The 115,343-nt window shown below is 44.0% G+C and carries 94 protein-coding genes, 4 tRNA genes and 1 pseudogene (2 of these 99 running past the window's edge); 40 read left to right on the top strand and 59 right to left on the bottom strand.

What is annotated here, in order from left to right:
• The 13 genes and pseudogenes from pstC to ACPEIW_RS01125 all read right to left on the bottom strand — a co-directional run.
• Positions 1-826, bottom strand: the 5' portion of a protein-coding gene (gene pstC / locus ACPEIW_RS01185) for a phosphate ABC transporter permease subunit PstC (RefSeq protein WP_060785845.1). 137 nt of this gene lie to the left of the window's left edge; 826 of the gene's 963 nt are visible here — the first part of the coding sequence; it begins with the start codon at positions 824-826; its stop codon lies off the left edge, out of view.
• Positions 827-908: 82 nt separating this feature from the next.
• Positions 909-2,120 (bottom strand): phosphate ABC transporter substrate-binding protein PstS, encoded by a 1,212-nt coding sequence (gene pstS / locus ACPEIW_RS01180; RefSeq protein ID WP_425664362.1) that lies wholly within the window; start codon positions 2,118-2,120, stop codon positions 909-911.
• Positions 2,121-2,393: 273 nt separating this feature from the next.
• A complete protein-coding gene (gene mtnN, locus ACPEIW_RS01175; RefSeq protein WP_425663917.1) occupies positions 2,394-3,095 on the bottom strand; it encodes a 5'-methylthioadenosine/S-adenosylhomocysteine nucleosidase in 702 nt (233 codons plus the stop codon).
• 8 nt (positions 3,096-3,103) lie between these two features.
• Positions 3,104-3,583 carry a hypothetical protein gene (locus ACPEIW_RS01170; RefSeq protein WP_425663915.1) on the bottom strand — a complete coding sequence of 160 codons (480 nt, stop codon included), beginning with the start codon at positions 3,581-3,583 and terminating at the stop codon, positions 3,104-3,106.
• Positions 3,584-4,023: 440 nt separating this feature from the next.
• A pseudogene (locus ACPEIW_RS01165) lies at positions 4,024-5,208 on the bottom strand (3-deoxy-7-phosphoheptulonate synthase).
• A gap of 280 nt (positions 5,209-5,488) precedes the next feature.
• Positions 5,489-6,823 (bottom strand): C1 family peptidase, encoded by a 1,335-nt coding sequence (locus ACPEIW_RS01160; protein WP_425663913.1) that lies wholly within the window; start codon positions 6,821-6,823, stop codon positions 5,489-5,491.
• A gap of 129 nt (positions 6,824-6,952) precedes the next feature.
• Positions 6,953-8,344, bottom strand: coding sequence for a cell division protein (locus ACPEIW_RS01155; RefSeq protein WP_425663911.1), 1,392 nt, complete (start codon positions 8,342-8,344; stop codon positions 6,953-6,955).
• Positions 8,345-8,450: 106 nt separating this feature from the next.
• Positions 8,451-9,134 carry a pyroglutamyl-peptidase I gene (locus ACPEIW_RS01150; RefSeq protein ID WP_016636472.1) on the bottom strand — a complete coding sequence of 228 codons (684 nt, stop codon included), beginning with the start codon at positions 9,132-9,134 and terminating at the stop codon, positions 8,451-8,453.
• Between the two features lie 32 nt (positions 9,135-9,166).
• On the bottom strand, positions 9,167-10,132 hold the full coding sequence (locus ACPEIW_RS01145; protein ID WP_425663909.1) for a polyphenol oxidase family protein: 966 nt from the start codon (positions 10,130-10,132) through the stop codon (positions 9,167-9,169).
• A gap of 66 nt (positions 10,133-10,198) precedes the next feature.
• Entirely contained in the window at positions 10,199-11,062 is an 864-nt protein-coding gene (locus tag ACPEIW_RS01140) for an aldo/keto reductase (RefSeq protein WP_032836051.1), read from the bottom strand.
• Between the two features lie 138 nt (positions 11,063-11,200).
• Positions 11,201-13,951 (bottom strand): polyribonucleotide nucleotidyltransferase, encoded by a 2,751-nt coding sequence (locus tag ACPEIW_RS01135; protein ID WP_425663907.1) that lies wholly within the window; start codon positions 13,949-13,951, stop codon positions 11,201-11,203.
• A 472-nt stretch (positions 13,952-14,423) separates the two neighbouring features.
• A complete protein-coding gene (gene rpsO / locus ACPEIW_RS01130) occupies positions 14,424-14,693 on the bottom strand; it encodes a 30S ribosomal protein S15 (RefSeq protein ID WP_004131651.1) in 270 nt (89 codons plus the stop codon).
• A 120-nt stretch (positions 14,694-14,813) separates the two neighbouring features.
• Complete coding sequence (locus tag ACPEIW_RS01125) at positions 14,814-15,470, bottom strand: hypothetical protein (RefSeq protein ID WP_032815353.1); 657 nt, start codon at positions 15,468-15,470, stop codon at positions 14,814-14,816.
• A 139-nt stretch (positions 15,471-15,609) separates the two neighbouring features.
• On the opposite strand from ACPEIW_RS01125, the gene ACPEIW_RS01120 reads away from it, so the two are divergent.
• Positions 15,610-16,305: a DedA family protein gene (locus ACPEIW_RS01120; protein ID WP_016636020.1), complete on the top strand. Its 696-nt coding sequence runs from the start codon at positions 15,610-15,612 to the stop codon at positions 16,303-16,305.
• 95 nt (positions 16,306-16,400) lie between these two features.
• Positions 16,401-16,473, top strand: a tRNA-Ala gene (locus tag ACPEIW_RS01115).
• Between the two features lie 333 nt (positions 16,474-16,806).
• Here ACPEIW_RS01115 and ACPEIW_RS01110 read toward each other — a convergent pair.
• From ACPEIW_RS01110 to ACPEIW_RS01070, 9 genes are all read right to left on the bottom strand, one after another.
• Positions 16,807-18,900 carry a serine/threonine protein kinase gene (locus tag ACPEIW_RS01110; protein WP_425663904.1) on the bottom strand — a complete coding sequence of 698 codons (2,094 nt, stop codon included), beginning with the start codon at positions 18,898-18,900 and terminating at the stop codon, positions 16,807-16,809.
• Positions 18,901-19,084: 184 nt separating this feature from the next.
• Complete coding sequence (murA, locus tag ACPEIW_RS01105; protein ID WP_050566871.1) at positions 19,085-20,443, bottom strand: UDP-N-acetylglucosamine 1-carboxyvinyltransferase; 1,359 nt, start codon at positions 20,441-20,443, stop codon at positions 19,085-19,087.
• A gap of 118 nt (positions 20,444-20,561) precedes the next feature.
• Positions 20,562-22,025 (bottom strand): metallophosphoesterase, encoded by a 1,464-nt coding sequence (locus ACPEIW_RS01100; RefSeq protein WP_020973224.1) that lies wholly within the window; start codon positions 22,023-22,025, stop codon positions 20,562-20,564.
• A gap of 718 nt (positions 22,026-22,743) precedes the next feature.
• Positions 22,744-22,815: transfer RNA gene (locus tag ACPEIW_RS01095), tRNA-Gln, on the bottom strand.
• Between the two features lie 40 nt (positions 22,816-22,855).
• Positions 22,856-22,928, bottom strand: a tRNA-Glu gene (locus ACPEIW_RS01090).
• Between the two features lie 182 nt (positions 22,929-23,110).
• Positions 23,111-24,673, bottom strand: coding sequence for a glutamate--tRNA ligase (gene gltX, locus ACPEIW_RS01085; RefSeq protein WP_425663901.1), 1,563 nt, complete (start codon positions 24,671-24,673; stop codon positions 23,111-23,113).
• Positions 24,674-24,700: 27 nt separating this feature from the next.
• Positions 24,701-25,657, bottom strand: coding sequence for a hypothetical protein (locus ACPEIW_RS01080; RefSeq protein ID WP_425663899.1), 957 nt, complete (start codon positions 25,655-25,657; stop codon positions 24,701-24,703).
• A gap of 91 nt (positions 25,658-25,748) precedes the next feature.
• Positions 25,749-26,381: a histidine phosphatase family protein gene (locus ACPEIW_RS01075; protein WP_425664360.1), complete on the bottom strand. Its 633-nt coding sequence runs from the start codon at positions 26,379-26,381 to the stop codon at positions 25,749-25,751.
• A gap of 35 nt (positions 26,382-26,416) precedes the next feature.
• Positions 26,417-26,926 carry a GtrA family protein gene (locus ACPEIW_RS01070; protein WP_425663897.1) on the bottom strand — a complete coding sequence of 170 codons (510 nt, stop codon included), beginning with the start codon at positions 26,924-26,926 and terminating at the stop codon, positions 26,417-26,419.
• Positions 26,927-27,063: 137 nt separating this feature from the next.
• Here ACPEIW_RS01070 and ACPEIW_RS01065 point away from each other — a divergent pair, with 137 nt between their 5' ends.
• Positions 27,064-27,411: a phenylpyruvate tautomerase MIF-related protein gene (locus ACPEIW_RS01065; RefSeq protein WP_004124315.1), complete on the top strand. Its 348-nt coding sequence runs from the start codon at positions 27,064-27,066 to the stop codon at positions 27,409-27,411.
• 253 nt (positions 27,412-27,664) lie between these two features.
• On the opposite strand, the gene brnQ is transcribed toward ACPEIW_RS01065, so the two are convergent.
• Together brnQ and argS are read right to left on the bottom strand one after the other, a co-directional pair.
• A complete protein-coding gene (brnQ, locus tag ACPEIW_RS01060) occupies positions 27,665-29,179 on the bottom strand; it encodes a branched-chain amino acid transport system II carrier protein (RefSeq protein ID WP_116438169.1) in 1,515 nt (504 codons plus the stop codon).
• A 221-nt stretch (positions 29,180-29,400) separates the two neighbouring features.
• The gene (gene argS, locus ACPEIW_RS01055) at positions 29,401-31,197 is read right to left on the bottom strand and encodes an arginine--tRNA ligase (protein WP_116438168.1); all 1,797 of its coding nucleotides are present in this window, start codon (positions 31,195-31,197) and stop codon (positions 29,401-29,403) included.
• 112 nt (positions 31,198-31,309) lie between these two features.
• On the opposite strand from argS, the gene relB reads away from it, so the two are divergent.
• On the top strand, positions 31,310-31,546 hold the full coding sequence (gene relB, locus ACPEIW_RS01050) for a type II toxin-antitoxin system RelB family antitoxin (protein WP_115794039.1): 237 nt from the start codon (positions 31,310-31,312) through the stop codon (positions 31,544-31,546).
• Positions 31,530-31,796 carry a type II toxin-antitoxin system RelE family toxin gene (locus ACPEIW_RS01045; protein WP_116689325.1) on the top strand — a complete coding sequence of 89 codons (267 nt, stop codon included), beginning with the start codon at positions 31,530-31,532 and terminating at the stop codon, positions 31,794-31,796. The genes relB and ACPEIW_RS01045 overlap by 17 nt, the downstream gene beginning before the upstream one ends.
• 96 nt (positions 31,797-31,892) lie before the next feature.
• On the opposite strand, the gene valS is transcribed toward ACPEIW_RS01045, so the two are convergent.
• The 4 genes from valS to ACPEIW_RS01025 all read right to left on the bottom strand — a co-directional run bounded on the left by valS (position 31,893) and on the right by ACPEIW_RS01025 (position 37,972).
• Positions 31,893-34,649: a valine--tRNA ligase gene (valS, locus tag ACPEIW_RS01040; protein ID WP_425663894.1), complete on the bottom strand. Its 2,757-nt coding sequence runs from the start codon at positions 34,647-34,649 to the stop codon at positions 31,893-31,895.
• 69 nt (positions 34,650-34,718) lie between these two features.
• Positions 34,719-36,302: an ABC transporter substrate-binding protein gene (locus tag ACPEIW_RS01035; RefSeq protein WP_425663892.1), complete on the bottom strand. Its 1,584-nt coding sequence runs from the start codon at positions 36,300-36,302 to the stop codon at positions 34,719-34,721.
• 133 nt (positions 36,303-36,435) lie between these two features.
• Positions 36,436-37,062 carry an endonuclease III gene (gene nth / locus ACPEIW_RS01030; protein WP_425664358.1) on the bottom strand — a complete coding sequence of 209 codons (627 nt, stop codon included), beginning with the start codon at positions 37,060-37,062 and terminating at the stop codon, positions 36,436-36,438.
• A 94-nt stretch (positions 37,063-37,156) separates the two neighbouring features.
• Positions 37,157-37,972, bottom strand: coding sequence for a winged helix-turn-helix domain-containing protein (locus ACPEIW_RS01025; protein ID WP_425663890.1), 816 nt, complete (start codon positions 37,970-37,972; stop codon positions 37,157-37,159).
• Between the two features lie 203 nt (positions 37,973-38,175).
• On the opposite strand from ACPEIW_RS01025, the gene ACPEIW_RS01020 reads away from it, so the two are divergent.
• Positions 38,176-38,901, top strand: coding sequence for a beta-carotene 15,15'-monooxygenase (locus ACPEIW_RS01020; protein WP_425663888.1), 726 nt, complete (start codon positions 38,176-38,178; stop codon positions 38,899-38,901).
• A gap of 175 nt (positions 38,902-39,076) precedes the next feature.
• On the opposite strand, the gene ACPEIW_RS01015 is transcribed toward ACPEIW_RS01020, so the two are convergent.
• Entirely contained in the window at positions 39,077-39,571 is a 495-nt protein-coding gene (locus ACPEIW_RS01015; RefSeq protein WP_004105658.1) for an inorganic diphosphatase, read from the bottom strand.
• A 604-nt stretch (positions 39,572-40,175) separates the two neighbouring features.
• Here ACPEIW_RS01015 and ACPEIW_RS01010 point away from each other — a divergent pair.
• The 5 genes from ACPEIW_RS01010 to ACPEIW_RS00990 all read left to right on the top strand — a co-directional run bounded on the left by ACPEIW_RS01010 (position 40,176) and on the right by ACPEIW_RS00990 (position 47,532).
• Positions 40,176-42,446 (top strand): acyltransferase family protein, encoded by a 2,271-nt coding sequence (locus ACPEIW_RS01010; protein WP_425663886.1) that lies wholly within the window; start codon positions 40,176-40,178, stop codon positions 42,444-42,446.
• Between the two features lie 56 nt (positions 42,447-42,502).
• Positions 42,503-44,083: a glucose-6-phosphate dehydrogenase gene (gene zwf / locus ACPEIW_RS01005; RefSeq protein WP_032817659.1), complete on the top strand. Its 1,581-nt coding sequence runs from the start codon at positions 42,503-42,505 to the stop codon at positions 44,081-44,083.
• Positions 44,080-45,069 carry a glucose-6-phosphate dehydrogenase assembly protein OpcA gene (locus tag ACPEIW_RS01000; RefSeq protein WP_425663884.1) on the top strand — a complete coding sequence of 330 codons (990 nt, stop codon included), beginning with the start codon at positions 44,080-44,082 and terminating at the stop codon, positions 45,067-45,069. Before zwf ends, ACPEIW_RS01000 begins: the two co-directional genes overlap by 4 nt.
• 42 nt (positions 45,070-45,111) lie before the next feature.
• Positions 45,112-45,933, top strand: a complete 822-nt coding sequence (gene pgl / locus ACPEIW_RS00995; protein ID WP_425663882.1) for a 6-phosphogluconolactonase — start codon at positions 45,112-45,114, stop codon at positions 45,931-45,933.
• Positions 45,934-46,194: 261 nt separating this feature from the next.
• The gene (locus tag ACPEIW_RS00990; RefSeq protein ID WP_425663880.1) at positions 46,195-47,532 is read left to right on the top strand and encodes an ATP-binding protein; all 1,338 of its coding nucleotides are present in this window, start codon (positions 46,195-46,197) and stop codon (positions 47,530-47,532) included.
• 71 nt (positions 47,533-47,603) lie between these two features.
• Here ACPEIW_RS00990 and gndA read toward each other — a convergent pair whose 3' ends face one another.
• Entirely contained in the window at positions 47,604-49,064 is a 1,461-nt protein-coding gene (gndA, locus tag ACPEIW_RS00985) for an NADP-dependent phosphogluconate dehydrogenase (protein WP_425663878.1), read from the bottom strand.
• 427 nt (positions 49,065-49,491) lie between these two features.
• On the opposite strand from gndA, the gene ACPEIW_RS00980 reads away from it, so the two are divergent.
• The 9 genes from ACPEIW_RS00980 to ACPEIW_RS00940 all read left to right on the top strand — a co-directional run bounded on the left by ACPEIW_RS00980 (position 49,492) and on the right by ACPEIW_RS00940 (position 57,298).
• Positions 49,492-49,743 (top strand): glutaredoxin family protein, encoded by a 252-nt coding sequence (locus tag ACPEIW_RS00980; protein ID WP_016635882.1) that lies wholly within the window; start codon positions 49,492-49,494, stop codon positions 49,741-49,743.
• Between the two features lie 70 nt (positions 49,744-49,813).
• Entirely contained in the window at positions 49,814-50,308 is a 495-nt protein-coding gene (gene nrdI / locus ACPEIW_RS00975; RefSeq protein ID WP_116689313.1) for a class Ib ribonucleoside-diphosphate reductase assembly flavoprotein NrdI, read from the top strand.
• 94 nt (positions 50,309-50,402) lie between these two features.
• The gene (gene nrdE, locus ACPEIW_RS00970; RefSeq protein WP_425663875.1) at positions 50,403-52,631 is read left to right on the top strand and encodes a class 1b ribonucleoside-diphosphate reductase subunit alpha; all 2,229 of its coding nucleotides are present in this window, start codon (positions 50,403-50,405) and stop codon (positions 52,629-52,631) included.
• Positions 52,632-52,713: 82 nt separating this feature from the next.
• Entirely contained in the window at positions 52,714-53,793 is a 1,080-nt protein-coding gene (gene nrdF / locus ACPEIW_RS00965) for a class 1b ribonucleoside-diphosphate reductase subunit beta (protein WP_016635885.1), read from the top strand.
• A 298-nt stretch (positions 53,794-54,091) separates the two neighbouring features.
• Complete coding sequence (locus ACPEIW_RS00960; protein ID WP_425663873.1) at positions 54,092-54,553, top strand: hypothetical protein; 462 nt, start codon at positions 54,092-54,094, stop codon at positions 54,551-54,553.
• Between the two features lie 34 nt (positions 54,554-54,587).
• Complete coding sequence (locus ACPEIW_RS00955) at positions 54,588-55,241, top strand: response regulator transcription factor (RefSeq protein ID WP_116438156.1); 654 nt, start codon at positions 54,588-54,590, stop codon at positions 55,239-55,241.
• A gap of 34 nt (positions 55,242-55,275) precedes the next feature.
• On the top strand, positions 55,276-56,448 hold the full coding sequence (locus ACPEIW_RS00950; RefSeq protein WP_116438155.1) for an exodeoxyribonuclease V: 1,173 nt from the start codon (positions 55,276-55,278) through the stop codon (positions 56,446-56,448).
• A 257-nt stretch (positions 56,449-56,705) separates the two neighbouring features.
• A complete protein-coding gene (locus tag ACPEIW_RS00945; protein ID WP_116438154.1) occupies positions 56,706-57,017 on the top strand; it encodes a type II toxin-antitoxin system RelE/ParE family toxin in 312 nt (103 codons plus the stop codon).
• A complete protein-coding gene (locus ACPEIW_RS00940) occupies positions 57,011-57,298 on the top strand; it encodes an addiction module antidote protein (protein WP_116438153.1) in 288 nt (95 codons plus the stop codon). The genes ACPEIW_RS00945 and ACPEIW_RS00940 overlap by 7 nt, the downstream gene beginning before the upstream one ends.
• A 72-nt stretch (positions 57,299-57,370) precedes the next feature.
• Here ACPEIW_RS00940 and ACPEIW_RS00935 read toward each other — a convergent pair whose 3' ends face one another.
• On the bottom strand, positions 57,371-58,603 hold the full coding sequence (locus tag ACPEIW_RS00935) for a histidine kinase (RefSeq protein WP_425663870.1): 1,233 nt from the start codon (positions 58,601-58,603) through the stop codon (positions 57,371-57,373).
• The gene (locus ACPEIW_RS00930; protein ID WP_425663868.1) at positions 58,597-59,337 is read right to left on the bottom strand and encodes a response regulator transcription factor; all 741 of its coding nucleotides are present in this window, start codon (positions 59,335-59,337) and stop codon (positions 58,597-58,599) included. Before ACPEIW_RS00930 ends, ACPEIW_RS00935 begins: the two co-directional genes overlap by 7 nt.
• A 192-nt stretch (positions 59,338-59,529) precedes the next feature.
• Here ACPEIW_RS00930 and ACPEIW_RS00925 point away from each other — a divergent pair, with 192 nt between their 5' ends.
• Entirely contained in the window at positions 59,530-60,033 is a 504-nt protein-coding gene (locus ACPEIW_RS00925; protein ID WP_425663866.1) for a hypothetical protein, read from the top strand.
• Between the two features lie 41 nt (positions 60,034-60,074).
• On the opposite strand, the gene ACPEIW_RS00920 is transcribed toward ACPEIW_RS00925, so the two are convergent.
• A complete protein-coding gene (locus tag ACPEIW_RS00920) occupies positions 60,075-60,422 on the bottom strand; it encodes a hypothetical protein (protein WP_020757080.1) in 348 nt (115 codons plus the stop codon).
• 259 nt (positions 60,423-60,681) lie between these two features.
• On the opposite strand from ACPEIW_RS00920, the gene ACPEIW_RS00915 reads away from it, so the two are divergent.
• Together ACPEIW_RS00915 and ACPEIW_RS00910 are read left to right on the top strand one after the other, a co-directional pair.
• Positions 60,682-60,918 (top strand): hypothetical protein, encoded by a 237-nt coding sequence (locus ACPEIW_RS00915; RefSeq protein WP_004131570.1) that lies wholly within the window; start codon positions 60,682-60,684, stop codon positions 60,916-60,918.
• Between the two features lie 185 nt (positions 60,919-61,103).
• Positions 61,104-62,405 carry a hypothetical protein gene (locus tag ACPEIW_RS00910; protein WP_425663864.1) on the top strand — a complete coding sequence of 434 codons (1,302 nt, stop codon included), beginning with the start codon at positions 61,104-61,106 and terminating at the stop codon, positions 62,403-62,405.
• 146 nt (positions 62,406-62,551) lie between these two features.
• On the opposite strand, the gene ACPEIW_RS00905 is transcribed toward ACPEIW_RS00910, so the two are convergent.
• From ACPEIW_RS00905 to atpB, 20 genes are all read right to left on the bottom strand, one after another.
• Complete coding sequence (locus ACPEIW_RS00905; protein ID WP_016635749.1) at positions 62,552-63,175, bottom strand: FMN-binding protein; 624 nt, start codon at positions 63,173-63,175, stop codon at positions 62,552-62,554.
• Between the two features lie 40 nt (positions 63,176-63,215).
• The gene (locus tag ACPEIW_RS00900; RefSeq protein ID WP_425663861.1) at positions 63,216-64,061 is read right to left on the bottom strand and encodes an ABC transporter ATP-binding protein; all 846 of its coding nucleotides are present in this window, start codon (positions 64,059-64,061) and stop codon (positions 63,216-63,218) included.
• 75 nt (positions 64,062-64,136) lie between these two features.
• Positions 64,137-65,426: an ABC transporter permease gene (locus ACPEIW_RS00895; RefSeq protein WP_425663859.1), complete on the bottom strand. Its 1,290-nt coding sequence runs from the start codon at positions 65,424-65,426 to the stop codon at positions 64,137-64,139.
• A complete protein-coding gene (locus tag ACPEIW_RS00890; RefSeq protein ID WP_425663857.1) occupies positions 65,416-66,828 on the bottom strand; it encodes an ABC transporter permease in 1,413 nt (470 codons plus the stop codon). Before ACPEIW_RS00890 ends, ACPEIW_RS00895 begins: the two co-directional genes overlap by 11 nt.
• A 12-nt stretch (positions 66,829-66,840) precedes the next feature.
• A complete protein-coding gene (locus tag ACPEIW_RS00885; protein ID WP_425663855.1) occupies positions 66,841-68,112 on the bottom strand; it encodes a Fe-S-containing protein in 1,272 nt (423 codons plus the stop codon).
• 105 nt (positions 68,113-68,217) lie between these two features.
• The gene (locus tag ACPEIW_RS00880; protein ID WP_004131558.1) at positions 68,218-68,850 is read right to left on the bottom strand and encodes an iron transporter; all 633 of its coding nucleotides are present in this window, start codon (positions 68,848-68,850) and stop codon (positions 68,218-68,220) included.
• Positions 68,851-68,924: 74 nt separating this feature from the next.
• Complete coding sequence (locus ACPEIW_RS00875) at positions 68,925-70,673, bottom strand: FTR1 family iron permease (RefSeq protein WP_425663853.1); 1,749 nt, start codon at positions 70,671-70,673, stop codon at positions 68,925-68,927.
• 319 nt (positions 70,674-70,992) lie between these two features.
• Positions 70,993-74,316 carry a type I restriction endonuclease subunit R gene (locus tag ACPEIW_RS00870; protein WP_425663851.1) on the bottom strand — a complete coding sequence of 1,108 codons (3,324 nt, stop codon included), beginning with the start codon at positions 74,314-74,316 and terminating at the stop codon, positions 70,993-70,995.
• A gap of 38 nt (positions 74,317-74,354) precedes the next feature.
• Positions 74,355-75,500, bottom strand: coding sequence for a restriction endonuclease subunit S (locus ACPEIW_RS00865; protein ID WP_425663849.1), 1,146 nt, complete (start codon positions 75,498-75,500; stop codon positions 74,355-74,357).
• On the bottom strand, positions 75,497-77,101 hold the full coding sequence (locus ACPEIW_RS00860; protein WP_425663847.1) for a type I restriction-modification system subunit M: 1,605 nt from the start codon (positions 77,099-77,101) through the stop codon (positions 75,497-75,499). The genes ACPEIW_RS00865 and ACPEIW_RS00860 overlap by 4 nt, the downstream gene beginning before the upstream one ends.
• A 235-nt stretch (positions 77,102-77,336) precedes the next feature.
• Positions 77,337-78,365, bottom strand: a complete 1,029-nt coding sequence (locus tag ACPEIW_RS00855) for an FAD:protein FMN transferase (protein WP_425664356.1) — start codon at positions 78,363-78,365, stop codon at positions 77,337-77,339.
• An 814-nt stretch (positions 78,366-79,179) separates the two neighbouring features.
• On the bottom strand, positions 79,180-81,129 hold the full coding sequence (locus tag ACPEIW_RS00850; RefSeq protein WP_425663845.1) for a hypothetical protein: 1,950 nt from the start codon (positions 81,127-81,129) through the stop codon (positions 79,180-79,182).
• Positions 81,130-81,369: 240 nt separating this feature from the next.
• A complete protein-coding gene (locus tag ACPEIW_RS00845) occupies positions 81,370-81,684 on the bottom strand; it encodes a F0F1 ATP synthase subunit epsilon (protein WP_016635638.1) in 315 nt (104 codons plus the stop codon).
• Positions 81,685-81,686: 2 nt separating this feature from the next.
• Positions 81,687-83,174 (bottom strand): F0F1 ATP synthase subunit beta, encoded by a 1,488-nt coding sequence (atpD, locus tag ACPEIW_RS00840; RefSeq protein WP_004133619.1) that lies wholly within the window; start codon positions 83,172-83,174, stop codon positions 81,687-81,689.
• Positions 83,175-83,180: 6 nt separating this feature from the next.
• A complete protein-coding gene (locus ACPEIW_RS00835; RefSeq protein ID WP_004131536.1) occupies positions 83,181-84,185 on the bottom strand; it encodes a F0F1 ATP synthase subunit gamma in 1,005 nt (334 codons plus the stop codon).
• 3 nt (positions 84,186-84,188) lie between these two features.
• Positions 84,189-85,865 (bottom strand): F0F1 ATP synthase subunit alpha, encoded by a 1,677-nt coding sequence (gene atpA / locus ACPEIW_RS00830; RefSeq protein ID WP_016795901.1) that lies wholly within the window; start codon positions 85,863-85,865, stop codon positions 84,189-84,191.
• A gap of 16 nt (positions 85,866-85,881) precedes the next feature.
• On the bottom strand, positions 85,882-86,463 hold the full coding sequence (locus ACPEIW_RS00825) for a F0F1 ATP synthase subunit delta (RefSeq protein WP_004131534.1): 582 nt from the start codon (positions 86,461-86,463) through the stop codon (positions 85,882-85,884).
• 77 nt (positions 86,464-86,540) lie between these two features.
• On the bottom strand, positions 86,541-87,083 hold the full coding sequence (locus ACPEIW_RS00820) for a F0F1 ATP synthase subunit B (protein WP_004133623.1): 543 nt from the start codon (positions 87,081-87,083) through the stop codon (positions 86,541-86,543).
• A 60-nt stretch (positions 87,084-87,143) separates the two neighbouring features.
• Positions 87,144-87,377 carry an ATP synthase F0 subunit C gene (gene atpE, locus ACPEIW_RS00815; RefSeq protein ID WP_004105752.1) on the bottom strand — a complete coding sequence of 78 codons (234 nt, stop codon included), beginning with the start codon at positions 87,375-87,377 and terminating at the stop codon, positions 87,144-87,146.
• Positions 87,378-87,477: 100 nt separating this feature from the next.
• Positions 87,478-88,338 carry a F0F1 ATP synthase subunit A gene (gene atpB / locus ACPEIW_RS00810; protein WP_425663841.1) on the bottom strand — a complete coding sequence of 287 codons (861 nt, stop codon included), beginning with the start codon at positions 88,336-88,338 and terminating at the stop codon, positions 87,478-87,480.
• A 380-nt stretch (positions 88,339-88,718) separates the two neighbouring features.
• Here atpB and ACPEIW_RS00805 point away from each other — a divergent pair.
• Positions 88,719-88,792 (top strand) — tRNA-Met (locus ACPEIW_RS00805).
• A 54-nt stretch (positions 88,793-88,846) separates the two neighbouring features.
• On the opposite strand, the gene ACPEIW_RS00800 is transcribed toward ACPEIW_RS00805, so the two are convergent.
• From ACPEIW_RS00800 to ACPEIW_RS00785, 4 genes are all read right to left on the bottom strand, one after another.
• On the bottom strand, positions 88,847-89,119 hold the full coding sequence (locus ACPEIW_RS00800) for a hypothetical protein (protein WP_004131531.1): 273 nt from the start codon (positions 89,117-89,119) through the stop codon (positions 88,847-88,849).
• Between the two features lie 55 nt (positions 89,120-89,174).
• A complete protein-coding gene (locus ACPEIW_RS00795) occupies positions 89,175-90,194 on the bottom strand; it encodes a co-chaperone YbbN (protein WP_425663839.1) in 1,020 nt (339 codons plus the stop codon).
• Positions 90,195-90,280: 86 nt separating this feature from the next.
• A complete protein-coding gene (locus tag ACPEIW_RS00790; RefSeq protein ID WP_425664354.1) occupies positions 90,281-91,300 on the bottom strand; it encodes a hypothetical protein in 1,020 nt (339 codons plus the stop codon).
• Positions 91,301-91,321: 21 nt separating this feature from the next.
• Positions 91,322-93,250 (bottom strand): hypothetical protein, encoded by a 1,929-nt coding sequence (locus tag ACPEIW_RS00785; RefSeq protein WP_425663837.1) that lies wholly within the window; start codon positions 93,248-93,250, stop codon positions 91,322-91,324.
• Between the two features lie 261 nt (positions 93,251-93,511).
• On the opposite strand from ACPEIW_RS00785, the gene ACPEIW_RS00780 reads away from it, so the two are divergent.
• The gene (locus ACPEIW_RS00780) at positions 93,512-94,507 is read left to right on the top strand and encodes an FKBP-type peptidyl-prolyl cis-trans isomerase (RefSeq protein WP_116438136.1); all 996 of its coding nucleotides are present in this window, start codon (positions 93,512-93,514) and stop codon (positions 94,505-94,507) included.
• A 587-nt stretch (positions 94,508-95,094) separates the two neighbouring features.
• On the opposite strand, the gene ACPEIW_RS00775 is transcribed toward ACPEIW_RS00780, so the two are convergent.
• Positions 95,095-97,332: an RNA degradosome polyphosphate kinase gene (locus ACPEIW_RS00775; RefSeq protein ID WP_004131519.1), complete on the bottom strand. Its 2,238-nt coding sequence runs from the start codon at positions 97,330-97,332 to the stop codon at positions 95,095-95,097.
• A gap of 609 nt (positions 97,333-97,941) precedes the next feature.
• On the opposite strand from ACPEIW_RS00775, the gene ACPEIW_RS00770 reads away from it, so the two are divergent.
• From ACPEIW_RS00770 to ACPEIW_RS00760, 3 genes are all read left to right on the top strand, one after another.
• Complete coding sequence (locus ACPEIW_RS00770) at positions 97,942-98,673, top strand: MIP/aquaporin family protein (RefSeq protein ID WP_425663834.1); 732 nt, start codon at positions 97,942-97,944, stop codon at positions 98,671-98,673.
• 171 nt (positions 98,674-98,844) lie between these two features.
• Positions 98,845-99,894, top strand: a complete 1,050-nt coding sequence (locus tag ACPEIW_RS00765) for a glutamyl-Q tRNA(Asp) synthetase (protein WP_425663832.1) — start codon at positions 98,845-98,847, stop codon at positions 99,892-99,894.
• A 34-nt stretch (positions 99,895-99,928) separates the two neighbouring features.
• Complete coding sequence (locus tag ACPEIW_RS00760) at positions 99,929-100,729, top strand: YggS family pyridoxal phosphate-dependent enzyme (protein WP_425663830.1); 801 nt, start codon at positions 99,929-99,931, stop codon at positions 100,727-100,729.
• A 67-nt stretch (positions 100,730-100,796) separates the two neighbouring features.
• Here ACPEIW_RS00760 and ACPEIW_RS00755 read toward each other — a convergent pair whose 3' ends face one another.
• Positions 100,797-101,612, bottom strand: a complete 816-nt coding sequence (locus tag ACPEIW_RS00755; RefSeq protein WP_425663828.1) for a fumarylacetoacetate hydrolase family protein — start codon at positions 101,610-101,612, stop codon at positions 100,797-100,799.
• A gap of 273 nt (positions 101,613-101,885) precedes the next feature.
• Between ACPEIW_RS00755 and clpB the strand changes: the two genes are divergently transcribed.
• From clpB to ACPEIW_RS00695, 12 genes are all read left to right on the top strand, one after another.
• Entirely contained in the window at positions 101,886-104,480 is a 2,595-nt protein-coding gene (gene clpB / locus ACPEIW_RS00750) for an ATP-dependent chaperone ClpB (RefSeq protein ID WP_425663826.1), read from the top strand.
• A 179-nt stretch (positions 104,481-104,659) separates the two neighbouring features.
• A complete protein-coding gene (locus tag ACPEIW_RS00745) occupies positions 104,660-106,000 on the top strand; it encodes a DNA recombination protein RmuC (protein WP_174190940.1) in 1,341 nt (446 codons plus the stop codon).
• Between the two features lie 57 nt (positions 106,001-106,057).
• The gene (locus tag ACPEIW_RS00740; RefSeq protein ID WP_425663824.1) at positions 106,058-106,906 is read left to right on the top strand and encodes a hypothetical protein; all 849 of its coding nucleotides are present in this window, start codon (positions 106,058-106,060) and stop codon (positions 106,904-106,906) included.
• Positions 106,907-106,963: 57 nt separating this feature from the next.
• Entirely contained in the window at positions 106,964-107,770 is an 807-nt protein-coding gene (locus ACPEIW_RS00735; protein WP_425663822.1) for a TrmH family RNA methyltransferase, read from the top strand.
• Between the two features lie 131 nt (positions 107,771-107,901).
• The gene (locus ACPEIW_RS00730; RefSeq protein WP_425663820.1) at positions 107,902-108,906 is read left to right on the top strand and encodes an ATP-binding cassette domain-containing protein; all 1,005 of its coding nucleotides are present in this window, start codon (positions 107,902-107,904) and stop codon (positions 108,904-108,906) included.
• Positions 108,903-109,892 carry an ABC transporter permease subunit gene (locus tag ACPEIW_RS00725; protein ID WP_425663818.1) on the top strand — a complete coding sequence of 330 codons (990 nt, stop codon included), beginning with the start codon at positions 108,903-108,905 and terminating at the stop codon, positions 109,890-109,892. Before ACPEIW_RS00730 ends, ACPEIW_RS00725 begins: the two co-directional genes overlap by 4 nt.
• A 144-nt stretch (positions 109,893-110,036) precedes the next feature.
• Complete coding sequence (gene gatC / locus ACPEIW_RS00720; RefSeq protein ID WP_004114131.1) at positions 110,037-110,333, top strand: Asp-tRNA(Asn)/Glu-tRNA(Gln) amidotransferase subunit GatC; 297 nt, start codon at positions 110,037-110,039, stop codon at positions 110,331-110,333.
• Positions 110,334-110,335: 2 nt separating this feature from the next.
• Positions 110,336-111,877, top strand: a complete 1,542-nt coding sequence (gene gatA, locus ACPEIW_RS00715) for an Asp-tRNA(Asn)/Glu-tRNA(Gln) amidotransferase subunit GatA (RefSeq protein ID WP_425663816.1) — start codon at positions 110,336-110,338, stop codon at positions 111,875-111,877.
• A gap of 32 nt (positions 111,878-111,909) precedes the next feature.
• Positions 111,910-113,409 (top strand): Asp-tRNA(Asn)/Glu-tRNA(Gln) amidotransferase subunit GatB, encoded by a 1,500-nt coding sequence (gene gatB, locus ACPEIW_RS00710; protein ID WP_410293906.1) that lies wholly within the window; start codon positions 111,910-111,912, stop codon positions 113,407-113,409.
• Between the two features lie 177 nt (positions 113,410-113,586).
• Complete coding sequence (locus ACPEIW_RS00705) at positions 113,587-114,558, top strand: GNAT family N-acetyltransferase (RefSeq protein WP_410294141.1); 972 nt, start codon at positions 113,587-113,589, stop codon at positions 114,556-114,558.
• The gene (locus ACPEIW_RS00700) at positions 114,555-114,869 is read left to right on the top strand and encodes a DUF2469 domain-containing protein (RefSeq protein WP_004105898.1); all 315 of its coding nucleotides are present in this window, start codon (positions 114,555-114,557) and stop codon (positions 114,867-114,869) included. The genes ACPEIW_RS00705 and ACPEIW_RS00700 overlap by 4 nt, the downstream gene beginning before the upstream one ends.
• A gap of 103 nt (positions 114,870-114,972) precedes the next feature.
• Positions 114,973-115,343 carry the beginning of an NAD(P)/FAD-dependent oxidoreductase gene (locus ACPEIW_RS00695; protein ID WP_425663813.1) on the top strand. Its footprint extends 1,249 nt past the window's final position, so the window shows 371 of its 1,620 coding nt (coding positions 1-371); its start codon is at positions 114,973-114,975; the stop codon falls past the right edge of the window.

The raw sequence follows: 115,343 nt of genomic DNA, 5'->3' as shown, positions 1-115,343 counted from the left end.
CTGCAATAGTTTGGTTTTGTGAAGCTTGCAAAATGTTGAATTTAAAGGTGAATCCTGGAGACAAAATCATAAGAACTGCCATTGTCTCGCCAAGCGCGCGACCAAGACCAAGCATAGATGCGGAGACGATTCCCGACTTTGCAAACGGCAAAACCGCTAGCTTTATCATCTCCCACTTTGTGGCACCGAGTGCGAGCGCACCTTCTTGTTGCAATCGCGGAGCTTGCTGGAAAATGTCTCGCGCCATAGAAGTTATAATCGGCAAAATCATAACTGCCAGAACAATACTAACGGTTGCAGCGCTACGCGAAGGACTTGCCGCAGGTCCTGCAAAAAGCGGAATCCAGCCAAAAATGTGCGAAATAAACTTCCAGAACGGGTATATTGCTGGCACGAGCACCAATCCGCCCCAAAGACCGTAGATTACGGACGGAATTGCAGCAAGCAAATCAACAACACCGCTTAAAAGCGGCACTATTTTTGGCGGAGCATAATGGCTTATAAACAGCGCGATTCCAATCGAAACAAAGAATGCAAAGAGCAGAGCGAGCGCAGACATAAGAACAGTTCCAAAAACCATCGGCGCTACGTAGCTTAGAAAATCATGCGCTTTGCCACCAGTAAAGTCCAAAAATACTTGACTTACTTGGCTTTTGTTTGCGCCTAGAATCGGCCACGCTTGAAACAGCAAGAACAGCGCCACAGCTGTAAGCACCATTAAAATCAGCAATCCGCATAAAAGAGCCACGTTTTTGAACACGCGGTCGGCAAAATGGCCGCTTTTGTTCGCATCCTTACTGATTTCAGTTCTTTGTTTAGAACTCACTCATGCTCCTTTTGTAGTCATTATATAAATGCTATCAGCAGCAATATATTGACTACTCTAAAATCTTTGCAAAATGCTATTTTTACTTGCCAATCGACTGAATTGACTGAATCGACTTGTTAATCCTGCCCATAAGCTTTTCTGGCAAAGGCGCAGTTCCAGCAGCACCTTGAGCCGCAGCCTGGCCATCTTTGCTAACAACGTACGAAAGCCACGACTTTGCAAATCGCGCAGTCGCAGCATCTTTGTACGCATTGCACACAATATCGTAAGAAACTAGCACAATCGGATAAGCGCCTTTTTCTTCTGTTTTGTGGTTTATTTTAACAACAACGCGGTGCTTTGATTTTGCTGCAGCATCTTCGTCAACCTTTGAATCGTTAACGGTTATAGAACCACCTTCTGGGCTAATCTGGTTGTAAGAATCTCCCACTTTTACTGCAACAGTTCCAAGCTTTCCAACTTGCGAGAAGTCCGCGTATCCAATCGCTCCGTCTGCCATGCGAATTGTGGAAACAACGCCAGACGTGCCTTTTGCGCCCTGGCCTACGCTATTTGGCCAATTTTCGCTAAGATCGTACGCCCAATCGCTTGGAGCAACGTCTTTTATGTAGCTTAAGAAGTTCTGCGTTGTGCCAGACTTATCGGACCTGTGAACAACTGTAATCGGCTTATCTGGTAGCTTTAGCTTTGGATTTTGCGTTTTAATCGCATCATCATTCCAACGCGTAATCTTGCCATCGAAGATTTTTGCGATTGTAGAAGCGTCCATATTTATGTGTTTTCCAGCATCCGAAACGCCTTTTAGATTAAAGATTACTGCGATTGGAGAAACGTATACTGGAACGTCGAAAGCTGTAGTGCCATTAGCGCAAACCGACTTAGACTTTTCAACTTCGTCGTCGCTTAGCGATTTATCGGATCCAGCCCAAGCTGTGGCTCCCGTCATAAATGTTGTAACTCCTGCGCCTGAGCCAGTTGGATTATAGGCGATTTTTGCGCCAGGATTTTTAGATTGGAATCCTGCAATCCACGCTTCTACAGCAACCTGCTGAGAAGATGCACCAGATCCTTGGAAGTTTCCTACGATTTTTGCGGAAGAATTTGTGGACGGTTGCGAACTGCTTGCAGGAATATTGTCGCCGCAAGCCGCAAAGCTTACTAAAGTTGCGGACGCTAACAATCCTGCTGCAATCGCGCGCATATTCCACTTTGTGTTAGATTTTATTGATCGATTTTCTACTGTATTATTTTCTACTGCATTTTTTACTGCATTTTTACGCATATTCTTCATTCCTTTCAAGAAGAATTGCCATTATGCCAGCCAATCTGCGTTTCTCGTATAACCTACCGCAAATTTTCCTCTTAAATTAATTAAACTAATGTTCAAAACTGGCATCTTTTATTTCTTATTACCTTTTTCTTCTATTAACGATGCCAATCTTAAGAGGGGGGTAAAAACCTTGCCGCCAAAATCTGATTGAGCTTAGAAAATGGCGGCATTTAGCACTACTCGCCTTTTGATTGACGATGCAACGCGTCGGCGACCACATCGGCGTGTTGAATTCTACAAATTTCTAGCAATATTTACCGTCATTTTTGCAGCTGTATCCGCGTATTCGGATATGTCGAAAGTGTGAAACTCCTCGTATTTTGTGTCTGCATTGTCGCTCATTGCGCGCACAACTAACGCTGGAACGTCGTTTCTTGCAGCAACGTGAAGAATCGCAGCGCCTTCCATTTCTACAGCATCCGCTTGAGTCGCCTCAATTACTTCCGCCACTTTTTCGGGCGTGTCTACAAAATATCCACCAGAGGCAATTGTTCCCAAAATGTGATTAATGCCCATCTTTGTTAAAACACTGTCTGCAGTTTTAAGAAGATAATCGTCTGAATGGTACTCGTTTGTAAACGGTTTCCACTGACTAATCATGCGCATGTCGGTGTCTAAATATCTTAATGTTTTTCCAAGAACAACATCATTCGTATGCAAATTTTTATTGAGATTTCCCGCAATTCCCGAAAAGATTACAGCCTGCGGCTTATACGCGTCAATTAAATACTGTGCGGTTGCAGCGGCATTTACAAGTCCCATTCCGCCAACTGTTGCAGCAACTTCGATTTTTCCGCCATCTTCGCATTCAAGCACGCCGCAAGATACGTCTAAGCTGGCCGCCTTATCGTGCTTAACATTGCTAAGCGAGGCAGCAATGTGCGCAACTTCTTCTTCCATAGCGCCAATAATGGCAATTTTTGTAAACTTAGGCATTCGTTAAATCATCCTTTAATCTTGTGCATTGAATTGCGTCTAATCAAAAATACGCTTACACAACACATAATAACAAAAGACGCGGTTGCGATTTTTAGCAAAGAGCTACACGTGAATTCAAACCAAGGATTTGTAGCGGGAACATTCAAAAACTCCATGATTTGATTTTGAAGCGCAATAAATCCAAAGAAAGACGCTATTAGCAAAACGCAAATTATAGAGCCAACAACAAGACGCCATCCGCGCACAAAAACGCAAAGTACAATCAGCGTAATAAACGGAACAATAACGCTAAACCATAATGCAGAACACGTAACAACAGTGTAGCCTTTGCTGTGAGTGCCGCGATACCACGCAAACGCCAGAAGAAACGCACCAGCAAGCAGAAGCGCAAAAATCGCGTATCGCGCAATTGGCAGAGCGCGGCTTAAAGCGCCATCTTTATCTTTAGGAAGACTGTTGCGATTGGTGGCTGGCGATTCGCACATTTTGCACTCCTTTGTTCAAAAATGCTGACTATTTGAGGATTTATTGTAATTGTTTACAACTAAAAAAACCACGGCGTGTCGCAATATAATCGCACTACATAGACTCATATAAATTACGCCAAGTGCGGTAGAGATTCGAGATTTTTCGCCCTGAATGAGATGAACCTCAGCATCTTTGATGGTGATTCATCGAATGAAGAAGAAAAATCGAGAATCTCGGTGATGAAAGATACGAAAAAGTTCTAGATATCCAGAAGGTTTGATGTATTTCTCTACGAGCAATAAATAGCGCCATACTGAGGCCTTGGAATATTAACGTTCATAAGACCCCCGTAAAGGAGCGCGTCACTTGCGAGGAGAGAAATACTCAAACCTCGCGCAACGTTAAATAGGAAATAGCGCAACACCAAACAAGGAATCGCACAACATTCTAGGCAAAATCAAGACTTAAGTCGTCGAGAAGAAACAGACTGAGCAAGAGTGTTAAGTAAGCGCTCGGTATCTTCCCAAGAAATTCATCGATCTGTAATAGACTTTCCGTACTCAAGCTCGCTCAAAGGCGCAGGATCTTGGTTTCCGCCTTGCAAGAAGCTTTCCATCATAACGCCTTTAATGCCTTTTTCGCCGTGCGCAAAACGATCCGCAATATCTTGCACGACTTGAATCTGGCGATTCTCATCTTTGCCAGAGTTTCCGTGCGAGCAGTCGATTACAACGCCATTAGACGCTACGCAATTCGCTCCAAGCCTCAATCGAACAGAGGCAACGGCAGCTGCAACAGAAGATGCATCGTAGTTTGGACCCTTGCTAGAGCCGCGCAAAACAACATGGCAATCAGGGTTTCCAAGCGTTTGTACAGCGCAAGCGCGTCCAAGATGATCAATTCCAAAGAAAGTGTGATGCTGGCTAGCAGCTAGGCAGCCATTGACGGCGGCTGTAACAGAGCCATCCGTAGCGTTCTTAAATCCGACTGGCATAGAAAGACCACTAGCAAGCTGGCGATGAATCTGCGATTCCGTGTTGCGCGCGCCAATCGCCCCCCAGCTAACCGCATCCGCAATAAACTGCGGGCTAGTCGGCTCCAAAAACTCGGTTGCCGCAGCCAAACCAGCGTCTAGAACACCAAGAAGCGTGCGGCGTGCCAAAAGCAAACCCTTGTGAATATCGTGCGTGCCGTCAATATCTGGGTCGTTAATCAAGCCCTTCCAACCAACTGTTGTGCGCGGCTTTTCAAAGTAAACGCGCATAACAATCAAAAGCTCGCCTTCGAGCTTTGCGCGCAAATCAGCCAAACGAGACGCGTAGTCAAGAGCCGCAGCGGGGTCGTGAACCGAGCAAGGCCCAACGATTACAAGCAAGCGATCGTCATCTCCGTTAAGGCATCCGCGAATCTCATCGCGTGACTCGGCAACAATATCTTGCGCATACGGAGAAAGCGGCAACTCGCCAAGAACTTGAGCAGGAGTGGGAAGCGGCTCCAACTCCAACACGCGACGGTTGATTATGCGATCTACGCCAACCTGGTCTTCCCAGCGCTCGAATTTAGACGAATCAAGCGGATTCATGCCGTTTTCAACAGCTTGCTTGACTGCGCTTGAAATACGCTGATCAGGCGTAGATTCCATTTGTCACCATCCTATAGAATAAGCTGCGCTAAATGTGGAAGCGTTTGACGTAATTACAAAAACACTACAAGTTTATGTAGTCGCTACGATTTACCTTTGCGCTTTGACTGAGCTTGAAATTGCATAACGCATTTCAAGCTCCTTCAAAGCGTGATTTGGCTCAAATGTAAAGTCCAGTGGACTTTACATGCCAAATCAGCCGAACGGCTACTAATAGCCGTGAGGAATAGCGTAGCGCGAAAAGCGCTTTGGCTTAGCTTAAGCGCCCAATGCGCTTAAGCTAGGCCAAAGCGCCCATTGGGTCCCACGCCGGCAAAACAATTGCTGGTTCTTCCAGTGCTTTCTTATATTCCTCTGGCAAAAGAGCCTTAGGCACAGCAACCTCGTACACGTACTCAGTGAACCAATCGTCACTCATCGTAAAGTAACCCTTGTCCGCAATATCCGCGCCCCAAGAGTTCTCCACGCGCCAGCGGCGAGTAGTCGTGCCGTCATCCGCAACATCAACTCCAGCAAACGCCATTGCATGATTCATAGCCGAATCAGCAAAACGCACGCGCTGCTCCTTGTTCAAGTCAAAATCAACACCATAAACGCGATCGTACTCAAACAAATCCGTAGCCCACGCGCCATTATCGCGGTCCATCATAGGGTGGCAATCTGCACCAAACCAAACTGGAATACCCTGCTCAACAAGAATCTTACGCACGCAATCCTTCATAAACTGGTTTGGCACATTCAAATATTCCGTAGCATCTCCGCCAGCAACATTGCCCAAGTGCTCAATCGCAATCTTCTTGCCCTTTGGATGCTCCGCACGCGGATCGTCCACCAAGCAAACGTAGTCTTCCAAACCAGCAGTAACGTACTTCTTCCAAAACTCAACTGGCGTAATTTCGCCATCACGATGGAACTTTCCGTCCTCGTCTGTCCACTCCCAATCGAAGCTCTTTGGTGGCTCACCCAAGTGAATTGTAAGAATCCTATGACCTGCAGCCATAGTCGTCTCAATAATATTGTCAATATCTGCAGCGTTAGCATACATATGAGCCACAGCTGTGTGCAAGAGCTTTTTAAGCTGAGTATTCATATCTCCAGTGTCTTTAGAAGACTCTGTTTCTGGGTACAAATCCTTAGGAACAGCACCATATTTCTTGTAGATGTTCATAGCCATGGTCCACTGGCCGCCGTCGCCCATAACGTCACTGAGCAAATGCTGCAGCAAACGCGAATCAGAAGGCTCGCCAGAGCGAACAAGAGCCGCAACGTCATTTAAGAAGTAGTTGATTCGCTCAAGTTTATCGAAGTACATTGCGTAGTTCTGCGAGAACTCAAAATCCTTAACTTTAAGCGATTTTTTAGCAACAAATCGCGCAACATTCAAAGAGCTAAATAGCCAGCAGCGACCAGAATGATCTTGATGCCTTGCATCGCCATTATCCACAACCGTTGAGAATCGGCGCTGCAGCAGACGAGCGCGGTCGTAGTTTCGCGCCACTTTATCGATTCCTGCAGCCGTAACGCCGTTCATTGCCAAACGATTCAATGGATTTGCGTCAAAATCGTCACGCAAACCTTGCAAAGCTTCGGCACTTAATTCACAGATCTCAGTCACTGTATAACCTTTCTTGTTTTTCTTGTTTTATGTTTATTTTTTATAGTTTATTTTAGCTTTTTTCGCAAATCTTGCGGCTTGCTTGCGACTTTTCCGCGCAAATCACGCAACACAAATCACGCCAGAAGCTCACGACTCCTGCGCAATTGCCTCTTCCACTTGAGCCTGAGCATCTTTTCTAGCCTGCTTTTGAGCATCCGCATCTCTACGCTCCGAAGCATCATCACCTGCAGAATCGCCAGAATTGCCCTGCTTGCCAGATGCATCTCCAAAGTCAAATCCCGAGAATGCGTTTGCAAAAAGCGACCTAAGCTCAGTAACGCGCTGCGTGATTTGCGCTTCCCTATGCTGCAACTGCGTTAAGCGCGCCGTCATGCCGTCCAACTCCTTTTGAGCTGCCGCCCTGCGCTCTTCCACTTGAGCCGTAGCATCTTGCATAGCTTTGCGAACGATTTGCGCAGCTTGAGCATCCGCATCCTTATGCGCTTGAGCAGCATAATCATCCGCATCTTGATGCACTGTTTTCGCTCTCGCAATAAGCGCATCCGCCTCTTCTTGCGCAGCACGCTCGCGCTCTTTTAGACCAGAAATAAGCTCGTTCACCTTTTTTGTGGCCTCTTCTTGCTGAGCGGCAATATCGTTTCTAATTTGCTCAACTTCTGCACTAACTTGGCTAAGAGTACGCGTGCGCTCAACTTGCGCTTCATCTGCAATCTCTTGGGCCTTTGCAGCTGCAGCATCCGTGATTTCTCCAGCCTTGCGCTGAGCATCCGCCATCATCTTTGTTGCGCGCTCTTGCATATCTGCAAGCTTCTTGTTCGCTTCTGCTAAAGCCGACTCAATTTGATCATTCGTTTCTGCTTTAGCATGTGCGATTTCCGCGTTTGCAGCCGACCTTTGTTCCGCGATTTTTTGCGCTGCATCCGCCTTTAGCTGTGCAATTGCACGTTCTTGCTCGGATTTTTCGGATGCCATTCGCTTCGTGTGCTCTTCACGCGCATTGTTGATTTCTAGCGTTGCAGCATCTTTTTGTGCATTAACATCTTTACTCGTTGTTTCGCGCAAACGCTCTGAATCCTCTTTCGCAGCGCTTGTCATCTGATTTGCCTTATTGCTTGCCGTAGAAAGCAGCGTATCTGCCTTAGTTTGCGCTTCTTGAAGCAAATGTTCCGCGTCTAATTTTGCATTATTCAGTAAAGTTCCTGCCTGAGCTTGAGCCGTCTTTTTAATAGACGCAGCGTCTTGCTTTGCGCGCTCAATCAATTGCGCACTCGTTTGTTCTGCCGAAGCAAGTAATTGTTGCGCATTTGCGCCCAAAGATGCAAAAGTATTACCGCTTTTTGCGCGTTTTACATTATTTTTTTCTTCTTGCAATTGTGCCTGCAATTGCAAAATTGACTCGTCACTAGATCGCACTTGTTCACGCAACCGCGATATTGTGCGCTCATAGTTGGTAAAGGCTTCGTTGACTTTATCTTTGTCGTACCCTCGCAAAGCAGTTGGGAAACGATCTGTCACCATGTTTATTCCTTTCACAAACCCCCGCACGACTCTACTTATCGTGCACACTCCATCAGCAATAACGCTATCACTTTAGTTGCTAAAACACTCGAGCGTGTCGCGCGAATTACTTGAGCAATATTCCCGAAGACGAAGGTTTCATATAGTAATTTACAGCTTCGCAAATTATGCTTTTTCCAGCTTTTATTTGCGCGTCCAATGGCAATCCGTGGCGTGCATCATGCAACGCAACCACTGGCGGAAAACTTACAAACCCTGCAATTATGCGCTTTTTAGAATTATTCGACGCCCAATCTAGCAATCTATAAAACAGCGAATTGCAAACGTATGTTCCTGCATCCGAGCTTAGTGTAGACGCAATCCCACTATGAGCAAAATCGTTTAGAATCATTCTTAGCGGCAGCCTAGTCCAGTACGCAGCAGGCCCATTTTCAACGATTTGCACGCTTTGAGGAGTGTGGTTATCTACGTCTGGCTTATTCGCATCCATTATGTTTGTAGCGCATCGTTCTAGTTGCACTCCACGAGCCGCGTGTTTTACGCCTGTTGCAATCACAATATCCGCGTCTTGCGCATTAATCGTTTCTAAAAGATGCGGCCAAGCGTTTGCAAAGCTGATTGGCAACATTACAGACGTAATTTTTACGCTAACATCTTCTGGAAGATTAAAATCCGATGCTAAATCGCCATTTTTGGCGTGTTCAAGCGCCAGTGGCACTTCGTGCGATGGATTTATTTCTAAATCCTCGTATGGCCCAAACCCAGAAATCACTACGTTAATTTGATTCATAACAATAGCTTTCTACGCAATAGCTTTGCTTTTTACTTGTCTTTAACTACAAGTGCAAGCAATCGTCCTTCGTGAGATTTTCCTGCAAGACCAGCGCGTCTGTGAGAATACCATAATGGATTTTCCAGCGTACACATTGGGTTTTGCAACGCCTTAAGGCGACTTTCCAGCGCTTCGCCTTCGCCGTCTACCTTACAAATTGTTTGCAACTCTTCGTCTTTAGCCAAATATTGCGTGGCAGCAGTAACGCGCGGCAAAGCGTCAACAATATTTGCAACTCCTGCAAGCGCTAAATCAATGCGAGCAGCTTCTGCAATATCAATTCCAAGTCCACCAAAACGCGTTTGCGTTACAGTTTGTGGGTATCGGCGTTCAAAGTCGCGCGCGATTTCTTCGCCAACTTCATAGCAATCACCACAAATGCATGGCCCCAAAACAGCTGTTATATTCGAGCGTTCGGCTCCCTTTTCGCACATTGCTTCAATAACAGAATCAAGCACGCCAGCCATTAAGCCTTTTCTGCCACAATGTGCTGCAGCAATTACGCCAGATTCACTATCTGCAAGTAAAACTGGCAAGCAATCTGCAGCAAACATTCCTAAAGCAAGCGAGCAAGCAGTTGAAACTTGCGCGTCTGCTTCGATTCTAGCGTGTGAATCTGCAAAACCTGTAGCATCAAAACCGTACGGAGTGTTCCACGAATCAACTATTGAATCTGCATCAAATACGCTATTTCCGTGAACTTGGCTAACAAGACACAAGTCAGATTTAAGTGCGCGTTGCAAAGCACAACGGTTGCTAAACACAGATTTAGCATCGTCGCCAGCTTTGCCTCCTAAATTAAGCGAAGCAAACGCACCTTCGGAAATTCCACCTAATCGCGTTGTAAAAACGGCATGAGCGCGTGCGCACAGTGGCACTGGAATCGTCACTGGAATTGGCAAGCCGTCTTCATCTTCGTGTGCAAGTGGCATTCCTGCTACGCTAGTTTCTTGCATATTATTCGCTTTCGTTTTGTCTTATTCGTTTTGTCTTATTTGATGTAAAAGTTAATCAAAATTAAGTTAACCCAAATAAGCTAATTCTTCGTCGCTTAATTGCAAATCTGCAGCCTTTAAGCTATCTAAAATCGTAGCTGGCCTATGCGCGCCTGGAATAACAAAAACATTGCTGCCCTTGGCAAGCTCCCAAGCCAAAACAACCTGCTGATAGCTAACGTTGTGATCATTTGCCACTTTGCGGAATGGGTCAAAAAGATGCTCGTCGTACGGGTGACGGAACCCTCCAAGCGGACTCCAGCAAACAAACGCAATTCCAAGCTTCTTGCAATATTGCAATGTGTCTTCGTTTTCTAAATGCACTGGCGAATACTGATTTTGAACAGCAACAAGCTTTTCTCCCAAAATCCCACGCGCAATGTCAATCTGCTCAACAGATGCGTTAGAAATGCCGATTTCTCGCGCAACTCCCTCATCAAGCAGCTGTTGCATTGCTTCAATCGACTCGTTGTATGGAACTTCTGGATCTGGCCTGTGGAAGTAAAGCAAATCAATCGTATCTACGCCAAGAGCCATTGCCGACTCTTTAGCGTGCGCAATCAAATGCTCTGGCTTTCCATCTTTACCCCACGTTGGCTTGCCATCTGTAAAGTTGCGGAAGTGGCCGACTTTTGTTGCAACAAGAATCGAGGACTTGTCTCCATTCCAGCTATCCAACGCCTCGCGCACAAGCTTTTCGCCAGTTTGCTCCTCACCGCCCGAGCAATAATACGCCCATGCCGTATCTATATGCGTGCATCCAGCGTTTAGAGCAGCGTGGATTGTTTCAATGCCCATACTGTGCCCAAGATTGTTTTCAATCGTTAATGGCATCTCACCAAAGCCAATAGCTGTAGTGTTAAACGATCCTATAGTACGATTCATGGCCATTTTGCTCCTGTTCAAATGTTTCAAAAAATGTTTCAAAATGCCCCCAAGCGCAAAAGCAACTTGAAGGCATTTAGATTTTTTATTTTATATGACTAGGCGCTTATGCGCTTGTATCTTTATCTTGCGATTATCTTGCGATTAATCCTCATCAAATGGGTCAAAATCGCGGCGGATTCTGCGGCGAGGGCGTTCTGCGCGCTCCTCGCGAGCAGCACGGTACTCATCGTAGTGGTCGTCGTCTGCAGCGTAGCGCAAATTGCGGTCGCTCACTCTGCGATCCGATCCGCGACGAGGGCGCTCTGCGCGGTCGTCGGAACGATCGGAACGCTCTGCGCGCTCACTTGCACTATCATCTCGCTCGTCGTATCGGTCGTCGCGAGGAGCGCGGCGGCGAGGGCGATCTTCATAATCGTTGTTATCATAGCGATCGCTTCTGCGATCATCTCTTCTAGAAGAGCGCTCATCGTAGCGGCTTGAACGATCCGAACGATTTTCCCTATCGTCATAACGCGAATCGCGATCATCGCGAACGCTACGGCGGCGAGGACGATCATCTCTGTCTCCACGATCATCCCTATCGTCGCGCGGAGCACGCCTACGGTCACTTCTGCGATCATCCCTATCTTCACGATCTTCGCGAGATCCACGACCACGATTTTCACGAGGCGCTGGCGCCGAAGACTCTTGATTCTCAAAACCTGGAATTGCCAAAGAAATCTTGCCGCGCTCGTCTACGCTTTGCACGATTACTTCTACGGTATCTCCCTCTTTAAGCACATCTTCAACAGTGTCGATGCGCTCACCGTTAGCAAGATTACGAATCTGGGAAATATGCAACAGGCCGTCGCTTCCAGGAGTCAAGTTTACGAAAGCACCAAAGCTCGTAGTCTTAACAACCTTGCCAGTAAAAGTCTCTCCAGCCTTTGGAATACGTGGATTTGCAATAGAATCAATGATTTCCTTAGCTTTTTGAGCAGCTTCGCCACCTTCGGAAGAGATGTACACAGTACCGTCATCTTCAATAGCAATCTCGGCACCAGTTTCTTCTTGAATCTGGTTAATCATCTTGCCCTTAGGGCCAATCACTTCGCCAATCTTATCTACAGGAATCGTAGTTGTAATAATGCGTGGAGCAAATGGGCTCATCTCTGCTGGGCAATCAATGCACTCGTTAATCACTTCAAGAATCGTAGTGCGCGCCTCGTGAGCCTGCTGCAAAGCAGCAGCTAAAATGTCTGCTGGAATGCCATCAAGCTTAGTATCAAGCTGCAAAGCAGTAATAAATTCAGACGTACCAGCAACCTTAAAGTCCATATCTCCAAACGCATCTTCTGCGCCAAGAATATCGGTCAAAGTCTTAAAGATGTGCTTGCCATCAACGTCTCCCGAAACCAAGCCCATAGCAATGCCAGCAACTGGAGCCTTCAAAGGAACGCCAGCAGCGAGCAAGGAAAGCGTAGACGCGCACACAGAGCCCATAGATGTAGAGCCGTTGGAACCAATAGCTTCCGATACTTGACGAATAGCATATGGGAACTCTTCGCGACTTGGCAAAACTGGCACCAAAGCCTTCTCTGCCAAAGCACCATGACCAATCTCGCGGCGCTTTGGAGAACCAACGCGACCCGTTTCGCCAGTGGAGTATGGAGGCATCTCGTAGTTGTGCATGTAGCGCTTGGTTTGTGGGCCAGAAAGCGCATCCACTTGCTGCTCCATCTTAAGCATGTTCAAAGTAGTTACGCCCAAAATCTGGGTTTCGCCGCGCTGGAAGAGCGCAGAACCGTGAACGCGAGGAACAATATCAACTTCTGCACTAAGCGTACGAATATCGCGCAAGCCGCGGCCGTCAATACGGTAATCTTCCGTCAAAATACGACGACGAACAATCTGGCGCTGCAACTCCTTGAACGCATTGCCGAGTTCCTTTTCTTTCTCGGCTTCGTCCATATCAGTGAACTCTTGCGCAATCGCCTCGCGCACGCCTTCTTTAATCTCCGCAATGCGGTCTTGGCGTGGAAGCTTTTCTGCAATAGAAAGAGCCTCGTTCAAATCAGCATGAGCAATCTCATCGATTCTTGCATAAAGCTCATCCGTATACTCTGGGAACAGCTGGAATTCCTTGGTTTCCTTAGACGCAATTCGCTTCAACTCATTTTGCGCTTCGCAAATAACCTTAATGAACGGCTTTGCGGCTTCTAAGCCTCCAGCTACAACTTCCTCATCTGGCTTAATTTGACCCTCATTATAAATCAAATTCCAAGCATTCTTACCAGCGCCAGCTTCGATCATTGCAATCGCAACATCGCCATTTTCAATAACGCGACCAGCAACAACAATCTCAAATACAGCACGCTCACGCTCACTCCAACGAGGGAATGCAACCCACTGGCCATCAATCAAAGCCAAACGCACACCAGAAACTGGGCCTTCAAATGGCAAACCAGAAATCATAGTAGAAGCAGATGCAGCGTTCAAAGCAATAACGTCGTAAGCATCATCTGGATTAATTGCCAAAATCGTTTCTACAACTTGCACTTCGTTACGCAAAGTGTGTGGGAAAAGTGGGCGCAATGGGCGGTCAATAATACGGCACGCAAGCGTTGCCTCATTTGACGGGCGGCCTTCTCTGCGGAAGAAAGATCCTGGAATCTTACCAGCAGCGTACATTTTTTCTTCCACATCAACAGTCAGTGGGAAGAAGTCGTAGTTTTCTTTTGGACTAGATCCTGCAGTCGTCGTCGACAAAATCATGGAATCGTCATCCAAGTATGCGGCAACAGCACCATCCGCCTGCTGAGCGAGGCGACCTGTTTCAAAACGCAGCGTGCGCTTTCCAAATGAACCATTATCAATAACGGCTTCTACAGCCTTAATTTCGGGACCCTCCACGGGTTCCTCCTTTTCTTAACTTACCTAATCAACCAACATGCGTCGTCATTGGCAGACTCGCTTTTTTGTTACCTTTGCCTAACATCCGCGCGAATCTTTGCAAAATGCATAACCAACATTTCGTAGTTTTTTGTTTCGGTTACTTCAATCATCCATATTCAATTATGTTTTATTCTTCAGTTATAAATCCTGCAAACTTAAGAACTTGCTAAAACTAAATCGCTTAAATCTTAAATCACTTAAATCTTAATCGTTTAACCTTAAATCAATTATTCTTAAATTATTTAGCTTAGAATCTAAATCGTTAATCCTAAATCTTCAAACTTAAATCTTCAAACCTCAAATTCAGCCATTTAATCAAGCTTTTTAATTCTACTTCAAACACACTAAATTCACTAGAATTGCATAAACAATACGCATAAATACAGATGCATAAATACAAAAGCCCGAGCTTATGCTCGGGCAAAAAGACTTATCGACGCAATCCGAGTCGATCAATCAAAGAACGATAGCGATTAATGTCTACGCGCTTCAAGTAATCAAGAAGACGACGACGGTCACCAATCATGAGCATCATACCACGACGAGAGTGGTGATCATGCTTGTGCTCCTTCAAGTGATCGGTAAGGTCGGAGATGCGCTTGCTGAGCAAAGCAACCTGAACCTCTGGGGAACCCGTGTCACCCTCGTGCGTTGCGTATTCGTTGATAATGTTCTTCTTATCTTCAGCCGTTAATGCCACGGCGTCCTCCTTATGTAGTTACTGCGCGGTGCCGCATCCTTTAATACAGCGCTTGCAAATCCGCGGGCGTTACACGCCGAGTTTCAATGTTACAACTATGCCCAAACAAGCTTATAAAGCCTACATAGCAGTCATGAATCCACCAAAAATCACAACAAGAATCGCAAGAACTTCAATAGCGTAAAACATTATTAACGAAGCCCAGCTGCGAGTCAAAACGTTTAATCGCGATTTTTTAGGAACCGTTACAAGCAATCCAACAAATAAAATCGCATAAACAGCAACGCCAAATCCAGCAGAGATTATTCCAAGATTTGCTGCATTTGCAAGCCCACTTGCTGGTCCGTAAACTACGTATGTTGAATACCAAAAACTTAAGCGCAATAAGCATAATCCGCTAATAAATTGTTCAATCGCTAGAAAAACAACAAACAAAAATCGCCAAAGCCATCTACCAGACTCAATTAGCGCCATTGCTAAAACTGTAGCAGTTGCAACTGTTGTAACCCAAGCAATAAACACAACTCCCTGTGCAGATAATCCAGAAAAATTCTTAACAACCCAAGCAGTATGCTGAACTGCCAAAGTTCTACCCGCCCAATAAGGAACAACAACTGCTACAAGAAGAATCGCAAAATAAAGCACCCAGCGCTTAGGATTTGAGTGGCGTTTGGAGATATCTGCTATAGACAGCTCCGACTCCAATTCGCCAGGCGACTCAAGGGGTTCATCTGCGTTAGCATTAGCAGCATTAGCGTTTGCTTTACACTGAGCCATCTCTTGCATTCTCCTTTAACGTGCTAAATTCTAAATGAATACCTTACCAGCCACATTCCCCTATCTAAAGCGTGCAATATAATGATACTCCACGCGATTGCAACAAAATTCGCAATCACAAACAGATTTAGGTACACACATGGGTTTTATTCACTTTATTCTTAACCTTCTTAAAGATCCGCGCTCCGCTATAGCTGGCTGGATTGCTATGGGAACTGCTCCTGCTTTAGCATTGATTTTTCTAATCATTTTTATTGAAACAGGCGTTGTATTCTTCCCATTCTTGCCTGGAGATTCCTTGCTTTTTGCAGCTGGATTCTTTGCAGCTCCAGATGCACAAACTGGTAAAAGCTCGCTTCCACTTGCGATTTTGCTCGTAGCTGTTTGGCTTGCACCAATTATTGGCGACCAATGCAACTACTTTATTGGCCACTTTTTTGGCAGGCGAATCGTTGAATCAGGCAAAGTTAAAGCCCTAACGCCAGAACGCATTGCCAAAACAGAGCAAATGATTGATAAGTGGGGGCCAATTGCAGTGTTCTTAGGCAGATTCTTCCCATTTATTCGCACATTTATGCCTTTTATTTCTGGCATTTCTGGCATGCGTTGGACTCGTTTTACTCCTTTTTCTGTTCTTGGCGGAATAGTGTGGTCGTCGCTTTTTACTCTTCTAGGCTACTTCTTTGGCAACATTCCTTTTGTTCAAAAGAATTTTGAGCTTGTTATAGTGGCGATTTTGCTTATTTCTCTTGTGCCAACTTTTATTGGACTTTACAAAGCTCATGCTGCAAACAAAGCCAAAAAGCAATCGGAAGGCAAATCGCAGCAAGATTAACTAAAGAATTAGCAACGTTTTACAACACTCCAACGCTGTTAGCGTTGTACTTTTACGCATTTTGTAGTACAGTGTGCAGAGTTGTGTAAAACATTGGGGCTATAGCTCAGTTGGTAGAGCGCTTCGTTCGCATCGAAGAGGTCGTGGTTTCGATTACCATTAGCTCCACTAAGCCCACTGCATTCATTCCACCGCAGTGGGCTTTTTCTTTGCAAATCCCCCTTATTTACAGCTAACAAGGTTTGAGTATTTCTTTACTTGGTATTGCGCGAGGTTTGAGTATTTCTCTCCTCGCAAGTCCCGTCGCTACGCTCCTCTTTTATTGCTCGTATAGAAATACATCAAACCTTCTGGATATCTAGGACTTTTGCGTGGTGTTCATCGCCGAGATTCTCGATTTTTCTTCTTCATTCGATGAATCACCACCTTCGGCGCTGAGGTTCATCTCATTCAGTGCGAAAAATCTCGAATCTCTACCTTGCTTGGCAAAATCTTTAAATCCTAAACGCCGCTGTTATCAAATGTGTTTTCAATCGAATCTATAAGCGGATCCGCCTGACTCATTATGCTCTTAACTCTGTTATCAACGTTTTTATTTTGCGACTTCAAAGACCGTGCTAAATCCAACGCATCGTCAAAAATCTTTTCAACAATATCTTGATTTACGCCATCTGCCTTAAATTGCGCACTCCAAGAGTTCAGTGACTCAAACACAATCTCACTTGCATCTATTTTTACAATCTCATTTTCGTTTTTCTTTGCATTTTCAACAAAAGCGCGCAGCTTTCCAGAATACTCTCGCACTTTAGGCGTTGGCTTACCTTGCGAATAGTTTGTAAGATCTAAGTAGCCTTTGCCAAGCGTAGAATACATTAACCCCGACTCATAATCCTTTGCTTTAACACCCTTTAACGCCTCTTCAAACCACTTTACAGACTGTTCAATTCGTTCCTTTCTATTCGCACTACTTGATTCTTCTTTATCTTTAACTCCGTAATACCAATACGCTTTTCCAACAGATAAGCATAATTCATACCAATCTTCGGATTTTTTAAGATCCGACTTGTACTTATTAACAAACGACGTAAAATCTTCTCTTTCGCTTGCGCTCCACCGAAAATCTTCAATCTGGTTTACTAAAAGTCGCAACGCTGGCTGAATAGACATAGGCTGAACATTTGCGTTAAAAAGCTTTACTTGTAAAAACATAGCTTTATTAACGTATTCAACAATCTGCTTAGAATCTGTTGATTTTGCAGCCTTAACCATGTATTTTTTATACTCTTGCGCACTGCTTGTTATATTGCTCGCATGCTTGTTTTTTGTAGAAATATTTCCGCTTTTTACATATGATCGCGGCTCTATTACTTTCACTCTGCCTGCATTTGTTATTACAGATTTACAAGCAAATGCAAAAACAACACATCCAATAAATGCCATTAAGACGCAACAAACAATCTTAAAAATATTTTTCTTGCCATTTTTAACGCCATTTTTAACACCATTTTTCTTGTGTCTTTTGCCAATATTTTGATTACCACTTTCTACGCGTAATCGCGCTCTAGCACGGCTGCTACGACTTGCATCATATTTTTTGCACGTTTGCGCACCTCTTGCACGCCTTTTATTGCGCGAAACAAGACCAGATTCTCCCATATTTGATTCAACTTTTTCGCCAAATTCTAAATGTTCTAAACAATCTTTTAGCGCTTGAGAAAACTCCGCACAATCTTCGTATCGATCCTTTGGATTATGCGCCAATGAGCGCATTAGCACATAGCGCACACCACTATCGCAATCATCGCAGCTCAAGTCGAAGTTAGTAAGCGGATGAGATTTATTAGAATCCTTAAAATCTAAAGTCTGATTACTAGAAAAACTAGAAAAATCGGAATTGTTAAAACTTAAAGAGGAATCGGAATGATTGGAACTCTCGCAATAGCACGTACCCGTAAGCGCGTAAAACAACGTTGCTCCAAGCGCATAAACGTCTGTAAAAACGCCGATTTTAGCATCCTGCTCAAAAAGCTCGGGAGCTGCAAATCCACATGTTGCAAAACGCGCATCTTGCTTAAATCGACTTGGTTGCACCAAAACACCATCTTCGCCTTTAAGCTCTAACGCAGAGCCAAAATCAATTAGATGAACGCTAGAATCATTAGAGATCATAACGTTAGAAGGCTTTAAGTCGCAATAAACAACAGCTGGATTTAACGAGTGAAGGTATTGCAATAATTCGCATAGCTGGATTCCTAAAGCGCATACTTGACTAGGAGTAATAACTCCACTTTGCGCAATAATCGTTTTTAGCGAACTTCCCTCAACATAGTCGCGAACTGCGTACGCTCTGCCATTTTCTTCAAAGAAATCAACGATTCTAGGAATACTAGGATGATTGCAATGATTCAAAACCTCGACTTCCGCTCGAAGCGATTGCAAAATCAAAGCTTTTTTATCACTATCTAAATTCTCATTAGACGTTTCTTTAACAGCCCATTTTTTGTGTAAAACATTGTCTACTGCAAGATAAACGCTAGAAGTTCCGCCCAAACCAAGCTTTCCCAAAAGCTGATATTTTCCACCTACACAAACCATATTTACCGCACTTTCATAAAATCAAACCGATAATAATCCTGTGCGCTAAACTCTATGCACTAATTCATGCAAAGAAAAGACTTAATGGAAAATGTGTACCAAAGCCATCAAAGCCCTAGAAAAATAAGGGAAAAGTTATCCACATTGCTTACATTGCTTACATTGCTAGCATTAATAACACTAATCAATCAATGTCTGCACCAAGAGCAGTGAGCTTGCCTCTAAAATCTGCATAGCCGCGGTCAATAAGCGAAATGCCCTTAACATTAGACGGCCCTTTTGCTGTAAGAGCTGCAATAAGATGACTAAAGCCGCCACGCAAATCTGGAACATCAATATCTTGACCAGTAAGAGGCGTTGGCCCAAAAATCACAGCAGAATGCTTGTAATTGCGCTGCTGGAATCGGCAAGGAAGAGAACCTAAGCACTCGCGATATAGCTGAATCATTGCGCCCATTTGCACAAGCGGTTTTGTAAAGCCAAAACGATTCTCATACACTGTTTCGTGCACAATACTCAAGCCTTTAGCTTGCGTTAAAGCAACAACAAGCGGCTGCTGCCAATCGGTCATAAAACCAGGATGAACGTCTGTTTCAATAGCAACTGGATGCAAGTCTCCGCCTGGATGCCAGAATCGAATACCGTTATCTGCAACGTCAAACTGTCCGCCAACTTTGCGGAAAACGTTTAAGAATGTCATCATTTCTGGCTGAGTTGCGCCTTTAATAAACACATCTCCGTGAGTTGCGAGCGCCGCCGAAGCCCAAGATGCTGCCTCAATCCTATCTGTTAAAGCAGTGTGATTGTAACCTTGAAGCTTATCTACGCCCTCAATCCTAAATGTGCGATCAACGTCTACAGAAATGATTGCGCCCATTTTTTGCAAAACGGCCACCAAATCCATAATCTCTGGCTCGATTGCTGCACCCGAAAGCTCCGTTTTGCCTTCTGCAAGAACAGCAGCAAGAAGAGTTTGCTCAGTGGCACCAACCGAAGGGTAAGGAAGATGGATTTTAGTTCCGCGCAAACCGTTTGGAGCAGTAATATGAATACCGTCTTCGTGGTCTTTGTTTACATTTGCGCCAAGCTTGCGCAAAGTTTCAAGATGGAAGTCTATAGGACGACCGCCAATATTGCACCCACCAAGCGCTGGAATAAAAGCCTCGCCAAGCCTGTGAAGAAGCGGGCCAGAAAACAGAATAGGAATACGAGAAGACCCAGACAGCGTGTCTACGTCTGCAACATCTGCAAGTTGAACGTTGCTTGCGTCAATGCTAACAACGCCTGCAGCGCCATCAACGTTTACGTTTACGCCATGCAATCTAAGCAAATCCGAAACAACATGAACATCTCTAATCTCTGGAACATTCTTTAACACGGATTTTCCAGGAGCTAGCAGCGCTGCAACCATCGCCTTGCTAACAAAGTTTTTTGCGCCACGAACTTTAATCGTTCCGTTAAGCGGCTTGCCACCTTCTACATGTAAAACGTCTGCAGCGTCGATGCCACTTTCGTTATGTTCAGCCGTGTTTTGCGCAGACACATTTACCTCTTTCGTTTGCAACTAAAACTAATTAACTATAATACCGATACGCGTGCCAATCGCATGTAAATTACGTTGCAATCGCGCTCAAATTCGCGCCAATGCTAAATAATCCGTGCTATTTTGCAACCATAGACCGCCATCTTCTTAAGATCCTTGCAAAGAGTGAAGGCTTTTGCAATAAATCGACTTCTGGCAAATCGTGGCTACAATCCGCGTTTAATCCATACGTGTACGCTTTCTTAGACGATGCTTTGCCAACTAAATCGCCAAATTCCAGCATTTGCGTTCTAGGCTCGTAAGGGTGACGAATGTCAAACTCAAGAAGCCTTGCTCCGCATTTAGAAGCCACTGGCCCGTAAGACGCAAATCCGCACGTTGCAGTGGCCATTAGAAGCATGCCAGAATCCTCGCACCTGCCCGCAAACGCGTTTCTGTGATCATGCCCTGCGCAAAAAGCAAAAGCACCAATCTTTTGCAAAATATCGTATTCACCGCTGTCTTTATCTGGGCAGCTCACGCCTTCTCCAAGATATCCATCTGGCAAAACGCGATTATCGTCTAAAGCGTAGTATTTTCCAGCAAAACGCCTATATCCTTCGATTGCGTGTTCTTTAGCAGCGCAATCTTTAGCAACTTCGCGCAGCAAATCGTAGTATTGCGGAAGCGGAAAATGCTGAAAAACGCAAAATCTTGGTGGCAAAAAGTTTGGCAAATCCGATAAAAAGTCAAGTGCCTTACTAGAAGGGCTTCCGTAGCCGCCGCGCTTTTCGTAATCGCCAGAATCTACAAGAACAATAGAAAATACGACTTTTTCTTGATTTACGTCCATAACAGGCAAAGCGAATGTTCCTGCTTTACAAGGAAATATGATTTGATTTGGCAAAATGCTTTTTGGAAGAGACATTGCGGATCCGCTAGAAAATTCTCCATCGGTTTGCTGGCGATTCAAGCATCCCGAAAACTCTTGATACAAAGAATCCAGCTCCGCGTTGCTTAATCCGCACTGAAAATCGTGATTCCCGTACGTTAGCGCCCAAGGAATTGAGCGATCTTCTAAAGGCTTTACCATGCATTTAATATGATCTAAGACTTTTTTGCGCGTATTTTGCAAATCTTTTTCATGCGACTTGCGCGCATCTGCTCCACGGTTATCTGCTCCACGGTTATCTTGCGACTCATCCCAGCGTCTTCGCACAAATGTGTTCGCAAAATCTTTAGCATACCCTGCAATTTGATTGCCACTAAAAATCACAATATCTGGCCTAACTGCATCGCAAGCAGACTCTATAAGCTTAATCGTGTCTTTGCTGATTTTTGGCGCATCTTGAACATCTGCAAACTGTAAAACGCGGAATTTTCCCGAAAGATGAAATTGCAACTTACCTAATCTTGCAGAGACGGATGTTGGAAGCTTTGACGAATCAGATGCGCTATACGAATTAGACAAATTAGACGTATTAGATGCATTAGACGACTTAGCAAAACTTGACGACTTAGCATTTTGAAAAGTCTCCTGCTCATTTAGGCTGCTTTTCAAAATCTTAGAGTCGCTTTTATCAGATTCTGCAATTTCTAACATAGTTCAAGCATACGGCACAGCATCTGGCGTATCAACAAAACACGGCAAAACACTAAAAATCATTAATGATTATTCAAGATGACGCAAAACAAGGCAAGATGACGCAAAACACAGCAAAACACCGCAAAAATAGCGTTTTTTTACAATATTTTAAGATAACTTTAAGCTAATAACCTATTCGCATTAAGAAAAGAGTGGTTAGATATAAAGCATAGACGGAATAAATCACAATAATCAGTGATTTAGAACTAATAACTGAACCTCTCTTCTTCTCTTCTTTCAAACCCCCGAGCCAATCACTCGGGGGTTTTGTTTTGCGCAAGACTTGCACAAGAGGCACGTAAGATTCGATTACCGCCAAACGCTTGTATGGCAACACGTGAGTTATGATTTCTTACACACTTTTTGGCCTATAACACAAAAAGGTAGGTAATCGTTAGCGCGGTCTAAGCGCGCTAACGTCTTCGCCGCACAGAAGCAGTGCTTCTGTTTTGAGCGGCTCAGCGAATCGAAGTGCATTCGCGCGCTACGCTATTCCTCACGGCTATTAGTAGCCGCTCGGCTGATTTGGCATGTAAAGTCCACTGGACTTTACATTTGAGCCAAATCACGCTTTGAAGGAGCTTGAAATGCATTATGCAATTTCAAGCTCAGTCAAAGCGCCCATGCAAGTCGATTCGCGAACAAAAAAAGCCCCCGCTATTACGAGAGCTATTCGCTGGGGTACCTGGACTCGAACCAAGAATGGATGAACCAGAATCACCTGTGTTGCCAATTACACCATACCCCAATTGGCAGGCTTCGCGGCTCTTGGAACCGTTCCGTCTTTGTACCCCCGACCGGATTTGAACCGGTGTTGGCGCCGTGAGAGGGCGTAGTCCTAGGCCGCTAGACGACGGGGGCTTAATTTATTTGCTACGCCTCTAGACGCAACAAATGTCGACTTTACAACATAACGCAAGTATATGCAACTAGCGGCGTGTCGCACAACAACCAAATCAACAACAAATCATATACAAAAATGCTCCAATGCAAGCAAAAATCAACAAGCATTGGAGCAAAACAGCATTAAAGCTTAATCATTTTTACAAATGCTCACGCAATCCAGCTAAACGAGCCAAAGTCACGTCTTTGCCAACGATTTCCATGGACTCAAAAAGCGGAGGCGAAACTCTGCGGCCAGAAAGAGCCACTCGTACAGGGCCAAACGCCAATCGCGGCTTGTAACCAGCTTCTTCAACAAGCTTCTTGTTCAAAAGCTCGTGCAAAGAATCCGTATGCCAATCAGAAGAATCAACACTTTGCAAAGCAGGAATAGCCGCATCGAGCACATCGCCAGCAGATTCCTTAAGCTGCTTACGCGCATCGTCATCTGGCTCAATGTAGCCATCTTCGCTTAACAGACTACCGACCATACCAGCAACTTCACCAAGCAAGCGCACGCGAGGCTGAACAAGAGGAGCAGCAGCGCTAAGCACTTCGCGTTCGCGACTAGTCAATGCATCCCAATTGTCCGCACTAACTACGCCATCCTTATGCAAGTAAGGCACAGAACGATTCAAGAAGTCTTGAGGCTCAAGCATGCGAATATGTTCAGCGTTAATGGAAATTGCTTTGTCTAAGTCGAAGTGTGCAGGGTTTGCTTTAACGTCTCGCACATCAAACTTTTCAATCATCTCGTCCATAGAGAACACATCGCGATCAGGCGCAATCGACCAGCCGAGCAAAGCCAAGTAGTTCAGCAAGCCTTCTGGAATAAAGCCGTTATCTCTATGCAAGAACAAGTTAGACTCAGGGTCTCGCTTAGAAAGCTTCTTCTTACCTTCGCCCATAACGTAAGGCATGTGGCCGTAAAGCGGAGTTTCCTTAGCAATACCCATTTCCATAAGATAACGGTAAAGCACAATCTGACGAGGTGTGGAGCTAAGAATATCCTCACCGCGCAAAACAACGTTCACATCCATCAACGCGTCATCAACAGGGTTCGTAAGCGTATAAAGCGGATCGCCATTCGGGCGCACAATCACATAATCTGGAACAGAACCAGCCTTAAAAGTGATTTCGCCACGAATCAAATCGTTAAAAGTAATGTCTTCATTTGGCATCTTCAAGCGAAGCGCAGGCTTTCTGCCTTCATCGCGGAAAGCTTGCTTCTGCTCCTCAGTAAGGTTTCTGTCGTAACCATCGTAGCCAAACTCAGCTGGTCTATCTGCAGCAATATTGCGCTCTTTAATCTCTTCTGGAGTAGAGAATGATTCGTAAGCGTATCCTGCTTCAAAAAGCTTTTTCGCTACGTCTTTATAAATCTCCATACGCTGCGACTGGCGGTACGGGCCATTTTCTCCGCCAACATCAATGCCCTCGTCCCAATCAATATTTAGCCAACGAAGAGCCTCAATAATCTGCTGGTAGCTTTCTTCGCTATCTCGCTCGTTGTCCGTGTCTTCAATGCGGAAAAGCAACTTACCATGCGTGTGGCGAGCCTCTGCCCAGTTAAACAGCGCGGTACGAACCATGCCAACGTGAGGCGTGCCGGTTGGCGAAGGGCAAAAACGCACGCGAACATTCTTTGGAAGTTCAGGCTTTGTGGATTTTGTTGCATTATTAGCAACTTCTTGAGTTTCCTCTGTATCAGTCATAGGTTCCATTGTGCCGCGCGTTACGGACGTGCCAATCTAGTCAAGAGCTTGCGTTGATTCCTTATTACCTTCCACATGCGCAAACTTAGCAGCAAGAGCTTCGCGAGACTTTCTATCGTCTTCTTCTTTTGCAAGCTTCTTAGCCTCTTCTGGGTCCCAAAGAACGTCTTCCTTATGCTTTGACCATTCACGCTCAAGCAATGGAGCCGCAAATTCAACCAGCGCGCTCATACTATTTTTACTATTTTCGCTATTTTCGCCATCATCGCCATCATCGCCACTTTTTACGCAATCAACAAGCGCACGCCACTGATCATCCTTAAACATCATTCGAGGAATTCCAGCGCACTCACAAACTTCGTTAATATATAGGAATATAGGCAAAGTCTCGTAAATGTTACTGGTTTTTTCAATAAGACTTTTAAGAATAGACAGTATTGCCGTAATTTTTTGCGATTCTACAGAATTAAGTCCGCAAAAATCACACTCTTGTTTTGCGCACCTGAACGCATCTTGCAAGCTCTCAACGCTCCAATTCCCTGCAACGCTTAGAGAATCCGCAGCACCGTTGATTGCGTTAACATCGTTAGAAAGATTGGACTCAAGCTTGTTAAAAATAGCGCTAACATCATTCGTGTTATTTTCTAGCTCTTCTTGCGCTTCGCTATAGTCTGGGTCGTAGCATAAATCCATATCATCGTAAGCGTTTGCTGCCGCCAAAAGCGCGTCAACTATCTCTTGCGGACGCCCTGGAATTTCATCCGCACCCTCATACACAAACTCTGCATCTGGAACAGTAACGTCTAAATCCGTAATAATTCGTGCAATAGCGCGAATCGCCCTAACTTCTAGGTTTTCCGCATATTTTGCGTCATTATCTAAATGGCGTGCTTCGCTTAAAGGCCACAATTTAGTTAAATCCGCGGCCGACTTTGCAGCAGACTCAAGCAAATCTAAAGCTTTTGAATCCAGCTTTTCTACAGAATCACCCATAATAACGCTCCTTCGCATTAGCCGTAAAAAACACGGTTTCTACGCATCTTTTATGCATATTTTAAGTCTACTGCTTATTATTCCACACGTTCTATTGCACACGCGCCGCAGGATCCACATATGTGATGGAAAGCACATTCATATTTGTGCAATCGTATGTAATCGACGTAATCGACGCCAAAGCCGTCTTGCGTAAAAGCATATTGTGCTCCGCGTGGCCAGTTTCTAGCAGATGACGATAAGACCATATTGGCGATTCATGCGTTACAGCTACGATTTGTTCGCCTGGGTGATTTTTCACTTGTTCGCGCGCAAAATCGCCAACGCGAACTGCGATGCTTTTGTAGGATTCTCCCCAACTCGGCTTCCACAAGTTAGATACAAGCTTCCAATTGTTGTTTTTCCACAAAGCGCCTTCGCCGTAGCCGATTCTTTTTCCGCGAAAATTGTTTTCCGCTTCGATTAGACGATTGTCTAAAATAATCGGGCCAATTTGCAAAGCGTTTGCGATTTGTTGCGCCGTTTCTTGCGTGCGCTCCAAAGGAGACGAATAAATAGCACTAATTCCGCGCATTTGTGGAACAGTAGCAATATATTTTGCTGTAGCGCGAGCCATTTTTAAGCCGCGATTAGATAAGTGAAATCCTGGCAATCTCTCGTAAAGCACGTGATTTGGATTTTCCACTTCTCCGTGGCGCACAAAATGAATAGTCGTAGCTGGCATATTTTCTAAACCTACTTCCAAACCTACTTCCAAACCTATTTCCAGCCTTTTGGAGTGTTGCTTAACGACCACTCGCCCAACTTGTGAGCAAAAGTATTGTCTTCAGCGGCATCATAATCAGGTTTTTGCGACTTTGTGTCATCTAAAAGCCATTTTCTAATAACAAAATTCCACACAGCTACAACAACTGTTGCAATAAGCTTGCCAATGTTTGTGCGAAGCATGTAAATCGCAGTACCGCGCAAAGCTTGCGACATTCCAAGCGTGCTAAGCCAAATAATCGCATCGTTAATAAGCAAACCAATAACTGCAGAAATAACAAAAATTAGCAATTCCATCCAACGAGCCATGTCTTCGCGATGCTTAAACACGTACTTCATGCTGGCAATGTAGTTAAAAATAAGTGAGATTATAAAAGATATTGTTCCAGCAACAACGTTATTAAGATGCACAAGAAGAAGCAGATTTAGCAACACTACGTCAATAATCAGCGCAATGATGCCTACGATTCCAAACTTAACAACCTGTTCAATAAGTTTTTTCATACATTCAATTAAACACGCGGAGGTTAACAATTCACTATAATTATTGCGTAACACAAGTTTATTATTGCGTAGCGCAAGTTGCGTAATACAAGTTTATAAAACTTAGCAAATTTATAAAATTTAGCAAAGGAGCGATTATGCCAGTTATTCACACTCACGTTTCTGTAAGCACTACACCTGCTCAGCGCGATGCCTTAAAAGCAGCGTACGGCAAGGCGATTAGCGCGGTTCCAGGCAAAAGCGAGCATTGGCTTATGTGCCCGTTTGAAGACAATATGCCAATTTATTTTGCAGGAGATAATACTAAGCCTGCAGCTTACGTTGAAGTGAACGTGTTTGGTTCTAGCGTTCCAGGCTCGGCTTGGGAAAAGTTGACAGAGCAGATTATGGCAGCTTTGAATCGCGAGCTTGGAATTCCACAAGATCGCACTTACATTCGCTACACTGCAACAACTGACTGGGGTTGGAACGGCGGCAACTTCTAGTCGCAACTCGCAAGCAATCACATCAAAAACCTAAACAAAAGCCTACCGCAAACAAGCACGGTAGGCTTTGGTTTTTAATTGTTCAGCTTTGGGAGATGGTATTGATTGAATAATGCGCAAAATTCCTTGCATACCAGCGGCATCTGTCTCATATTTTTTCCCGTCAGACGATGCAAGTTTCAGCTGTCGACAAAATGTCGACAACTGACTTTTTTCTTATCTGTTATGCGCTTTTACACAATACCAATAGTCACTAGGATTGATTGCCAAAATTAGGCTCGTCAAACTCAGAGCTGCTTGAAGAATAATCATCGCTACTAGCAACGCTGCCTTCAAGATCTGGGCCAGCAGCTGCACGAGCAACCTCTTCCATACCTTTGTTGTCACATAAAACCATGCGAACATAGCCAACAACAAATCCAACAGCAGCTGGGCAAACCCAAGCCATTCCGAATTCCGAGAACGGCAGCCAGTTTTGAGCAACAATCAACATATCATTCATATGCAATGCGTTGCGCAAAGCTGTTGGCAAACTATTCAAAAAGTCAAATACAGCTGCAACACCAGTAAAACCAAGCGTCCAAGCGTACACGACCTTGGAATTTCCAAAAAGTCGACCGCACAAAGCCAAAAGAATCAATACGATTGAAAGCGGATACAAGAACATTAATACTGGAACCGCATATTCGATGATTGCGCTCAAACCAAAGTTTGCAAGGCCAAACGAAACAAGCGTAATCAATACAGACCAAACTCTGTAGCTAGGACCCTTAGGGAATAGCTTAGAGAAAGTTTCCGAACAGCTTACGATTAAGCCAACTGCCGTCTTTAAGCATGCAAGAGTTACAGTTGCAGCAAGCACAAATAAGCCAACGTTACCAAGATGATAGCGTGCAACTTGCGCCAAAGTCACGCCACCATTTTCCGCAGGTGGGAACAGCGCGCGGCTACGCACACCAACAACAACAATCGCAACGTAAATCAACGCCATAAGCAAGCAGCTAAAGAATCCAGAGCGAGCAGTATTTACTGCCACATCTTTAGGATCTTTTACACCAAACTGACGAATGGTGCTAACAACCACAATTCCAAATGCCAAGCTAGCTAAAGCATCCATTGTGTTGTAGCCATCTAAGAATCCTGTAAAGAATGACTTATTAACATAATTTCCTATAGGAGCAGCATCCGAAGAAGCACCACTTATAGGAGAAAATAGTGCAGTAAATACCAAAACCGCTAGGAACACAAGGAAGATTGGCGTAAGAACTTTGCCAACCCATGTAAGTATGCCGCTTGGCTTCATAGCAAAGAAGAACGCGAGCGCAAAGAACACTACAGAGAACAAGAACAAGTACAGTTGTCCGTTTCCGTCTTGCGGAATAATTCGCTCCAATCCAACAGTGTATGAAGTTGTTGCGCATCGCGGAATTGCAAAGAATGGGCCGATTGTTAAATAAAGAACGCACGTAAAGAACATGCCGTATTTTTTGCTAGCTTTGCTTGAAAGCTCAAAAAGGCCATTTGCGCGGCTCATTGCAAGAGCTGTAACGCCTAACAATGGCAAACCAACGCCAGTAACAATAAAGCCGATTGTTGCAGGAGCAGAATTGTTTCCTGCGTTAGCACCAAGAAATACTGGGAAAATAAGGTTTCCAGCGCCAAAGAACATGCCAAACAACATGACCGCCACGTATGCGGACTCAATAATTGTCAAGTTCCTTTTTTTCGGGGCACTGTCTGTGCTGACACTTTGTGTTGTGACGCTCATGCTACACCTCCTATATGGTGAAAAATTGTTTAAGCATATTATTTAACGCATTTAATAACAAAACTGAAACCGAAAAATAATATTAGGGGGTATATTAATAAATCGCATGTACTTAATCGGAAAAAGTTATAATCCGCGCGTGTCTCCTAATTAAAAATAAAAGGACGCTAGCATAAAAACTAACGTCCTAAATAAAGCGTAAATGCGCAATAATAGTAAAACTACATCTTTTCTGGAGCAGAAACTCCAAGCAAATCAAGGCCAGAGGCGATTACCGTGCGCACAGCAGCGTTAAGCTTAAGTCGAGCTGCCGCGCGCGCTGGCTCTGGGCACTTTGCAATGCGAATAGCCTCGCGCTCTGCTTCTGGCAAGCGATTTTCTGGGTCGCTCAACTCCATTGGCACTACGCGCTCAAGGTTGTACCACTTGTGGTAGCTTGCAGCCAAATCCTCAAGATAATGCGCAACTCTGTGCGGAGCGCGCAAATCGCCAGCTTGTGCAAGAGCTGCAGGCCATTGCGCCAAAGCAGCCAACACTTCTCCATCTGCCTCGGTATTAAGCAAGCTTAAATCGGCTCCATCTGCACTAATTCCAGCATCTGCAGCGTTACGAGCCACATTGCAGCTGCGTGCGTGAGCGTATTGCACGTAGTACACAGGATTATCGTTGCTGTGAGAAGCAAGCAAATCCAAATCAATATCAACGCTTGTGTTGTAGTCGGTGCGCGCAAGCGAGTAGCGAGAAGCATCAACGCCAATTGCATCAACTAAATCGTCAATCGTAATAACGTTTCCAGCGCGCTTGCTCATGCGCACTGGCTTGCCGTCCTTCATAACGTTTACCATCTGACCAATAAGAATCTGCATGTTTTCGCCTGGCTTATCTCCAAAAGCCGCGCACATTGCCATCATTCTGCCAATGTAGCCATGATGATCCGCGCCAAGCATGTAGATTGCTACGTCTGCAGGATTCTGTTCGCGGTGACGTTTATTGCGATAATACGCAATATCTGCAGCAAAGTAGGCGTAATTGCCGTCGGACTTAATAATTACGCGATCCTTATCGTCGCCATGCTTGGTGGATTCAAACCAAGTTGCGCCGTCTTTTTCAAAAATATCTCCACGCTCACGCAAGTCTGCAATAGCGCGCTCAACTTCGCCGTCCTCGTACAGGCTGTTTTCATGGAACCACACGTCAAAACCAACACGAAAATCGCGCATTGACTTGCGAATTTCCGCAAACATCATTGGAACTGCGCGCTTGCGGAACTCTTCTCGCTGCTCGGAATCACCTTCGCCAAGTGGCAAGCCTTCTTCATCTTTTCCAAGATCGACTCTAGGCAAAGAAAGAATATCAACGCCGTCTGCTTGCGCTTCTTTTATAACAGCGTCCGCGATTTCGTTAATATACGCGCCTTTGTAGCCGTCTGCAGGCGTTTCTTCGCCATGAGCTGCAGCAACTAAAGACTTAGCAAAACGGTTGATTTGCTCACCGTGATCGTTGAAGTAGTATTCGCGCACAACTTTTGCGCCGTTCGCTTCCAAGAGTCGAGCCATAGAATCGCCAACTGCAGCCCAGCGAGTTCCACCAATATGGATTGGACCAGTTGGGTTTGCGGAAACAAACTCAAGATTCAAAGTTTTGCCACTCAAATGCGTATTCTTGCCAAAATCAGCACCCTGATTTAAGACTTCGTCAACAACAGCCGCGGCAGACGCAGAATCAAGCGTTATGTTAATAAAGCCAGGGCCTGCCACTTCTACGCGCGCAATACCTTCCGCATCTTGCAAACGCTCGGCAAAAAGTTCAGCTAAATCGTGAGGCTTCATACCAGCTTTTTTAGCGAGCTGCATAGCAACGTTCGTAGCCCAATCGCCGTGTGCGCGATCTTTTGGTCGCATAACTGCAAGTTTTTCGGCAGCAGGAATCAAATCTTCTGTTAGATTGCCAGCTTTACCGCTTGCTACTAAATCTTTAGCAATTTTTTCAATTAATTCACTTAAGCTTTCTGGATTCATGGTTTACAGTCTAGCGTTACCGCGCGATGCTTAGTGTGTACAGTGTATCGGATTACACTATTCTACATATAGTGTAATATATGTTTTACATGTTTTACAATGGAGATTAAAAATGGCTGCAACAATTACAGGATTAAGAGTACCCTCTAACGTTTTAGATCGTTATGATCAGCTCGCTAAAACCACTCACCGCACTCGTTCGTTTTACATGAATCAAGCACTAGAGGCTCAAATCGATGAACTTGAACATGAATATGGACTAATGGCAGATATTGAAGCATATAAACGTGGAGAATTAGAAACATCTCCACTCGACGACGTGGTGAAGCGCCTTGACTTGGAAGATTAATTTATCTAAAAGGGCTGAAAAACAGCTAGGGAAAATTGACAAAACAATCGCTAAGCAAATCGTTAAGGAACTCCGCGAAATTAGCAATCTCGACAATCCTCGAATCAGAGGCAAAGCGCTAACTGGCAACTATTCGGGGTTTTGGAGATATAGGGTAAGGGATTACAGAATAATTTGTGCAATTGAAAATAATGTACTGACCGTTTTTGTTGTGGACATTGATCATCGCAGTAGAATCTACAATAAGTGATTATTACTAAGTACTTAAATACACAAAAAGCGCTGGGGCCGAAGGTTAACTTCCAGCGCTTTTGTTTTGCGATTAACTATTTTCGATTACTGGCGATTACTTCTTTTTTGCAGGAGCTTCGCCGAGTTCGCTTTGAGCAACAGAAACGTTTACGTTAGTTGCATCAGATTCCGCAGATTCAGAATCAGAAGAATCTCCAGCATCTGCAGCCTTAACAGCGTTAAGCTTTACTTCTCCAGTAACGCGTCCCGCTTCCGCAACGTCATCCAAAGTCTCCTCAACAGCCTTGTAGGCATTTTCTGCAACGTTCAAAGTCACTTGCAAAATAGGAGTCTTCATAGAAACTTTTGCTTCAGACTTAATCTTGCGCAAAGTAGCCAAAGCCTCGCCCGCGTAAGCCAAAGTGTCTGCAGAAACACCGTTTGCGGCAGCCTCATATGCCTTAGCGCATGGCCAGCTAGCGCGATGCACAGAACCTTCGCCGTCGTGCATCCAACTCCACACTTCTTCCGTAGCGTAAGGCAAGTAAGGAGCAAGCAGGCGAGCCAAAGCGTCGAGCGCAAGACCAAGAGTGGTGCGAGCAGACTTTACAGAAGCTTCACTTGGAGTGCGTCCAGTGGATTCTGCAGTACCGTAAGCACGATTCTTTGCAAGCTCGATGTAATCGTCGCAGAACTCCCAGAAGAAGGTTTCGATTGCTTCCAAAGCCTTGGAATGCTCGTAAGATTCAAGCGCATCAGTTGCGGTACGAATAACGGATGCAAGCTTTGCCATAACAGAGCGATCCAAAACTTCTGTAACGTTTGCAAAATCCCAATCCGCGCTAGCAGGCTCCAAAACTTGATGTTCATCGTTTTCTCGGCCAATCGCGAGCGCAAACTTAGTAGCGTTTAAAAGCTTAATCGCAAGGCGGCGGCCAATCTTCATCTGACCTTCGTCGTAAGTTGCATCCAAGCCAAGTTTTGCAGAAGTCGCCCAGTAGCGCACAGCATCCGCACCAAACTCTTCAATTGGCTTATTTGGTACAACCACGTTTCCCTTAGATTTAGACATCTTCTTGTGGTCTGGGTCCAAGATCCAGCCAGAAAGCGCAGCGTGCTTCCAAGGCAAGCAGCCGTTTTCAAGATGCGCGCGGTCAACCGTGCTAAACAGCCAAGTACGAATAATATCCTGGCCTTGTGGACGCAAATCCATTGGGAAAGTAGCCTTAAACAAAGCCTGGTTTTCTTCACCTGGCTCTTCCCAACGAGTCACAATTTGTGGAGTTAAGGAAGATGTAGCCCAAGTGTCCATAATGTCTTGCTCAGCAGTAAAGCCGTTTGGCTGATCTCTCTGAGATTCGTCGAATCCTTCTGGCACATCGATAGTTGGGTCGATTGGCAAACGATCTTCGCTAGGCGTCAAAGGATGCGCGTAATCCACTTCCCCATTTTCGTTTACTGGATACCAAAGTGGGAATGGCACACCAAAGAAGCGTTGGCGAGAAATAAGCCAGTCGCCATTCAAGCCATGAACCCAATTCTCGTAGCGCACGCGCATAAAGTCTGGGTGGAAGTTAAGCTCCTTGCCGCGCTCAATAAGCTCAGCGTTCAACTTTTCGTCCGTGCCGCCGTTCTTTAAGTACCACTGGCGAGAAGTGACGATTTCCAAAGGCTTATCGCCCTTTTCGTAGAAGTTCGTCATACGCTTTGTTGGCTTTGGATCGCCTTCCATATCTCCAGCAGCTTGCAAAGCTTCAACAACTTCCTTGCGAGCAGAGAACGTGGTTTTGCCAGCAATCTTCTCGAACATTTCGCGACCGGATTCATCCGTAATCCAATCAGGAGTAGTCATTACAATGCGGCCGTTTCGCTGAATGATTGGTCGAGTTGGCAAACTCAAATCGCGCCACCACTCAACGTCTGTTACGTCGCCAAAAGTGCAGCACATTGCAATGCCAGCGCCCTTGTCCATTTGAGCAGCAGGATGAGCCAAAATCGGAACCTTCACCTTAAACAGCGGCGAGTAAACTTCTTTGCCAAAGTACTTCTTGTAACGCTCATCGTCTGGATGTGCAATCAAAGACGTGCAAGCAGCAAGCAATTCTGGGCGCGTAGTTTCAATATAAATTGGCGTACCATCTTCAAAGCGGAAAGCAATCTTATGATAGAAGCCAGGATATTCGCGCGCTTCAAGCTCAGCTTGTGCAACTGCAGTTTGGAAAGTTACATCCCATAAACCTGGAGCGTCTTTCTGATAAGCCTCTCCGCGAGCAAGATTGCGCAAGAATGCTTTTTGCGCAACTCGGCGAGGCTGCTCGCCAATAGTGTGGTAGGTTTGCGACCAATCAACAGAAAGACCAAGTCTGCGCCACAAAGCTTCAAAAAGCTTCTCATCTTGGGAAGTTAGGCGCTCGCAAAGCTCAATAAAGTTCTGCCTGCTTACAGGAACCTGGTCTTTTGCCTCAATCTTCTTGCCTTCTGTGCCTTCAAATGGCGGCTTAAAATCAGGGTCATATTTAAGCGAAGTATCTACGCGCACGCCGTAATAGTTTTGCACGCGACGCTCTGTTGGCAAGCCGTTATCGTCCCAACCCATTGGGTAGAACACATCAAAGCCTTGCATGCGCTTATATCGCGCGATAACATCCGTATGCGTGTAAGAAAATACGTGACCAACGTGCAAGTGGCCACTAACTGTTGGAGGCGGTGTATCGATTGAATACACGGCCTTACGGTCGCGAGAATTGTGGAACGCGTAAGTCTTAGCTTCGTCCCAATTGCTACGCCATTTGTCTTCAAGACCATCAACACCAACCTTATTAGGCAATGGTGTTAAATGTGCGTGTTTTACTGTGTTATCCTGTTCACTCATGAACTGAATATTAGAAACTCACTGAGACATCGCACTATAACAGAGCACTAAGAACTCACTAAGCCAGCACTATTTAACAGTCACATCATGCAAAGGAAGCAGCTGATCAGTCATGTTAGTAGGGTATCCACTCACATTTGACTTTGCAACAACAACGCTATTCCTTGCGTACAACCATCCCGAAACCGCGTAATCGCACAATTCTTTAGCGTACTTTTTAATGTTTTCTTCGTACTCTTGCGGACTTGTAGACTTCATTGCGTCTGCAAAATACTTTTGCGAAGCGTGATCTTGGAACAAATAGTTAGACTTAGTGTCTGCATACATTCCAGAATCCAAAGTGTGATTAGTCCAAGTAAGAGCTAAGTCGTATTTACCTTCGCGTATTCGTTGATCGATTACACTTTGGTCTAATTCTTCTAGTTTTACTGGGAATCCACCTGCATAGCTTAAGTTTTTTGCCATTTGATCGCAAACGCTAGCCATTCCAGTTGGAACAAGCATTGTGATTCCGCGCAAATATCCTGCAACAAAGTAGTGGTACATACCGTAAGCTTTTTGAACGTCGTGAGGATACGTGTTACTAAAATCTTCATACCCTGGAGACATAGGGTCGATTGGCCCGCCAACAAGCTGGCCTCCAAAAGGATCGGAAGCAAGAATAACATTTGGCTCAATCACATGTCTTGCAGCTCTACGAATTTGCTGATCGCAGAACATAGATGACATTCCCGTGTTAAAAGCAAACATTCTTAATCTTGTGCTTTTTCCCTTTACCAGCTTAGTGTTTGGCATTGCAGCCATTCGCTTGTTTTCATTTCCGTCTAGTGGAATTGCCATTTGCACGCTGCCATCTTTAACAGCGTTTGCTAAAGACGTATCATCGTTAAAATACTTAAGCGTTATGCTTTGGCATCCAGCTTGCCCTGCCCAGTAATTGTTGTTTCTAACAAGAACGAGATCCCCACCCTTGTTATATCCCTTTACCGTAAACGGGCCCGTTCCAATAGCATCGGAAGCGTAGTTAACAAAAATGTTTGTGTTGTAAACAATTCCAGCTCTTCCAGCTAATCGCCTTGGCAAAAGTGGGTCTGGAGTTTTAAGAGTTATATCTAGAACGTTAGGCCCAGAATTAGAAACACTTGTTATGTTTGTTAGCTTTTCGTAGCCAGGATAATTCTTTGTAATGCCTTGCTGAAGCGATTTAAGAACGGAGCTTGAGTTCATTTGGTCTCCGTTAGCAAACTTAATTCCGCTGCGGAGCCTAAATTTGTAATTCAATCCATCGTTCGAAACGCTCCAAGATTGCGCAAGTCCTGGGTGTAAAGCATTGTTTTCGTCTCGTTTTACAAGTGTTTCGTAAACGTTCTCCAAAAGTGCCTGTTGTAAGGAATCGCTATCGTCTGTTCTAATATCTAGCGAAGCTGGAGCCGTGCGTAATCCTATTGTTAAAGTTGAACTTGGCGCTGGAAAGATGTTTGTAGGTATTAAAGATCTTCCGCCTATAAACCGCCATCCGCCCCAAATTATTGCAGATAGAATGCCGATTAAAACAATAAATACAACCCATGGTTTAGCGCTTCGTCTAGTTCTATGCGCATATCTTGCACTACGCACATGCGAAGCAGATGAGTATCTTTCAAATTCAGGCATGATTAAAAGTTTATATCACCGTTTGAATTTGATTGCCGAATTTATTCACAAAATAGTCTAAAAATATCCTAAAAATATTCTAAAAGAGTTTCCTAGATGCCATTAATCTTGTAATCTTGCGCAAATTGACTTGCTACAATCTAACAGAAGGACACAAAAACCTAAGCGGGCAATCGCCGCAGCGCGGGTTTCTAGCAGTGCAAAACATTCTTCCGTGCAAAATAAGACGATGCGAAAGATTCGTCCATTCTTCTGGCGCAAAACAAGCTGTGACTTCTCGCTCGATTTTCGCTGCATCTTTAGCCTTAGCGCTAGAGTCACTCACCCAGCCAAGTCTTGACGTAACACGCATAACATGCGTATCTACTGGAAATCCTGGAATCTTAAAAGCGTTTCCTAAAACAACGTTTGCTGTTTTTCTTCCTACGCCTGGTAGCTTTGTAAGATCTGCCATATTATTTGGCACAACGCCATTAAAATCTTTAACAAGTTTTTGCGAAAGCTCAATAATATGTTGCGATTTTACTCTATAAAAGCCAAGCGAATGAATTATTTCTTGCACGTTGTATATTTGCGCTTTTGCCAAATCGACTGGCGTTGGGTATTCCTTAAAAAGCTTACTAGTAACCAGATTCACGCGCTTATCGGTTGTTTGCGCGCTAAGAACAGTTGCGATTAAAAGCTCAAATGGGTTCGTAAAATTTAGCGCACATTTTGGATTTGGGATTTCTTCGCATAAAATCCTGTATTCTTCGCGCATTTTGTTTTTATTTATCACATTTACCGCATTGATTTTATTTGTGTTATCTATTGTGTTATTTATTTTATTCGTGTTATTTGTAGCCAATATAAGCCTAGTCTAAATCGTTGGAAACGCTTGAATCCTCGTCACGTGAATCGCCAGAATCCGCGCGATTAGCGTTTTGTGCATAATCGTCATTTTCAACTTCGTCAACTTGAGCTTCTAATGGGTCGAAACGATATCCAACGTTTCTAACTGTTCCAATAACATGCTCATATTCAACGCCCAACTTTGCGCGAAGCCTACGAATATGAACGTCTACAGTTCGCGTTCCGCCGTAATAATCGTAGCCCCAAACCTCTTGAAGCAAATGCGCACGCGTAAAAACTCTACGAGGATGCTGAACAAAATACTTAAGCAGCTCAAATTCTTTATACGCTAAATCAATAGGCTTTCCGTGCAAGCTAACTGTGTAACTTTGCGTATCTACAACTAAATCTCCAGAGCACATTTGACCATTGCTGTTAACCTCAACGCTAGTAGAATCGGCAACAGTAGAGCCATCAGCAGAATCTGCAGATACAACTTTTTTAGCAGCTAAGCGCAATCTTCCTTCTACTTCGGCAGGAGAAGCAGTTGTTAGCATAACGTCGTTAACGCCCCAAGATGTGTTTACAACTGTAAAACCGCCCTCTGTAAGAATTAGAATAATAGACATTGTTAAATTAGACGCGCGCACAAGAGAACACAGCGATTTTGCTAAAGATAAGTCTTCTCTAGCATCAACAAGAAGAATAGTATCTTCTGGCATTTTAAGCATGCTAGAAGGTTCCATTGGCACTACGCGCACGCGATGCGAAAGAAGCGTTAGAGATGGCAAAACTTTTGCAGGCGCGGCACAAGAGGTCATCAATGTAATATCCGTCATATTGACACCTCCATAGCGCATAGAATTGAATTAAAATTCAAAATCAAGCTGTTATAAAAAAGAATTGTAATCCATGCTTAAGAAGAATCAAAAAGCGCAAGTGTACGCTTGCATATAAAATGATGTAAATACATGATTAACAAATTAAATACACGGATTGAATACACAGATTGAATACTGCGTAAACGCGATAGGAGCGTACAATGAGCAACACTATTCAGCGCAACAAAATGTATGATCACATTACGATTGTTGTAACTCAATTTGTTGCTATAGTTCTTTTAGCATCTGCTGCTATGCTTCCGTTTGCAACAGCAAAAGCAGTTTTAACTGTTTGCATTCTTATTCTTCTTGCTCTAATAACTTTTTGGCCACTCAAAGGCTCTACAGCCGATAAAGCTATTCCTTTTCTTGCATCAGTAGCGTCTATGTGGTGCGCAACGTTGGCCTTAAAAGGATGGCTGCCAAGCAGCGTGATTGATGGCGAATCAGAAGTTAGTATTCACAAATTTGTTGCTGCTATTAGACCATACGAGCGATGGGCAGTAAACTTTGCGCTAATTCTTGTTGCGGCAACATTTGTTAGCTTTGCTAGACAAATGTTTAGAGAAGATAGGTCTAATCTTGTACGAAACCTATCTCATTGCCTTACTGCAAGTATTGCATGCGCAGCCTTGCCTGGATGGCTTTTCTTGCCGTCAATTATTAAATTCACTTTTTCTGTGCGCGTATTAGAACTTGGCGTATTAGTGGCAATTCTTGGATTGTTTGTTGTGATTGTTTTGGCTGGCCTTTCTCACCTTTGGATTAAAGACGCGCAATACAATGCTGGAACAGTTTTTCCGCAAATTGGAACAGCTTTGATTCCAATTATGATGTGCGGAATGGTTGTTTACGGAGCTGGATTGGCAATGTTGCTTGTAGCATAAGCGATTAAAGTTAATGCTGGTTGTTTCACGCGTTGTTTCACGCAATATGTTTTATAGATAACAATTATTTATTAAAGATATTAAAGATATTAAAAAGTGTCTAACACATAAAATGCGTTAGACACTAATATATACGTTGTTAAAACGTTCGGAAGCTTGCGACTAATCGCAAAAACTACTTTTCGCTTTCTTCCAAACGCTTGCGAGCTGCAACGATTTCCTTTTCAGCCTGCTCTACACCAGCCCAGAAGTCTCCAGGAAGAACTTCCTTGCCTGGCTCCAAAGCCTTGTATTGCTCAAAGAAGTGCTTGATTTCTGCCTTGTGATACTCGTTAACGTCATCAATATCTTTAATGTCGTCAAAGCGAACGTCTGCTGGCACGCACAAAACCTTGTCATCTCCGCCAGCTTCGTCAACCATGTGATACAAACCAACAGCGCGGCATTCAACAACGCAACCAGGGAATACGGAATTTGGAATCATAACAAGAGCGTCAAGTGGATCGCCATCTTCGCCCAAAGTGCCATCAATGTAGCCATAATCATCTGGATAGCCCATTGCAGTGAATAGAGTACGATCCAAAAATACGCGACCAGTTTCGTGATCAACTTCGTACTTGTTCTTAGAGCCGCGTGGAATCTCTACCACAACGTTAAATGTTTCTGCCATTTTTACTCCTTAACGTAAAACTTAATGCTTAAGTACATTTAAGCATTTGTTTATCAATCTAACGTTTGTACATCTAACTTAGACTGTTCAGTCTAACTTTAGCGCGCAGCAAAGAGTATATAAAAACACTATGCGCACGATAGCGATTCAGAACCAGTTAGATATGCGGAATATATGCGAGACATATTTGTGTAATATATTTGCGACATGTGAAAAATAGTGCGCAATACGCTTGCGATATACGCGCAAGTAAATAGGATCAAAACGCAATAAATGCGCGATTTAGATAAGACACAGAAAGTGTCAACTAACCGATGCGAAAAAACACAAAGAAAAATATTAATAAAAAATATTAATAAAAACAGTAAAACATTTGAAAAATATTTTAGCTCACATTAAAAAAACTCTCGTGAATCAGGCAAAAATACGCGAAAAATCAAGGAAAAACTAAGACACGCTATAGGCGTCTTTAGTGTCTTAATACATAGATAATATGACTACGTTTTGGAGCGATACTAATGGAAAAAATCGAACATAAACACTTGTAAAACTGAACACAAAACTGAACACAAACACAACAAACACGTATTAAGTTGTAGGCAAGATGAAAGAATTGAACAACGCAACAAACGCTGCAAACAAACGCAACGCTGCAATAGACGGCATGCGCGCGATTGCAATTATTGGAATTGTAGCGTTCCACTTGCGTCCAATTGTATTCAACGGCGGCTTTTTAGGCGTAACAATGTTTCTTGTTATGGCAGGATACTTTAGCACCGTGTCTTTGCTAAAAATGTTCAGCGAGAAAAACGATAAAAATTCGCATTTAGATGGCAACCAAGAAAGCCAGAAGAAAAAATCAAAACTTATTGCCTACTTTAAGTACCTGCTTAAACGCATAAAACGAATATGGCCTTCTACGCTGGGCATTATTGCACTAAGCGCACCACTTATGTGGCTGTTTTCGCCAAGCCTTTTAACAAAGTTGCAATCAGATGCTCTAACTGGAGCAACATTTAGCAGCAACATGGCGTATATTTTGCGAAAAGTCTCGTATTTTGAGCAATCGGGGCTGCCTTCTCCTATTAAGCATTTATGGTACTTAGGTCTTATTATGCAAATGTTTATTTGCTGGCCAATTATTCTATGCGCAATTCTTAAAATAGTTAAATCAAAGTTTGTGCGAATGCTTGTTACTGCAACGCTTGCGATTGTTTCTGCGCTTACAAACATTGCAATAACAATTCTTTATGGAGAAGGGCAAACTATTGCACGCGTGTACTACTCTTTAGATACGCGCGCATGTGAATTCTTAATCGGCGCGCTTCTAGCAATGTATTGCACATGGTTTAGTGGAAAATCTGCTATAAAAATCATTTCGGACGCGTGCCGCTACATTGTTGGAAGCAAAAGCGAAAAAGAGCAAATTGAAAATCAAGAAAACGATTCGCAAAATGGCAAAAATAAAGGCAGACAGCCAATTTTAGAATCCGTTGTAGGATTTGCTGCACTAGCGTTTGTTTTATTCTGCTTTATTAAACAAGACGGACTAAAAACGTGGATTGTGTACGGCGGTTATGCGCTTTTTGCAATAGTTTGCGCGATTTTAATGCACGCTTGCATGCTAAAAAACAACGTTTGCGCAAAAATACTTGGCACTAGCGTGTTAAGCTACTTAGGCAAGAGATCTTTTGCGATTTATCTTGTTCATTTTCCTATACTCGAAGTCTTAAATCCTGCAACTAGAACAACGCATATAACGCTATTTGAGCAGATTTTGCAATGCGTGATTGTTGTCGCTGCAGGTGAAGTATTTTACAGAATTTTTGAAATGCCATTTGCAAGTAAATATATGACTTTTAGTGTTAGCGCAAAATCAGAAGATGCGAAAGATAATTCAAAAGATGATTCAAAAGATGATTCTATAGATAAAAATAAAAACCTTGATCTTTCTAGCGATACTTTAAGCGTTAAAAGCAAAAACATTCGACTTCCATTTGTTCTACGAAGAGTTGCAACTACTGTGTGCGCAATAGCGTGCATAGTGCTAATTGCTGCGCCATTAAACTGGAACAGCATTGCGCAAGCGCGAGCAATACAATTAAGACCAGAACTAACAAGTCAAGAACAAAACAATAAAACTCATTCGCAAAATGGCAATCAAAAGCCAGAGTCAGGCCAAAGCTCAAAGTCAAACAATAACTCAAACAATAACTCAAACAATAAGACAAACACAAAGTCAAAGCAAAATCAAAAAAGAAGAGTGGGCGGAAAGCGCCAAAATATAACAAAACAAATGCTTCCAACAAAGCCAAGCGCGCATAGAGTTCTAAACCCAATCGCAGAAAAAGTGCCAGCAAACATAAACACAAAACCTTGGAAAATTGACTCAAAACAAGACGTTTGCACAGCAGACATAACAATGGTTGGAGACTCCGTAACCGAAGGCGCAAAACCGTACCTTATAAAAGCTCTACCAAACGCTTGGATTGACGGAAAAGTTAGCAGGCAGATTTTCCACGGAGCCGAAGACTACCAAAAAGACATAGCCGAAAAACACCCTGGAAGTGTTGTAATCTACGAACTTGGAACCAACGGGCCGCCTAGAGACGAGTCAGTTTTACAAAACATGGTGAATATTACTGGCGGAAAGCCCGTGTACTTTGTAACAACTCGCGTGCCGCAACCTTGGCAAGACGAGACGAACGCAAAATTGCGCGCATTTGCATCAAAGCGTAAAAACGTTGGAATTATTGACTGGAATGGCACGAGTGCAGGTCATAGCGAATTTCTAACAGATGACGGAATACACTTAACGCCTATTGGCGGGCCACAATACGCACGAATGATACGACTAGCAGTGTGCGGCGGATGACTTGCGCATAGCAAAACAAACCGCCCAAATCACGTCAAAATATTACGATGGTACATATGAGTGAGTTAATAACCCCATTTTCCCAAAGCAATAAGGGCGATTCGATTGCAGAATGGAAGAATCCTCTGCGAGACCCGCGCGACTTGCGACTAGCCAAAATCGCAGGCCCGTGCAGCCTTGTTATATTTGGAATCACGGGCGATTTAGCTAGAAAAAAGCTAATGCCAGCCGTATACGATTTAGCAAATCGAGGACTTTTGCCTCCTGGCTTTGGCCTTACGGGATTCGCCAGACGCGACTGGACAGATGAGCATTTTGTAAACTTTGTTAGAGAAAATATTCAACAACATTGCCGTACGCCATTTTGCGAATCCACTTGGATTAATCTTGCAAAAGGCATACGTTTTGTTCGCGGAACATTCGACGACGCAAGCGCGTTCGAGCGATTAAGCAAAACCGTAAGCGAGTTAGACAGAGATCGCGGAACTCGCGGAAATCACGCATTCTACATGTCTGTTCCACCATCCAGCTTCCCTGTTGTAGCGCAGCAATTGGCTGCATCGGGGCTCTCACACTCCTCCGAAAACGCATGGAGACGAGTAATAATCGAAAAACCATTTGGCCACGATTTAGCAAGCGCGCAAGAGTTGGATCGCGTAGTTTCCGAGGTTTTTGACCCTAATTCCGTGTTCCGCATAGACCACTATTTAGGCAAAGAAACTGTGCAAAATCTGCTTGCTTTGCGCTTTGCAAACGCAATGTATGAGCCAATTTGGAACGCTAATTATGTTGACCACGTGCAAATCACTATGGCAGAAGACATTGGCATAGGCGGCAGAGCTGGATATTATGACGGCATTGGCGCTGCGCGAGATGTTATTCAAAACCACTTGTTGCAACTAATGGCACTCACCGCTATGGAAGAGCCTGTAAGTTTTAGCGCTGGCGATTTAACAGCAGAAAAAACTAAAGTCTTGTCTGCTATACGCTTGCCTAAAGATTTAGCTGCAAACACTGCAAGAGGCCAATACGCAGAAGGCTGGCAGGGGTCGTATAAGGCTATTGGATATTTGCAAGAGCAAGGAATTAGCCCAGATAGCACTACAGAAACGTATGCTGCTGTGCGATTAGACGTAGACACTCGCAGATGGGCTGGAGTGCCATTCTACTTGCGAACTGGCAAACGCTTAGGTAAGCGCGTTACAGAGATTGCTGTGATTTTTAAGCGCGCTCCACACTTGCCTTTTGAGACTACTGCTGTTCGCGAACTTGGAAACAATGCTATTGTGATTCGCGTTCAGCCAGACGAAGGCGTAACAATGCGATTTGGCGCAAAAGTACCAGGCGGAACGTCTATGGAAGTTCGCGATGTTTCTATGGACTTTAGCTATGGAAGATCTTTTACAGAAAACTCTCCAGAAGCCTACGAACGCCTTATTTTAGACGTTTTGCTTGGCGAGCCGCCACTTTTCCCAACAACGCAAGAGGTTGATTTAAGTTGGAAGATTTTGGATCCGATTGAAGATTTTTGGGCTTCGCTTAACACGCGTCCGCAACCATACCGCGCTGGAACTTGGGGACCAGCGGAAGCTGATGCCATGCTTGCTCGCGATAATCGCCATTGGAGGCTGCCATGATTATTAATCTTCCTAACACAAACACGTCTAAAATCTCCGCAAAAATCGACGAGCTTCACGAAGAACGAGGCGAATCCGCCACTGGACGCGTGCTCACTCTTCTTATTGACACCACTCTTAAAGAGCTTGAAAACGCGCTTGGAGCAGCAAATGCAGCTAGCCGCGAGCATCCTTGCAGAGTTATTGCGATTGTTCGCGATTGGCAAAGCGCTAATGCAAGTTTGCATAATCAAAATCAAGACAATCAAGAAAATCAAGAAGAAGAAACGCCAAACTTAGACGCTCAAGTGCGATTTGGCGCAGATGCTGGAGCAGGCGAAATCATTATTCTCTATCCGCATAATGACCTTGTTCGTCACCCAGATACGCTTGTTATTCCGCTTCTTGTTCCAGATGCGCCTATTGTTGCATGGTGGCCTACAAACGCTCCAGAAAATCCTGCTAAAGACTTGCTTGGAGCTATGGCAAGCAGCAGAATTACAGACGCTCAACGGGCCAGCAACACTCTTGAAACTGTACAAAATCTGCGCAAAAACTGGTCTTCTAAAGACGTGGATCTTTCTTGGACACGCATTACGTCTTGGCGTGCAATGCTCGCTTCTATGCTTGATCAGCCGCCTCACTTGCCGATTCTTAGTGTTAAAGTTAGCGGCCCTAAGCATTACGTTCCGTTGCATTTGCTCGCGCAATGGCTAAAAATCTCGCTTAATGTTCCTGTAGAAATTGTTGAAGATTCAAGCGCACATGCAATTACAGAAGTAAGTCTTAAGAGGCAGGATGGCGAGCTTTCTTTAACGCGACCTTCTGGTAGTAGCCAAGCAATAATAAGTCTTCCAGAGCAAGCTTCTCAGCCTATTTCTATGCCTATTCGTTCTTTGCAAGACTGCTTAAGTGAAGAATTACGCAGAATTGACCCAGACGAGATTTATGCGCAGCTTATTCACGCAAATTGTTGCACAATGCAGAGTAACGAACTTGCAAGATAACGAACTCTAATACAACAAGTAGAAATAATAAAAGGATTCATTATGGCTGAAGATTTTAGATTTGCACATAACGCAACAGTGTACGGCTACGACAATCAAGATATTTTAGCTGCTGTTGCTGCACAAAAATTTGTAACTTTGATTATGCAATGGCAGAACAATGTTGAAAATCTTAATAAGCCATTCCATCTTTTGCTAACAGGTGGAACAGATTCGATTCGCATGTTTCAAATGCTAGCTAGCAATCCGTTACTTCCAGCAATCAACTGGTCTAATGCGCATATTTGGTGGGCAGATGAGCGTTTTGTAGCTTATAACAGCGAAGACCGTAATGCGCGCAAGGCTCGCGAGCTACTTCTTAACATGCTTAGCGATCACAAAGTTTTGCAGGAGTCTCATATTCACGAAATGCCTGCAGATGAGCGCAATGCGCAAGAAGTGGCGAATGCTAGCGATGCTGAAAATGACGCGATTTTAGATGCTGCTGCACGCGAATACGAAGAAGAAATTATAGGATTACTTGGCAAAGAGCCAGTGTTTGATTTGGCGATTCTTGGCATGGGACCAGACGCGCATATGGCTTCACTTTTCCCAGGATTGCCGCAAATTCATAATCGCGATCGCATAGTTTTAGGCGTGAATCACTCCCCTAAGCAGCCGCCAATGCGATTAACGCTTAGCGTTCCCGTGCTGGCTCATAGCCGCCGCACTTGGTTCTTAACTGCTGGAAAGCAAAAAGGGAAAGCTTTAATGGACGCGCTTTCTGGGAGCAATAACCCAGACTATCCTGCATCTTTTGCTAACGGAAGTGAAGAAATCGCGTGGCTAACCACCGCAGAAACATTGCAAGCAGCAATCCAGTAATCTGCATAATATTCAATCAACTAAAAATTAAATCAGCATAGTCGTGTGGCGCATTTGCGAGAAGATGTCTTTCAAAACATAGCGCATTTGGGAAAAACAGCCCCTAAAAACATAGCGCATTTGGGAAAATCTGCTTGACAAAACATGGCGCATTTGGGAAAATCTTTATAAAACCATTGAAATATCAAGGAAAACTACACTCTGCAACAATTGAACAAATCAAGCACAAATTTATAATCCAAGAAAGAGCGCAAAACCCACATGTTTGATAGAAAGATATACAAAGAAATACTGAAATGGAAGCATGAATATGCACCAAATTATGCGCTTTTTCTTAAGGGAGCAAGACGAGTCGGTAAAACAACGTTAGCAGAAAAGCTTGGAAAAGAAGAATACAAGTCTTATATTCTGATTCGTTTCGATCAAACCGAAGAAGATATTAAGCAGCTTTTTATAAACAGTCTAAGAGATTTAGATACTCTATTTAACACAATACAGTTAGCTTACAATACCAGACTTTATAAGCGAGAATCTCTTATAATACTTGATGAAATACAATTATTCCCACAAGCACGGCAAGCAATAAAAACTCTACTTGAAGATGGTCGTTACGATTACATTGAAACAGGATTGCTTGCTTCTATTACAAAGAAAAGCAAGGATATTCTCATACCTTCAGAAGAGTACACATTAGAAGTACTGCCACTTGATTATGAAGAATACTTATCAGCGAACGATAACGACCTGATTTTCCCTACTATTAAAGGTCACTTTGAATCACTCAAACCTATGGGCAGTATGCACCAGAGCATAATGAAGTCTTTCAGAGAATACATGCTGGTTGGTGGAATGCCACAAGCTGTTCAAGCATACGTTGATACAAAAGATTTTGCGAAGGTTGATTTTGCTAAACAGCAAATAATCAATCTTTATAAGCAAGATATGCAAGATCAGGAAGAAGAGAACCCTACTTACGTAACTAATTTTTTCGATAGAATTCCAGCAGAGCTTTCCAAACACGACAAGCGTTACGTGCTATCTCACGTAGATTCCAACGCGCGTATTAAAGAATATAGGGATCCAATACGTTGGCTAGAAGAAGCAATGATAATAAATATTGCAAACAGCGTTGAAGACCCAAGTGTAGCTTTGAATCTATCTACTATCAACCATTCCTTCAAATGCTACATGATGGATACAGGACTGTTAACTTCATTAGCATACAAAGATAGACCTTACTTAGAAAATGAACTTTATAAAGCAATTCTGCTAGACAAGCTACACATTAATGAAGGAATGATAATAGAAAATATTGTCTCACAGTGTCTAAAAGCAAATGGACACAACGCGTATTTTTACAAAAAAACAAGTATCGATACCAAAAAGACAGTAATGGAAATAGATTTTCTCTTGCGCAAAAGCAACAAGATTATTCCAGTAGAAGTGAAATCTGGTAGTAGTAAAAGTGTGAAGTCAATAACAAACTTTATGGAAGCTTTTAGTCAAACCAGCAGCGAAGGAATCGTGCTTCACCACGGAGAAATTAAGCGCGAAGGCAAACTGCTTTACTTACCGTACTACATGGCTTCTGTGTTGTAAAAACAAGGCGTCGCATGCAAAACTTATACATGCGACGCTTACGAAATAATTATTTTTAGATTATATTAGTTTTAATCTTGCTTTACTTCTGGGCGATTAGGCTCTGCCCACAAAGTGTGGAATACTCCTGGCTCGTCAATGCGACCGTAAGTGTGCGCGCCAAAGAAATCGCGCTGAGCTTGAATAAGCGATGCTGGCAAACGCTTGGAACGCAAGCCATCGTAATATGCAAGCAAACTGGAGAATGCTGGAACAGGCACACCATGCTCCACTGCGCGCGCAACAACACGGCGCCAAGCAGCTTGCGACTTTTCAATAGCATCCTTAAAGTACGGCGCAAAAAGCAAGGAAACACTTGCCTGCCCAGATTCAAACGCCTCGGAAACGCGGTTCAAGAACTGAGCACGAATAATGCATCCGCCGCGCCAAATGCGAGCAACAGCAGCCTGGTCAATCTTCCAATCATGCTCAATTGCAGCAGCAGCAATCTCATCAAATCCTTGAGCATAAGAAACAATCTTAGAAGCGTACAAAGCTTGGCGAATATCCTCAATAAATGCCTTACGCTCAGAATCGCTAAAATCAAAATGCATATCTGGGCCAGTCAAACCCTGGTTTTCAGCAGCTTCACGCAAAGCAACCTGGCTTGAAAGTCCGCGAGCAAACACAGCTTCTGCAATACCAGTTACAGGGATTCCAAGCGAAAGCGCAGACTGTACAGTCCAAGTACCCGTGCCCTTCATTCCAGCGTGATCCACCATCATCTCAACCAAAGGCTTACCAGTCTTAGCGTCTTTCTGGCGAAGCACATCCGCCGTAATCTCAATCAAATAAGAATCAAGCTCGCCCTTGTTCCACTCGCTAAACACATCTGCAATATCTTCGGACTTCATGCCCAAACCGCGAAGCATTAAATCGTAGCTTTCGGCAATAAGCTGCATATCGGAGTACTCAATGCCGTTGTGAACCATTTTTACAAAGTGACCAGCGCCATCAGTGCCAATATGCGTTACGCAAGGCTCGCCTTCTGCAACAGCCGCAATCGACTTTAAGATAGGACCAAGCGTTTTCCAAGACTCCTCCGTGCCTCCTGGCATCATCGAAGGGCCGCGCAAAGCACCTTCTTCGCCGCCAGAAACACCGCAACCAACGTAGTGAAGACCGCGCGCGCGAATGTTTTTCTCTCGGCGAATCGTGTCTTCAAAGTAGGAGTTTCCGCCGTCAACAATAATATCTCCTGGCTCCATAGCACTTGCAAGCTCTTCAATAACAGCATCTGTAGGAGCACCAGCTTTTACCATAATGATTGCTGTGCGTGGGCGCTTAAGCGAAGCAACAAACTCTTCAACAGTTTTAGCTGGCACAAAATCGCCTTCGCTGCCATGCTGATTCATCAAAGTTTCTGTGCGCGAATAATGACGATTATAAACAGCAACTGTATTGCCGTGATGCGCAAGATTTCGCGCCAAATTCGATCCCATAGCTGCCAAGCCAACAACACCAATATTTGCTCTAGCTTGAGTTTCCGACATTTTGCACCTCTATCTTTTAATATTTATAACAGTAATATTTATAACCGTTTTATTATTTTATGATTGTTTTATCTTTAACACTTAACCAATCAAAACACACTTTTTTAAGTTTATCGTTTTATATGCACAAGCGTTTTTGTTGCGCTCACACGTAAATTTTGCACTATCGCAATAGTGGCAATTTTGTGATAAAGATTACATTTTTACTTTTATTCATCGCTATTTAGAAAGCATAAATACCGCTTAAATCTTATAGACACGCGTGCTGGCTCAAATTTGGAGACACTAGATATAGGGATTATCTATACAACACGCCACTACAAATAGTGTTAAGTGGTAGTAGACTGTTAAATCGTGCCAAAAAGCACGAAATTAAATAATCATAAAGCAAAAAACTTAAACACCACATAACGAAGGGAGACGAATCGTGACTATTACAGTTTTCACCAAGCCACATTGCCCACAGTGCGATGCCACAAAGCGTCAATTCACTAAGCTAGGCGTGAATTTTGAAACAGTAGACTTAACTCAAAGCCCTTCTACTTTAGACCAGTTGCGCGCTGCAGGATATCGCCAAGCGCCAGTGGTGATTACTCCAAACTCGTCTTGGAGCGGATATCGTCCAGATTTGATTGCACAAATCGCAAGTCAATTAGAAGATAACAATCAAAACGATTAAAGCAGTCAAAAATCAACAATCAAAATATGCAAAGCAGTCAAAATAATCAAAGCAATTAAGAAGCATAAAAATGTGTGATCAAGAAAATATGTCACAACCAAGCGAGCCAGAAGCGCGCGCACAAGGCGAATCAATCGGAGCTGTAGTCTATTTTTCTTCCGTCTCCGAAAACACACTACGATTCGTGAAAAATTGCGATTTTCCAAGCAACAATGTGAACGTGTATCGCATACCGCTTCGTCCAAAAGAACCAGAATTGCACGTGCGCGAACCATACGTTTTGATTGTGCCAACTTACGGCGGCGGAAATATTTCTAAAGCAATACCAATGCAAGTGCGCAAATTCCTAAACAATCGCGAAAATCGTTCGTTTATTCGCGGCGTAATATCTTCTGGAAATACGAATTTTGGAGACGCATATTGCGCTGCAGGCGGTCAAATTGCTGGAAAATGCGCAATTCCAAACATGTATTCGTTTGAGCTTACGGGAACTCAAGAAGACATAGAAAAAGTAGCGCAAGGAATACCAAGATTTTTAAGGCAATTAAAAGAAGCAGATAAATAAAGATAAACAAACAAAAACAACAAATACAGAATATAAATAAAAACAACCAGCGTTTGAAAAGCAAAAACAACGCACGAAGAAAGGAATAAAACCCATGAATAGCACGGATCCGATGAGCGAATCTACTTCGCTTAATCTTGATCACACTGACGACGCCAGCACTGCCAGCAGCAGCACAACTGCCGAACGCATTCGCAACAGCCGCGACTACCACGTTCTTAACGCTATGCTCGGTCTTTTCGACCCAGAAAAAGGTATTCAGTTTGACAAAGATCAGGAAGCAGAGAAGCTTTACGTTTCGGGTTACGTGCAAGAGCACAGCATGAAGTTTGATTCAACTCGCGAGCGCTTAAATTATTTAATTGACAACTATTACTACAACGGCAACGTTTTCCACAAATATAGCGACGAGTTTCTAGATAAGTTCTATGAGCACGCAGAAGCCGCTCACCACACTTTCGGTACATTCTTGGGTGCTTTTAAGTTCTACACTTCTTACGCTTTGAGGACCTTCGACGGCAAGCAGTATTTGGAAAACTTCGCTCAGCGCGCAGCTGCAGTCGCTTTGGAACTCGCAGATGGCGATAAAAAAGCAGCACTCAACTATTTGGACGAGATGCTCGCAGGCCGCTTCCAGCCAGCCACCCCAACGTTCTTGAATCTTGGCAAAGCCCAGCGCGGAGAGGCGGTAAGCTGCTTCCTCGTGCGCTTGGAAGACAATATGGAATCAATTGCACGTGGAATCAACTCTGCTTTGCAGCTTTCTAAGCGCGGCGGCGGCGTTGCTCTGCTTCTTACTAATTTGCGCGAGCTTGGCGCTCCTATTAAGCGCATCGAGAATCAGTCGAGCGGCGTTGTGCCTGTTATGAAGCTTTTGGAAGATTCATTCTCTTACGCTAATCAGCTTGGCGCGCGTCAAGGCGCTGGAGCTGTGTATATTAGCGCGCATCACCCAGATATTATGCGTTTCCTCGATACTAAGCGCGAGAATGCAGATGAGAAGATTCGTATTAAGTCGCTTTCTTTGGGTGTTGTGATTCCAGATATTACTTTCGAGCTTGCTAAGCGCAAGGAAAAGATGGCTTTGTTTAGCCCTTACGACGTTGAGCGCGAATATGGCAAGCCTTTTGCAGATATCTCCGTTACCGAACATTATGATGAGATGGTTGCAAATCCTCGTATTCACAAGAAGTACATCGACGCTCGCGAATTCTTTATGACTCTTGCGGAGATTCAGTTTGAGTCTGGCTACCCTTACATTTTGTTTGAAGATACTGTAAATCGCACAAATCCTATTGAGGGTCGCATTACTATGAGCAACTTGTGCTCCGAGATTTTGCAAACTCAGGAAGCAAGCACTTATAACGCTGACTTGTCTTATAGCCACGTTGGTCGCGATATTTCTTGCAATCTTGGCTCGCTTAATATTGCTAAGGCGATGGACGGTGACTTGGATACAAGCGTTGATTTGGCTGTGCGCGCACTCACTTCTGTCTCGGAGCACACTTCGATTGATTCTGTGCCTTCGATTCGTCGCGGAAACGCGGAAGGCCACGCTATTGGCTTGGGTCAAATGAATTTGCACGGTTTTCTTGCTCGCGAGCATATGCAGTACGGAAGTGAGGAAGCTCTTGACTTTACAGACATGTACTTTATGACTGTTGCTTACCACGCTTATAAGTCTTCCCACGCTTTGGCTGTGGAGCGCGGCCACGCTTTTGCAAGCTTTAAGACGAGCACTTACGCTAAGCCTGCAGGCAAAGGCAACTACTTCGATAAGTACACAGATGGCAGCCGCTCGCTTGAGCCTAAAACTCAAAAAGTTCGCGATTTGTTTGCCCGTTTTAACGTTGCAATTCCAACCGCAAACGACTGGGCGACTTTGCGCGACGAGATTTTGCGCGACGGCATTTACAACGAGTATTTGCAAGCTGTTCCTCCAACTGGCTCAATCTCGTACATCAACCATTCCACGAGTTCGATTCACCCGATTGCTTCTCGCATTGAGATTCGCAAAGAGGGCAAAGTTGGCCGCGTCTACTACCCTGCTGCATACATGACGAACGACAATATGCAGTACTTTAAGGATGCTTACGAGATTGGTTGGAAGGCGATTATCGACACTTATGCGGAGGCAACTCAGCATGTGGATCAGGGATTGTCTCTTACTTTGTTCTTCCCAGACACTACGACTACTCGCGATTTGAACAAAGCTCAGATTTACGCGTGGCGTAAGGGCATTAAGACTCTTTACTACATTCGTATTCGCCAGAAGGCTTTGGAAGGTACAGAAATCGAGGGTTGCGTAAGCTGCACGCTGTAAGTCGTAACGCTGAAAATCTTTCGCAAATTAAATCAAAAACTTAAAAATTTTATAAAACGTAAACACAAAATCAGGAGTAATTATGACAGAACTCAGCCCAACCGAGCTTAGAAGTAGCCTCGATAAGCCTTTCGGCACAAATCGCGTAATCGCAGACGACGCTATGATGGCAGCTTCTATCACACCAGCTCAGTATCGCTATCATCACGGTTCGCGCGTGCGCCCGGTTAATTGGAACAATATTGTTGACGACAAGGATTTGGACGTTTGGAATCGTCTTATTGCTAACTTCTGGCTTCCAGAAAAGGTTCCGCTGAGCAATGATATTCCTTCTTGGCGTTCCCTCACCGATCTTGAGCGCAAGACCACTACTCGCGTTTTTACAGGCTTGACTTTGCTTGATACCAGCCAGGCAACTATCGGTGAGCTTTGCCAGATTGAGCACGCTCGCACGGAGCACGAGCAAGCTATTTACACGAATATTGCTTTTATGCAGTCGATTCACGCTCGCTCCTACTCCTCTATTTTCTCCACTCTTTGCTCTAGCGAAGAAATTGATGAGGCTTATCGTTGGGCTGTTGGCAACGACGTTTTGCAGCAGCGTGTTACCACCGTGCTTTGCGAGTACGAGAGTGAAGATCCGCTTAAGCGCAAGATTGCAGCCACTATGCTTTCTTCGTTGCTTCTTTACGCGGGTTTCTATTTGCCACTTTACTTTGCTTCTCGCGGTAAGATGATGAACACTGCCGACATGATTCGCTTGATTTTGCGCGATAAGGCGATTCACGGCTACTATTCTGGCTACAAGTTCCAGCGCGGTTTGGAGCTTAGAAGCGAGAACGATAAGAAGAATCTTGAAAAGTTCACTATGAACTTGCTTGATACTTTGTATGATTTGGAAGTTGAGTATTCTGGTCAGATTTATGAAGGATTTGACTTCCACGATGACGTTTTTGACTTCGTGCGTTACAACGCTAACAAGGCTTTGATGAACCTTGGCTATCCTGCTAAGTACAGCGAAGAAGAAACTCACGTAAGCCCAGAAATTCTCGCAGCTCTTTCTCCTGCAGCCGACGAAAATCATGACTTCTTCTCCGGCTCTGGTTCCAGCTACATTATGGGCAAGTCTGTTGAAACCGATGACGACGATTGGGATTTCTAGTCACTTAGTTGCTTCATTGCTTCGTTAATTAGTTAATTAGTTAATTAGTTAATTAATCAGGTTGCTTATGCACTTTCATAAGCAACCTTTTTTATTTAATTATTTAAGAATATTTCCGTTTTGTAACTATTCTTAAATGTTGATTGTTGAGAACATGCAAACTGCTAATAGTAAAAGTTTTCTAAAAGTTTTCTAAAAACACTATCGTTAAAAATAGGTACGCCTATTTGTGTAGATAAAATCTGCACGTTAGTATGTTGGTAATTTACAAAACAGGAATCACAAGGAGGTGCTTATTATGACTAATCCTTTGCGCGGTATACGAGAAGAAGATATCGTCAAGTATTTTAAAGATCACAATCTTTCAGTTGATAAGACGTATGTATTTACAATGAAATACGACCCTTGGTGGAAAGATTTAATCAAACTATTTTTGTTACCTAAATTATTCTATGTAGCGCAAGGCGTTAATGCGCGTATTATTGCTGCCACTAATAATGAGTTTATTGTTGTTAATCCGAATGCCATTTTAGGCTCGGGTAATCTAGCTAAATTAGACGATAAGTATCTTCGTCGTATTGCGTGGAATCAACTCACTAATTTTGAAGTTATAAGTAAACCAACAACTCAAATAATTCGTTTTACTGCGAATGGCAAAACCGAAGAATGGAGTGTGCCAACGGAAAGTGCTAGCGTATGGCACTTTAATGTGTACAATCTTGATAATTTGAGAAAAACAATACAATCGCACATCTCTTGATAAGCGGATTCCAAAACAAGATACCATATATTGTATGAACACTACTTACGCAATTGTTGATAATGACACGCTTGTATTGCGATATATGCAACTTCTTCTGAAAAGTCGTTTGCCTGAAAACTTTGTTTGTGCATGGATGTGTTCTTCTGCAAAACAAGCTATTCATCGTTGCGTTACAGAAAATACTCCTGACGTACTTTTAGTAGATATGTCAATGAGAGAAATGAGTGGTGTTGATGTAATTAAAGCAATTCGCGAGCGCAATAGCAATATTGTTTTAATTGGCATTACTTCCTACATGATGGATGAATACGTATTGCCAGTCGCTAAGTCGGGTGGTCAAGCGCTAGTGCATAAAGATAATTTAGCAGACGTAGTTGCAGCTATCCAATCGAGCACAACAAGCTACGGTTGCCCAGAATTGCCACAATATATTGACTATTTTCACACTCCGCAAGAATCATTCAATATGATTTCTCAACTTCCGAAGACTTCAGTTTTGTCTCCTCAAGAATCGGAAATTATGCGATTGTGCAAACAGGGGTATTCTACGAAAGAGATTGCAGATCAGCTTAATGTGAAAGTTTCAACAGTCAACACGCATTTACGGCGTATTTATGGAAAACTTCAAGTTAAAAGTCGCATGCAGGCGCTCGCTGCGCTCGCAAAATACTCGCATGACATATAACGTGTAAGAAATTAACGTGTAAAAGTAGGTAGTTATGAAATTATTAACGCGTATGATCAATTTTTTGCCGCATGATGCTTGGCGGAAAATTGGAATTGGTGCAATCATAAGTTGTACTTTGATTCTTGAAATTTGTTCCTATAATAATCTTCATTACTACTCTAATTGGCATGCAATTACAGTTGAAATAGTATGGATCGTAATCTGCTTATGCATTGCAATATGGCCGCGTAAGGCATCTTTTATTGTGCTCATTTGGATGCCGTTGGTAATTGTTGCACCCAATATCAACTATTCATCTATGATGCTTACCATATTGATTTGTTTGGCAATTGCTGTAATTACTCAACCTTGGTACACCGTGCTTTCTTCTTGCGGAGTATCTTCATGGTTTTTTATTATCTGCGATTTTCAAAACGCTTATGTGTTGGCGTGGTGGCTTCTTATAACTCTTATCTCTAGCGCAATCTTAAAATACTATATTTCTACTATTCACCAGCAACAGGAACAGTTATTTGCGCAACGTTACAACGTTTTTCAAAAATATGCCACTATTGCGGCAATTCGCATGCACGATGAAGTAACTAATGAGCTTTCCAGCATTATGATGATGGCCCAACAATCTATTGAACCTCAAACAACTCATGACCAAGAGCATGAAAATTCGCGAGAGATTCTTCAATGTGCTACTACAACTATTCATAAAGCACGCAATATCATTTCTCTTCTTGACAATGCTACAACTGCAAGCACTAGCGATGTTATGCAATCGACTACATGTTATAAAGATTTTTGCACAGGCTTACGCGCTCTATTTGACTGTGAACAAAAGTCATTTGAAAAGCTTGGCTATATTGGTTCCATTGACTTGAGTAGTGATTTAACTGCTGAAGATTCTCAATCAATGCGTTTGCCTTTTGAAGAATGTGCTCAAATTGAATATATTTGCAGAGAACTACTTGCAAACGTAAAAAAGCATGCTGCAAAGCCTAAAGAATACGCTATGAATGTAATGCTTAATGACAATGAATGTCATATTACGTGTATAAATAGTGCGCAACGCGGTATTCTTGCTAACTTGCAATTAGGATATGGACTGCGTTTTCATAAGATGCTTGCGGAACGAGTTGGCGGAACTTTTAAAGTTATTGAAGATGACGATTCGTGGATTATTAATGTACACGTTCCTATTCATGCAGAGAAATAGCCATTGTGCAAGAATAAATTATTGTGCTTTCTTGCGCTTTAATCGAGTGCTTGGACGCTTTTCAATCGAGTATTTGGACGAACCTTTGCACAGCAGATGCAAGTAAGCGGTTAATCTGTGATGCAGAATGCTGTTTCGTTGCTATGTTATACACGTTATTGTGGCAGTTTTTGCTAATTTTACGATTTTTGCCACGATAACTGATATGATTGCTTACTTATATTGCAAAACTGTATCCTACAGGATAAAATACTTTTATGGAGATACTTCAAACAGTTGAGTATCGCAATTGGATGAAAAAACTTCGCGATACGCAATCTAAAGCTCGAATTAACGCGAGGCTGAGATTATGTGAGATTGCAGGCAAACCAGTAGGTGATTTACATCCAGTTTGCAATGGTATTAGTGAACTGCGTTTCACTTTTGGACCAGGGTATCGTGTGTATTTTGCACAAAAAGGCTCAAAACTAATGCTATTACTTGCTGGTGGAGATAAAAGTAGTCAAAGTAAAGATATTAAGCAAGCGAAGATACTTCTCGCACAATTAATTGAGGAGAAAAAATGGTAAATATAAGTAAATGGGATGCGAGTGAGTATCTTGAGGACGATGATGATGTTATTGCGTATCTAAATGCTGCAGCAGAACTTAACGATCCTCGCTTGCTGCAAGCTGCTATAGGTGATATTGCAAAAGCTCGAGGCATGAAAGAGATTGCTCAAAAAGCCGAGGTTGGAAGAGAAAGCCTTTACAAAAGCCTAAGACGAGACGGCAATCCTAGCTTTCAAACTATTGTAAAGGTTGTTCAAGCGTTGGGTGGACGTATTGCAATAGAACCAGCAAATGCGTGACATACCTAGTTATCGTGGCAGTTTTTGCTAATTTTGCGATTTTTGCCACGATAACGCATGATTTGAGTGATGCTAATTTAGCGGAATAACAACATTGACCAGCCAAGTGTCGTCATCTTTTTGCGCGCTTAAAGATCCATCTAAACGTTCCACAGATTTTTTGTGGAATAGTAGCCCTTTGCCAAAAACAAGCCTTTCACCAAACTTATTCAACGTCGAAATCGAATTCATACACATTATTTTGCATTCGCGCTCATCAACCGTAACATTCATAGAAAAATCAACGCTAGTATTGCAATGCTTGCGAATATTAGTAAGCAGCTCGCTGCACATGCGAATAGCACATTGAGCTTTTTCGGCATCAACTATTGCAGATACAGCAAGATTGCCACTCCCCGAACTTTCATCATTTACTGTTATAGAGCCATAATACCCAAGCTGCTCACAAATCTTACGCTCAGATTGCAATCGTGCGCGAATATTGCATAGAAAATCAGCCAAAGTCATGCAATTATTACCATTAGAACCATAAATAAACTGCGTGCCAGCAATACTAGCAATATTTGAATCTAAAGAATCATCATACTTATGCTCAGCTTGCTCAAGTAGATTAATAACAAGTCGCGTTTTAGAAAGCGCATTACGAGAATGCTCAACAATCTGCTCTAGCGACTCTTTTGTATGATCACTTTTCTCGGCATACAAAGCATCAGTCGCAAGCAATGTAATATCCGTAATCTCATTGTTCACATCGTCGTGCAATTGCAATGCAACAGAAGCAATATAAGAATGGAACTCACTGCGCACAATATCCATTTTTGCGCGATTATTTTCTTCCAACATGTTCAAATACTTGCGCAAAACGTAACCGCAAATCATGGAAATAAGAATAAAACAAGGAAAAGTAAGCGGAATGTACGCCATTTTTGCAAAGTACATAATATTCAGCGAAACTATGTACGCACAAAGCAAATACTTCCACGAATCGTAAAAGCCTGCAACAAACATACTAGCGATCAATGAAAAAAGAAAGCAAGTTGCATTTACGCCTGGTACTGCCAGCGTTACGCAATACAAAATCGGAGTTACGAGGGATATTTGACGCGAAAAAGCAATCAAAAGAAATATTGCAAACATCCAAACGTATTGGCACACAGATTGCTGCGGATTATGCCACAGACCAGCCGTATTACAAGATTGCACATCCATTGACACTACAAGAATCGCCAATATTATGAATAAAGTTCGCTGAATTTTCCAGCTTTTAACCAACTCAATAACGCGCGAAAATGTTTTCATTAACATGCATTATCCGTTTCTTGCAAAAAATTCGGATGATTCTGCGGCGAATCATTAAAATATTGCATATTGCTATTTTGCTCACGATTTTGCATTGCAGCAAACGCGGATATTGCTTGCACTCGGTTAGAAACATGCAACTTTTTGTAAATTCTATGAATATGCGTGTTAATAGTGTTTGGCATAAGACCAAGTTGAGACGCAATCTGATTCGTTGTGTAGCCTTTAGCGAGCAGATCCATAATTTTTAGTTCTTGCGGAGGCAAAACGCTGCGCGAGCTTGATTTAGAAAGCCTAATAAAAGATTCTTGCGGTGTAGCAAAATCGTAAGCAACGTCTTTAACACAACGGCAGCCATACACCTGCTGATTATTACAATATTGCAAAGCTTCTGCTAGACCTTTGAAATTGTCTTTAGCAACCATCGCTTGCCCGCCAACTTGCGAAACCATCGAAGCGTAGGATCTACAATCGTAAGAAGTCATGCCAATTAAAATAATGCTGTTGTTTTTCTCGCGAATTGCGCGTATTACGTCTACTCCAGACATGTCTTTCATTGACATATCTATCAAAATATAATCTGGAGTAGTTTTTGCTACTTGGCAATATTTCAAAGCTTGCACGCCTGATTTTACGCACCATTTGCACACGTACTCGCTTGGCAAAAGCTTGCTGAGCACGTTTCGCATAACCGCTAAAACTAATGGATCGTTATCTACTATTGCATACGTTTTTGGCATAATGGCTTTCTTGCAATCTTATGCTACTTTTCTTATATTCTACTTTATAAGCATGCTCAAAGTAGAGCAAATCGTGTAGTAATAAATGATTACAAGTAATGCATGTAAATCAAATGTGATTATAATAAGTAACAATATGTGACTTTTAGTTGCGTTGAAATTCATCTTCAATAATGATTGCAGCAGGATTATATGACAAAACGACTAGTAGTATTGCACTCCGCAGAAGTAGCTGCGGTGGCGCTTGCCTCAACAGCTGCTTTTATGCGTAGCTTTGGCTTCTTCGTTTTGTGGCTTGTACCAGGACTTCTTTCTGTTGCATTGTATTCTTATGCATATTTTTTCTTGCGTAAAAGCGTTATTAAAGAAAAAAATGCGTATATCGCAAATAATATATCTAAGATTGATGGCGAAGGCGCTAACAGAACAAGTAATGATGTTGAGAATATAGAAAGCAACAAAGATTACATAATTACTCTTGAGCAAGAGCGCAAAAAAGTCGAATCACAAAATAAGCAAATACGTAGCAATTATCTAAATAATTTAACAAATATTATTACATGCTTTATTTGTGGGCTTATTCACGTTCCTTGGATTTATTACTATGGAATTGCAAATGGCGTTGTAACATTGGTGATTCTGTGGCGAGTAATAAAGCGCCCACAAGGTCACCCTATTGATGAAAGCGATTTTTAAGGATTTAGACTTTAAGGATTTAAGCTTTTAAGGATCTAAGCTTATTGTTGATCTTCCATTGAAAGATTTAATCCTTTTGCAGCATTGCGAAAATATTCTATGTAATCGCCATAGCCGTCTGCAATAATAGCATCCTCTTTTACAACAAAAGAGCCATTTTCTAGCACAATATATTTTGTAAAGAATTCTTCTAATTGCTTAGCTAATTCATCAATTTCATATTGTGAAAGCTCTTCGCTACTATTTTCCGCAAGGTTATCTTCCTGCTTTTGAATTTGATTAATGCTATTTTCGCAAACTTTTCCTATTTTGTTCACGTTATCTTCTGGCTGCCAAGAGTTTATGCCAAAATCACTCATGCTTACACTACCAATATTTGCGCTACTCATGTTTGTATCTCCTTGTATTTGTAATATATTCACAACTTATATTCGCAACACATATTTTCAATATATTTGTGCGTTGCTTTAAGTCTAATTACAAACATTTTCCGTGCAATCTTGAGTACTGAGTTTTGAGTACATAGTATTTCTCGAAGACTTGCAGCATTTATACTAGAAATACAAAATGCATACGAACGAGAAGCAGCGTACGCGAATTAGCTACAATGCTCACAAAAAAAACAGCAAATTGGAAGGGAAACAACTCATGAGCAAGGACTCTATAAAACTTATTAAAAAAACGCTTATTTGGATTCTTAAGTGGGCAATATTTACAGCAATCGAATTCCTTCTTTTGTACGTTGCGCTTATATCTTGGAATCATGATTTTGCACAGTTCATGAACGAATACAGAAATGCGATTATTCCATTTATGGCAGCAACTGGAGCTATGGCAGCAGCGATGATTCGCGACGAAGGCACTATTTTTGAAATCAAGAAGTAAGATAGCTATTTTCAATAATACGTCTACCACGAGGTATAGTGTGAAATCTGTTTTAACGTGACGCATTAACTAGCGCCCAACTTCAGCGACGATATGGAGCTAACAATGAGAAGAAATAATAAATATAACGGCATGCGCATATTTGCTGCTTCAACTGTAATTGCAGCAATGTCACTATTTTCTGTATGTTCAATAAGCGCATTAGCTATTACCCCCCCGCAGCAGCAGTAACCGCAACTAACCCAACTACAGAAAAACAACTTTTTGTAAATGGCACAAAAGGATCAGATGGCGACACAAACGATGGATCTGAAAATAAGCCATTAAAAACTATTCAAAAAGCTCTTGAAAAAGCTGGACAAAACTCTGCAACGATTACCATTAAAGGCGATTTTACGCTTACTGTCCCTATAACAATTCCAAGCGGCATTACACTTTCTATCGCTGAATCCGGCGCCACAATAACAGGCTCAAATAATACCAACGATGGCATCACGCTGGAATCTGGTTCCACACTTCGCGGTGACGGCGAATTGACAATGAAGAACTTTAAGGTAGCTCTTACAGCGGATAAAGGCTCTACTATTACAGATGGAACATACAATTTCAAAGATAACGCAGTAGAAGACGGACATGGAATTTACCTTGCTGGAACAGTAAAAGGTACAAACAAAAATAAATTAAAAATTACTGCTGACGACAAATGTGATGCAATTTTTTATGGTCCTGGTGTTACTTTCGAAAATGCTACTATTAACGTTAAATCACAAACTCCCGCATGGACTGAGGCATATGATTTAACTTTGAAGAATTCTTCACTTACTGTAGCAGGCTTTGGAGGGCCAGATGGTTCAGGACTGGCATACTATGTCAACAAATTAAACATGGACAATTCGGAGTTTGTGATTAATAAAAATGGTAACGGGGGACACAGAACTGGTTTAACAATTCAAGGCGCGGCAACTATCAATAGTTCACGAATTGTTGATAATGCAGGAGATCACGCAGGCATTTCCGTTTGCCCAAATTCAAAATTAGACGTTACCAACTCTACTCTTGAATTTAATAATAATGGCGAGGTCGGCTTAAATATACATAGTGGAAAAGTAACTCTCACCAATTCTGCAATCACAGGCAGTACACGCACGCTTTATAAGGCTAAAGACGGCGGCTCTATTGAACCTGACAGCAACTCCTCAATAGGTGAGTCAGCAAGTAAAAATGAAGAAGCTAGTACTCCAAACGTCGAACATACACAACAGGAGGATATTGATCTTCCTGCAGATTCCACAGAAAAAACACCAAGCCCTACGCCACTACCAAAAGAAAATCCAAATAATAAAATCGTAGAAAAACGCAGAAACGAGAATAAAGAACTTCCAAAAACAGGAAGCGCGATATTACTAACTGCTTTTTCTGCAATTTTAACGTTTGGACTTGCTGGAGTCATAGCACAATTAAAGCGCATAAAAATGAATAAGCAATAATTTCATAAGAAAAACAAACAAAAAAATAGGGGTTAGTATTGTAAACAACTGCACTACTAGCCCCTATTAATTACATGCAAATATTCAACAATATAATCACGATTATTATAATCACGATTATATTAATAAAGTAAGATAGTTCAAGATTATTTTGCGGATGCGATTGAAGCCTCTTGGCGAGCAACGTCAAGCGCTTTGTTGAAGGCATCACTAGTCCAACTTGCTCCAGCAACAACCGAAATATGCAAATCTTTTAACGGTTTTCCAACGATTTTTCCTGGAATAGCCTCACTAAAAGCGCTCATGTGTTTTTTGGAGATTGGCGTAAACGGATGAGACGTTATTTGCACACTGCTAATATTTCCATTTGCAACGCTTAAATTCACGTCAATACTATCTTCTGCAACTGGCCCATACTTAGCTTTGATTTTGTAATCGCCATCTTTGTAATTGCCAGTGTCTGTTTTAGGCGAATTTTGCTGATTTTGCTGATTTTGTGAATCCTCACTTTGTGCAGAAGCGTGCGATTGTTGAGCGCCAGAATCGTAAGATTTTGAAGAATTGCCACTATCGTTTTCGCTTTGACCAGAGTTTCCTGCAAACTCATCATTCATTGGAACAGCGCTCGGCTCACCGCAAGATGCAAGAAACGCACTTGAGCTAGCCAAAACCGCAATCGCAGCAACCGTTTTTGCAATTTTTTTAGACTTCAAATCATCACGCAAATTATTGCAGCGTGAAACATTGTGAAACATATTGTCTAAAATCATAAATCATCGCCTTTAAATCTTAAATTAAAACTATACGCAACTAATCATCTAAATTCGCTAATTTAGGCGACTTAGTAGGCTCATGATTTTGCAAAGATTGCGCAACGCTTTCATCAACATGCGCACTCGTAAACGCAGGCTTGCCACCAATCGCCTCGTACGCTTTGCGCGCATCCTCATTATTCCAACGCTCCCCAACAAGCACACCGTGGTTGAGCATAATTTCACGATCCGCGCATTGAGCTACCAAAGAATCGTGCGTTACAACAATAATCGTAGTGCCCTGGGAATGAAGCTGCTTAAACAAGTCGAGTACAATCTGCTCATTCTTTTCGTCCAAATTACCAGTCGGCTCATCCGCAAGAAGCAACTTCGGGCAGTTAATAAGAGCACGCGCAACGCACACTCGCTGCTGCTCACCGCCAGAAAGCTGGCTCGGCAAATGATGCGCGCGCTCCTTCAAACCCACGCGTTCCAAGGCTTCCATTGCTTGCGATTCATCTACAACAGAATGATAGTATTGCGCAACCATCACGTTTTCTACGGCTGTTAAATGTGGCACAAGATAAAACTTTTGGAACACAAGACCTATTACGTTTTTGCGAACGTCTGCAAGCTGGCCCGCGTTCAAATCCTCGAGTTTTCGGCCTTGCAAAGCAACGGAGCCTTTAGACGGCGAATCCATGCACCCAATAATGTTCATTAGCGTAGTTTTGCCAGAGCCGCTCGAGCCAACAATCGAAAGCCACTCGCCTTGCGGCACAGTAAGCGACAAATCGTCAACAGCGCGAAGAGAGCCGTAAATCTTGGAAACGTGGTCCAAAGTCAACAGCATTTCTGGCTTGGTATCTGTATTTTCCTGCCTATTTTCTACATTCTCTGCCATATTAAATCCTTAACTAAAATCCTTAACTAAACATTCTAAAAACATTCTAAAAACACTCCAAAAACACTATAAAAGCTATTCTTCTCGAAGCACAATCGCAGGGTCGATTTTTGAAGCGCGCAAAACAGGCGGCAACGCAGCAACGCAAGACGCTGCAACGCTAAACACAATAGAAAACGCCACCAGCCACCAATTCACGCTCAAATCTCGCGCAAACACCATTGACGCAAGCAAACGCGCAAATCCATACCCCACTGCCGTACCAGCGATTCCGCCAATAAAACCATAAAGCCCAGATTCCGCAGTGAACTCAACGCCAATGCTCTTAGCACTCGCACCCAAAGCTTTGCGCAAGCCAATCTCATTTCGTCGCTGCTGCACAATCGAAGAAATCGTAGTGCTTACACCAACCATCATCAACGCAAGAACAACCAGCGAAACAATCCAAAATAGGCTGCGAAGCATAGCAATAATGCCAGTATCTGCCGCTGTAACTTTAGTAACTTGTTGCGCACGAACGCGCATAGAAGTCATATCGTTAATGCTGCGCACAACAGCATCTACATTCGGCGCAGAAGACGAGTAAGCAATCACGTCCGCACCGCGCTTAACGCCTGTAAGCACACGCAAATCCGCGTTAGTTGCGTAAAGCATGGAATCTTCGGCGTCTCCCGTGTCTAGAATGCCGCAAACGCGGAAAGTTGTGCCGTGAGTATCCATAATATCTGTGGAAACTCTGCCTTCAACAAGCTTTTTTGAGGAAGATTTATCTGTTTGATTTTCTGCTTGATTACCTTGCGACTTACCTTGCGACTTTTGCGCGGGCTTGTGCGAATCCGAGGAATTATCGCCAGCGCGATACGCGATTGCAATGCGCGAACCAATCTTCAATCCCATAGCCGAAGCAACATCTCGCCCAACCATAACGTTGCCACTGCTAGGCCAAGCGCCGTCCACGTTCCAATGCTTATTAAGCGACTTAACAGCGGAAACATCCACTCCAGCAAGCACGTACGGAGCCGCATTAATGCGCACATTTTCGTAACGGTAGGTAGCAGATCGCATAGCACCTTTTGCAAGAACCATGTCGTTAGTGTGCAAAACCATTGCGCGATCAATGCCATTTTTCCACTCGCCTGCAAGCGGCGTCACAATAATATTCGCTCCGTACGTGCGCATTTCGTCACTCATTTGTTGAGGAACAACAATGCAGATTGCAGCCAAGCAAAATAGCGTAGCGGCACCAACAAGAGTTGCAACTACTGCCATAAGCGCACGCGACTTTCGGCGAAAAACCGCGCCAAAAAGCATAGTCGCAAACATTGCGCTATTAGAAGTCATACCCAAACCAGATTTAACGCCCATGAAGCACCTCCGCAGGACGCACATGCAAAATAGAGCGAATAGAAGAGCCAGCAGCAGCAAGAACAGTAATCGCAAGAAGCACAAACACCAGCACAAATACCATTGGTCGAAGCGAAATCGCAGAACCAAACACGCTAAATCCAATCACTTGCGCAACGCCAAAGCCTGCAATCATACCAATAAGCGCACCAACGCACGCAATAACCGCTGTTTCCATAAGCATTAGCCGCGCAACAGCGCCATCGCGCGCACCCAGCGCCTTGAGCAGCGCAAGCTCCCCCGAGCGCTCCGAAATCGCAGCAGCCATAAGATTTGCAACAGCAACAGCCGCAGCAACCAAGCTAAGCGCCGTCATAAGCACCATCACAGCGCGCGTCTTGTTAAGCACGCTGCCTTGCATAGCCGAAACTTGCCGCACTTGCTTTGCAACAGCTCCTGGAATCACTTCTTCAATTTGGTAAGTAATCGAGCTTGGGTAGGCTGTGCAATACCACGTCTCCCACTCTTCTTGGCTAAGCGCCGCTGGATTCTTCGCCGCTTTACGCGCTAAATCGTTTTCTGGCGTAGTCAATGCTTTAACTTCAATCGCCTCAACCATATTTGGCCTATTGGAAAGGCGTTGTGCCTGGCTGGAATCCGCGTAAATCGCGTTATTGTCGATATCTCCAGAATCGTAGATGCCAACAATTTTAAGTGAGATTTGCCTGCCAGAACGAGTTAGTTTTATTCGCTGACCAACTTTTAGATTATGACTTTTAGCAAGATTTGCACCAACAGCGGCCTCGTGCTTAAAATCGCGCGGGAATCTGCCTTCAAGCATCTTCCACCAAGACCGCATTCCTTGCACGCCAACAACTGTTGTCTCTCCAGAAGCGAGCGCAAGCTTGCGATTAAACCACGTGCCAACAATCGGAACTACTGAATTAGCAGATTTAGCGGAATTAGTGGATTTAGCAGAAGAAGAATTAGCAGAATTAGCAGATTCAGCAGAAGAATTTGCTTTAAGATTTGCATAAATCGTTAGTTTTGGCGCAAAATTCGTTATGTTAAACGCCCAAAAAATCATTTTGATTTTTGCAGCATCCGATTCCTTCAAAAAAGCGGTAGATTCTTGACTTTCAGCATCCGCCAAAGTTTGAGAAGTTTGCAAAGCTTGCGAATTACTATAGTCCGACTTTGTGCGAGACGCATACAAATCGTTCACAACAGCATTCGACTTAGGCTGAACAATAATATTGGATCCGTAAGAGCTAAGCTCCGCGTTAATTTTGTCTCCAACGTCGTAAACAACGCTAAGCATTGCAACGCTTACACACGCACTCAAGCACACAACAATCGCTATAAGAACTCGCTTTTTAATCTGCCTTGCAAGAGATCGCGCAACCATTCGAATCATAAACATTTGCAAGCACTCCTACTTAAAGTGCGAGCTAAGCACGTCTAAATCGGCTGTGTGAATGGTAATTTTTCCGCCACCAGCCTTGTATGGGAATGGAATCGGGTTGCATCCGCCCTTAAAACCAATAGTCGCCAAATTTATTGCAACATCGCATTTTCGGCATATTATCTTGCCGTCTTTTTCGTAGTAGCCTGCGTCTCCGCAATTTTCGCAAGCATCCAAACCCACTCCATACGCTCCACCATTTTTCTTGATGATTATAAAGCGCATAACAGTGCCATCTTTAGCTTTGTATTGGAATCTATGCAAGTGGCCATCGCTAATTTGCACAAAGTTGATTGTTGCTACGCCATCATGCAACTCGTACGGTTCTGGCGGCGTAAGCGTTGGCTTAATATTCATAAGATACACGCCAGCAGTAAGCGTAAGTATTACTACGATTGCAGCCATTAGCGCCGCAAGCGCAGACCTTCTAGACTTGCGCTTAAACGCTCGCTTTGCGCGGATTTGTGCAGGATTTTCTCCATCTACAGTCGTCTTAAAACCAATTACAATAGACGCAAATGCAGGAATCAAAAACACGCAAATTTGCGCAATAATCATAAGCGGAGCGTTGTTTATAAGCCAAACAAGAATGCTAAACGAAAAATCGTCTATATACAGCAAAATACTTCCTTGCATAATTTGCAGCAGGGATGTTAAATGCTGAATTAGCAAAATTATTAAGCTTAGAATAATTGCGATTTTAAAGGCGCCAATACTCGCGGTTGTACGCAAAGATCGCACCATAAGACTTATGCAAATCGCAGCAGCCGCGCCAAGAATAAATCCTAGCGCGCGAAGAAGCATATCGGAAGTAAACGGAGGCGTGCTGGAGTCAACGAAAATCGTAAGCTGCAAAATAACGTCTGGGAGCGCGTAAAACACTGTAAACGCTAGGCATAGCGCGCCAATTGCATTACTTATGTGCAAGGGCAGCGGATTTTTGCGCCATTTTGCAACCGTTTTGCCAGACGCGCCAACACAGGCGATTGTTGCAACATCTAGCGGAACTGCAATGCAAAGCGCTGGAAGGTTCACAAAATTGCGCTGATTAATCACCACGCTTGCGCGCAAAAATGCAAAAACAAGCGCCGCAACTGTTCCAAAAATCAAACCAAAAAGTCGCCAGCGGCAGCTGATTGGCTTATCTCGTCCCTCGCCAACGCTTAGCGTTGCGCTTAATCCCATTGTAAGCAGCGCAAGAGGGAGCAGCCCTGGAAGTACTGTAACGAACATCCTGAGCATGTTCCCTCCTTTGCTATTTATGTGTTATTTGTTATCTATTTTTGTTTTTTATTTATGCGCCATTTTGCACTATTTATGCATTACTCATGCATTCTACTGGCAAAACTACCACTGACGTGGAGTGTACTTCCAATCGTCGAATGTAGCGGTAATTGGCTCAGTCCAGAATCGGCCAGTCACGCCCGTAGCAGGATCTACGTGAAGCATCCAACCCTTCTTTTCTGGCGATTCAACAGAAAGCACTAACTTGTAGTTTCCAGCCTTATCGAGCTTAACATTTGCGCCGTAGTGTGGGCCGTCGGAAGCGTTCATTTGCATAAACGTGCCCTTTACAACAGCGTCACCGCTCGCCTTATCAATAATTTGATAATTCACAGTCAAATCTGGAATAAACTCGCCCTTTCCATAGCCAAGCTGTGCACCTTTCTTGTTTGCGTGAATATCTGCCTCAAGGTGGAAGCTTGCCTCGCTTGCCTTTAAGCCCATGCCTGCTGGAACCATGTCGACTGGCTGGAAGTACACAGCGCCAATCGTAAGCGGGCCAATGTTCTGGTCTTGGTGAGGTCCAACTGGAACCTCTTCAAAGCCCTTGTCTCCTCCCTTATCGTCGGCCTTCTGCTCAGATGATTGTGGCTTTGACGCAGACTTTGCTGCGTTTCCGTTTGCGCCACAGCCAGTGAGTGTTAGCATTCCTGCAAGCGCTAAGGCTGCAATTGCCATCATCTTTTTATTCTTCATATCTAACCTTTTCTATTAGTTATTGTTTATTATTGCTTGATTTTTAGTTTTGATTTTTAGTTTTGACTTATCCGTTAACTGTTGCCAACGGTTGCTTGCGATTTGTGCGCGCGCACAAAACTCGCACAAAGCAGCGCAATAACTACGATTGCAGCTACGACTTGCGCCGAAATCGTTTCAACGTACGGATAGAATCCAAGCCAATCGTTAGTTGGCAAGCCTTGAATATACGCGCCAGCGAGCGCATCGCCCTCTATAAGCGCATGCACACCTCCGCCAGCAAAAATCACCACTAAAATGCACATAAGCGCGCTTGTTCCTGCAAAGAACGGGCGAATCGGTATGCGCACAGATGCAAAGCGAATCAGCAAGAAGATTACAACTAGAACAGCAGCTGCGGCCACGAATCCGCCCCAAATCATGGAGTCAGCTCCGCTTGATACAGCAAAAATCGCTTGGTAGAAAATCACAGTTTCTGCGCCTTCGCGAAACACTGCTAGGAAGCTTAGCAACGCTAGAGAAATCAAGCTGCCTTTAGAAACAGCTGCCGTTGTTTGGTTGCGAATATACTCGTTCCAAGCTTGCACAGAAGATCTTGAAATCATCCAATTGCTTGTGTACAGCAGCATAAGCATTGCAAACAGCGCCACAACGCCTTCCGTAATCTCTTGCTGCGGTCCAGAGCCATTGAACAACAATCCAAATAGCGCAGCAACAACAAGCGACGCCGCAATTCCAGCAACAAGACCCATGTAAATGTACTTAACCATGTACTTGTGCCCAGATTTAATAAGATACGCGATTATTGCAGCAACAACCAGCAGAGCTTCCAACCCTTCGCGCAACAAGATTATAAAAGCCTGACCAAAGGAGCTTGTTATAAATTGCATAAACACATTGGCATTAGCCGCCGCACCGCCGTCTAGCTTGGATGCATCTTCAATAAGCATTGACTTAAGATCTGTAAACAGCTTTTTTGTTTGCGCAAATGATTTGCCATTGTTCATAGCCTGCCTGCACTCTTTGAATTGATATTCAACAGTGCTTACTCGGCTGCCGCTTATTGCGTTCATAACGTTCTTCTCAAAACCGAGCTTTTCATAATATTGGTAATAGGCTTCGTTCACTAAATCAACAGCTTTTGCAACTTCTTGCTTATTTGCTTTTGCTGCTTTATACGTTGATGCAGATTTGTCGAGTATAACGTTCATTTCTCGCGCTACTTGACTCCAAGTTCTGCCGTTTCGTCCAAGATTCTTCTTTTTTGCGGCATCGAGCTTTTTGCGTTCTTTTGCGATCTGCGCGCGCAATTTGGACGCATAAACATTCGGCTTATCTAGATTTGTGTTTGAGTCTAATTGAGATGCTGTTTGCGCAACGTCTGCTTCTAGAGCAGATACGACTTCACTAATTTGCGCGGCCTGATTTTGTTGATATACCAGCGTTTGTAACTGTTGGAATTGGTCACTTTGCGATTGAACTTTATTCTGACTAATCGTATCTCGCACAACTGTAATCATGTTTGAAGCTACATAAACAGAGTTGTATGCAGCCTGAAACCTGGTTGCTGCTCCTGCCATATTTGCGTTTGCATACTCGCTTTTGCCTTGTTCTAGCTGATCTTTAATAGCTAAAGAAACTTCCGACCAAGTGTTGTATGTTTTATTGGCATCCGTAGCATAAGCAGGCGTTGGAGCTGCGATTAGTCCAGCAAACCCAGCAATTCCAGCAAACCCTATTGCGCAACTTACAAAAACGCATATCGCAAGTAAAAATGCATACACTTGCCGTGCTTTTTGGCGCGCTTTTGCACACGCGTGCATAATGTCTCCATATCTCCTTTGGCTCTAATCCCCATCGAGCGCACCCAACTTCTTTTATTTTCGTTCTATTCTTTAGTTTTGCTGGAGCTTTATCTTTAAGTTTTAGCTTCAGTTTTTAGTCTTCAGTTTTAATCGTTCAAATTTTTTGGCGATTTCTACGCGGTTGTTCTGTTTTGCTAGAACTTGTTCCGTTTTGTTATATTTGAAGTCGCCTCGCAAGTAACCCCATCAACATAATATCGATATATCAAGTAGATTGATATAGTTCAGAGCAAAAAACTCGCAAATATTACAAAAATGATATTGATAACGATAATTATCAATCTTTTTGCGAATCGTATTGAGAAAAGCCAATAAGCCCAACAAACTCATTAAACATGTTTCTCATACTTTCTACAATGCGACTTTTCTTCTCAGCGCGCGCCTTAGCCGCAGCACCAAATCTGCTCATTCTAGGCATTAAATCATTAATATCTGTACCAAGCTCACTCACTTCGCCAGCGCTAAAAGATTTCTCCATAAACTTGCGAGTCAAAGCATCGTTTAATCCTTCGCTTTGCACGAGTTGCTCCAAATCATGATTATACTTTTGCTCAACATACTCGTTCCAGCAATCAACAATGCTCACCTTGTTGCCGTTAGAATCGTAAACGGTAATTGTATCGCCAGAATCCACAAGCTTATCAAGCTCATTCTCGTTAAGCTGCGCAATAAACCCTTCAATAAGCTTCTTTTTACTACGCAACTGCGGGCTAGAGTCAACCGCCACCCTAATAGAAGCAAGAACATTTTTATCTTTACAATGCTTGCTATGGTAATGTTCTACTAACATCAAAATGTAGTCAATATTTACTTCTACTTGGCGCACAAGCTCCATCTCAAACACAACGTCATCCGTAATGTCTGCAATCTCGCCTTTTTGCTCTTTGCGCTTCCACTCTTCATGCAAATCTTGGTAATGCCCCAAGTAATCTTGCATATCGCGCTCTTTGATTATTTCGTTGCCTTCAAATTGATCGAAAGCTTTCAGCATGTTACGCAAGCGCAAAATATTGCTAAAAAGCGATATAAACTTTTTCTGATTCTCTTCTCCAACAATGTTGAAGCCTTGCAGCGGATACTTTTCCATAAGATCATTTACTAAATCACTGTATCCACAACGCTCAATTCCTTTAGCGTCAACATAACCGTTGAAAATCTGCTCAAAAGTAGGGCAAAGCACAATACCTTGCGCATCTTTATCTCCAAAAAGAGCTACCGCTTCGTCAACTTGATAGCTCAAATCCCTAAAGCACACAATGTTTCCGAATGTTTTAACGGAGTTTAAGATTCGATTTGTGCGCGAAAACGCTTGAATAAGCCCGTGCATGCGAAGATTTTTATCTACCCAAAGCGTGTTCAAAGTTGTTGCATCGAAACCAGTAAGGAACATGTTGACTACAATCAAAACGTCAATTTCCTTATTTTTCATACGAATTGAAACGTCTTTGTAATAGTTTTGGAATTTGTTATTTGACGCATCATACGCAGTATTAAACATTTCGTTATAGTCTTTTATTGCGCTTTCCAAGAATTCTTGCGAATTTGCGTCTAGATTTGCCGTGCTTTCTGAATTTTCTTCTCCAAGAGAACCCATACCGTTGGCGTACGCCGAAGAATCTGACTCACCCTCGTTTACTGCATAGCTAAAAATAGTTACCACTTTTAAGCGTTCGCTTGGCGGCAGATTTTGCTGCTGCTTTTTGAACTCGTTGTAATACGCTTTTGCAAGAGGAATGTCTGCAACAGCAAAGATTGAATTAAAGCCGTTTACGTCAACTGCTTCAGAAGATTTTTCAGGTTCTACAGTGTTATACTTATCAGCAGCAAGTTCTTTAACGTTAATAATGCGCTTGTATTTGTAAGTTTTCTCGTTGCGATACGTTTTTTGAGTAAAATGCTCAATAATGTATTGAACAACATTATGCACGCGATCTTTATGCCTAATTACATCTGGTCGATTAATATCTTTAACCAATTCATCGGTTGCTTTTTCCAGCTCGCTAGACGTTTTTACAGTAGCAACGTATTCCACGCGGAATGGCAACACGTTTTTATCGTTAATCGCGTTAATGATTGTGTACGTGTGCAAGCACGGTCCAAAGGTTTGCTCGGTTGTAGAAAAATGCGCAGCGTCGGAGCCAGCAGCGTTCGCTTCAAAAATTGGCGTGCCAGTAAACCCAAAAAGCAGAGCATTTTTAAAGTGTTTTACAATATCCGCATGCATGCCTCCAAACTGGCTTCGATGGCATTCGTCAAAAATAAACACTATGCGCTTTTTGTAAATTTCATGACTTGGGTTGTTGCTTATAAACCTACTAAGCTTTTGAATAGTGGTTATAATAAGCCTGCATTCTTCCGTATTGTCTTCTAGCTGTTTTGTAAGCACAGATGTTGAAGTGTTACTATTTGCGGCTCCTTTTTCAAACCTGTCGTATTCTCTCATTGTTTGATAGTCAAGATCTTTACGGTCTACAACAAACAAAACTTTGTCAACAAGATTCTTGCCTTCTACGTCTTTCAAAGCTTTTACCAGCTGCGATGTTTTGAAGCTAGTTAGCGTTTTACCAGATCCAGTAGTATGCCAAACATAACCACCCTTTTGACGCTCTGATGCTGGCATTTTGCTTGCATTAGCAAACATGTATTTTACGCGATTCACTATGTTTTCTGCTGCAGTAATCTGGTATGGACGCATAACCATCAAGCAATCTTCTGCATTAAAAACGCAATATTTTGTAAGAATGTTAAGAATTACGTGCTTTGCAAAGAATGTTTTCGCAAAATCGCATAAGTCGTAGATTATAGTGTTTTGAGCATCGGACCAATAGTTTGTAAATTCAAAACTGTTACTTGTTGTGCTTTTGCTAGATCCTTTACTTTTCTGCTCTCTGTAAGCATTATTGCGAGTTGAGTTAGAGTAATACTTTGTTTCAGTGCCGTTTGAGATTACGAAAATTTGCACGTATCCAAATAGTCCGCTTCCAGCCCAAAATGAGTCGCGAGCATAACGGTTAATCTGATTGAACGCTTCTCTAATAGGCACGCCTCTGCGCTTTAGCTCAATGTGAACCATTGGCAAGCCGTTTACTAGAATCGTCACATCGTAACGATTGCTACGCGCAGGGCCATTTGCATCATTATTGTTTGCATTATCGTTTGCATTATCGTTTGCGTTAACGTTTGCGTTAACAGCATACTGGTTGATTACTTGCACAATATTCTTGTGAATATTTTCTTTGTCAATAATAGTAATGTTCTTATCTGTGCCGTCATCTTTTTTGAGTATTTTAACGTTATCTCGCTGAATAGCATCTGTTTTCTTAACTATATCGTCAGTGCTGTTTGCAATATTTTCTTTGAAAAATCTTTCCCACTCATCATTTGAAAAATGGTAATCGTTGAGCTTTTCGATTTGCACGCGAAGGTTTGCTATAAGATCTTTCTCGTTGTGAATGTGAGCGTACTCGTAGCCTTGGGATTGCAAAATGTTAATGAACTCTTCTTCGAGTTGCGCTTCGCTTTGATAGTTGCCGTCGTTGCGCGCGCTCGGCGTAAACGTAGACATTACAGTGCTATCTTGATTTTCTAACACGATTTTCATTTTGCTTCCTTCTTATCTACTCACACTCGAATTTTTAATTACGCACGCTTGAAGGTTAGGAGTTGATCTCGATAATACTCGTATTGCTTGCGACGAGCTTCGATTTCTGCAGGCAAGCCTTGAGTTAAATCATTACACAATGCGTCAAAGCGATCCAGAATTTGTACGATTTGACGCTGTACTTCTAGAGGCGGAACGGGGAGAATTAACTCCTCCAAGTCAGACTTGTTAATCGCAGGAACTCCGCCATCTTTCTTAAGAGACAATATTGCATACGAATTATTTGACAAGCAATAATACAGATATTTATTTAATACAAAGTCAGCATTTCCAGCGATTTTATAACATAAAGGTCCAAGCCAAAACTTATTTTTTTGATACCCAACATAACCAATACCACCTTGACCTCTAGAAGGCGTTGTAACCACATCCCCATCACAATTCCAATCTAATGAATATCCAGAATTAGTAGTTCCAGCATTAATATATTCATACAAAGAAGGTGATTCTTGAATATCACTTAATTTACTGCCAGTTGAAATAAAAGCAATCTCGCCAATCTTCTTATACTCCACACCATTAGGGCAGTAGCGTTGGATAAGCGAGTGTAGAGGATTATTATCGTCGAAGGTGAGCAAGGTATCGCGATAATACTCGTATTGCTTTTTACGAGCTGTAAGCTCTGCTGCAAGCTCTGCTGTAAGCTCTGTAAACGTATCTAAAATCTGCACAATCTCCGCTTGAACCTCAAGCGGCGGAACGGGGATTTCAAAATCTTCGATCATTGGTTTTCGTATTGAAGTAACAGTAGCGCTCACTGCTTTACGAATAATAAATCGCTTAAAATTAGACTTAAAATAGTAATATGCAAAACGAGTATTAACTATTGGTTCCTCAAAATGTACGCGATACACACGTTGATGCAATGCATATTTACCTTTTATGTAATGATAAATATCACCAATTCCACCTTCACCAGGTATTATAATTGCTTCTTCATCGTATTCCCAATCGTTTTTACGCTTTATATTTTCAGAACGCACAAAAAATGGATATAAACCATCTTCTTCTGCTTCATTACCGTTACTTTTCCCAGTTTTTACATCCGCAATATCGCCAATTTTCTTATACTCCACACCATTCGGGCAAAGCTCAGCAATTAACTCCTCAAGTCTGCTAGTCATTGAGCCACCTCGCTATTATCAAAGTTAACGCTGCCAGCTTCAATCTCGCTTACAATCTTCTCAATCTGTTCGCGCAACTCTTGCTCGCGAGCGCAAACCGACGCAATTTGCGCGTTAAGCTCTGTAATATTAATCTTCTCGCGAGTATCTTCTGCTTCAACGTATGTAGAAACGGAAAGATTGTATTTATTGGATTCCACTTCTTCCAAACGCGCTACGTGCGCAATATGCTCCACATCTTGCCTAGAAGTGTACCACTTAACAATCTGCTCAATGTTCTCGTCCGAAAGCTTGTTACTATTCGTTGACTTTACAAACTCTCGGCTCGCATCAACAAATAATATAGAAGTATCATTCCGCTTGTTTTTGCGCAAAACCATAATGCACGTAGCAATCGAAGTACCAAAGAACAAGTTGCTCGGAAGTTGAATCACGCAATCAACAGCATTATGCTCAACTAAATATTGGCGAATCTTTTGCTCAGCTCCGCCGCGGTACATGATTCCAGGGAAGCAAACAATAGCAGCAGCACCATCTTCCGCCAGATACGCCAAGCAGTGCAAAACAAATGCCATGTCTGCCTTGCTTTTTGGAGCAAGCACACCAGCTGGAGCAAAACGAGGATCGTTAATCATCAACGGATTAGAATCCCCCTCCCAACTCGTGGAATAAGGCGGATTAGAAACCACTAGCTCAAACTTTTTATTATCCTTGATTATCGGTTTTATAAGAGTATCGCCGCACGTAATAGTAAACTTATCAAAATTCACATCGTGCAAAAACATGTTCATGCGGCACAAGTTGTAGCTAGTAACGTTCTTTTCTTGACCGTAAAAACCGCCATTAATATTTTCAATGCCTAGCACTTTTTTGGCTTTTAGCAGAAGCGAGCCGGATCCGCATGCTGGGTCGTATACGTCTGAAATGCTTGATTTTCCAACGGTTCCAAGGCGCGTGAGCAGCATTGAGACTTCTGCAGGCGTAAAGTATTCGCCGCCAGACTTGCCAGCATTAGAAGCGTACAAGCCCATCAAATATTCGTAAGCATCGCCAAAAGCCTCAATCACATTGTTGTTTACACTGCCAAGCTTCATCTCACTAATCACTTGTAGTAACTTAACAAAACGCTTATTTCTGCCTTCAACAGTATCTGCAAGCTTAATATTATTCACATCGTAATCGGAGAATAATCCCTTAAAATCACCAGACGAATCAGTTCCTTGAGAAGAAGCTTCAATATTGCGGAACACGCGGCTCAATGTTTCGTTTAGATTGCTATCTTGAGGAGCGTTCTTAAGCACATTGCAAAACAGCTCGCTAGGAAGTATAAAGAAGCCTTTAGCTGAGATCATCTCACTGCAAAGAGGCTCGGCATCTTCATCGCTTATTTTTGCATAATCAAAGTTTGGATCGCCGTCTTTAGATTCGTGCTCGTTCTTATTAATAAAATCGCATAAATTCTCGGAAATATAGCGATAAAACATTGTGCACAATACGTATGCTTTGAAGTCCCAACCATCAACAGAACCTCGCAAATCGTCTGCAATCTTCCAAATCGTGCGATGCAATTCCGCGCGTTCTTCTTCTTTGCGAGTGTCCATTTTACTGCTCCCTATTCGTGCAATTCGTGCAAGCGTATGCGCAATATATAAGCTAATTAAACAAGCGCAATATTACGCAATAATTAAATAAGCGTTCTTTAATATTCTACTGTAAACGCGCACAATCAGCAGCAACGCCACTCACATCACTTAGCCTAGCTTCGATTCTTGCAAGCAAGTTAGCTCGCATAGTAATTATTGGGCATTAGTTGGCATTATCCTGCATTATTCAGCATTAGTCAGCAAAAAAGTGCGCTGGGAATGCACGCGTTTTGCGAAGCGCATTATTTGGCGAGATTACAGCACACTCAGCACTGGTAGTTTGCACGATTTTTTGCAAATCGCTTTCTTGCGATACAAACAACGCAGTTGCGAGCGCATCGGCATAAGCTGTTGGAAAATCGCAAGTTTTGCTAGACACATACGCCCAGCTTGCGCATAAATCGCAAGCAGGAATGCCATCAAGCGCATTAATCAAGTGAGTCGCAATTAAATTAGACTCAAAGCCACTTGCATCTTTACCTAAGCAACTTGCTTCTTTTACTTTCCAACGCCTTCTTGCAGCAGACGAAGCACACAACGCTCCGCTTGCAATTGATGCCACTGCAACTGCTTGAGTTGTGTCAAACGGATTTTCCAGAGCCACTTTTATTTGATTATTCTCTTCGCTAAAACAAGCGCGCATATCTCCGCCAGCGTTTACAAGAAAATCAAAATCCGCATGCGAATCGCTATCCGCAGGCGAATCACTACCAAGCTCCTCTTTAATAATCTGTGTTACGAGATCTACAAAATAGCCCTTTCCAGCTGCACCAAAATCAAGCTGCACTGGCTGATTTGTGCAAAGCGTTGCACTGCCGCTATCTTGCGAAATATCCGACCACGTAACTGGAAGAGCGCGGCGATAATTAGCCCAACTGCCTATATTAGAACTCGCGCTAGCTGCCGACTCTGGAACGAACTGCACAGAATTGTTGTAGCCAAGCGCAAGCAGATCCGCGCCGATGCACGCGTCGAAAGCTCCGCGAGTAGCAGCGTAAAACTCGCCATAAAGTGCAAAAAGTGGCCCAGCCCATGCTGGAAACTCAAACTCGCCGCCATGCTCCGCACTAGCCATGCGCGAAACTAGCGAATCTGCACGAAAGCGCGAAAGCACCGATTCATACTCTTCAACAGAGGCACGAATCCGCTTCTGCACGCGCTGCGGAATCGGCACGCTGCTAGAGATAATAATCCCCGTGCCAAGCGCGCGCTCAATCGCCACAACGTTCCTAAACATCACTTGCCTCACGCAAAAACATCATTTGCCTCACTCCCAACATCAAACACTCTATCAATCATCAAAAACCACAACAATATCCCCCAAAAGCCACAAAATAGCAAAATGTCGTCATAGTTTACAGAAAGTCGCATTCTATACCGACATTTTTAAAAAATAGCAGCATAGCACGCAAAAAATACTCATCTATACCTACATTTTCGCAAAAACGCGCTATAGTACGCAGAATATATTGGCCTATAACAACATTTTTGCAAAAATGCGCTATAGAAATATTGATAGCATCGGCAACATCACACCACTCGTTTCTGCGTAACATGATTTACGCGCTTTAATGCCTAGCAAATCCCACTTCGCAATGCCGAGCAAATCCAACGTCGCAAGACTAGCCAAATCCCACTTCGCAAGGTTGAAAATTTTTGGGTAAGCAGAAAAAAAAAATCGGGCGACGCATAAATGCATCGCCCGCAAAACTTTCGTTTTCAAGTCGTATTTAACAAGCTACTATAATGCCTATACGTTGTGCACAATCTCTTTACAAAAATCAAGCATCTGTTGCACTGACGTAGACAACTTGTACAAATCCTTATTACTAATCATCCTACCGTCAAACAATTCCTTGATTTCCTGCAAACAATGATCCTTCAAATCCTCACTCTTTATAACATCATCTACAGCAATAAGCGGAATACAAAAAGGGCCTTCGAGTGTGAACGCAAGCGAACAAACAAGAAAACAAGCAAGCGAACACACGCGAAAGCCCTAAAACACTAGCGCTAACACGCAGCAGTAATATTAATTAGCTACGCACCTTACGCAACACTGCACCAGAAGCCGCAAACATCAAAGCAGCAAAAGCCACTAAAACGCCAGCAGCACCAGTAACAGGCAAAACACCCTTACCATTGCCCTGGCCAGACGTACTATTCGCAACAGTAATATCCGTCCAAGCAAGCTGATTGCCCTGCTCATCCACAAGAACAACAGTATGCTTACCAGAATAACCAGCAGGGAATTGCGCATCGAAATAAGGAACACCATCAGCGCCAAGCTTAACAGTCACGTAATCACTACCATCCACGCCACGCAAAAGCTTAGGAGTAGAATACATGAACACATAAGCACGCACAGAACCCTCGCTATGCAGGCGATCAAGGAACGCCTTGTTGTTAACGTTCACAAAAACCTTGTTTGCAGAACCTGCAACAGCAATGTTGTTGGAGCCAACTTTTAGCGTACCTTTTAATTCTGGCTTAAGATCATTAACGCTCTTAGGAGCAGCAGGAACTACGGCTTTAGCTTGAGCTGTCTTTTCAGAAGACTCAGGCTTAGCTAGTCCATGCTCAGCAGAAGAATCTTGAGTAGCATTGGAATCGGAAGCAGAAGGAGCAGATGGAGCTTTTTCTGCAGGATTATCTGCAGGCTTATCACCAGGCTTATCTGCAGGCTTATCTTCCGACTTATCTGGGAGAACATCACCAGAAGCTCCTGGGGTCTGAGCCTTTTCAGACTCACTCTTCTTAATCTTTTCCGCTTCTGCAAGAAGATTCTTTAAAAGATCCAAATTAGACTTCTTAGAATCGCGAATTATTTTAGCGGTAAAACGCAGTCCTTTTTCTTCTGCCTGCTTAGCTAAATCTTCCTTTTCTTCATTATATTCTTTATATTCTTTAACAGACTTCTTAAGAGCTGCAGAAATCTTATTATTAAATTCCACGGCAGCAGCGCCTGCTTTATTTGCTTCAGCAGTAGTCAATTTGTCGAAAGGCTTATTAGCAAAATCTTTTATGCTGTTAAGGAATTTTGTAGCAGCAGCTTTCTCTTCTTCAGTAGGTGTAAATGTTCCTCCATCAACCAACTGCGCTACTTCAACAGCGTTAGCATAAGGCTTTTCTTGAGCATTGCGATGTTCCTGCGCTTCTTTTCTAAATAATTCAAGCTGAGAAGGAGTTGCACTTTTGCCACTTTCCTTTAACGCCTTCTGAAAATCTTCCTCCGATATGCCAAGATCTGCCATACTTTTAACAAGAGTATCTGTAATTGTTTTTTGAGCTTCATTAAGCAAGGCACGAGCGCCATTAAGAGTCGCAGCTTTGCTTATAAGAGTAGCAGTAAAGTTGAAACCTTTAGCTTTTGCTTGCTTAACTAAGTCTTCCTTAGCATACTTCTCTGCTTCGTTAAGCGAATCCTCTAAAGAAGATAAAGAATTGTAATTAGACTCTTTAATCTTGTTAGCAACTAAAGTAAGACCCTCATCTTTAGCTTTTTTAACTAAAGCAGCTTTGCCATTAACGTATGCGCTTTGAGCCTTATCGCGATCATCTTTAGTAGCAGGTTTACCATTGGCACCAAAGAAAATATCAGATGCCGACTTGAAGTCGTTAGCTTCACGCACCTGCTTAGCAAGATCATGCAAACCAATAACGTCGAGATGCATAGCACGATACTCAACAATCTTGTCGTTTACGTATTTAACAACAGCATTGTTCTCACTATCGTCACGACGACCGGTAACCTTCGACTCGTTTTTGTTTACATAATCTAAAATCTCATCAATTTCACTTTTAAGAAGACCAGAATCGTTCACGCGTTTTTTAAGTGTATCTAGAGGGGAGAGTTTAGCAGATTCTCCAGTGCTTTTCGCTGGAACTGGAGTCGCACTACTAGCCAACGCTGGCATTGCAAACGCAATTCCCGAAACAAAAGTCGCTACCGCTGCAAATGCGGCAATCGCTTTTTTACTTAACATACTTTTCCTTTCCTCTCATCACGAATCATCGTGCGAAGAGCCTATTTGCTAAAACAGCACAATAAGTGATTCAATTTAGGCTTAAACTAAATCATTACAAAGTATACAGATACCCTACCCCCCTAATGTATTGTTATAACCTTTTCAGACCAGATAAAACAAAAGCAGGAGTCGCGATAAATAATCGCAAACTCCTGCAATATATGAAACTTAGGTCTTATAAAACCGTAAGAGTTAGGCTTAAATCACTTTTGCATTGGGCAAAACGTTGCCGTCTTTATCAACATTGCAACTATGCTCAACAGCAATCGTAATGTGATCGTTGTCAACGGAATAAAAGCCGTCAGTCACCTTAAAAACGTGACGAACGCCTTGCAAATCGTCAACCTTTACAAATCCGTGATCAATCAACGCAAGCACAGCCTCATGCCCAGGAAGAACACCCATTGCGCCATTCACAGAAGGAATAACAACAAACTTAGCATCGCCTTCCCAAACAGGATGCCTGGCTGCAACCACACTAACGTGCAGCGTTTTCACTTGCTTTTCTGCCATAATCACGCACCAAACTCTTGCTGCATATCGTGCCAACGACGCTCAAGATCGTCAATGCCACCAATGCCAGAGAACGCCTGCTCAGGGATCTCGTCGTAAACGCCATCGCAAATGCGCGTAAACGCCTCAATCGTCTCGTCTGCTGGAACATAAGAACCTGGGCGGCCAGTAAACTTTTCGGCCACGTAGAAGTTCTGACCAAGGAACTGCTCAATCTTACGAGCGCGGCTCACAGTGGTCTTATCTTCTTCACCAAGCTCATCAATACCAATCAAAGCGATGATGTCTTGAAGCTCCTTATTACGCTGCAAAATGGCCTTTACGCGGTTAGCGCAATCGTAGTGAGCCTGACCAACATAACGAGGATCCAAAATTCTAGAAGTAGAAGCCAAAGGATCCACAGCTGGGTAAATACCCTTAGCTGCAATGTCTCGCGAAAGCTCGGTAGTTGCATCCAAGTGCGTAAACGTTGTTGCAGGTGCAGGATCGGTGTAATCATCTGCAGGCACGTAAATAGCCTGAAGAGACGTAATAGAATGGCCGCGCGTAGAAGTAATACGCTCCTGCAACGCACCCATCTCGTCTGCCAAGTTTGGCTGATAACCAACTGCAGAAGGCATACGACCAAGCAACGTAGAAACCTCGGAACCCGCCTGAGTGAAGCGGAAGATGTTGTCGATAAACAGCAACACATCCTGATTCTGCACATCGCGGAAGTACTCAGCCATAGTCAAAGCGGTAAGAGGCACGCGAAGACGAGTCCCAGGAGGCTCATCCATCTGACCAAAGACAAGCGCCGTCTTCTCCAAAACGCCAGCCTCAGCCATTTCGCCAATCAAATCGTTACCCTCACGAGTACGTTCGCCAACGCCAGCAAACACAGACACACCGCCGTGGTTCTGAGCAACGCGCTGAATCATCTCCTGAATCAACACGGTTTTGCCAACGCCTGCACCACCGAACAGACCGATCTTTCCACCCTGAACGTAAGGCGTAAGCAAATCGATAACCTTAATGCCTGTTTCAAACATTTGAGTCTTAGACTCAAGCTGATCGAAAGCAGGTGGATTGCGGTGGATTGGCCAGCGCTCAGTCACCTCAATGTTCTCGCCTGGTTTTGCATTCAAAATATTGCCAGTAACGTCAAAAACGTGACCTTTTGTAACATCTCCAACAGGCACAGAAATTGGGCCACCAGTATCTCGCACTAAAGCACCACGAACCAAACCGTCCGTAGGCTTAAGCGCCACTGCTCGCACAGTTGAATCACCAAGGTGCTGCTCAACTTCCAATGTAATCTCGTGGACGGTATCTCCTTCCGTGTTTCCAACGGTGTTGATATCAACCTTGAGAGCATTGTAAATATCTGGAAGATAGCCAACTGGGAACTCAACGTCAATCACGGAACCCTGAACACGGGTTACGCGGCCAGCCGTTGGGTCGCTTTCCTTTGCATCTTCTGGAGGTGCTGTGGTCTGATTTTCAGCCATATGCTCCTATTCCTCCTCATTATTCAGCGCATCAGCGCTGCCGATAATCTCGGTAAGTTCTTGTGTAATGGAAGCCTGGCGAGAAGCATTAAGCTTTCTCGTTAAATCATCCACCAAATTGCGGGCGTTGTCTGTAGCCGTGTGCATAGCATTTTGCCTACTAGCTGTTTCGGAAGCTGCAGATGTAAGCAAGCATTCGTGAATACGCGACTGAATATACTTTGGCAAAACTGCATCCAAAACCTCGTCTGGGCTAGGCTCAAAGCAATATTCCACAGCATCTGGATTGCTGCGACTAACAGCTTCTTCACGCGCCGAAACCGCACCCGTAGACGAAAGCGAAGCCGAAGGGCCAGAAGCCGCCTCGTAGTCAGGCCTATGCATAGCAAACTCTTCGCCGTCTTTTAACGGAACCAGCTCAACTGGAAGCATGCGTAGCGTACGAACCTTTTGCCTCACCATGTTTATAAACTCAGTGAACACAATGTAAAGCTCGCTAACACCGCCATCTTCTTCGGGAGTCATGTACGCGTCCATTAAAGTATCGGAGATTCGCTCTGCGATTGTTACATCAGGATGATCCGTAGACCCTTCCCAAGTGCCTGCAACGTCGCGATTACGATACTTGTAATAGGTTGCACCTCGGCGACCATACACATACAACTCTGCGTGCTTTCCTTCGGCGTCTAACTTTGTAAGCAGCGCCTCGGTTTCTCGAATAATCGAAGACGTAAACGCGCCCGCCATTCCGCGGTCGGAAGTCAACGCCAGAACGGCTACGCGATTGCCTGCACGCTCTTTTCCAAAGATTGGATGCTTAATGTTTGCTTCGTGATGAGCTACCAACGCCTGCACGGCATCGAAAATTGCGTCGCTGTATGGCTTAGCGTTAAGCGCAATATCTCGCGCTTTTGCAATATGCGAAGACGCAATCATTTCCTGAGCCTTAAAGATTTTACCCAAAGACTGTGTGGAAATAATTCTCGATTTCAATGCAAGTTGGGAAGACATACGCTACTTCCCCTCAGACTCGTTATTGCTTGAATCGCGACCATCCGACTTTGGCTTTGCAACAAGCTTTTCCTTCTCAACAGGAGCAGGATTCTCGGCAGGAGGCAAAGAATCCTTAACAATCAAAGGTTTTCCTGCAGAAGTCTTAAACGACTTACGGAAATCTTCGATTGCTGCATCAAGCTTTGCTTCTGTCTCTTTTGTAAAGTCCTCGGTATCGCGAATCACTTGCAAAATGTCGGTTCCCTTATCTAGATAATCCAACATTTCGCTTTCAAAGCGAAGCACGTCTTTTACAGGAATGTCGTCTAACTTTCCATGAGTACCAGCCCACACGGAAACAACCTCTTGCTCCATGGAACGAGGCGAGAACTGCTTCTGCTTAAGCAACTCGGTTAAGCGAGCGCCACGAGTGAGCTGAGCCTTGGAAGCTGCATCCAAATCGGAAGCAAACATTGCAAAGGATTCCAAAGACTTGTAACGAGCCAGCGAAATCTTAAGCATGCCAGAGACCTTCTTCAAAGCCTTGGCCTGAGCTGCACCACCAACACGAGACACGGAAATACCAACATCAACTGCTGGGCGCTGACCTGCGTTGAACAAATCGGACTGCAAGAAGATCTGGCCATCGGTGATAGAAATCACGTTGGTTGGAATGTATGCAGAAACATCGTTTGCCTTGGTCTCAATAATTGGCAAGCCAGTCATTGAGCCGCCGCCCATATCGTCGGAAAGCTTTGCGCATCTTTCTAGCAGACGAGAGTGAAGGTAGAACACGTCGCCTGGGTACGCTTCACGCCCAGGTGGGCGACGAAGAAGCAAAGAAATCGAACGATATGCTTCTGCTTGCTTAGACAAGTCGTCGAAAACAATCAAAACATGCTTGCCGTTGTACATCCAATGCTGGCCAATTGCAGAACCAGTATATGGAGCAATGTACTTAAAACCTGCAGAATCCGAAGCTGGGCTTGCAACGATTGTTGTGTACTTCATAGCGCCTGCTTCTTCGAGGCTTTGACGTACAGATGCGATTGTTGAACCCTTTTGTCCGATTGCTACGTAAATGCAACGAACTTGCTTCTTTGGATCTCCACTTTCCCAGTTTGTGCGCTGGTTAATAATCGTATCGATTGCGATTGCTGTTTTACCAGTTTGACGATCGCCAATAATCAGCTGACGCTGACCGCGGCCGATTGGCGTCATTGCGTCAATAGCCTTTAAGCCAGTAGACAAAGGCTCGTCCACAGGGTGACGATGAATCACGTCTGGAGCCTGGGCTTCAAGAATACGACGCTCCTTGCATTCAATCGCACCAAGACCATCAATCGGATTACCCAATGGGTCTACTGTACGACCAAGATAGGCGTCTCCCACTGGCACAGATAACACTTCGCCAGTGCGGTAAACTTCCTGCCCTTCTTCAATGCCCGTAAAATCGCCTAGAATAACCACGCCAATTTCGTGAGCATCAAGGTTAAACGCTAGGCCCAGTGTGTCGTTCTCAAAGGTGAGCAGCTCGTTTGCCATGCAGCCAGTCAATCCAGCTACGTGCGCAATGCCGTCACCAGCCGTAACAACATATCCAACTTCTTGCGTTGGCATGTCTGCTGGCTTGTACGAGTCAACAAACCCGTCAAGTGCCTTGCGTATAAGGGCGGGATCAATAGATAGTTCCGCCATAATTCTCCTTAATTTATTACTTCACTGCCTGTGTCCAAGCGCCATTGCGCGCAGAACGCTGCAGCTGCTTAAGCTGCATTAACATTGTGCGGTCTGTTACTTGATCGCCAATACGTATACGCATTCCACCAAGCACGTTTGGATCTACGATTGGGTTTATGTACGCACGATGACCCAACTTATTGCTGTAAATCTCAATCAAACGCTTGATTTGCTTATCCGTAAGAGGCTGAGCGGTTGTAACAGTAACCAAAGTTTCGCCTGCTTCGCGCTCAAAACCAGACCATGCGCCGCCAAAGCTGCCCGTCTTGCCACTTTCTGCGCCACCGTGCCAAGTTCCTACAAGGTAGTGCATAATGCGCAAAACAACGGGATGTGCCTTACCTCCAATAAGCTCGTCAATTAAGCGAGACTTATCTTCCGAAGACCTATTTGGATCGGTAATGGCATCAGAAAGCTCTGGATACTTTTCGATCGTATCCATCATTGTTGAAAGCTCATCAGATATGCGTTGAGCTTCGTCATGAGCATCTGAAATGGCTTGCGCAAGCGAAGAACGCGATAAGTTTTCGCTTACTCGCGATGCCTTTTCTGGCATCCGTACCTCCTCATTTATGCAAAACCAAGTAGCATTAGCAACACTAAGACATAAAACTTAGTGAAAGCTTGCTTTAACTACTTGTTTTGCGCCGAATCCTTAACGTCTCCTACTTCATCAATCACATGATCAATGATTTTGGAGCCTACGGTATCGTCGTCTAGCTTAGACGCAAGAATTTTGCCTGCTAATGCCGCAGCGAGTACCGAGACTTCTCCTTGGAGGCTAGTCATGGCGTGCTTATGCTGAGCTTCAATGGAATGCTGAGCTTCACTAATAATCTTCGCAGCATCTTTTTCTGCACGCTGTCTTGCTTCATCAACAATCTTGGAAGCTTGTGCGCGAGCCTGTTCGCGAGTCTTTGCAGCATCTGCTTGAGCATTAGAGAGTTCTTCTTCCATCTGACTCTTTAACTCATCAGCTTCACGCTGCACGTTTGCTGCTTTGGCCATTCCGCCTTCGATTTTTTCTGCACGCTCATCAAGAATTGCCTGGAATTTAGGCATAACGAACTTGTAGAAAAACGCTGCAAGAACAACTAAAATAACCAGCGACCATATAACGTCGTAAGGCTCCGGCAAGAACAACGCCAGTTTATTAGTTTCGGCTGCATATGCCATGGCTTGTCCTTTCTATTCTTTCAACACTTGTATGCGTTGGAACGAGTTGTTTCGTTCGGTTCAGCTTCCCATAATGTAGGCAACGAATCCGAGCAAGCCCAGAACCTCGATGAATGCCAAGCCAATAAACATGAACAACTGAATACGGTTGCCGACTTCTGGCTGGCGCGCAGTGGATTCCATAGCCTTGGATACAACCATTGCCATTCCGATAGCAGGGGAAAGAGTAGCAACGGCAAAGCCGAGAATGCTAAGGTTGCCCGTCAATCCTGCGAGAGCGATGATACTATTCATTGGTTTCCTTTCTTTAGGAACAGTAACCAGTTATAAACCCTAAGATTATTAAACCTGATTTATCTGTTTATTTTAACTAGATTTAACTAGATTTAACTATTTATGCAATAGCAACAGCAGATTTTTCTTCTTTCTCGGGGTAACTTTCCGAAATATACACAGATGCAAGAACGGTAAAAATAAACGCCTGCAAACCTGCGACTATTATTTCGAATACTGTAAACAGAATGCCACCAAGCAGCCATAATGCACCGCCTAAGGCAAGGAGTTTATTGCTGGAATCCACCACAAAGAAGTTGGTGAATACTAGGCAAGTGGCCACCAGCAAATGGCCAGCAATCATATTCGCAAACAAACGGATTGTAAGCGAAAGTGGTCGCACAATCAACAATTCCAGCAGCTGCAATGGCGTAAGAATAAAGTAAATTGGCCATGGCACGCCTGCTGGGAACAAGGATTCGCGGAAGAACGTTAGGAATCCTTTTTCTCTAATTCCAGTGATTAAGTATTGGCACACAACCCAAAGAGCAAACACTAATGGCCCTGTAATAGTTGCGGTTGCAGCTATATTTAAGCCTGGAATAACTGAGCAAAGATTAAAGAAGAATATTGTTATAAAAAGAGTTGTAATCATTGGCACATAACGCTTTCCGCGCTCTTCGCCAATCATTTCGTACACAATGTTAAATCGCACAAAGTCCATTAGAATTTCTAGCACGCTTTGGAATCTTCCTGGAACCACTTTTGCGCGGGCTGCTCCAATGCCAAAAATAATCATAATGATTACGGCCATAATAAGACGCACCATAATAATTCGATTCATGGCAAAAGGTGTGCCTTGGAATAAAATCTCTGGCGGCAAAAAGTCATTAATGCTTGGCATCTCTGGCTTTGCTGAAGCTAGCAACGCCGCAACATTTATATGCGCAGCTTTCGCTAAAACTTCGATAGCTCCACTCATTCGTGCCTCCTTGTAGGACTCTTTTACAATACAGTTGCGCTAAGTATAAAGTTATTCACAAGCTAGTTTGTAAAACCGTAAATCCTGTAAATTCATTCGTTGACGTATGTGCGAAACGAAAACATATCTCTAAAAAGCTGATTCTACTCTTAGTTTGTACATTTGAGTCATATTTGAGTTATATTGCTGATTATTAACGAGTGTTGCGATTGTAGAAATTATGCAAATTCTTAATAACTCGCTTTAGTCACTTGTTTATTATACTCCACATTTGTTTAGAATTAAACTGCTTGCGCTATAAAATTATGCGAGAAACACGCCGAAGACTTGACAAATCCAAATTTGCCCCTATCGTAGATAGAGCTGCTAAAAGTAGCCGACGCGGGGTGGAGCAGCTCGGTAGCTCGCTGGGCTCATAACCCAGAGGTCCATGGTTCAAATCCATGCCCCGCTACTTAAGCCAAGAATCGCATATTTCTCACGAATGCGAATCTTGGCTTTTCTTTTACTAACTAACAGCTCCTGCAAGCTTTCTGCGAACATACTCACTTCTGCTTATATGGTAACTTTTCGACGCTTTTGTTATGCTTTCAAGCTGCGCTTTAGGTAGTTTTATTGTCATACTAACTAAAGGTTCATCTTGTGCAGAGGCCATATGTAGCCCATAATATACAGGTCCTATTACTCCATCATCTTGGTTCTCATCTTCCAAAATCTCAACATCCTTGTCAATTTGCTCGGATGTCATTCCAAATTTTCTTAGCAGACTCTCTTCGTTCATTTTCAATACCTTCTTTTAGCTAACTCAATTTCTTTAGCGTGATATATCTGATATATCAGTAGAGAAGAATCGCTAGGCGGCGGCGAGCGCGATTCAAGCGCTCATCGCCAGCAGGAAGCATTGCAAAATACTCAAGCATGCGGTTTTTAATCACCTCTGCGCAATCTTTGTGAGAAGCAAGAAAATCAAGAAGCCTGCCAAAAGCATCGTCAATGTGACCATCAATCATATCTACATCTGCTACAGCAAGCTGAGCGGAAGCATCGCCAGGATTATCGCCAGCAGCCTTGCGCACAGCCTCAACGTTTGTATTCATATTTCTGCTAAGAAGCAAAGCCTTAGCGCGCTCACGAGATGCCAATTCGTCATTCGGATTAGCTTGTAATACTTTTTCATACTCGCGCGCAGCAAGAGCATAATCGCCATTCATAGCTGCATCGTGCGCAATTTTGTGTTCGGAGGGAATGCTGGAGGAATCGCCAGAATCCGCAGAGTCGCCAGAATCCGCCGCATTATCGTCTACACCAGAATCTGCCGAATCAACATAAGGAGCCGTTCCAGCAACACCAGACTTTTCCGCAACCTTAACTAATTGCGGCAAAATGGCACTACAAATCTGATTCAACTCATCTTCGCTAGGCAATCCTTGGCAAATAGGCATTGGCCTGCCCCCAACCAATCCATATACAGCTGGAAGCTGCTGCGCACGCAAAGCTTGAGCAATCGATGGGCTTTCATCCGCATCAATTCGAGCAAGCTGCATTCTGCCATCTAAGGCGCTAACAGAATCCGCAAGCTTTTGCGCTAAGTCGTAAGAAGTTTCGTCACTTTTTTGCCAAACAAGCAAAATAATTGGAAAACTTACGGAAGTTTGAACCATTGCCTGGAAAGTTTGATCATTAACATCAATCACGTATCCGCCTGCAAGCGGAATTTTAGACTGCGGTTTGCCAGATTTTTCGGCAGCTTCGCGCTTTGCAAGAGCCTCCGCTTTGCGCTTTACGCCTTCTAGGTCTACTGCTCCAGCAAGCGAAAATCCGCCTGGATTCATGCCCATAGATTGTGAATCAACCATATTTCCTCTTTTGCTTGTATTGCTTTACAAATATCTCTAAAGCGTTAAACGCATTACCGAAAGCCTAAGGCGCTTCTACAACGCTTCTACAACGCTTCCACTTTTATAGGCTGACGCTCCGCTCCAACAGGAATAATCTTTGCGTCCGAGCCAGCAGGAGGCACAACCATAGCAACAACGTTCACATAAGTTACGCGCATTGTAGAAGTGGCTTTAGAATCCCCAAATAACGCTTTTTCTTCGTCGGAAGCTGGCCTAGATTCGCGGCCTTCTCCAGCTTTTCTAGTCCAAACTGAATCAATGCGAGCAATAACCAAATCACTCCCATCGCTTGCACGCATAACGCTAATCTGGTTTGTTACAGGAGTAAAAACTTGTTCTTGAGATCCCTTATTTCGCTCCATTCCAGCTTGAACTGTTTTAGAAAGCTCGCTTAGTTTCGATCGCAAGTAATCGTCAGCAAAATACTTTGAAAACTTGCTCGATTCTCCTCTTTGCAAAACATCCGCATATGCAGTCGCAGCCGCGTGTGGAGACATAACAAGCCCCGAATCATTAGCTTTGCCCATAGAAGCTCCGATTGAAGGAACTGGGAATTTTGGCAAATGCACACCAGGGAAAAGCCTTGCAACAGCCCAAAGCTTGTAGTTTGAGCGCGCGCTATCTTGGCGAATCACCAACAAACGTTTAGACTGCTGGTCTTTTGTTGTTGTGGTAATTGTCATTAAATCGCGCGGCCAACTTGCGTTTGTTGGCACAATTGTTTGAGCAACTTCACGCGGAATAGTGGTTTTTGCATCTAGCTTGCCCGTTTTTGCAGCAATCGCCAGCTCACTTGCGCGCACAAGAGCCGAAGGGCCACTCATGTATTCCGCAAGATTACTTGCGTTTTTCTCTTCGTTAGCTTTTTCTAAAGAGCGCAAAACTCTTAAACGTATATCTTTTTCTTTGATTGGCGTTACATCTGGAAGCTCTTTAACGCTAGAGCCTTCTGCAGCCTTAGGAACTTGGCCTTCGCAAGCGCAAAGCGTAAGGCACATTGCCGAAGCAATTACCGAAGCACACGCAAAACGCGCGTAGTGCTTAATTTTATGCGCATAAAACATAGTCACACTTTCCAAAATACGTTACTTTTTGCGGTTTTTTGAAGGTTTTGAGGAGCCATTTTGGGAACCATTTTGGCGGCTGGCATTTTGATGGCCAGCATTATTAAAGCCATTTGCATCATGATTGGCGTTATTACTGGCCTTATTTCCGTCCTTGTTGCCGTTGGTATTTCCGCCACTTGCATAGCCACTCGTGCGATTCTCTGAGCCTTTATACTTGCGACTTTTGCCACGATTTTGGCTTCTGTAGTCACGCTGGTTAAACTGGTTGCGCGACTTGCGCCTTGCTTCACCAGGCTTCGCGCTACTCGAATCGCCAGCCTCCAACGATTTGCCAAGATTTTCGCCAATGCGATTATCGCGCTTACGATTATCGTCGTCTTTACGAAACTCTGCGTCCATTATGCCATCTCGATTTTTACGCTCACCGCGATTGGCTTTCTTGGAGCCTCCAGCAGAATTTTCTTTGCGATCGTTGCGATCTTTGCGATCTTTATACGATTCCTTCTTGTAGCGCTTTTTTGCAAATCCATCTTCTGATTTAGATGCGCCTTGTGATTTTTGAGATTTTCCAGACTTCCCTGCAATTCCCGAATTTCTAGATTCGCTAGATTCGCTAGATTCCGCAGATTCATGCAAATCCTTCGATTGCTCCGACTGATTCGCGCTAGACAAGTCGAAAGACTCCGCTGCATTATTCTCCGACGCATTATTCCTTGCCGCATTATTCTCCGCCGCAAAATCGCCCTTAAAATCAGAACTCGACTCGCTCGCAAGCCTTGCAAAATAAGCTTGCAAGTCATCTTTAGAAATAACAGTTGTTTCGTCTAAAGCGGCAGTCTTAGAAGAATTTAGACCAGACTTTACGCTTATAGAAGAATCTACAGCGGCTTGCGACTTTGTTGTACGCGTTCTTGCGTGAACTCCATGACGCGCATGCGCACCAGAACCCACTTTGTGCTTAGACTTTTTGTCTTTGTTGCTACCAAAAATGCCAGCTATTGTTCCAGCCAAAGCCTCCGAGAACTTAACTTCTTCTTGACTATTGTTTTCAACACTAATCAAGCCCGTTCTGCTTGCAACAAGTCGCTTGTTTCGTCTGCGATGCGGAGCCATTGCAAACACAGAAGCCGAAAGGCCGCATAGCAAAATAAACAGCGCTCCTACAAAATACATAGGAGTAGCAAAATCAGGAAGATTATGCCTGCGCCAACGCAATTCAACGAAAGCTTCGGGAGAATTCTTGCCAAGATCGATTATAAGAACCCTACGCGCAATTTTTGATTGCAACTCCGACGACAATTTTTGATGAGAAGTCTGCGATTGCGCGCCATTTTGAGCATCACTTTGCACGTTATTTTTCGCTTGCAATCCCTCTTGCGACTCCTGCTTTAACGCTAAATCCGCCGCATTCCCCACTTGCTCAAAGTCGGCAGCATTTACAAACAACTTTGCCAAACCCATTTGGCAAGTGGCGTTAGTCCATAAATCGGAATCCTTAAAATCAACGTCTTTAGAAGCATCTTTAGAAACGTTTTTAGAAACCTTAGAATCGTCCGTTTTTGCACTATCTACGCGCGCGTTATCGTCTGCATTCATAACATCGGTAGAAAGACTATTCCAATTATTAAGACCCGTTATTCGCTGAACGGAATAACCCTTAGTCCATCCACGAACATCTTTAGCTAAGCCAACTGCAACGCAAATCGGCTTGCGACTATTTAGTGCCGCAACGCTAATTTTTACCCTATAGTCAACAAGATTCAAAACGCCTGGATCTGTAACAATGTATCTAGACCCATACACGTTTGCATGCGCCGAAACAATAGAGCTTGGCTTCCAAACAGTTGCATTAAGCACACCAAGAACAATACTAAGAGCAGCAAGAAGGCCAAAAATTGGGGCCACTACTCCTCGCATAAACCTAGCTCGTTTTGTAGGACGTTGCATCAAACCTCTTTCTTAAGCTTGGCACGCCGCCAATTAGGCACCCCGCACGCGCACAAACTTATTAACGTAATTCTAAATTCGTTATATTGTATCCACTGCTATCTATTCTACAATCTTTACTAATCTTTTATAAGGTTTGCTGTTTTGCGCAATAAATCACACTGAAATCGCGACTAAATTGCTCTTAAAGCACGCTAAAATCGCTAGTTAAATCGCTAGTAAATCACACCAAAATCACATGCAAGTTATAGTCTTAAACTTATGACAAAAACCAAATTAAATTTGACTAAATCAGTTATAACTCGAGTAATTTGTGCTGCGAGCGCAATTGCCATGTGCTTTGGATTAGCATCTTGTAGCGCAAACAGCGAGTCAAGCAATGGTGCAGCAAGCAGTGAAGCAAACGCTGCTGGAATGAGCGTTTTAAGCGGCGTTAAGGCTAGCGGAGCTTTAGGAAAGCAGCCAAAGGTTGAATTAACAGCGCCTATAGATGTTAAGCCAAATTCTTACGCCATTTTGCAAGACGGAAATGGCGCTAAAATCCCAGAAAATAGTCGCGTATGCGCTAATGGCATTGTATACAACGCTAAAAGCGGCAAAGAGCTTATGAACACATGGAAGCAAGGAAAGCCAGACTGCTCAATTGTTGTTAAAAAGGGTGTTACTAGCAAGTCTTACTACACGCTGCTTAAGGGCAGGAAGATTAATTCAACGATTGCGTTTGGAATTCCTGCAAATCCACAAACTAAGCAAGACGCGTACGTAATGGTGTTAACTCTTGTTTCTGCAATGAAAACTCTTGATCGCGCAACAGGCAACAAAGTTAAGGATATTCCTGAAAATCTGCCAAAGGTAACTCTTGATAAGTCTGGCGCACCGTCATTAGATAAGAATAACTACGTGCCAAATGGAAAGCTAATTTCTCAAACTTTGATTGAGGGCAACGGCAAAGTGGTGAGCGAAAAAAGCACAGTAACTGCTCACTACACTGGATGGACTACTGATAAAGACGGAAAATTGTATCAATTTGATTCATCATGGAAGCGCGGTACTCCTGCAGACTTCTCGCTGGCTGGTCAAGTTATTCCAGGATGGACTAAAGGCTTAGCTGGAAAGAAAGTTGGATCACAAGTTCTTTTGGTAATTCCGCCAGAAGATGGATATGGCAAAGAAGACAAGAAGGACGCAAAAGGAAACGTAACGATTCCTGCAAATTCAACGCTTTACTTTGTTGTAGATATTCTCTACGCTTCATGATTAGTAGCGATTTAACTCGCGATTAAACTGCGATTAATGTTATGCCGCGCTTGAATAAATCTTGCGCGGCATTTTTGTACGCGCTCCGACCTGCCTTTTCGCTTAGAGCGTAGCGCGAATCGACTTGCATGAGCGCTTAAAGCGTAGCGCGCGAATGCACTTCGATTCGCTGATCCGCTCAAAACAGAAGCACTGCTTCTGTGCGGCGAAGACGTTAGCGCGCTTAGGCCGCGCTAACGATTTTCCAATTCGGAGCGCTGAGCTTGCTCAAAGTTGAAAGCACGGTGTGCTTTCAACGCAAGTAAAGCGCTTTGACTGAGCTTGAAATTGCATAACGCATTTCAAGCTCCTTCAAAGCGTGATTTGGCTCAAATGTAAAGTCCAGTGGACTTTACATGCCAAATCAGCCGAGCGGCTACTAATAGCCGCGAGGAATAGCGCGCTGTAACGCGCGAACTATTTGCCAAATTTGGTACAAAGTCGGGAAACCGCCAGCGTTACAAACGTCTCGCGAGCGAGACAAATGTAACGAATTCGGAGCGCAAAAAAGCCAGAGCTAAACGCCCTGGCTTTTTGCTAATAGTAAGTTAATTAACGCCGCGCGGCTTACGCGTATGCGTGCGAATCAAGTATTCCTGGCTATCTACCAATGGCCTGCCTTCTGCATCGCGAGAATGCAACGTGTAAGTGCCGTCGCCATCCATCCACCAAGAAACCGTTGAATCCGCCATTTGCAAATCAATGTATTGAATCAACGCTTCCACCTGGTCTGGAGCGCTTATGCGAACCAGCGTTTCAACTCGCCTATCAAGGTTGCGGTGCATTAGATCTGCCGAGCCAATCCACACTTCTGGGCCACTTGCAGGACCATCGCCAATTTGCGGACCGCAAGAATTAGCAAAAGCGTAGATTCGGCTGTGCTCAAGGAATCTGCCAAGAATAGAGCGAACGCGAATATTCTCGCTCAAGCCTTCAATGCCAGGCTTTAGCGAGCAAATTCCACGCTCCACAATGTCAATCTTTACGCCAGCTTGAGCTGCACGATACAAAGCGTCAATCGTCTTTTCGTCAACAACAGAATTGACTTTAATCTTAATCCACGCTTCTTTTCCAGCAAGAGCCGCCGCCTCTTCCCTGCGGATTCGCTCAATAATGCCAGTCCGAACTGTGCGAGGAGCTACAAGCAAGCGATGGAAGCTAGACTTTGGAGCATAGCCCGAAAGCTGATTAAACAAGCGAGTCAAATCTTGGCCAACTACAGGGTCGCAAGTAAGCAAGCCCAAATCTGTGTAAAGGCGAGCCGTCTTAGGATTGTAGTTGCCAGTTCCAACGTGGCAATAGCGGCGCAATCCTTCGGCTTCTTGGCGAACCACAAGCGAAAGCTTGCAATGAGTCTTTAATCCAACAATGCCGTAAACAACGTGAACGCCTGCACGCTCAAGCTTACGTGCCCAAGCAATGTTAGCGTCTTCGTCGAATCGCGCCTTAATCTCCACCAACGCAAGAACCTGCTTGCCAGCATGAGCCGCGTCTACAAGTGCGTCGATAATCGGCGAATTACTAGACGTGCGGTACAGCGTTTGCTTAATTGCAAGCACTTTTGGATCTGCCGCCGCCTGCGCCAAGAACGCCTGAACAGAAGTAGAGAACGAATCGTAAGGGTGATGCAACAAAATATCGTGCTCGCGAATCGAAGCGAAAATATCTTGCGCGTGGCTGGTTTCCACTTCTGCAATCTGGCGATTTGTAGTAGGAATAAACGGACGATACTTCAAATCTGGGCGATCTAGAGCTTGCAACTCAAAAAGAACCGTCATATCTAGCGGCGAAGGCAAACGATAGACTTCCTCTGGACTTACTCGCAATTGATTGGCCAGCAGCTGCGACAAGAATGGGCTAGCTTCGTCGGAAATCTCAAGACGAATAGGCGGCCCAAATCGGCGGCGCAAAAGCTCCTTTTCCATAGCGTTGAGCAAGTTTTCTGCATCGTCTTCCTCAACGTCAATATCTTCGTTACGCGTAACGCGGAATGAGCGAGCTTCCTTAATAATCATGCCTGGGAAAAGCGATTCCAAATGTGCTGCAATCAACTTTTCCATAGTAATGAATCCGTAGCGCTCTTCGCGGCCTTCTTCGTCTGTTAAATCATCAACTGGAACAAGACGATTCAAATTATCTGGAATCTTCACGCGAGCAAAATGCGACTTTCCAGAATTTGGATTTTCTACAATAACAGCCAAGTTGATTGACTTGCCAGAAATATATGGGAACGGGTGTGCAGGATCCACTGCAAGTGGCGTTAATACTGGGAAAACCTGCTTGCGATAATAGTCTGAAAGCCTATCTTTTTCGGATTGCGTAAGCTTATCCCAACTGAGCATAACAATGCGCTGCTTAGCAAGTTCTGGCAAAATGTGGTCAATAACATAATGCGCATGCTCATCTTGACGACGATGCGTAACCTCGCTAATTGCGCGCAATTGTTGACGCGGGCTAAGCCCACTTGCTGCGGTTACTGCGATTCCCGAGTCGATTCTGCGCTTTAAGCCTGCAACTCGAACCATAAAGAACTCGTCTAGATTGGACGCAAAGATGGCTGCAAAATTAGCGCGTTCAAGAAGTGGTAAATCGGTATTTTGCGCTAGCTCAAGCACGCGACGATTGAACTTTAACCAGCTAAGCTCGCGGTCAAAGAAGCGATCTTTTGGCAACGGTAGCTCGCCCTCACGAGCTTCACGCTTTTCTGCCTTTTCGTCTTCGGCGATGTGCTCTGCAATTTGTCCGCGCAGAATCGCCTTTGAGGGAGCGTCAAAAATTTGTACCATACTCCGTAATTGTATGCGCTGTAAGGGATGTGCGCGACTGAGTGTCGGCGGCTGCGAGTGCTCGACACGCCGATATCTTCAATATGTGAACGCATTTGAACATGACAACCATTGCATATTCACAAAATGATGCAAAACCGTCTATTTTTTATGTGCGAATGAACACTAATTACAATATGTTAACAAAAGCAATTTTGCACTTTACTATTAAGTAAAAAGCAGCAATAATAATAATCACAAGAACAAATTAAAAGAGCGGTAACCCACAAAAATGTATGGATGTTAGATTCCAATTACGTTGGACGGATACTTAAGACTTTTACCGTTGCAACGAGGATGTTGTGCAGATGAATCCGCAAGATTGTTTTTGTAGTAAGAGGCTCGCCAAGGTGGTGAGCCTCTTTTGATGCACGGAAGTTTTACATGCGTGCGAGCGCTGGTTGGCTACTCCCCACACCATCGTACATACATACTGTCTGGCTCTTAGGGGAAACTATCAAAGAATAATTGTTGGAAAAATATTGTTAAAATTCATTTTCTTAGCTTCTTTGAAAATGATTTATTAAATAAGAGCAAAACAGCAAAACAATTAAGAAGGATCGAAGGACCATGCAACATTCATTTACAGTAATGTTGGCAGCCGAGTTTATTGGAACTGCCATTCTTATGATTTTTGGCAATGGAGCTGTTGCCAATGTTGAACTTAAAAACACTAAAGGTCATCACGCAGGCTGGCTAAACATTGCTATGGGCTACGGTTTTGGTGTTATGTTCCCAGTGCTAATGTTTGGCGGAATTTCTGGCGCACACATAAATCCTGCTATGACAATTGCGCAAGCTGTAAATGGCATGTTCCCGTGGCAAAATGTTGCACCTTATATTGTGGCTCAGCTTTTGGGCGCGTTGGTTGGCCAGCTTATTGTGTACGTAACTTATTTGCCACATTACAACGAGACAGAAGAGCCAGAGGCGATTCTTGGCACTTTCTGCACTACGGATGCTTACAATAACAAGCTTAACTACTTCCTAAACGAATTCTTTGGCACGCTCGTGCTTGTTTTGGCAGCTCTTTGCTGCCTTACTTCTCCTTGGGGAGAGAAGAATTTGGCTGGCGCTTCAATCGTAGTTGGCTTTGTTGTTTGGGGATTGGTGACTTCTATGGGCGGCCCGACTGGTCCTGCTTTGAATCCTGCTCGAGACATTATGCCGCGCTTACTTCACGCCATTTTGCCGATTCCACACAAGGGTTCTTCTCGCTGGAGTGAGGCGTGGATTCCAGTGGTTGCTCCTACTGCTGGCGCAATCTTGGGCGTACTTATGTTTAAGTCGCTATTTGCGTAAAACATTTGCTTTTAACTGTTATTTATTGCGGTTGATTGTGATTAATTGCGATTAATTGCGGTTGTAAGAAGCGTGTAATGCTAGTATGAATGCGTTACGCGCTTTTTATTTTACAAGTTTATGTTTTGCAAGCTTGTGCTTGTTAATAAAGGTATTAAGAAAGACGGAATAATGTTTTCGAAGTCAACTATTGCAATTGGACGTTTTGCGCCAACTCCTTCTGGGCGTATGCATATTGGCAATATGGTAGCAATGTTGGCTGCTTGGCTTTCTGCAAAATCGCAAGGTGGAAGCATGATTTTGCGTCTGGAAGATCTTGATATTGCACGCATGCCGAAGGATGCTAGCGCGCGAGTGATTGACGATTTGCATTGGGCTGGTCTTGATTGGGTTGGTGAGCCGATTTATCAGCATAATCGCAATACAATCTACCAAGAAGCTCTTGAGGCGCTAGAATCTTTGCAAGACGACGACGGAAATTCGTTGATTTACCCTTGTTTTTGCTCGCGTTCCGATATTCGAGCGATTGCAGCTCCGCAAGAAGGCGACGGATTTATACGCTACCCGAGTACGTGCAGAAATCTTCGTAAAAACGCGGAAGGTTTGGCGCAAATCGAAAAGCGTTTGCAAAATAATCAGCAACATTCTTTGCGACTTGCTGTTCCCTCGGCTGATTCGCCGCAAGCGAATGTGAGTTTTATGGACGCGATTTTTGGCGCGCAATCATTTAACATTAATCGCGATTTGGGCGACATGGTGATTCGTCGCGCTGATGGCGTTTTTTCCTACCAACTTGCGGTTGTTGTTGACGATGTGCTTTCGGGAGTAAACGATATTGTGCGCGGCCGCGATTTGTTGCGTTCTGCAGCGTTGCAGATTTGGATTGGCGAACTGCTGGAAAAATCAGGATTTTTTGCGGCTCACGGTGTGCATTACGTGCGTCCGCAATTTGCACACTTGCCGCTAATTGATAACGCTCAAGGCGAGCGACTCGCAAAAAGTAAGCATTCTTTAGACGTTGGCGCGCTTCGTGAATCTGGCTGGAGTGCCGAGCGCATGATTGGCTATTGCATGTATCTTTTGGGATATAAAAATCCTGGGCAAACTCTCCCTGTAGACATGAGCGCTGCAGATGCGCTTGCGTTGTTTGAAAGCCTTGACACGCCGTGGGATTCTGTTCGCGCAAACTTAGCAGACAAATCCGTGCCCTTCCTCGACTAAACTATGTATTTAGACTGATAGATTGGGGCAATAAATGGCATATATGACGCAAAAAGATTTGGCGAATACTGAGGTCGATTGTGTTCGCGCGCGTCAAATTGCCGACGGTGTACACAGCGTGCAAGACGCCATTGCTCAAGCCGAATCGCGTTATGGGCGCAAAGCTGAGTCTATTAAGCTGCTTGCTGCAACTAAAACGCGCGATGTTGGGGAGATTATGGCGGCGCTTAAAGCTGGAGTGCGCGTAATTGGGGAAAATCGTCCGCAAGAAATTGTTGCAAAAGCCGAGATTTTACGCGCGGAAGCTGCTAAAGAAGGCTTAAATTTTGGTGTAAACGGCGAAATTTCGCTCTACTTAATAGGTCAGCTGCAAAGCAATAAAATAAACAAAGTCTTGCCTCTTGCAAATGGGATTCAGTCAGTTGACGGCATTGAGCTTGCGCAAAAAATATCTACGCGCGCGAAAAATTTGGGACTTTGCACAGACGTTATGCTGGAAGTGAACGTTTCGGGAGAAGCTACAAAATCGGGGTGCATGCCAGAACGCGCGATTGACGAAGCACTCGCTATATCTAGTTTGCCATCGCTTAATTTGCGCGGATTTATGACGCTTGGAGCGCGCGTGAATGATGAAAAAATAGTGAGAAGCGGTTTCGCAAAATTGCGAGAAATTAGAGATTATGTGAGTGAACAACTCGCGCAAGATTATGATGGAGACTCTGCAAAATTAGAGCTTTCAATGGGAATGTCTGGCGATTTTGCGTGGGCGATTGCCGAAGGTTCGACGATGGTTCGAATCGGTTCGGCAATCTTTGGCCCGCGCGCATTTGTGTAATCTTTGTGTAATCTTTGTGTAGTCTTTGTGTAGTCTTTGTGTAGTCTTAAGTCAAATCAATAATCGCTCACGCATGCATAATCACATTGCGCAGCGAACCAATGCCATCTACATGCACAATTGCTTCGTCGCCAGAGTGCAAAGTTCCTGCAGGATACGGCGTTCCTGTCAAAATAACATCTCCTGGAAGAAGCGTTGAGAAGCTTGAAATTGCAGCAATTTGCTGTGGAATGCTGTGAATCAATCGCGCTGTAGTGCCGTCCGCCTCTGGCACATCTTTGCCATTAAGCGTAAAGGATATATGGGAATCGCGCCAATTTAGCTCAGTTGTAATCCATGGGCCTAGTGGGCAAGAAGTGTCGAAGCCCTTTGCGCGCGTAAACATTGGGTCACTGCCTGCGCAATCGCGCAAAGTCACGTCATTTACGCAAGTAAAGCCAAAAACATAGTCCATTGCGGTGTCTGCCGACACATTTTTGGCAATCTTGCCCATAACAACAGCCACTTCTGGCTCAAAATTCATATCGTTTGAAAAAGCAGGAATAACAATCGGATCGTCTGGGCCGACTACAGAAGTACTCGGCTTTGTAAAAATAACCATATCTGCAGCAGTATGCGAAGTTGCCGCAGGAGAAGCGTCGCGCTCTTCAGCAGAACGCGTATCGTAGTTTTTTGCCAATCCGTAGACTTTTGAAGGAATTACCGGTGCAAGCAGGCGCACGCCATCGGCGTCTAGCTCGTAGCGTTTGCCGGTTGGCTTAACTCCTTGAGGGCTTAATGGGTGGCCTTCCAGTGCTACTAAATAATCCTTGCCGTCTGTTTCGTCTTTTTGAACAAACGCGTATTGAGGAACTTCATTATAGGAAAAACGTGCAATTCTCATATTTTTAAGATTACGACATATTTAATACTTATTTATTTTTGATACTTATTTATTTTTGATATTTGACTGACGACTTTGCGATTGACGACTTTGCTGCGGAAAAGTCGCAAGCAACCGAAGATTTAAGGAAACGCCACAAACATCTTGAAAACAAAACTTGAGTGTAGTAGACTCAAGTTTTAGAAATTGACAGAATGTGGTTTGAGTGCAATCGCAAAAAGTGCACGCAAATCACCTAAAATCCGCTAGATAGCGGTGCAAATGGGGGTAAATATGGAACAAAAGTTTACAACCTTAGCGCAAGATGCATTAAGTGATGCTGTGCAAAGCGCGGCTGCAGCTGGCAATGCGCAAGTTGATACGTTACATTTGGCAGATGCCTTACTTCGCCAAGAGCAAGGCGTAGTGCGCGCGCTTATTGCGCAGGCTGGTGCAGATGCGCAACAAATCGGAGCAGAAATTCGCAACGCATTAGTGGCATTGCCTTCATCTACTGGCTCAACTACAACTAAGCCAGATGCAAGTCGTCAGCTTTTAGCTGCGCTAAGTCAAGCCGAAAAAGAGATGCGCGAAATGGGAGACGAATACGTTTCTACGGAACACATGCTTATTGGCATGGTTGCAAGCGCGCCGAATGCTGTTGCAGATATTTTCAAAAAGCACAATGTTTCGGCAGATGCGTTGCGCAAGGCTGTGCCAACTGTGCGCGGAGGTGCGAAAGTGACAAGTCCGGACGCGGAAGGCAACTACAAAGCGCTTGAAAAATATTCGGTTGATATGACTGCGCGCGCTCGTGAGGGAAAGCTTGACCCTGTGATTGGGCGCGATCAGGAGATTCGCCGCGTGATTCAGATTCTTTCTCGCCGCACGAAGAACAATCCTGTGCTAATTGGCGAGCCTGGCGTTGGTAAAACGGCAGTTGTAGAAGGATTAGCTCAGAGAATCGTTGCAGGAGATGTGCCTACGACTTTGCAAAACAAGCGTCTTATCAGTCTCGATTTGGCTTCGATGGTTGCAGGTTCTAAGTATCGCGGAGAGTTCGAGGAACGCTTAAAGGCAGTGTTGAAGGAAATTCAACAATCAGACGGTCAAATTATTACGTTTATTGACGAAATTCACACTGTTGTTGGCGCAGGATCTGCAGAAGGTTCAATGGATGCTGGCAATATGCTTAAGCCAATGCTCGCGCGAGGTGAGCTGCGCTTGGTTGGCGCAACTACGCTTAACGAGTATCGCGAGCATATTGAAAAGGATTCCGCTCTTGAGCGCAGATTCCAGCAAGTATTTGTTGGCGAGCCATCTGTTGAAGATACGGTGACGATTTTGCGTGGGCTTAAGCAACGTTACGAAGCGCATCACAAGGTGACGATTAGTGACGATGCAATCGTAGCTGCAGCAACGCTTTCAAACCGTTATATTACTGGCAGACAGCTTCCAGATAAAGCGATTGATTTGGTGGATGAAGCGGCAGCTCACTTGCGTATGGAGCTTGATTCTCAGCCAGAAGAGATCGACGAATTGCAGCGCAAAGTTACGCGTCTTGAAATGGAAGAAATGCAATTAAAGAAAGCGGAAGATGCCGCCGCGCGCGAACGCTTAGAAAAGTTGCAGGAAGAATTAGCAAACTCGCGCGAAAAGCTTGCTGGTTTGAAGGCGCGTTGGGATGCGGAAAAGGCTGGCCATAACAAGGTTGGCGATTTGCGAGCGCAACTCGATGCTAAGCGCGTAGAAGCCGACAAATTCACGCGCGAAGGCAATTTGGAGCAAGCAAGCCGTATTTTGTATGGCGAAATTCCAAGCATTCAAAAAGCTTTGGAAGAAGCGGAATCACAGGCTGCTAATGCTAAGAGTGAAGCGAAAGAGCCAATGGTTCCAGACCAGGTTGATGCTGATTCTATTGCTGGAGTTGTTAGCGAATGGACGGGTATTCCTGTTGGTCGCTTGATGCAAGGCGAAAATGAGAAGCTGCTCAACATGGAAAAGGAGCTTTCTAAGCGCGTTGTTGGTCAAAGCGAAGCAATCCAGGCTATAGCGGATGCTGTGCGCAGAAGCCGTGCTGGAATTGCAGACCCGAATCGCCCGACTGGTTCGTTCCTATTCTTGGGTCCTACTGGCGTTGGTAAGACGGAGCTTGCAAAGGCTCTTGCTGACTTCTTGTTTGACGACGAGCGTGCAATGGTTCGCATTGATATGAGCGAGTACATGGAAAAGTCTTCCGTTTCTCGTCTAATCGGTGCTGCTCCTGGCTACATTGGCTACGAGGAAGGCGGTCAGCTTACTGAAGCTGTGCGTAGACGCCCGTATTCTGTAGTGCTTTTTGACGAAGTTGAGAAGGCACATCCAGAAGTATTCGACGTTTTGTTGCAGGTTTTGGATGATGGTCGTTTGACTGACGGACAAGGTAGAACGGTTGATTTTACGAATACGATTTTGATTATGACATCAAACTTGGGTTCGCAATTCCTTGTGCAAGAAGGCTTGGACGATGCTGCTAAGCGTAAGGCTGTTATGAATGCTGTTCACGCTGAGTTTAAGCCAGAGTTCATCAACCGTTTGGATGAGCTTGTTATGTTCCATCCGTTGAGCCGCGAAGAGCTTGGCGGAATTGTGGATATTCAAGTTCGTCAAGTGGCTGCACGCTTGAGCGACCGCCGCATTAGCTTGGATGTGAGCGATTCTGCTCGCGCTTGGCTTGCAGAGCATGGCTATGATCCAGTTTATGGTGCTCGTCCGTTGCGCAGATTGGTTCAAACGGAAATTGGCGATCAACTTGCGCGATTGCTGCTTTCTGGAAAGGTGCATGATGGCGCTCGCGTAGTTGCGGATTGTGAGAATACTAGCGATCATGTGACTCTCAAGATTGCGTAGTGCCTGCATTCTTCAATGTAGCCAAATAATGTAGCCAAATAAAACAAAGCGTGCTGTTTATTGGAGTATTCCCCAGTAGGCAGCGCGCTATTTTGTTGCATAACGCTTATTTTTCTATGCAATAATACGCGTGTCTAATTATGTTTCAAAAGTCGAAGCAGTAGTGTTTAATAGAACGTATGTTCGATAATATTGTGATGTTTGTTTTAATGGTGGTTGCTGTTGTAATAACCGCCATTGTTGTGCTGGCTATTGTTAAGCACAACTCTGGAACGCAAGGCGCTAATGGCGTAAACCAGCGCGAATTTAACGAATTGCACTCTCAGTATGAACAAGCGCGCGCTCAAGCGCAAGAAAATGGCAATCAGGCTATACGATATCGCACGCAAGCAGAGCAGCTTGCTGAGCGATTAAAGTTTGTTGAAGCAGAACTTGCTAAGGCGCAGCAAGCAGAGCAATTGCGAGTGAATCGCGAAGAGCAATTGCGCACAGAGCGAGAAGAACGCGAACGGTTAAATCGTGAGAAAACTTTGAAAGAGCAAGGCAAAGTCTTGGAAGCGCTTGCTCCAGTAAAAGACAATCTCGAAGCTTTGAAGAATAAAGTTTCGCAGATTGAAGAAGGGCGTAAGCAAGAAATGGGTGCGCTGAACACTCAGCTTAAAGGCTTAAGCGAGCAGCAAGCAAGGCTTGACCGCGAAACAAGTTCGCTTTCTGCAGCATTGCGAAATAATAAGGTTCGCGGAGCTTGGGGCGAGGCTCAACTAAAGAATATTGTGGAATCTGCAGGTTTGCTTGAGCATGTTGATTTTGATACGCAGGTTGTTGTAACGGGAGTAAATGGCGAACAGCAGAGGCCAGATATGGTTGTGCATCTGCCAGGAGGCAAAACAATTCCAGTTGATGCAAAAGTTCCATATGCGGATTATCAGCGCGCTTGCGAAATCCCAGATAACGCAAGCGACGAAGAATTAGCTAGAAGAAGTGAGCTTCTAAAAGCGCACGCTAAAGCTTTGCGAGAGCACGTTAGAGCATTAGGAGCTAAAGCATATTGGCAGGCTTTTGAAACAGCACCAGACTTTGTAGTTGCATTTATTCCAAACGAAGCATTGCTTCAGGCAGCTCTTGAGGCGGATCCAACGCTTATGGATGATGCTTTTGCGCAAAAAGTAGCCCTCACTTCCCCAGTTACTTTGTGGGCTGTGCTTAAGTCTGTTGCATACGCATGGCAGCAGCAAAGTCTTACAGATGATGCAAAAGAACTTTTCGATTTATCTCGAGAATTGTACGATCGCTTTGCGGTTCTTGGAGAAAATGCTTCAAAACTTGGCGTATCTTTGGCAAGAACAGTCGCAGCTTACAATAAGTTTGCTTCTTCGCTTGAGTCTAGAGTGTTGGTAACAGCGCGTAAACTTCAGAAGTTAGACCAAAGTAAAGTTATTGCTTCAATAGATCTTATAGATTCCGATAAAGCTGATGTTAAAGAGCTGAGCGCTCCAGAAGTATCAGTAGAAGATCGTTAAGCATAAAAACATCAAAGCGTCAAAAATTTAAGAACTCTAAACGCTAAGGAGTGCAAAATGACAGAATTACAAGAGAAACGCGCGGAACTTAAGCGCATGCTTTGCGCAGATATGAGTGCGAAACCATTTAGCGAACTGTTTTCTGTTACTTTTAATCAGCGAGGCTCCAAGTTGGTTGGAGATGTTCTTTTTGATGCGATTGAGAAAGCTGGGTATTCATTAGAACGCGATGTTGACGCCATTGGTGCGTTAACTGCTGCTGCAGTGCCTATGGTTTTTGCACTTATTCATGCTGCAGAACGTAAAGGAATTGCGCTCGACGGCTTCGTTATGGATTTTGTTTTCCCTGCAACAAAAGGTCCGTCTGTTAAAGGCAAGCGAGTATTGTTACTTGACTCTTGGCTTTCTGAAAAATCGTATGTTCAAACTTCTTCGCTTGTGACTTTACGACACGGCAATGAATTAAGTCTTGATTTTGGCATTGTTAATCAGCAAGGCGCGCAAATTCTTGCTATAGTTGCATTAATTGGTGGTGTTGACGCCGACAAACAAGGCACAAGGCATCTTCAATTAGTAAATCCAATAAGTGAGGAGAGTACTAAAATGGCATTTGTTCAAGCTTTCGGTGAAGAAGAATTACGCGCAGATGCAGAACACGAAGATTGCTGCAACGACAACTGCTGTGGCGGTCATTGCGAGGTTAAATGCACGGGAGATTGTGCTAACGATGGTTGCACTGAGCCGTGCTGTGAAGATAATTGCTGCGGTGGCCATTGCAAAGTAGAGTGCACTGGTGATTGCAAGCATGACGGCTGCACTGAGCCATGCTGTGAAGACAATTGCTGTGGCGGTCACTGCAAGTCAGGTTGCACAGGCGATTGCGCAACAGACGGCTGCCAAGACTAGTTGCAAATACTAGCTACCAATACTAAGCAAAAGTATTAAACGGAGCAAAACTTATACATGCACGAACCGAATCCAATTACTTTGGCTGCAAAAGCTTCCGATGAGCCAGAATTTCGACCTATAGGAGTTGGCCCGTGGGAAGAAGAACACCCAGGTGAGCCTCGTCCAGATAATCCAGAATCGCCAAATTACGATGCGCGGTTTAGCACTGAATTACTAGACGAAGGCGATCAGCGTAACGTTCTAGATTGCTACCGATACTGGAAAGTAGAAGCTATAAAAGCGGATCTCGATTCTAAAGGCCGTCATGAGTTTGAAGTAGCTGTAGAAAATTGGACTCACGATTTCAACATAGGCTCTATGGTTCGCACTGCAAACGCATTTACAGCGAAAAAAGTGTATATTGTAGGGCCTCATAAATGGAATCGTAAAGGCTCGTTAATGACTGAGCTTTACCAATACGTTGAGTGCTGCCCAACTATTGAAACTCTAGTAACTAATTGGCGCGAAAATATAGCACGAGAAACAGAAGAAGCGCATCAACTTTTGCTTAAAGCACAGGCAGATGGCAATAAAGAAGCCGAAAAAATCGCAAATATCAAGGAACAAGACGCTAAAAACGCTCGCGTTATAGCGCTCGATATTATTCCAGGTGCTGTTGCTATGGAAAACTACAAGTTCCCTAAACGTTGCCTTATGCTTTTTGGTGCAGAAGGTCCAGGTCTTTCTAAAAAAGCACTAGAGATGGCGGATGACGTTGTTTACATTTCGCAATTTGGCTCTGTTCGCTCGCTAAACGCAGGAGCAGCCGCAGCTGTTTCCATGCACGCGTGGATTGCGCAACATGCAGCACCAAATTGCTGAGTCTTAATAAAATCTTAATTAAAATTTCAGCAGCAGAATCTCATCAGTAATGTTAATTAAAACGCATTAGCCTGTACTCATAAACACTTACATTTTATGTGCATTTTTTTTATTTGTGATATTGTTAATTTATGTTAGAATTTCAACATATTACAAAACGTTTCGGCGCAAAAACAGCGCTTAACGACGTTTCTTTCGTCGCCGAAGACGGTAAAGTCACGGGCTTTTTAGGTCCTAATGGCGCTGGTAAATCTACCACCATGCGTTGCGCGTTAAATCTTATTCATGCCAATAGTGGTACTTCTCTTATTGACGGCAAACCTTACGCAAAAATTGCCTCTCCAATGACGGAAGTTGGAGCAGTTCTTGACGCAAAGTCTGCTCACAGGGGCCGTACGGCTTACAATCACCTGTATTCATTGGCTTTAACTCATGGAATATCAAAAAAGCGCGTTGACGAAGTGATTGATATTACTGGATTATCAAGTGTTAAAACCCGCAAAGCGGGATCCTTCTCGCTCGGTATGAGTCAGCGTCTTTCTATTGCTGCGGCACTTTTAGCAGACCCTCACAATCTTATTTTGGACGAGCCAATTAACGGCTTAGATCCAGAAGGTGTTAAGTGGGTTCGCGAATTGTGCAAGTATTACGCAAGCGAAGGCCGTGCAATACTACTTAGCTCGCACTTAATGAGCGAAGTTGCGCTTACTGCAGATAATCTTGTGATTATTGCGCATGGCGAAATTTTGGAGCGCACAACGGTTCAAGATTTTGTTGACGCGCATTCGCAGCACGCTGTGAGACTTGTAACTCCAGAAGGCGAAAAACTACAGTCTGTGCTTGCTCAAAATAATCCTGAATGCAAGATTTTGCCAGATAATCGCACGCCTCAAGACGTTCAAGAAGGCGAACTTTTTAGAATAACAGGATGTGAGCTTAATCAGCTTGCTCGCGAAATTGCGGATAATCAAATTTTGGTATATCAGCTTAATTACGAGCACGCGTCACTTGAGGAAGCATATTTGGCTCTTACACACGGTCAAGAGCAGTATGTAACGAAGGCTGTTCCTAGCAACGGCGCGAAGCCAAGTGAACAAAACGTAGAGCAATCTAACAATAAGGAGAGTGCAAAATGAGTGAGCAAGTAGCAAATCAACAAGTGCAATCTTCTGAATCTAACGCACATCAGTCTAACGCGTATAAAACAGGTCGCAGCATGAACGCTCAGCACTTGCGCCTTACATTTATGCACACGCTTAAATCTGAGATTGTTAAGTTGCGTGGACTTGCGTCCACTTGGTGGTGCATGGCATTAGCTATTGTTTTGCCAGTAATCTTTAGCTTTATTATTGCGATTGTGCAAAAAGCAATGTCTAAAGTTGACATTAAGAATGGAGCAAATCAAGGTAGATCAAGCGCTGCAATTACTGTTGGGCCGAGCAATAAAGGCAGCCTTATTGCATCTCAAGATAGCATTTTCCACTTAGTTATTAGTTTTGCTTCTGTATCTTTGATTGTTTTGTCGATTTTTGCAGTGCTTGCTGTAACCGCGGAGCATTCTACAACTTCAATTCAGGCTTCTCTTACTGCTGTACCTAGAAGGGGTATGTTCTTTACGGCTAAGTTTATTGCTGTTGCAATCTACGTTTTTGTGGTGCAACTTATTGCAATGGCAGTTTCGCTAGGCGCTGCAGAATTAGCTTTTATAGGAGACAGCACTTCTGGATTATCTGGAAGCAACGCGTGGAAATTGCCTCTTACGCTATTTCTTGGATCTCCTGCAATTATGGTTGTTGTAGCAGCAATGGCGTACGGCTTTGGCATGATTTGCAAGTCAACTGCTGGCGGAATTATGTGCGTTATTGGAGCCGTGATGATTTTGCCTAGTGTTCTTAGCATTATTATGTTTGCGAGCAATTTCGCGAAGTGGAATTCAATACTTATACAGCTTTTGCCAGCCACAGCGGTGGAGAAATTCTTGGGCAGCTCCCCTAATTCGGGTGCACAGCTTCCACCAAACGCATATGTTTTTACATGGTGGCAATCAGGCTTGGTGGTTCTCGCTTGGGGCGTAGTCATGTATGCAATTGGCCACATTGTTGAAAAACATCGCGATATCTAAAATATTTAAATATTCTGCAAATAATTTTGCAAAAACAATAAGGGCTTTACTCTGTAGATTCAAAAGATTTGACTACAAGATAAAGCCCTTTTTGCATAATTTTTGCTATAGCAAAGGTCACGCATCACACATATAGTTGAGGTTATGCCAACATTCACACGCGAAGAAATTGAGCATCTGGGCGTTCTATCCCAGATTGCGCTTAGCGACGAAGAAATCAGTCGCTTGCAAGGCGAATTAAACGTCATTGCAGAATCTATTAACAAAGTGCAGGAAGTTGCTGGCGAAGATGTGCCACCTACTGCAAATCCAGTACCTCTTGAAGCGTATTTGCGCCCAGACGAGCCTGCTACGCCATTGACTCAAGAAGAAGCGCTTTCTGGCGCTCCTAGAAGCGAGTCTGGCATGTTTGTAGCACCTCGAATTTTGGGGGAGGAATAAACATGACTAATACTCAAGATTTAGTAAAGCTTTCTGCTGCCGATATGGCAAAAGCTGTAAAAGCTAAAGAAGTTTCTAGCCGCGAGCTTGTTGAAGCTCACTTGGCAGTAATCGAAGCAGCCGAACCAGAAATCAAAGCATTCTTGCACGTTTCTGCAGATGTTGCACTTGAGCAAGCAGATGCTTTTGATAAAAAGAATGCTAATGGCGAAGCTGAAGGCTTGCCTGAACTTGCAGGCGTTCCAATTGCCATTAAAGACATGATTGTCACTAAGGGCATTCCAACTACTGCAGCATCTAAGATTCTCGAAGGCTGGGTTCCACCTTACGATGCTACTGTTATTGAAAAGCTCAAGGCAGCTGGCATGCCAATTCTTGGCAAGACTAATTTGGATGAGTTTGCTCAAGGTTCCTCTACCGAGCATTCCGCTTACCAAACCACTTGCAATCCTTGGGATACTGAGCGCGTTCCTGGCGGTTCTGGCGGCGGCTCTGCTGCGGCCGTTGCTGCATTCGAAGCCCCTATTGCTTTGGGTACAGATACTGGCGGTTCCATTCGTCAGCCAGGCGCTTTAACTGGTACAGTCGGCGCAAAGCCAACTTACGGCGGAGTTAGCCGTTTTGGTGCAATCGCTATGGCAAGCTCCTTGGATCAGATTGGTCCTGTTTCTCGTACCGTTCTTGACTCTGCACTTTTGCAGGAAATCATTGGCGGCAACGATAGGCGCGATTCTACTTCTATTCCAGCTCCTGTTCCTCCAATGGCTCAGGCTGCGCGCGAGGGCGCTCGCCGCGATTTGAAGGGCGTAAAGGTTGGTCTTGTTAAAGAGCTTAGCGGCGACGGATTCCAGCCAGGCGTTGAAGCACGCTTTAATGAAGCTGTGCAGTTGCTTAAGGATATGGGTGCAGAAGTAACAGAAGTTTCCTGCCCTCACTTCCCTTACTCGCTATCTGCATACTACATAATCATGCCTTCCGAAGTTAGCTCCAACTTGGCTCGCTACGACGGAATGCGCTACGGTTTGCGCGTAATGCCACCAGCAGACAAGCCTCAAACTGCAGCAAACATGATGGCTGCAACTCGTGAAGCTGGCTTTGGCGACGAAGTAAAGCGTCGTATTATTCTTGGCACTTACGCACTTTCTGCTGGCTACTACGACGCTTGGTATGGCTCTGCACAAAAAGTTCGTACGCTTATTATTCGCGACTTTGAAGAAGCGTTTAATAAGGTAGATGTTCTAGTCTCTCCAACAAGCCCTACAACGGCATTTAAGTTTGGCGAGAAGATGAACGATCCACTTTCCATGTACATGAACGATATTGCTACGATTCCTGCAAACATGGCTGGCGTTCCAGCTTTGAGCCTCCCAGCTGGCTTGAGCGATGATGGCTTGCCTGTTGGCATTCAGATTATTGCTCCGCAATGCCATGATGAAAAGATGTACAAGCCTGCAGCAGCGTTGGAAGCAGCGCTCGAAGAAAAATGGAGCGGCCCAATCTGGAAGTCGCTTAAAGCTGGTTGGCTCGATTCATTGGCTAAGTAAAGTGAAATAAAGCTTAAATAAGAAGGATTCTCATGGCTGAAAAACTTATGAAATACGCCGATGCTGTGGAGCAGTTTGACCCAGTTTTCGGCTTGGAAACTCACGTTGAGCTTAGCACGCGCACAAAGCTGTTTTGCCCAGCAGAAGTATCTTTTGGTGGCGAGCCAAATACTCAGCTAACTCCTGTAAGCCTTGGTTTGCCAGGCTCTTTGCCAGTTGTAAACAAGACTGCAGTTGATTACGCGATTAAGCTTGGCTTAGCGTTGCATTGCGAGATTGCTGAGTGGAGCCAGTTCGCTCGTAAGAACTACTTCTACCCAGATATGCCTCGCGATTACCAGATTTCCCAGTACGATAAGCCAACTAATGGCAACGGCTACTTGGATGTTGAGCTGGAAGATGGCACTGTGTTCCGCGTTCCGATTGAGCGCGCTCACATTGAGGATGACGCTGGTAAGAATACGCACGTTGGCGGCGCTGACGGCCGAATCGAAGGCGCAAATCATTCTTTGGTTGATTACAATCGCGCAGGCGTTCCTTTAATCGAGATTGTAACTAAGCCAATCGAAGGTGCGGGTAGCCGCGCTCCAGAAATCGCAGGCGCATACATGCGCGCTATTCGCGATATTGTTCGCGCTCTCAACATCTCCCATGCTCGTATGGAGCAGGGCAATATGCGCGCAGACGTAAACGTTTCGCTCCGCAGAAAGCCAACCGATCCATTCGGTACGCGCTCTGAAACTAAGAATGTGAACACATTCCGTGGAATTGAAAAGACGCTGCAATACGAGATTCGTCGCCAGGCTGCTATTTTGAGCGAAGGCGGCGAGATTTTGCAGGAGACTCGTCACTGGGATGAGGCAACTCAGACTACTGCTGGCGGCCGTGTAAAGTCCGACGCCGACGATTATCGCTACTTCCCAGACCCTGATTTGGTTATGCTTCACATCACTAAGGAGCATATTGAGCGCATGAAGGCACAAATGCCAGAAATGCCTCGCGAGCGCCGTAACCGTTTGCAAAGCGAATGGGGCATTAGCGATCTTGAAATGCGAGATATTCTTAACGCGGATGCTCTTGATTTGGTTGAAGAAACCGTTAAGGCTGGTGCAAGCGCTGCTGGCGCTAAGAAGTGGTGGCTTGGTGAGCTTGCTCGCGAAGCAAACACTCGTGGCGTCACTTTGGAAGAATTGCCTATTACTCCGCAAGATGTGGCGCAAGTTGAAAAGCTGATTGCAGACGGTAAGCTTAACGATAAGCTCGCTAAGCAAACTGTTGCATGCGTTTTGGCTGGCGAAGGCACGCCTGATGAAGTTGTTAAGAAGCACGGATTCAAGGTTATGAACGATGACGGCGCTTTGGAAGCCGCTGTTGATGCTGCTCTTGCAGCAGACCCAGAGGTTGCCGAAAAGCTTAAGTCTGGAAATATGAAGCCGATGGGCGCGATTATTGGCGCCGTTATGCGTGCGACTAAGGGTCAAGCAGACGCTAAGGCCGTTACTAAGATTGTAATGGCAAAAATCAAAGGCTAGTTTAGATTAGCTTTTACTTTGCACTTTTTGCGCTTTATACTTTGCGTTTTAACTTTGTGTTTTATAGCATTGTATAGGGTGCAAAAAGTGCGATTTTATAACGCGGTTTTCACTAATCGCTGTAGCGCTTTTTGTAAGCTTTGTAACACGTAAGTCGATTGTATGAAAAAGGTGAATATGCAAGGATTCAATGCTGATTCTACAAGCCACCGCGAGTTGCCAGAAAATATTACGATTCCGCCAATCCGCGGCGAAATGGCACGTCTTAGGCCAGCAACAATCGAAGATTTGGCGCAAATGGACGCATTGCATGCTTTTGATGGAGCGGCCGTTATAACAGGCAAAGATTCGCAATCGGAGCGCGCGATGGTTCACGCGTGGGTAAATCGTTCTGTGCAATGGTCTTCGGCTGGAAGCACTGAGGCAAAATCTAATCATGATGCCGCCTCTAGCGACGCTCAATCGCGCCCAACAATCGCATGGTCAATTGTGCCAGATTTTATTGATGACTCCGAAAATGCTAATGGCAATATTATTGGAATGATATTTTTGATTGACATTGACGGTTGGTCTAAATCCGCTAGGATCCAGGTGATTCTAGGACGCGACTATAGGGGTCGTGGGTATTCTAGGGATGCAATGCCTAGAGTTATGACTTACGGTTTTGCGCCAAGCGAGGTTGGCCTTGCTTTGCACAGAATTTGGGTTGGCGTTCCTGCAACAAACACGCGCTCGCTTTCCGTGTACCAGTCGCTTGGATTTATGAAAACGGGAACTGCTCGCGATGCACTTTGGGATTCTCAAAGCCAAAAGTATCAAGATTTTGTTGTAATGGACACTCTTGTAGACGAGTACGATGCGATTCGCTCGCTAGACGCTTTTGGATTACACGTTATCGAAGATAATCCTGGAGTTTGCGAGGCCCTAAGCGCGCACGAGCATTCGATTGCAATCCCAGTTAAAAATGGCGATTTGCGCAAGTCGCAAGCAACCGAACAAGCCGAGTCTAGTGTTAAGCACACAGATAATTCCTCTAAGCGCGCATGGTGGCGTATTATAGGACGAGGCCGCAAGCGTGCTCAAGAAGACGACGCAGCGAATAAAGCTACATCAAATACGCAAATCACGCCAACGGAAGGGAAGCAATGAGCGCCGAAGACCTCGACAATTACGAAACAGACGCCGAACTTGCGTTATACAAGGAATATCGTGACGTTATTAAGCTTTTTACGTACGTTGTAGAAACAGAACGCCGATTCTACTTGGCAAATAAGGTTGATTTTAACGTGCGCTCCGCAGGTCAAGACGTGTACTTTGACGTTCAATTAACAGACGCTTGGGTGTGGGATGTTTACCGACCTTCGCGATTTGTAAAAAACGTTAGAATCGTTACTTTCAAAGACGTAAACGTGGAGGAAGTTCAAAAAACAGATATTGATATTCCAGAATCTATCGCGTGATAAGAGTATGCTAGTAAAGCTTACGTTTAGATTTTAATACAGATACGTGCTTGCAATTTTGCGTTTTTGACTTTATAAAGCGGTTTTTAGTTATGGAGGAAAATTGGCTGATACACAATCCCAGAAACAATCTGTAGTGATTATTGGTGGCGGTCCGGCAGGGTTGACGGCAGCTTGGGAGCTTGTAAAAGATGGCGGCTCTAGCCGCTACGATGTGACTGTTCTTGAGGCAACCAGCGAGTTTGGTGGCATTTCTCGCACCGTAAAATACAACGGAAACCGCATGGATATTGGCGGACACCGATTCTTCTCTAAAGACGATCGCATTATGCAATGGTGGCGAGATATGCTGCCTCTTCAAGGCGCTCCTTCTTACGACGATAAGAAGCTTGGCAGGCATCACGATTTAGAGGCTGGAGGCCCAGACCCAGAAGTCGAAGATGAGGTTATGCTTAAGCGTCATCGCGTTTCTAG

The sequence above is a fragment of the Gardnerella piotii genome (assembly GCF_049815665.1).
Classification (GTDB): Bacteria; Actinomycetota; Actinomycetes; order Actinomycetales; family Bifidobacteriaceae; genus Bifidobacterium; species Bifidobacterium piotii.
Note: the sequence above shows the minus strand (reverse complement) of the source record. Positions and strands in the feature narration are given on the sequence as shown.

Bases quoted from the DNA above. Each gene is read 5' to 3' on its own strand.
- ACPEIW_RS00740 (WP_425663824.1), top strand. From the start codon at position 106,058: ATGACAGAATTACAAGAGAAACGCGCGGAACTTAAGCGCATGCTTTGC.
- ACPEIW_RS01120 (WP_016636020.1), top strand. From the start codon at position 15,610: ATGGGTTTTATTCACTTTATTCTTAACCTTCTTAAAGATCCGCGCTCC.
- ACPEIW_RS01075 (WP_425664360.1), bottom strand. From the start codon at position 26,381: ATGCCAGCTACGACTATTCATTTTGTGCGCCACGGAGAAGTGGAAAAT.
- ACPEIW_RS00800 (WP_004131531.1), bottom strand. From the start codon at position 89,119: ATGAACGAAGAGAGTCTGCTAAGAAAATTTGGAATGACATCCGAGCAA.
- valS (WP_425663894.1), bottom strand. From the start codon at position 34,649: ATGAGTGAACAGGATAACACAGTAAAACACGCACATTTAACACCATTG.
- atpD (WP_004133619.1), bottom strand. From the start codon at position 83,174: ATGGCTGAAAATCAGACCACAGCACCTCCAGAAGATGCAAAGGAAAGC.
- ACPEIW_RS00770 (WP_425663834.1), top strand. From the start codon at position 97,942: ATGCAACATTCATTTACAGTAATGTTGGCAGCCGAGTTTATTGGAACT.
- ACPEIW_RS00930 (WP_425663868.1), bottom strand. From the start codon at position 59,337: ATGCCAAAAACGTATGCAATAGTAGATAACGATCCATTAGTTTTAGCG.
- gatC (WP_004114131.1), top strand. From the start codon at position 110,037: ATGCCAACATTCACACGCGAAGAAATTGAGCATCTGGGCGTTCTATCC.
- ACPEIW_RS01155 (WP_425663911.1), bottom strand. From the start codon at position 8,344: ATGGTGACAGATCGTTTCCCAACTGCTTTGCGAGGGTACGACAAAGAT.
- gatA (WP_425663816.1), top strand. From the start codon at position 110,336: ATGACTAATACTCAAGATTTAGTAAAGCTTTCTGCTGCCGATATGGCA.
- ACPEIW_RS00745 (WP_174190940.1), top strand. From the start codon at position 104,660: ATGTTCGATAATATTGTGATGTTTGTTTTAATGGTGGTTGCTGTTGTA.
- ACPEIW_RS01035 (WP_425663892.1), bottom strand. From the start codon at position 36,302: ATGCCTGAATTTGAAAGATACTCATCTGCTTCGCATGTGCGTAGTGCA.
- ACPEIW_RS00875 (WP_425663853.1), bottom strand. From the start codon at position 70,673: ATGCACGCGTGTGCAAAAGCGCGCCAAAAAGCACGGCAAGTGTATGCA.
- pgl (WP_425663882.1), top strand. From the start codon at position 45,112: ATGGCTGAAGATTTTAGATTTGCACATAACGCAACAGTGTACGGCTAC.
- ACPEIW_RS00780 (WP_116438136.1), top strand. From the start codon at position 93,512: ATGACAAAAACCAAATTAAATTTGACTAAATCAGTTATAACTCGAGTA.
- ACPEIW_RS00795 (WP_425663839.1), bottom strand. From the start codon at position 90,194: ATGGTTGATTCACAATCTATGGGCATGAATCCAGGCGGATTTTCGCTT.
- mtnN (WP_425663917.1), bottom strand. From the start codon at position 3,095: ATGCCTAAGTTTACAAAAATTGCCATTATTGGCGCTATGGAAGAAGAA.
- ACPEIW_RS00885 (WP_425663855.1), bottom strand. From the start codon at position 68,112: ATGCTCAGGATGTTCGTTACAGTACTTCCAGGGCTGCTCCCTCTTGCG.
- ACPEIW_RS01025 (WP_425663890.1), bottom strand. From the start codon at position 37,972: ATGACGGATATTACATTGATGACCTCTTGTGCCGCGCCTGCAAAAGTT.
- ACPEIW_RS00950 (WP_116438155.1), top strand. From the start codon at position 55,276: ATGAAATTATTAACGCGTATGATCAATTTTTTGCCGCATGATGCTTGG.
- zwf (WP_032817659.1), top strand. From the start codon at position 42,503: ATGAGTGAGTTAATAACCCCATTTTCCCAAAGCAATAAGGGCGATTCG.
- ACPEIW_RS00725 (WP_425663818.1), top strand. From the start codon at position 108,903: ATGAGTGAGCAAGTAGCAAATCAACAAGTGCAATCTTCTGAATCTAAC.
- ACPEIW_RS01110 (WP_425663904.1), bottom strand. From the start codon at position 18,900: ATGGTTTGTGTAGGTGGAAAATATCAGCTTTTGGGAAAGCTTGGTTTG.
- gndA (WP_425663878.1), bottom strand. From the start codon at position 49,064: ATGTCGGAAACTCAAGCTAGAGCAAATATTGGTGTTGTTGGCTTGGCA.
- ACPEIW_RS00705 (WP_410294141.1), top strand. From the start codon at position 113,587: ATGCAAGGATTCAATGCTGATTCTACAAGCCACCGCGAGTTGCCAGAA.
- atpE (WP_004105752.1), bottom strand. From the start codon at position 87,377: ATGAATAGTATCATCGCTCTCGCAGGATTGACGGGCAACCTTAGCATT.
- atpA (WP_016795901.1), bottom strand. From the start codon at position 85,865: ATGGCGGAACTATCTATTGATCCCGCCCTTATACGCAAGGCACTTGAC.
- ACPEIW_RS00890 (WP_425663857.1), bottom strand. From the start codon at position 66,828: ATGTTTATGATTCGAATGGTTGCGCGATCTCTTGCAAGGCAGATTAAA.
- nrdE (WP_425663875.1), top strand. From the start codon at position 50,403: ATGAATAGCACGGATCCGATGAGCGAATCTACTTCGCTTAATCTTGAT.
- ACPEIW_RS01070 (WP_425663897.1), bottom strand. From the start codon at position 26,926: ATGAAAAAACTTATTGAACAGGTTGTTAAGTTTGGAATCGTAGGCATC.
- ACPEIW_RS01170 (WP_425663915.1), bottom strand. From the start codon at position 3,583: ATGTGCGAATCGCCAGCCACCAATCGCAACAGTCTTCCTAAAGATAAA.
- ACPEIW_RS00765 (WP_425663832.1), top strand. From the start codon at position 98,845: ATGTTTTCGAAGTCAACTATTGCAATTGGACGTTTTGCGCCAACTCCT.
- ACPEIW_RS01065 (WP_004124315.1), top strand. From the start codon at position 27,064: ATGCCAGTTATTCACACTCACGTTTCTGTAAGCACTACACCTGCTCAG.
- nth (WP_425664358.1), bottom strand. From the start codon at position 37,062: ATGCGCGAAGAATACAGGATTTTATGCGAAGAAATCCCAAATCCAAAA.
- ACPEIW_RS00700 (WP_004105898.1), top strand. From the start codon at position 114,555: ATGAGCGCCGAAGACCTCGACAATTACGAAACAGACGCCGAACTTGCG.
- ACPEIW_RS00820 (WP_004133623.1), bottom strand. From the start codon at position 87,083: ATGGCATATGCAGCCGAAACTAATAAACTGGCGTTGTTCTTGCCGGAG.
- ACPEIW_RS00900 (WP_425663861.1), bottom strand. From the start codon at position 64,061: ATGGCAGAGAATGTAGAAAATAGGCAGGAAAATACAGATACCAAGCCA.
- ACPEIW_RS00865 (WP_425663849.1), bottom strand. From the start codon at position 75,500: ATGACTAGCAGACTTGAGGAGTTAATTGCTGAGCTTTGCCCGAATGGT.
- ACPEIW_RS00860 (WP_425663847.1), bottom strand. From the start codon at position 77,101: ATGGACACTCGCAAAGAAGAAGAACGCGCGGAATTGCATCGCACGATT.
- clpB (WP_425663826.1), top strand. From the start codon at position 101,886: ATGGAACAAAAGTTTACAACCTTAGCGCAAGATGCATTAAGTGATGCT.
- ACPEIW_RS01010 (WP_425663886.1), top strand. From the start codon at position 40,176: ATGAAAGAATTGAACAACGCAACAAACGCTGCAAACAAACGCAACGCT.
- ACPEIW_RS00835 (WP_004131536.1), bottom strand. From the start codon at position 84,185: ATGTCTTCCCAACTTGCATTGAAATCGAGAATTATTTCCACACAGTCT.
- ACPEIW_RS00850 (WP_425663845.1), bottom strand. From the start codon at position 81,129: ATGTTAAGTAAAAAAGCGATTGCCGCATTTGCAGCGGTAGCGACTTTT.
- ACPEIW_RS01100 (WP_020973224.1), bottom strand. From the start codon at position 22,025: ATGTTAGAAATTGCAGAATCTGATAAAAGCGACTCTAAGATTTTGAAA.
- pstS (WP_425664362.1), bottom strand. From the start codon at position 2,120: ATGAAGAATATGCGTAAAAATGCAGTAAAAAATGCAGTAGAAAATAAT.
- ACPEIW_RS01000 (WP_425663884.1), top strand. From the start codon at position 44,080: ATGATTATTAATCTTCCTAACACAAACACGTCTAAAATCTCCGCAAAA.
- ACPEIW_RS01140 (WP_032836051.1), bottom strand. From the start codon at position 11,062: ATGGCCATGAATCGTACTATAGGATCGTTTAACACTACAGCTATTGGC.
- gatB (WP_410293906.1), top strand. From the start codon at position 111,910: ATGGCTGAAAAACTTATGAAATACGCCGATGCTGTGGAGCAGTTTGAC.
- nrdI (WP_116689313.1), top strand. From the start codon at position 49,814: ATGTGTGATCAAGAAAATATGTCACAACCAAGCGAGCCAGAAGCGCGC.
- ACPEIW_RS01015 (WP_004105658.1), bottom strand. From the start codon at position 39,571: ATGGCAGAAACATTTAACGTTGTGGTAGAGATTCCACGCGGCTCTAAG.
- ACPEIW_RS00910 (WP_425663864.1), top strand. From the start codon at position 61,104: ATGTTCAATAAGCGCATTAGCTATTACCCCCCCGCAGCAGCAGTAACC.
- ACPEIW_RS00785 (WP_425663837.1), bottom strand. From the start codon at position 93,250: ATGCAACGTCCTACAAAACGAGCTAGGTTTATGCGAGGAGTAGTGGCC.
- ACPEIW_RS01020 (WP_425663888.1), top strand. From the start codon at position 38,176: ATGAGCAACACTATTCAGCGCAACAAAATGTATGATCACATTACGATT.
- ACPEIW_RS01150 (WP_016636472.1), bottom strand. From the start codon at position 9,134: ATGAATCAAATTAACGTAGTGATTTCTGGGTTTGGGCCATACGAGGAT.
- ACPEIW_RS00845 (WP_016635638.1), bottom strand. From the start codon at position 81,684: ATGGCAGAAAAGCAAGTGAAAACGCTGCACGTTAGTGTGGTTGCAGCC.
- ACPEIW_RS00945 (WP_116438154.1), top strand. From the start codon at position 56,706: ATGGAGATACTTCAAACAGTTGAGTATCGCAATTGGATGAAAAAACTT.
- nrdF (WP_016635885.1), top strand. From the start codon at position 52,714: ATGACAGAACTCAGCCCAACCGAGCTTAGAAGTAGCCTCGATAAGCCT.
- brnQ (WP_116438169.1), bottom strand. From the start codon at position 29,179: ATGAGCGTCACAACACAAAGTGTCAGCACAGACAGTGCCCCGAAAAAA.
- ACPEIW_RS00825 (WP_004131534.1), bottom strand. From the start codon at position 86,463: ATGCCAGAAAAGGCATCGCGAGTAAGCGAAAACTTATCGCGTTCTTCG.
- ACPEIW_RS00940 (WP_116438153.1), top strand. From the start codon at position 57,011: ATGGTAAATATAAGTAAATGGGATGCGAGTGAGTATCTTGAGGACGAT.
- ACPEIW_RS00915 (WP_004131570.1), top strand. From the start codon at position 60,682: ATGAGCAAGGACTCTATAAAACTTATTAAAAAAACGCTTATTTGGATT.
- ACPEIW_RS00735 (WP_425663822.1), top strand. From the start codon at position 106,964: ATGCACGAACCGAATCCAATTACTTTGGCTGCAAAAGCTTCCGATGAG.
- ACPEIW_RS00905 (WP_016635749.1), bottom strand. From the start codon at position 63,175: ATGATTTTAGACAATATGTTTCACAATGTTTCACGCTGCAATAATTTG.
- ACPEIW_RS00895 (WP_425663859.1), bottom strand. From the start codon at position 65,426: ATGGGCGTTAAATCTGGTTTGGGTATGACTTCTAATAGCGCAATGTTT.
- ACPEIW_RS00990 (WP_425663880.1), top strand. From the start codon at position 46,195: ATGTTTGATAGAAAGATATACAAAGAAATACTGAAATGGAAGCATGAA.
- ACPEIW_RS00760 (WP_425663830.1), top strand. From the start codon at position 99,929: ATGGCATATATGACGCAAAAAGATTTGGCGAATACTGAGGTCGATTGT.
- ACPEIW_RS00790 (WP_425664354.1), bottom strand. From the start codon at position 91,300: ATGTTTTATGCGCATAAAATTAAGCACTACGCGCGTTTTGCGTGTGCT.
- ACPEIW_RS00730 (WP_425663820.1), top strand. From the start codon at position 107,902: ATGTTAGAATTTCAACATATTACAAAACGTTTCGGCGCAAAAACAGCG.
- ACPEIW_RS01145 (WP_425663909.1), bottom strand. From the start codon at position 10,132: ATGCAAGAAACTAGCGTAGCAGGAATGCCACTTGCACACGAAGATGAA.
- ACPEIW_RS01080 (WP_425663899.1), bottom strand. From the start codon at position 25,657: ATGGGTGATTCTGTAGAAAAGCTGGATTCAAAAGCTTTAGATTTGCTT.
- relB (WP_115794039.1), top strand. From the start codon at position 31,310: ATGGCTGCAACAATTACAGGATTAAGAGTACCCTCTAACGTTTTAGAT.
- ACPEIW_RS00775 (WP_004131519.1), bottom strand. From the start codon at position 97,332: ATGGTACAAATTTTTGACGCTCCCTCAAAGGCGATTCTGCGCGGACAA.
- ACPEIW_RS00920 (WP_020757080.1), bottom strand. From the start codon at position 60,422: ATGAGTAGCGCAAATATTGGTAGTGTAAGCATGAGTGATTTTGGCATA.
- ACPEIW_RS00955 (WP_116438156.1), top strand. From the start codon at position 54,588: ATGAACACTACTTACGCAATTGTTGATAATGACACGCTTGTATTGCGA.
- argS (WP_116438168.1), bottom strand. From the start codon at position 31,197: ATGAATCCAGAAAGCTTAAGTGAATTAATTGAAAAAATTGCTAAAGAT.
- ACPEIW_RS00925 (WP_425663866.1), top strand. From the start codon at position 59,530: ATGACAAAACGACTAGTAGTATTGCACTCCGCAGAAGTAGCTGCGGTG.
- ACPEIW_RS00935 (WP_425663870.1), bottom strand. From the start codon at position 58,603: ATGTTAATGAAAACATTTTCGCGCGTTATTGAGTTGGTTAAAAGCTGG.
- ACPEIW_RS01125 (WP_032815353.1), bottom strand. From the start codon at position 15,470: ATGGCTCAGTGTAAAGCAAACGCTAATGCTGCTAATGCTAACGCAGAT.
- atpB (WP_425663841.1), bottom strand. From the start codon at position 88,338: ATGAGTGGAGCTATCGAAGTTTTAGCGAAAGCTGCGCATATAAATGTT.
- ACPEIW_RS00755 (WP_425663828.1), bottom strand. From the start codon at position 101,612: ATGAGAATTGCACGTTTTTCCTATAATGAAGTTCCTCAATACGCGTTT.
- ACPEIW_RS00960 (WP_425663873.1), top strand. From the start codon at position 54,092: ATGACTAATCCTTTGCGCGGTATACGAGAAGAAGATATCGTCAAGTAT.
- ACPEIW_RS00880 (WP_004131558.1), bottom strand. From the start codon at position 68,850: ATGAAGAATAAAAAGATGATGGCAATTGCAGCCTTAGCGCTTGCAGGA.
- gltX (WP_425663901.1), bottom strand. From the start codon at position 24,673: ATGGAACCTATGACTGATACAGAGGAAACTCAAGAAGTTGCTAATAAT.
- ACPEIW_RS00870 (WP_425663851.1), bottom strand. From the start codon at position 74,316: ATGAAAATCGTGTTAGAAAATCAAGATAGCACTGTAATGTCTACGTTT.